Source organism: Microbacterium sp. JZ31 (genome assembly GCF_016805985.1).
Lineage (GTDB): Bacteria > Actinomycetota > Actinomycetes > Actinomycetales > Microbacteriaceae > Microbacterium.
Genome location: NZ_CP017661.1, coordinates 2,084,666 through 2,199,026, shown reverse-complemented (window position 1 = coordinate 2,199,026; position 114,361 = coordinate 2,084,666). Strand labels below are relative to the sequence as shown.

At 71.2% G+C, this 114,361-nt stretch carries 107 protein-coding genes, 1 tRNA gene, 3 rRNA genes and 3 pseudogenes (2 of these 114 cut by a window edge); 82 read left to right on the top strand and 32 right to left on the bottom strand.

The window, feature by feature from the left end; translation table 11 throughout:
• The 9 genes from BJP60_RS10570 to mobA all read left to right on the top strand — a co-directional run.
• On the top strand, positions 1–241 hold the 3' portion of the coding sequence (locus BJP60_RS10570; RefSeq protein WP_203135715.1) for a helix-turn-helix domain-containing protein. It extends 68 nt beyond the left edge of the window; the window shows 241 of its 309 coding nt (coding positions 69–309); its start codon lies off the left edge, out of view; its stop codon occupies positions 239–241.
• A complete protein-coding gene (locus tag BJP60_RS10565; protein WP_203135714.1) occupies positions 238–456 on the top strand; it encodes a DUF3046 domain-containing protein in 219 nt (72 codons plus the stop codon). Before BJP60_RS10570 ends, BJP60_RS10565 begins: the two co-directional genes overlap by 4 nt.
• A gap of 252 nt (positions 457–708) precedes the next feature.
• Positions 709–1,767 carry a recombinase RecA gene (gene recA, locus BJP60_RS10560; RefSeq protein WP_203135713.1) on the top strand — a complete coding sequence of 353 codons (1,059 nt, stop codon included), beginning with the start codon at positions 709–711 and terminating at the stop codon, positions 1,765–1,767.
• Positions 1,768–1,797: 30 nt separating this feature from the next.
• Positions 1,798–2,538: a regulatory protein RecX gene (locus BJP60_RS10555; RefSeq protein WP_238439390.1), complete on the top strand. Its 741-nt coding sequence runs from the start codon at positions 1,798–1,800 to the stop codon at positions 2,536–2,538.
• Positions 2,539–2,587: 49 nt separating this feature from the next.
• Positions 2,588–4,135, top strand: coding sequence for a tRNA (N6-isopentenyl adenosine(37)-C2)-methylthiotransferase MiaB (miaB, locus tag BJP60_RS10550; protein ID WP_203135712.1), 1,548 nt, complete (start codon positions 2,588–2,590; stop codon positions 4,133–4,135).
• A complete protein-coding gene (gene miaA / locus BJP60_RS10545) occupies positions 4,132–5,097 on the top strand; it encodes a tRNA (adenosine(37)-N6)-dimethylallyltransferase MiaA (RefSeq protein WP_203135711.1) in 966 nt (321 codons plus the stop codon). The genes miaB and miaA overlap by 4 nt, the downstream gene beginning before the upstream one ends.
• Positions 5,094–5,519, top strand: coding sequence for a GNAT family acetyltransferase (locus BJP60_RS10540; RefSeq protein ID WP_203135710.1), 426 nt, complete (start codon positions 5,094–5,096; stop codon positions 5,517–5,519). The genes miaA and BJP60_RS10540 overlap by 4 nt, the downstream gene beginning before the upstream one ends.
• A gap of 120 nt (positions 5,520–5,639) precedes the next feature.
• Positions 5,640–6,518 carry a diaminopimelate epimerase gene (gene dapF / locus BJP60_RS10535; protein ID WP_203135709.1) on the top strand — a complete coding sequence of 293 codons (879 nt, stop codon included), beginning with the start codon at positions 5,640–5,642 and terminating at the stop codon, positions 6,516–6,518.
• Position 6,519: 1 nt separating this feature from the next.
• Complete coding sequence (gene mobA / locus BJP60_RS10530) at positions 6,520–7,095, top strand: molybdenum cofactor guanylyltransferase (protein ID WP_203135708.1); 576 nt, start codon at positions 6,520–6,522, stop codon at positions 7,093–7,095.
• Positions 7,096–7,098: 3 nt separating this feature from the next.
• Here the strand turns inward: mobA and BJP60_RS10525 are convergent, their stop codons facing one another.
• Complete coding sequence (locus BJP60_RS10525; protein WP_203135707.1) at positions 7,099–7,743, bottom strand: class I SAM-dependent methyltransferase; 645 nt, start codon at positions 7,741–7,743, stop codon at positions 7,099–7,101.
• Positions 7,744–7,902: 159 nt separating this feature from the next.
• Here BJP60_RS10525 and hflX point away from each other — a divergent pair, with 159 nt between their 5' ends.
• Both hflX and BJP60_RS10515 read left to right on the top strand, forming a co-directional pair.
• Entirely contained in the window at positions 7,903–9,456 is a 1,554-nt protein-coding gene (gene hflX / locus BJP60_RS10520; protein WP_203135706.1) for a GTPase HflX, read from the top strand.
• 1 nt (position 9,457) lies between these two features.
• Positions 9,458–10,057: a GNAT family N-acetyltransferase gene (locus BJP60_RS10515; protein ID WP_203135705.1), complete on the top strand. Its 600-nt coding sequence runs from the start codon at positions 9,458–9,460 to the stop codon at positions 10,055–10,057.
• Between the two features lie 34 nt (positions 10,058–10,091).
• Here the strand turns inward: BJP60_RS10515 and BJP60_RS10510 are convergent, their stop codons facing one another.
• Together BJP60_RS10510 and lexA are read right to left on the bottom strand one after the other, a co-directional pair.
• Positions 10,092–12,053: a prolyl oligopeptidase family serine peptidase gene (locus tag BJP60_RS10510; protein ID WP_203135704.1), complete on the bottom strand. Its 1,962-nt coding sequence runs from the start codon at positions 12,051–12,053 to the stop codon at positions 10,092–10,094.
• 51 nt (positions 12,054–12,104) lie between these two features.
• Positions 12,105–12,809: a transcriptional repressor LexA gene (gene lexA, locus BJP60_RS10505; RefSeq protein ID WP_203139258.1), complete on the bottom strand. Its 705-nt coding sequence runs from the start codon at positions 12,807–12,809 to the stop codon at positions 12,105–12,107.
• 269 nt (positions 12,810–13,078) lie between these two features.
• On the opposite strand from lexA, the gene BJP60_RS10500 reads away from it, so the two are divergent.
• From BJP60_RS10500 to BJP60_RS10475, 6 genes are all read left to right on the top strand, one after another.
• Complete coding sequence (locus BJP60_RS10500; protein WP_203135703.1) at positions 13,079–13,444, top strand: LysM peptidoglycan-binding domain-containing protein; 366 nt, start codon at positions 13,079–13,081, stop codon at positions 13,442–13,444.
• A gap of 65 nt (positions 13,445–13,509) precedes the next feature.
• A complete protein-coding gene (locus BJP60_RS10495; protein ID WP_203135702.1) occupies positions 13,510–14,592 on the top strand; it encodes a histidinol-phosphate transaminase in 1,083 nt (360 codons plus the stop codon).
• A 52-nt stretch (positions 14,593–14,644) separates the two neighbouring features.
• Entirely contained in the window at positions 14,645–15,250 is a 606-nt protein-coding gene (gene hisB / locus BJP60_RS10490) for an imidazoleglycerol-phosphate dehydratase HisB (protein ID WP_203135701.1), read from the top strand.
• Positions 15,247–15,909, top strand: a complete 663-nt coding sequence (gene hisH, locus BJP60_RS10485; protein ID WP_203135700.1) for an imidazole glycerol phosphate synthase subunit HisH — start codon at positions 15,247–15,249, stop codon at positions 15,907–15,909. The genes hisB and hisH overlap by 4 nt, the downstream gene beginning before the upstream one ends.
• A gap of 73 nt (positions 15,910–15,982) precedes the next feature.
• A complete protein-coding gene (priA, locus tag BJP60_RS10480; protein WP_203135699.1) occupies positions 15,983–16,729 on the top strand; it encodes a bifunctional 1-(5-phosphoribosyl)-5-((5-phosphoribosylamino)methylideneamino)imidazole-4-carboxamide isomerase/phosphoribosylanthranilate isomerase PriA in 747 nt (248 codons plus the stop codon).
• Entirely contained in the window at positions 16,713–17,480 is a 768-nt protein-coding gene (locus BJP60_RS10475; RefSeq protein ID WP_203135698.1) for an SseB family protein, read from the top strand. The genes priA and BJP60_RS10475 overlap by 17 nt, the downstream gene beginning before the upstream one ends.
• Before the next feature lie 36 nt (positions 17,481–17,516).
• Here the strand turns inward: BJP60_RS10475 and BJP60_RS10470 are convergent, their stop codons facing one another.
• Entirely contained in the window at positions 17,517–17,927 is a 411-nt protein-coding gene (locus BJP60_RS10470; protein WP_203135697.1) for a DUF1844 domain-containing protein, read from the bottom strand.
• Between the two features lie 253 nt (positions 17,928–18,180).
• Here BJP60_RS10470 and infC point away from each other — a divergent pair, with 253 nt between their 5' ends.
• The 10 genes and pseudogenes from infC to pheT all read left to right on the top strand — a co-directional run bounded on the left by infC (position 18,181) and on the right by pheT (position 27,617).
• Positions 18,181–18,831: a translation initiation factor IF-3 gene (infC, locus tag BJP60_RS10465; protein WP_442923383.1), complete on the top strand. Its 651-nt coding sequence runs from the start codon at positions 18,181–18,183 to the stop codon at positions 18,829–18,831.
• A gap of 73 nt (positions 18,832–18,904) precedes the next feature.
• Positions 18,905–19,099 (top strand): 50S ribosomal protein L35, encoded by a 195-nt coding sequence (rpmI, locus tag BJP60_RS10460; RefSeq protein ID WP_135114713.1) that lies wholly within the window; start codon positions 18,905–18,907, stop codon positions 19,097–19,099.
• A 27-nt stretch (positions 19,100–19,126) separates the two neighbouring features.
• Positions 19,127–19,513 (top strand): 50S ribosomal protein L20, encoded by a 387-nt coding sequence (rplT, locus tag BJP60_RS10455; RefSeq protein ID WP_203135696.1) that lies wholly within the window; start codon positions 19,127–19,129, stop codon positions 19,511–19,513.
• A gap of 170 nt (positions 19,514–19,683) precedes the next feature.
• Positions 19,684–20,483 (top strand): annotated as a pseudogene (locus tag BJP60_RS10450) (TrmH family RNA methyltransferase).
• Positions 20,484–20,623: 140 nt separating this feature from the next.
• Positions 20,624–21,364, top strand: coding sequence for an amino acid ABC transporter ATP-binding protein (locus tag BJP60_RS10445; protein WP_203135695.1), 741 nt, complete (start codon positions 20,624–20,626; stop codon positions 21,362–21,364).
• 61 nt (positions 21,365–21,425) lie between these two features.
• Entirely contained in the window at positions 21,426–22,340 is a 915-nt protein-coding gene (locus BJP60_RS10440) for a glutamate ABC transporter substrate-binding protein (protein ID WP_203135694.1), read from the top strand.
• 101 nt (positions 22,341–22,441) lie between these two features.
• Positions 22,442–23,098 carry an amino acid ABC transporter permease gene (locus tag BJP60_RS10435; RefSeq protein WP_203135693.1) on the top strand — a complete coding sequence of 219 codons (657 nt, stop codon included), beginning with the start codon at positions 22,442–22,444 and terminating at the stop codon, positions 23,096–23,098.
• On the top strand, positions 23,095–24,039 hold the full coding sequence (locus tag BJP60_RS10430) for an amino acid ABC transporter permease (protein ID WP_238439389.1): 945 nt from the start codon (positions 23,095–23,097) through the stop codon (positions 24,037–24,039). Before BJP60_RS10435 ends, BJP60_RS10430 begins: the two co-directional genes overlap by 4 nt.
• Before the next feature lie 45 nt (positions 24,040–24,084).
• Positions 24,085–25,125, top strand: a complete 1,041-nt coding sequence (pheS, locus tag BJP60_RS10425; RefSeq protein ID WP_203135691.1) for a phenylalanine--tRNA ligase subunit alpha — start codon at positions 24,085–24,087, stop codon at positions 25,123–25,125.
• Positions 25,125–27,617 carry a phenylalanine--tRNA ligase subunit beta gene (pheT, locus tag BJP60_RS10420; protein WP_203135690.1) on the top strand — a complete coding sequence of 831 codons (2,493 nt, stop codon included), beginning with the start codon at positions 25,125–25,127 and terminating at the stop codon, positions 27,615–27,617. Before pheS ends, pheT begins: the two co-directional genes overlap by 1 nt.
• Positions 27,618–27,736: 119 nt before the next feature.
• Here pheT and BJP60_RS10415 read toward each other — a convergent pair whose 3' ends face one another.
• A complete protein-coding gene (locus BJP60_RS10415; RefSeq protein ID WP_238439388.1) occupies positions 27,737–28,396 on the bottom strand; it encodes a protein-L-isoaspartate(D-aspartate) O-methyltransferase in 660 nt (219 codons plus the stop codon).
• A 222-nt stretch (positions 28,397–28,618) separates the two neighbouring features.
• On the opposite strand from BJP60_RS10415, the gene argC reads away from it, so the two are divergent.
• The 15 genes from argC to BJP60_RS10340 all read left to right on the top strand — a co-directional run bounded on the left by argC (position 28,619) and on the right by BJP60_RS10340 (position 47,365).
• Positions 28,619–29,662, top strand: a complete 1,044-nt coding sequence (argC, locus tag BJP60_RS10410; RefSeq protein ID WP_203135689.1) for an N-acetyl-gamma-glutamyl-phosphate reductase — start codon at positions 28,619–28,621, stop codon at positions 29,660–29,662.
• Positions 29,659–30,816, top strand: a complete 1,158-nt coding sequence (argJ, locus tag BJP60_RS10405; protein WP_203135688.1) for a bifunctional glutamate N-acetyltransferase/amino-acid acetyltransferase ArgJ — start codon at positions 29,659–29,661, stop codon at positions 30,814–30,816. Before argC ends, argJ begins: the two co-directional genes overlap by 4 nt.
• Complete coding sequence (gene argB / locus BJP60_RS10400; RefSeq protein WP_203135687.1) at positions 30,813–31,766, top strand: acetylglutamate kinase; 954 nt, start codon at positions 30,813–30,815, stop codon at positions 31,764–31,766. Before argJ ends, argB begins: the two co-directional genes overlap by 4 nt.
• A 20-nt stretch (positions 31,767–31,786) precedes the next feature.
• A complete protein-coding gene (locus tag BJP60_RS10395) occupies positions 31,787–32,992 on the top strand; it encodes an acetylornithine transaminase (protein WP_203139250.1) in 1,206 nt (401 codons plus the stop codon).
• On the top strand, positions 32,989–33,912 hold the full coding sequence (argF, locus tag BJP60_RS10390) for an ornithine carbamoyltransferase (RefSeq protein ID WP_203135686.1): 924 nt from the start codon (positions 32,989–32,991) through the stop codon (positions 33,910–33,912). The genes BJP60_RS10395 and argF overlap by 4 nt, the downstream gene beginning before the upstream one ends.
• Positions 33,891–35,021 (top strand): heparan-alpha-glucosaminide N-acetyltransferase domain-containing protein, encoded by a 1,131-nt coding sequence (locus BJP60_RS10385; RefSeq protein ID WP_238439387.1) that lies wholly within the window; start codon positions 33,891–33,893, stop codon positions 35,019–35,021. The genes argF and BJP60_RS10385 overlap by 22 nt, the downstream gene beginning before the upstream one ends.
• An 87-nt stretch (positions 35,022–35,108) precedes the next feature.
• Positions 35,109–36,539: an argininosuccinate lyase gene (gene argH, locus BJP60_RS10380; RefSeq protein WP_203135685.1), complete on the top strand. Its 1,431-nt coding sequence runs from the start codon at positions 35,109–35,111 to the stop codon at positions 36,537–36,539.
• 48 nt (positions 36,540–36,587) lie between these two features.
• Complete coding sequence (locus BJP60_RS10375) at positions 36,588–37,358, top strand: hypothetical protein (protein ID WP_203135684.1); 771 nt, start codon at positions 36,588–36,590, stop codon at positions 37,356–37,358.
• 34 nt (positions 37,359–37,392) lie between these two features.
• Positions 37,393–38,688, top strand: a complete 1,296-nt coding sequence (gene tyrS, locus BJP60_RS10370; protein WP_203135683.1) for a tyrosine--tRNA ligase — start codon at positions 37,393–37,395, stop codon at positions 38,686–38,688.
• A 525-nt stretch (positions 38,689–39,213) separates the two neighbouring features.
• Positions 39,214–40,736 (top strand): 16S ribosomal RNA (locus BJP60_RS10365).
• Between the two features lie 345 nt (positions 40,737–41,081).
• Positions 41,082–44,180 (top strand): 23S ribosomal RNA (locus BJP60_RS10360).
• Between the two features lie 107 nt (positions 44,181–44,287).
• Positions 44,288–44,403 (top strand): 5S ribosomal RNA (rrf, locus tag BJP60_RS10355).
• Together the 16S, 23S and 5S rRNA genes form the textbook arrangement of a ribosomal RNA operon.
• A 154-nt stretch (positions 44,404–44,557) precedes the next feature.
• On the top strand, positions 44,558–45,334 hold the full coding sequence (locus tag BJP60_RS10350; RefSeq protein ID WP_203135682.1) for a hypothetical protein: 777 nt from the start codon (positions 44,558–44,560) through the stop codon (positions 45,332–45,334).
• Positions 45,250–46,338, top strand: coding sequence for a hypothetical protein (locus tag BJP60_RS10345; RefSeq protein WP_238439386.1), 1,089 nt, complete (start codon positions 45,250–45,252; stop codon positions 46,336–46,338). The genes BJP60_RS10350 and BJP60_RS10345 overlap by 85 nt, the downstream gene beginning before the upstream one ends.
• Entirely contained in the window at positions 46,322–47,365 is a 1,044-nt protein-coding gene (locus BJP60_RS10340; RefSeq protein WP_203135681.1) for an HAD-IIA family hydrolase, read from the top strand. The genes BJP60_RS10345 and BJP60_RS10340 overlap by 17 nt, the downstream gene beginning before the upstream one ends.
• Before the next feature lie 67 nt (positions 47,366–47,432).
• On the opposite strand, the gene BJP60_RS10335 is transcribed toward BJP60_RS10340, so the two are convergent.
• Entirely contained in the window at positions 47,433–49,565 is a 2,133-nt protein-coding gene (locus BJP60_RS10335) for an alpha/beta hydrolase-fold protein (protein WP_203135680.1), read from the bottom strand.
• A gap of 7 nt (positions 49,566–49,572) precedes the next feature.
• Complete coding sequence (locus BJP60_RS10330; RefSeq protein WP_203135679.1) at positions 49,573–50,907, bottom strand: alpha/beta hydrolase; 1,335 nt, start codon at positions 50,905–50,907, stop codon at positions 49,573–49,575.
• Positions 50,908–51,090: 183 nt separating this feature from the next.
• Between BJP60_RS10330 and BJP60_RS10325 the strand changes: the two genes are divergently transcribed.
• From BJP60_RS10325 to BJP60_RS10255, 15 genes and pseudogenes are all read left to right on the top strand, one after another.
• On the top strand, positions 51,091–51,255 hold the full coding sequence (locus tag BJP60_RS10325) for a hypothetical protein (RefSeq protein ID WP_203135678.1): 165 nt from the start codon (positions 51,091–51,093) through the stop codon (positions 51,253–51,255).
• Entirely contained in the window at positions 51,252–52,049 is a 798-nt protein-coding gene (locus BJP60_RS10320; RefSeq protein ID WP_203135677.1) for a TlyA family RNA methyltransferase, read from the top strand. Before BJP60_RS10325 ends, BJP60_RS10320 begins: the two co-directional genes overlap by 4 nt.
• A 61-nt stretch (positions 52,050–52,110) precedes the next feature.
• A complete protein-coding gene (locus tag BJP60_RS10315) occupies positions 52,111–53,130 on the top strand; it encodes an NAD kinase (RefSeq protein WP_203135676.1) in 1,020 nt (339 codons plus the stop codon).
• Between the two features lie 33 nt (positions 53,131–53,163).
• A pseudogene (recN, locus tag BJP60_RS10310) lies at positions 53,164–54,854 on the top strand (DNA repair protein RecN).
• Between the two features lie 126 nt (positions 54,855–54,980).
• Positions 54,981–56,669 carry a CTP synthase gene (locus BJP60_RS10305; RefSeq protein WP_203139244.1) on the top strand — a complete coding sequence of 563 codons (1,689 nt, stop codon included), beginning with the start codon at positions 54,981–54,983 and terminating at the stop codon, positions 56,667–56,669.
• Between the two features lies 1 nt (position 56,670).
• Complete coding sequence (locus tag BJP60_RS10300) at positions 56,671–57,264, top strand: NUDIX domain-containing protein (protein ID WP_203135675.1); 594 nt, start codon at positions 56,671–56,673, stop codon at positions 57,262–57,264.
• 24 nt (positions 57,265–57,288) lie between these two features.
• On the top strand, positions 57,289–58,191 hold the full coding sequence (gene xerD, locus BJP60_RS10295; RefSeq protein ID WP_203135674.1) for a site-specific tyrosine recombinase XerD: 903 nt from the start codon (positions 57,289–57,291) through the stop codon (positions 58,189–58,191).
• Positions 58,192–58,307: 116 nt separating this feature from the next.
• On the top strand, positions 58,308–59,207 hold the full coding sequence (locus BJP60_RS10290) for a ParA family protein (RefSeq protein ID WP_203135673.1): 900 nt from the start codon (positions 58,308–58,310) through the stop codon (positions 59,205–59,207).
• Positions 59,191–60,036 (top strand): segregation and condensation protein A, encoded by an 846-nt coding sequence (locus tag BJP60_RS10285; protein ID WP_203135672.1) that lies wholly within the window; start codon positions 59,191–59,193, stop codon positions 60,034–60,036. The genes BJP60_RS10290 and BJP60_RS10285 overlap by 17 nt, the downstream gene beginning before the upstream one ends.
• Positions 60,026–60,685: an SMC-Scp complex subunit ScpB gene (scpB, locus tag BJP60_RS10280; protein ID WP_203135671.1), complete on the top strand. Its 660-nt coding sequence runs from the start codon at positions 60,026–60,028 to the stop codon at positions 60,683–60,685. Before BJP60_RS10285 ends, scpB begins: the two co-directional genes overlap by 11 nt.
• A 61-nt stretch (positions 60,686–60,746) precedes the next feature.
• Positions 60,747–61,568, top strand: coding sequence for a pseudouridine synthase (locus BJP60_RS10275; protein WP_203135670.1), 822 nt, complete (start codon positions 60,747–60,749; stop codon positions 61,566–61,568).
• A gap of 26 nt (positions 61,569–61,594) precedes the next feature.
• Positions 61,595–62,716, top strand: coding sequence for a prephenate dehydrogenase (locus BJP60_RS10270; protein WP_203139241.1), 1,122 nt, complete (start codon positions 61,595–61,597; stop codon positions 62,714–62,716).
• Positions 62,709–63,395 (top strand): (d)CMP kinase, encoded by a 687-nt coding sequence (cmk, locus tag BJP60_RS10265; protein WP_203135669.1) that lies wholly within the window; start codon positions 62,709–62,711, stop codon positions 63,393–63,395. Before BJP60_RS10270 ends, cmk begins: the two co-directional genes overlap by 8 nt.
• Positions 63,385–64,908: a ribosome biogenesis GTPase Der gene (gene der, locus BJP60_RS10260; protein ID WP_203135668.1), complete on the top strand. Its 1,524-nt coding sequence runs from the start codon at positions 63,385–63,387 to the stop codon at positions 64,906–64,908. The genes cmk and der overlap by 11 nt, the downstream gene beginning before the upstream one ends.
• Before the next feature lie 368 nt (positions 64,909–65,276).
• Entirely contained in the window at positions 65,277–66,179 is a 903-nt protein-coding gene (locus BJP60_RS10255; protein ID WP_203135667.1) for an NUDIX domain-containing protein, read from the top strand.
• A 150-nt stretch (positions 66,180–66,329) separates the two neighbouring features.
• On the opposite strand, the gene BJP60_RS10250 is transcribed toward BJP60_RS10255, so the two are convergent.
• Together BJP60_RS10250 and BJP60_RS10245 are read right to left on the bottom strand one after the other, a co-directional pair.
• Positions 66,330–66,701 (bottom strand): RNA-binding S4 domain-containing protein, encoded by a 372-nt coding sequence (locus BJP60_RS10250; protein WP_203135666.1) that lies wholly within the window; start codon positions 66,699–66,701, stop codon positions 66,330–66,332.
• Positions 66,702–66,721: 20 nt separating this feature from the next.
• A complete protein-coding gene (locus BJP60_RS10245; protein WP_203135665.1) occupies positions 66,722–67,300 on the bottom strand; it encodes a GNAT family N-acetyltransferase in 579 nt (192 codons plus the stop codon).
• Between the two features lie 105 nt (positions 67,301–67,405).
• Between BJP60_RS10245 and BJP60_RS10240 the strand changes: the two genes are divergently transcribed.
• The 3 genes from BJP60_RS10240 (at position 67,406) to BJP60_RS10230 (ending at position 68,180) form a co-directional block, all read left to right on the top strand.
• A tRNA-Pro gene (locus tag BJP60_RS10240) sits at positions 67,406–67,482 on the top strand.
• Positions 67,483–67,683: 201 nt separating this feature from the next.
• Complete coding sequence (locus BJP60_RS10235) at positions 67,684–67,893, top strand: hypothetical protein (protein ID WP_203135664.1); 210 nt, start codon at positions 67,684–67,686, stop codon at positions 67,891–67,893.
• Positions 67,890–68,180 carry a hypothetical protein gene (locus BJP60_RS10230; RefSeq protein WP_203135663.1) on the top strand — a complete coding sequence of 97 codons (291 nt, stop codon included), beginning with the start codon at positions 67,890–67,892 and terminating at the stop codon, positions 68,178–68,180. The genes BJP60_RS10235 and BJP60_RS10230 overlap by 4 nt, the downstream gene beginning before the upstream one ends.
• A 144-nt stretch (positions 68,181–68,324) precedes the next feature.
• Here BJP60_RS10230 and BJP60_RS10225 read toward each other — a convergent pair whose 3' ends face one another.
• Positions 68,325–69,263, bottom strand: coding sequence for an NADP-dependent oxidoreductase (locus BJP60_RS10225; protein WP_203135662.1), 939 nt, complete (start codon positions 69,261–69,263; stop codon positions 68,325–68,327).
• Positions 69,264–69,374: 111 nt separating this feature from the next.
• Between BJP60_RS10225 and BJP60_RS10220 the strand changes: the two genes are divergently transcribed.
• The 6 genes from BJP60_RS10220 to BJP60_RS10195 all read left to right on the top strand — a co-directional run bounded on the left by BJP60_RS10220 (position 69,375) and on the right by BJP60_RS10195 (position 75,899).
• Positions 69,375–69,884, top strand: coding sequence for a MarR family winged helix-turn-helix transcriptional regulator (locus tag BJP60_RS10220; RefSeq protein WP_203135661.1), 510 nt, complete (start codon positions 69,375–69,377; stop codon positions 69,882–69,884).
• A gap of 52 nt (positions 69,885–69,936) precedes the next feature.
• Positions 69,937–71,415, top strand: a complete 1,479-nt coding sequence (locus tag BJP60_RS10215) for a threonine/serine ThrE exporter family protein (RefSeq protein ID WP_203135660.1) — start codon at positions 69,937–69,939, stop codon at positions 71,413–71,415.
• Between the two features lie 70 nt (positions 71,416–71,485).
• Positions 71,486–72,121, top strand: coding sequence for a UdgX family uracil-DNA binding protein (locus tag BJP60_RS10210; RefSeq protein ID WP_203135659.1), 636 nt, complete (start codon positions 71,486–71,488; stop codon positions 72,119–72,121).
• Positions 72,122–72,280: 159 nt separating this feature from the next.
• Positions 72,281–73,801, top strand: coding sequence for an MmgE/PrpD family protein (locus tag BJP60_RS10205; protein ID WP_203135658.1), 1,521 nt, complete (start codon positions 72,281–72,283; stop codon positions 73,799–73,801).
• On the top strand, positions 73,801–74,700 hold the full coding sequence (gene prpB, locus BJP60_RS10200) for a methylisocitrate lyase (protein ID WP_203135657.1): 900 nt from the start codon (positions 73,801–73,803) through the stop codon (positions 74,698–74,700). Before BJP60_RS10205 ends, prpB begins: the two co-directional genes overlap by 1 nt.
• 11 nt (positions 74,701–74,711) lie before the next feature.
• Positions 74,712–75,899, top strand: a complete 1,188-nt coding sequence (locus tag BJP60_RS10195; RefSeq protein WP_442923382.1) for a bifunctional 2-methylcitrate synthase/citrate synthase — start codon at positions 74,712–74,714, stop codon at positions 75,897–75,899.
• A 103-nt stretch (positions 75,900–76,002) separates the two neighbouring features.
• Here BJP60_RS10195 and BJP60_RS10190 read toward each other — a convergent pair whose 3' ends face one another.
• Together BJP60_RS10190 and BJP60_RS10185 are read right to left on the bottom strand one after the other, a co-directional pair.
• Positions 76,003–76,425: an organic hydroperoxide resistance protein gene (locus tag BJP60_RS10190; protein WP_203135655.1), complete on the bottom strand. Its 423-nt coding sequence runs from the start codon at positions 76,423–76,425 to the stop codon at positions 76,003–76,005.
• 108 nt (positions 76,426–76,533) lie between these two features.
• Positions 76,534–77,136, bottom strand: coding sequence for a MarR family winged helix-turn-helix transcriptional regulator (locus tag BJP60_RS10185; RefSeq protein WP_203135654.1), 603 nt, complete (start codon positions 77,134–77,136; stop codon positions 76,534–76,536).
• A gap of 80 nt (positions 77,137–77,216) precedes the next feature.
• Here BJP60_RS10185 and idi point away from each other — a divergent pair, with 80 nt between their 5' ends.
• Genes idi through BJP60_RS10140 form a run of 9 tightly spaced genes read left to right on the top strand, consistent with a single transcriptional unit; the run spans position 77,217 to position 85,600 of the window.
• Positions 77,217–77,783, top strand: coding sequence for an isopentenyl-diphosphate Delta-isomerase (gene idi / locus BJP60_RS10180; protein ID WP_203135653.1), 567 nt, complete (start codon positions 77,217–77,219; stop codon positions 77,781–77,783).
• Positions 77,780–78,889 (top strand): polyprenyl synthetase family protein, encoded by a 1,110-nt coding sequence (locus BJP60_RS10175; RefSeq protein ID WP_203135652.1) that lies wholly within the window; start codon positions 77,780–77,782, stop codon positions 78,887–78,889. The genes idi and BJP60_RS10175 overlap by 4 nt, the downstream gene beginning before the upstream one ends.
• The gene (locus BJP60_RS10170) at positions 78,886–79,758 is read left to right on the top strand and encodes a phytoene/squalene synthase family protein (RefSeq protein ID WP_203135651.1); all 873 of its coding nucleotides are present in this window, start codon (positions 78,886–78,888) and stop codon (positions 79,756–79,758) included. The genes BJP60_RS10175 and BJP60_RS10170 overlap by 4 nt, the downstream gene beginning before the upstream one ends.
• Entirely contained in the window at positions 79,755–81,299 is a 1,545-nt protein-coding gene (gene crtI, locus BJP60_RS10165; RefSeq protein WP_203135650.1) for a phytoene desaturase family protein, read from the top strand. Before BJP60_RS10170 ends, crtI begins: the two co-directional genes overlap by 4 nt.
• Positions 81,296–81,625, top strand: coding sequence for a lycopene cyclase domain-containing protein (locus BJP60_RS10160; protein ID WP_203135649.1), 330 nt, complete (start codon positions 81,296–81,298; stop codon positions 81,623–81,625). Before crtI ends, BJP60_RS10160 begins: the two co-directional genes overlap by 4 nt.
• Entirely contained in the window at positions 81,622–81,972 is a 351-nt protein-coding gene (locus BJP60_RS10155; protein WP_203135648.1) for a lycopene cyclase domain-containing protein, read from the top strand. Before BJP60_RS10160 ends, BJP60_RS10155 begins: the two co-directional genes overlap by 4 nt.
• A complete protein-coding gene (locus BJP60_RS10150) occupies positions 81,962–82,822 on the top strand; it encodes a prenyltransferase (protein ID WP_203135647.1) in 861 nt (286 codons plus the stop codon). Before BJP60_RS10155 ends, BJP60_RS10150 begins: the two co-directional genes overlap by 11 nt.
• 28 nt (positions 82,823–82,850) lie before the next feature.
• Positions 82,851–84,029, top strand: a complete 1,179-nt coding sequence (locus tag BJP60_RS10145) for a ferrochelatase (protein ID WP_203135646.1) — start codon at positions 82,851–82,853, stop codon at positions 84,027–84,029.
• On the top strand, positions 84,026–85,600 hold the full coding sequence (locus tag BJP60_RS10140) for an SDR family oxidoreductase (RefSeq protein ID WP_203135645.1): 1,575 nt from the start codon (positions 84,026–84,028) through the stop codon (positions 85,598–85,600). Before BJP60_RS10145 ends, BJP60_RS10140 begins: the two co-directional genes overlap by 4 nt.
• A 42-nt stretch (positions 85,601–85,642) precedes the next feature.
• Here the strand turns inward: BJP60_RS10140 and BJP60_RS10135 are convergent, their stop codons facing one another.
• The 3 genes from BJP60_RS10135 to BJP60_RS10125 form a co-directional block, all read right to left on the bottom strand.
• Complete coding sequence (locus BJP60_RS10135) at positions 85,643–86,524, bottom strand: NAD(P)H-hydrate dehydratase (protein WP_238439385.1); 882 nt, start codon at positions 86,522–86,524, stop codon at positions 85,643–85,645.
• Complete coding sequence (locus BJP60_RS10130) at positions 86,508–87,308, bottom strand: histidine phosphatase family protein (RefSeq protein ID WP_203135643.1); 801 nt, start codon at positions 87,306–87,308, stop codon at positions 86,508–86,510. The genes BJP60_RS10135 and BJP60_RS10130 overlap by 17 nt, the downstream gene beginning before the upstream one ends.
• Before the next feature lie 78 nt (positions 87,309–87,386).
• Positions 87,387–88,373, bottom strand: coding sequence for an intradiol ring-cleavage dioxygenase (locus BJP60_RS10125; protein WP_203135642.1), 987 nt, complete (start codon positions 88,371–88,373; stop codon positions 87,387–87,389).
• A gap of 209 nt (positions 88,374–88,582) precedes the next feature.
• Between BJP60_RS10125 and BJP60_RS10120 the strand changes: the two genes are divergently transcribed.
• The 3 genes from BJP60_RS10120 (at position 88,583) to nhaA (ending at position 94,081) form a co-directional block, all read left to right on the top strand.
• Positions 88,583–90,940, top strand: a complete 2,358-nt coding sequence (locus tag BJP60_RS10120) for a HelD family protein (RefSeq protein WP_203135641.1) — start codon at positions 88,583–88,585, stop codon at positions 90,938–90,940.
• A 93-nt stretch (positions 90,941–91,033) separates the two neighbouring features.
• Positions 91,034–92,095, top strand: a complete 1,062-nt coding sequence (locus tag BJP60_RS10115; RefSeq protein ID WP_238439384.1) for a hypothetical protein — start codon at positions 91,034–91,036, stop codon at positions 92,093–92,095.
• A gap of 120 nt (positions 92,096–92,215) precedes the next feature.
• Positions 92,216–94,081 (top strand): Na+/H+ antiporter NhaA, encoded by a 1,866-nt coding sequence (nhaA, locus tag BJP60_RS10110; protein WP_203135640.1) that lies wholly within the window; start codon positions 92,216–92,218, stop codon positions 94,079–94,081.
• A 6-nt stretch (positions 94,082–94,087) separates the two neighbouring features.
• On the opposite strand, the gene BJP60_RS10105 is transcribed toward nhaA, so the two are convergent.
• The 16 genes from BJP60_RS10105 to BJP60_RS10030 form a co-directional block, all read right to left on the bottom strand.
• Positions 94,088–95,401 carry an NAD(P)/FAD-dependent oxidoreductase gene (locus BJP60_RS10105; protein WP_203135639.1) on the bottom strand — a complete coding sequence of 438 codons (1,314 nt, stop codon included), beginning with the start codon at positions 95,399–95,401 and terminating at the stop codon, positions 94,088–94,090.
• Positions 95,398–95,685 carry a UBP-type zinc finger domain-containing protein gene (locus BJP60_RS10100; RefSeq protein ID WP_442923381.1) on the bottom strand — a complete coding sequence of 96 codons (288 nt, stop codon included), beginning with the start codon at positions 95,683–95,685 and terminating at the stop codon, positions 95,398–95,400. Before BJP60_RS10100 ends, BJP60_RS10105 begins: the two co-directional genes overlap by 4 nt.
• A gap of 245 nt (positions 95,686–95,930) precedes the next feature.
• Positions 95,931–97,358, bottom strand: coding sequence for an AAA family ATPase (locus BJP60_RS10095; RefSeq protein ID WP_203135638.1), 1,428 nt, complete (start codon positions 97,356–97,358; stop codon positions 95,931–95,933).
• Between the two features lie 96 nt (positions 97,359–97,454).
• Positions 97,455–99,119, bottom strand: a complete 1,665-nt coding sequence (locus BJP60_RS10090) for a catalase (protein ID WP_203135637.1) — start codon at positions 99,117–99,119, stop codon at positions 97,455–97,457.
• 151 nt (positions 99,120–99,270) lie between these two features.
• A complete protein-coding gene (gene csrA, locus BJP60_RS10085) occupies positions 99,271–99,516 on the bottom strand; it encodes a carbon storage regulator CsrA (RefSeq protein WP_203135636.1) in 246 nt (81 codons plus the stop codon).
• 201 nt (positions 99,517–99,717) lie between these two features.
• Positions 99,718–101,775 carry a flagellar biosynthesis protein FlhA gene (locus BJP60_RS10080; protein ID WP_203135635.1) on the bottom strand — a complete coding sequence of 686 codons (2,058 nt, stop codon included), beginning with the start codon at positions 101,773–101,775 and terminating at the stop codon, positions 99,718–99,720.
• A complete protein-coding gene (locus BJP60_RS10075; RefSeq protein ID WP_203135634.1) occupies positions 101,772–102,878 on the bottom strand; it encodes an EscU/YscU/HrcU family type III secretion system export apparatus switch protein in 1,107 nt (368 codons plus the stop codon). Before BJP60_RS10075 ends, BJP60_RS10080 begins: the two co-directional genes overlap by 4 nt.
• A 1-nt stretch (position 102,879) precedes the next feature.
• Entirely contained in the window at positions 102,880–103,638 is a 759-nt protein-coding gene (locus BJP60_RS10070; RefSeq protein ID WP_203135633.1) for a flagellar biosynthetic protein FliR, read from the bottom strand.
• A gap of 1 nt (position 103,639) precedes the next feature.
• Positions 103,640–103,915, bottom strand: coding sequence for a flagellar biosynthesis protein FliQ (gene fliQ / locus BJP60_RS10065; protein ID WP_203135632.1), 276 nt, complete (start codon positions 103,913–103,915; stop codon positions 103,640–103,642).
• Positions 103,912–104,805 carry a flagellar type III secretion system pore protein FliP gene (fliP, locus tag BJP60_RS10060; RefSeq protein WP_238439383.1) on the bottom strand — a complete coding sequence of 298 codons (894 nt, stop codon included), beginning with the start codon at positions 104,803–104,805 and terminating at the stop codon, positions 103,912–103,914. The genes fliQ and fliP overlap by 4 nt, the downstream gene beginning before the upstream one ends.
• Before the next feature lie 13 nt (positions 104,806–104,818).
• Positions 104,819–105,280 (bottom strand): flagellar biosynthetic protein FliO, encoded by a 462-nt coding sequence (locus BJP60_RS10055; protein ID WP_203135631.1) that lies wholly within the window; start codon positions 105,278–105,280, stop codon positions 104,819–104,821.
• 49 nt (positions 105,281–105,329) lie between these two features.
• Positions 105,330–105,989: a flagellar motor switch protein FliN gene (fliN, locus tag BJP60_RS10050; RefSeq protein WP_238439382.1), complete on the bottom strand. Its 660-nt coding sequence runs from the start codon at positions 105,987–105,989 to the stop codon at positions 105,330–105,332.
• Positions 105,986–106,948, bottom strand: coding sequence for a flagellar motor switch protein FliM (locus BJP60_RS10045; RefSeq protein ID WP_203135630.1), 963 nt, complete (start codon positions 106,946–106,948; stop codon positions 105,986–105,988). The genes fliN and BJP60_RS10045 overlap by 4 nt, the downstream gene beginning before the upstream one ends.
• 56 nt (positions 106,949–107,004) lie before the next feature.
• Positions 107,005–107,835 carry an OmpA/MotB family protein gene (locus BJP60_RS10040; RefSeq protein ID WP_203135629.1) on the bottom strand — a complete coding sequence of 277 codons (831 nt, stop codon included), beginning with the start codon at positions 107,833–107,835 and terminating at the stop codon, positions 107,005–107,007.
• A complete protein-coding gene (locus tag BJP60_RS10035; protein ID WP_203135628.1) occupies positions 107,832–108,635 on the bottom strand; it encodes a motility protein A in 804 nt (267 codons plus the stop codon). The genes BJP60_RS10040 and BJP60_RS10035 overlap by 4 nt, the downstream gene beginning before the upstream one ends.
• Positions 108,635–108,865 (bottom strand): flagellar FlbD family protein, encoded by a 231-nt coding sequence (locus BJP60_RS10030; protein ID WP_203135627.1) that lies wholly within the window; start codon positions 108,863–108,865, stop codon positions 108,635–108,637. The genes BJP60_RS10035 and BJP60_RS10030 overlap by 1 nt, the downstream gene beginning before the upstream one ends.
• A gap of 214 nt (positions 108,866–109,079) precedes the next feature.
• On the opposite strand from BJP60_RS10030, the gene BJP60_RS10025 reads away from it, so the two are divergent.
• The 4 genes and pseudogenes from BJP60_RS10025 (at position 109,080) to BJP60_RS15290 (ending at position 113,139) form a co-directional block, all read left to right on the top strand.
• Complete coding sequence (locus BJP60_RS10025) at positions 109,080–109,835, top strand: alpha/beta fold hydrolase (RefSeq protein ID WP_203135626.1); 756 nt, start codon at positions 109,080–109,082, stop codon at positions 109,833–109,835.
• Between the two features lie 58 nt (positions 109,836–109,893).
• Positions 109,894–110,403: a hypothetical protein gene (locus BJP60_RS10020; protein WP_203135625.1), complete on the top strand. Its 510-nt coding sequence runs from the start codon at positions 109,894–109,896 to the stop codon at positions 110,401–110,403.
• A gap of 112 nt (positions 110,404–110,515) precedes the next feature.
• Positions 110,516–111,406 (top strand): annotated as a pseudogene (locus BJP60_RS15560) (DUF4062 domain-containing protein); the annotation flags it as partial.
• A 497-nt stretch (positions 111,407–111,903) separates the two neighbouring features.
• Entirely contained in the window at positions 111,904–113,139 is a 1,236-nt protein-coding gene (locus BJP60_RS15290) for a hypothetical protein (RefSeq protein ID WP_238439380.1), read from the top strand.
• Between the two features lie 102 nt (positions 113,140–113,241).
• On the opposite strand, the gene BJP60_RS10010 is transcribed toward BJP60_RS15290, so the two are convergent.
• A protein-coding gene (locus BJP60_RS10010; RefSeq protein ID WP_203135624.1) for a flagellar hook protein FlgE crosses the window boundary here: on the bottom strand, positions 113,242–114,361 show its 3' portion. The gene runs 41 nt beyond the window's last position; only the last 1,120 of its 1,161 coding nucleotides appear in the window; its start codon lies beyond the right edge, outside the window; the stop codon is at positions 113,242–113,244.

The following is a 114,361-nucleotide window of genomic DNA, read 5'->3' as shown; positions in this document are numbered from 1 at the left end:
CCGTCAGGTCGCCAGCAGGGCGAGCGTCGCGCTCGGCTACCTCAGCGAGGTGGAGCGCGGGCAGAAGGAGGCGTCGAGCGAGATCCTGGCGTCGGTGGCCGAGGCCCTCGACGTGCCGATCTCGTCGATCATGCGCGAGGTGGGCGACCGCATCGCCGTGCTCGAGGGTGTGCAGCCCTTCCCCGACGTGGTGCCCTACGACCTCGTCGCAGAGGTCGGCCCCGAGCTGTCGCTGCGTTGAGGCGCAGCGAGTTCCTGCGCGCGGTCGACGACGAGTTCGGCGCTCGCGCGACGACGCTCCTGAGCGATCTCGTGCTGCCCGGCATCGGGCGGTCCGCGCTCGACGCCTTGGAGGCGGGCGTGCCGCCGCGCGAGATCTGGCTCTCGCTGTGCGAGGAGACCGACGTTCCGGTCGAGCGCCGCTATGGCGTCGGCCGCCTCGAACCGCGCCGCTGAGTCGGTTCGAATCCCGCTCCGCGATTCGCGGCGTGTCATCGAAGATGCGTTCGAAGTCGGCGTAGTGTCGTCCACAGGTGGCGAATGCCGCCCATCTGCTCCTCTCGGGGCGCACGCCGCATCCGATGTCGGTGGCCCTCCCTAGCGTGGCAGGTGGCACATCAGCCACGCGCCTTGTCGCAGACCCCGGCCAGACGGCACGGGGCGCGACAGCCTACAGGCGACGGACACACGAGTGAGTAGGAGCAGGTCATGGCATCAGCAGCCGATCGCGAGAAGGCCCTCGACGCGGCCCTCGCCCAGATCGACAAGCAGTTCGGCAAGGGATCCGTCATGCGGCTGGGCAGCGACGAGCGCGCCCCGGTCGAGGTGATCCCCACGGGATCGATCGCGCTCGACGTCGCCCTCGGCGTCGGTGGCCTGCCCCGAGGCCGCATCATCGAGATCTACGGCCCGGAGTCGTCGGGTAAGACCACGCTCACGCTGCACGCGATCGCGAACGTCCAGCGGGCCGGCGGTATCGCGGCGTTCGTCGACGCGGAGCACGCGCTCGATCCCGAGTACGCCAAGAAGCTCGGCGTCGACATCGACCAGCTGCTCGTGTCGCAGCCCGACACGGGTGAGCAGGCCCTCGAGATCGCCGACATGCTGATCCGCTCGGGCGCGATCGACCTGGTCGTGATCGACTCCGTCGCGGCGCTCGTCCCCCGTGCCGAGATCGAGGGCGAGATGGGCGACTCGCACGTGGGTCTCCAGGCCCGCCTGATGTCGCAGGCACTCCGCAAGCTCACGGGTGGTCTGAACCAGACGAAGACGACGGCCATCTTCATCAACCAGCTGCGCGAGAAGATCGGCGTGTTCTTCGGATCGCCCGAGACCACCGCCGGTGGTAAGGCGCTGAAGTTCTACGCGTCGGTGCGTCTCGACATCCGCCGCATCGAGACCCTGAAGGACGGTGCCGACGCGGTCGGCAACCGCACGCGCGTGAAGGTCGTCAAGAACAAGATGGCCCCGCCCTTCAAGCAGGCCGAGTTCGACATCCTCTACGGCACGGGCATCTCGCGCGAGGGCAGCCTGATCGACTTCGGTGTCGAGCACGGCATCGTGAAGAAGTCGGGCTCCTGGTACACGTACGACGGCGACCAGCTCGGGCAGGGCAAGGAGAACGCCCGCAACTTCCTCCTGCAGAACGTCGACGTCGCGCTCGAGATCGAGAACAAGATCAAGGAGAAGCTCGGCATCGGACAGCGTGGCGCGGCGGCCCCGTCCGAGGCTCCGGCCGACCAGGTGGCGGCCCGCCGCACGGCGTGATGGATGTGGACCGCGCACCAGGGGTGAACCGTGGCTGACGAGCGGGATGACGGCATCGCGCCGGTCATCCCGCTCTTCGGCGGACCTGCGCCCTCGCCGGAGGAGGCTCCGCGCGGCGGAGCGCCCGAGGGCGAGAGCTGGCACACGACGTGGCGAGACCTCGGGTCGCGCCCGGGCGATCGGCGGCCCAAGCCCGTCAAGCCACTCGAGGTCACTCCGAGCAAAGCCGGCGTCCGCTTCGTCGAGCTGCCGGAGGACGACACGGCCGAGCCCGACCAGGACGAGCGGCGCGCGCAGGCGGAGACACGGCTCGTCAAGGCCCTCCGGCGGAGATCGCTGTCGGTCTCCGAAGCGCGCGCCAAGCTCCGCGAGGACGAGCTCGACATGGACGACATCGATGAGATCGTCGAGCGGCTGGTCCGCCTCGGAGCGCTCGATGACGCCGCTCTCGCCGACCAGCTCGTGTACGCGGGCGTCGAGCGCAAGAACCAGGGGCGCCGGGCGATCGCGCAGGCGCTCTCGGCACGCGGCATCGACCGCGCCGTGATCGATCAGGCGCTCGCGGAGCTGCCCGACGACGACTTCGAGCGGGCACTGGAGTACGCGCGTGGAAAGGCGTCGTCCCTGCTGCGCTTCGATGACGACACGGCGCTGCGGCGACTGAGCGGCCAGCTGGCGCGTCGCGGGTACGGCGGGGGACTCGCTCTGTCGGCGGCCCGGGCCGCCCTCGAGGAGGCACGGCGCCCGCGCTCCTCGGTCCGCTTCGACTGATCCCGCTCGCAGGGCCGTCGCGGTCGGCGAAACGTACAATGGCCTGGCCATGACCACACCATCCAGCGCCCCCACACTCATCGAGCCGTCGCCCGCCGCCCTCACCGTCGACGGCCGCCCGCGTTCGTACGAGGTGCGCACCTTCGGCTGTCAGATGAACGTGCACGACTCCGAGCGCCTGGCCGGCTCCCTCGAGAGCGCCGGCTACGTGCGCGCGGAGGCCGGCGTCGACGCCGACGTGGTCATCATCAACACGTGCGCCGTGCGCGACAACGCGGCCGGAAAGCTCTACGGCACGCTCGGTCACCTCAAGTCCCGCAAGGACAAGCACGACGGCATGCAGATCGCCGTCGGCGGCTGCCTCGCGCAGATGGACAAGGAGGCGGTGCAGACCAAGGCGCCGTGGGTCGACGTCGTCTTCGGCACGCACAACATGGGCTCGCTGCCGAGCCTGCTCGAGCGCGCGCGGCACAACGGCGAGGCCGAGCTGGAGATCCTCGAGTCGCTCGAGACGTTCCCCTCGACGCTGCCCACCAAGCGCGACTCCGTCTACAGCGGCTGGGTGTCGATCTCGGTCGGCTGCAACAACACCTGCACGTTCTGCATCGTGCCGAGCCTGCGCGGCAAGGAGAAGGACCGCCGGCCCGGCGACATCCTGAACGAGATCCGCCTGCTCGTCGAGGACGGCGCGATCGAGGTGACGCTGCTCGGCCAGAACGTGAACTCGTACGGCGTCGAGTTCGGCGACCGCCAGGCGTTCGGCAAGCTGCTGCGCGCCGCCGGGGAGATCGAGGGGCTCGAGCGCATCCGCTTCACGAGCCCGCACCCTGCGGCCTTCACCGACGACGTGATCGACGCGATGGCGGAGACGCCCGCCGTGATGCCGCAGCTGCACATGCCGCTGCAGTCGGGGAGCGACCGGATCCTGCGCGAGATGCGCCGCTCCTACCGCAGCGCGAAGTTCCTCGGAATCCTCCAACGGGTGCGCGAGCGGATCCCGCACGCCGCCATCACGACCGACATCATCGTCGGGTTCCCCGGCGAGACCGACGAGGACTTCGAGGACACCATGCGCGTCGTCGAGCAGTCCCGCTTCGCGAGCGCCTTCACGTTCCAGTACTCGATCCGCGAGGGCACACCGGCGGCGACCATGCCGAACCAGGTGCCCAAGGAGATCGTGCAGGAGCGCTACGACCGCCTGATCGCGCTGCAGCAGCGCATCACGCTCGAGGAGAACCAGAAGCAGCTCGGCCGCTCGCTCGAGGTGCTCGTCTCGACGGGCGAGGGGAAGAAGGACGCCGCGACGCATCGGCTCACGGGTCGCGCGGAGGACAACCGCCTCGTGCACTTCGAGGTGCCCGCCGGCTCCGAGCTGCCGCGGCCCGGCGACGTCGTCACGGTCGAGGTCACGCACGCCGCGCCCTCGCACCTGCTCGCCGACTCGCGCGACGGCGCGCCGCTGCGCATCCGCCGCACGCGTGCCGGCGATGCCTGGGACCGCTCGCAGGCGGAGTCGTGCGCCGTGCCGGCGCCCGGCTCCACGACGGCGGGCGGCGCGGTCAAGCTGGGCCTTCCCACGCTGCGCATCGGCGTGTGAACCCGCCGCCGCGCACACCCCGGGAGGGCACCCACGACCCCGGTCTCTTCGCCGTCGTCGGCGCCACCGGCACGGGCAAGAGCGACCTGTCGCTCGATCTCGCCGACGCTCTCGCGGCGCGCGGCGAGCCCGCCGAGATCGTGAACGCCGACGCCATGCAGCTCTATCGGGGCATGGACATCGGCACCGCGAAGCTCCCGGTCGAGGATCGGCGCGGCATTCCGCATCACCTGTTCGACGTCCTGGACGTCACGGAGGACGCGGCGGTCGCGCGCTACCAGCGGGACGCGCGCACCGCCATCCGGGCGATCCAGGATCGCGGACGCCACGCGATCCTCGTCGGCGGATCGGGGCTGTACGTCTCGAGCGTGCTGTTCGACTTCCGCTTCCCGCCCCGTGACGAGGCCCTGCGCGCCCGGCTCGAGGCGGAGCTGGCGGAGCACGGCGCGGGCGCGCTGTACGCCCGGCTGCAGCGCGAGGATGCGGCCACCGCCGCCCGGGTGGATCCGCAGAACGGGCGGCGCATCGTCCGCGCATTGGAGATCCTCGCGCTGGGGGAGGGCACGCACGGCGCCGCGCTGCCGGAGGAGCCTGTGGCTTGGCGGCCGGTGACCATCGTCGGGCTGCGGATGGAGCGACCCGCCCTGATCGACCGCCTCGATCGCCGCGTCGAGCGGATGTGGGCCGACGGGATGCTGGAGGAGACCGCCCGGCTGCGCGAGCAGGGGCTCGAGCGCGGCAAGACGGCCGCCCGTGCGATCGGCTACGCCCAGGCGCTGGCGCAGCTGAAGGGCGAGACGACCGAGGCGGAGGCGATCGCCGAGACGCAGGCCCTGACCCGCCGCTACGCGCGCCGGCAGGTGTCGTGGTTCAAGCGCTACTCGCCCTCACCGGGCGTGGACGTCAGCTGGTTCGACGCCGGCGCGGCGGATCCGCAGTCCCTGGCAGACTCGATCGCGTGACCGTCGACATCCGCTCCTTCGCCGCCGCGGATGAGGGTGCGGTCGTCGCCCTGTGGCGCGAGGCCGGGCTGACCCGGCCCTGGAACGACCCCCACGCCGATATCGCGCGGGCGCGCGCGGTCTGGCCCAACCTGCTGCTGGTCGCGGCGGACGGCGGCGAGGTCGTCGGATCCGTCATGGCCGGGTACGACGGGCATCGCGGCTGGCTCTACTACCTGGCGACCGCGTCGCAGCGCCGCGGCGAGGGCATCGGCCGCCGCCTGATCGCCGAGGCGGAGGCGCGGCTGGAGGCGCTCGGCTGTCCCAAGGTCATGCTGATGGTGCGCGCCGACAACGAACCGGTGCTGGAGTACTACGACGCGATCGGCTACCGGCGCGAGATGACACGGGTGACCGGCCGCCGCCTGATCCCCGACGACTGAGCCGAGCGCGACGCAGCGCGGGCTGGGGCACCGATGGGGAGGGCGACGACGCGCATGCCGTGTACGTGCTCCGCTGAGCCGGCCGGATCTTCCGCTCCCGAGCGCAAATAGACTGGACGAATGACCGAGATCGCCTTCACCAAGGGCCACGGCACGGGGAACGACTTCGTGATCGTCGCCGACCCCGACGGCGAGCTCGACTTGAGCGACGCGCAGATCGCCGCCCTGTGCGATCGCCGGTTCGGCATCGGCGCCGACGGCCTGCTGCGGGTGGTGCGCTCGGCGCGCATCCCGGAGGGCGCCGCGTCGCTCGCCGAGGAGCCCGACGCCGAGTGGTTCATGGACTACCGCAACGCCGACGGCTCGAAGGCCGAGATGTGCGGCAACGGCGTGCGCGTCTTCGCCCACTACCTGCTGCAGGCAGGGCTTGCCGAGCTGCCCGCCGGATCGACGCTGCCCATCGGCACGCGCGCCGGCGTCCGCGACGTGATGCGCAGCGACAGCGGCTACCAGGTGGACCTCGGCCGCTGGCGCGCCGAGCCGGGCGATCCGCTCGTCGCGGCGAAGGGCCTCAGCGTGGCGCGTCCGGGGCTCGGCATCGACGTCGGCAACCCGCACGTGGTCGTCGCGCTCGCATCGGACGAGGAGCTCGACGGCCTCGAGCTCGCCTCCCGGCCGATCATCGATCCCGAGCCGCCGCACGGCGCGAACGTGGAGTTCGTCGTGCCGCGCGAGCCGCTCGTGAAGGACGGCGTCGGACACGTCCGGATGCGTGTCTTCGAGCGCGGCGTCGGGGAGACGCTCAGCTGCGGCACGGGCGTCGCCGCGACGGCGCTCGCCGTGCGCGACTGGGCCGGGCGCAGCGCGCCCGACCATTGGCGCGTCGAGGTGCCGGGCGGGACGCTCGGCGTCCGGATGTTCCCCGCCCAGGACGGCGAGCACGTCGCGCTGTCCGGGCCCGCCGTGCTCGTCTACTCCGGTACCGTCACCCTGGCCTGACATGACGCCCCTGCGCGGCATCGTGCTGGCGGGCGGGCGGTCGTCGCGCCTGGGCGGCAGGCACAAGCCCGCCATCTCGATCGGCGGCGTCCCGATCGTGGCGCGCGCGATCTCCGCGCTGCGCGCCGCGGGGGCCGATCCGCTGGTGGTCGGCGACCCGGCGGGTGTGCCGGACGGCGTCGCGGTCGTCCGCGAGGATCCGCCCTTCGCAGGACCGCTCGCGGCCGTCGCCGCGGGCGTCGCGGCGCTCGATCCGGCCAGCGGCGGCGTGATCCTGCTGCTCGGCGGCGACATGCCGTACGTCACGCCCGCCACGCTGCATGCCCTCGCCCAGGCTGCGCCCGCGGTCGCCGTCGACGGGGACGGGCGGATGCAGCCCCTGTGCGCCGCGTGGCCCGAGGCGCTGCTGCGCGAGCGGCTCGCGCGGCTGGGCGATCCGGCCGACCGCCCCCTGCGGATCCTGTACGACGACGTCGAGCCGGCGCGCGTGACGATCGGCGCGCGCGAGGCGATGGACGTCGACACCCCCGACCTCCTGCGCGCGGCGCTGGCCGAGGCCGACGCGGCGGGGGAGTGAGGGTCAGACCTCGGGAAGCTGCACCGGCTCGGTGGGAGGGGAGCCGTGTCGGCGCACCTTGAGCACGCGGTAGCCCTTCCCCGTCGCCGTGCGATGGACGCTGAAGCCGTCCGCGAACGTCGCGGCGAGCCAGCGCTGCAGCGAATCCGAGCCGAGGTCGCGCTTGACTACGAGGTGCGCGTCGCTGCGCTCGGCCAGGCGCGGGATCCAGGTCTCCAGCAGGTCGTGCAGCACCGACTTGCCGACCCGGATCGGCGGATTCGAGCGGATCGCGCGGAAGGTCACGTGCTCGGGAACATCCTCGGGCAGCACGGCGTTGACATTGTCGAGGCCGAGCGACGCCGCATTGCGTCGCACCAGGTCGAGGGCACGCTCGTTGACGTCCACGGCCCACACGCGTGCGCGGGGGGACATCATCGCCATGGAGAGTGCGATCGGGCCCCAGCCGGAGCCGAGGTCGAGGAAGTCGCCGCCGGAGGGCGGCTCGGGCGTGTTCGCGAGCAGCACCGAGGTCCCCACGTCGAGACGCTCGGGGCTGAACACTCCGGCGGCCGTCGTGAGCTCCACGGGGCGCCCGGCCAGGGAAAGCCGGATGCGTCGGAGGTTCTCGGGACTGGTGGGACTCGCGGAGAAGTAATGGTCCACCATAGGGGGCCAGCGTAGCGGAGGAGCCGCCGCCCGGGCGAGGGCAGGCGTCGCCGGATCGGCCCGGACAACCCGTCCCATAGCCGCGCGACACGCGGAAGAATAAGCTGAAGAACTCGATGCGCGCGGATCAGCCGCGAAGCGTCGGAACGAAAGGTTTGGATGACTGACACCACCACCCCCGATCCCACTTCTCTGGGCGGCGTCGATGACGATCGCGGCCGCGAGGCGGGAACGACCGACCTGGTGGATCGCGTGCTCTCGCGCGCCGAGAACCGCACCGGAGCACGGGTCTTCGGGGCTGCGCAGGCGCTGCAGGATGGCGCGACCACGGGTGAGGGCACGACCGACGGCGAGCAGTGGGACCGCGAGGAGCGCGCCGCGCTGCGCCGCGTCGTCGGCCTGTCGACGGAGCTCGAGGACGTCACCGAGGTCGAGTACCGGCAGCTGCGACTCGAGAACGTCGTGCTGGTCGGCGTCTACTCGCAGGGCTCGCAGCTCGACGCCGAGAACTCGCTGCGCGAACTCGCGGCGCTCGCGGAGACGGCCGGTGCGGTCGTGCTCGACGGCGTGCTGCAGCGACGCCCGCATCCGGATCCCGCGACCTACGTCGGTCGGGGCAAGGCCGGCGAGCTCAAGGACATCGTCGCGGCCGTGGGCGCCGACACCGTGATCGCCGACACCGAGCTGGCGCCCAGCCAGCGGCGTGCGCTCGAGGACGTCGTCAAGGTCAAGGTCATCGACCGCACGACCGTCATCCTCGACATCTTCAGCCAGCACGCGAAGAGCCGCGAGGGCAAGGCGCAGGTCGAGCTCGCGCAGCTCGAGTACCTGCTGCCGCGTCTGCGCGGCTGGGGTGAGTCGATGAGCCGCCAGGCCGGTGGCCAGGTCGGCGCCGGCGGCGCGGGCATGGGCTCGCGCGGTCCCGGTGAGACGAAGATCGAGCTGGACCGTCGCCGCATCCGCACGCGCATGGCGCAGCTGCGGCGGCAGATCCGCGACTTCGCGCCCGCCCGCGAGGCGAAGCGCGGCGAGCGCAAGCGCAACACGATCCCGTCCGTCGCGATCGCGGGCTACACCAACGCCGGCAAGTCGAGCCTGCTGAACCGGCTCACGAGCGCGGGCGTGCTCGTCGAGAACGCCCTGTTCGCGACGCTGGATGCCACCGTGCGCCGGTCCGAGACGTCCGACGGGCGCGTGTACACGCTCGCCGACACGGTCGGCTTCGTGCGCAACCTGCCGCATCAGCTCGTGGAGGCGTTCCGCTCGACGCTCGAGGAGGTCGCCGACGCCGACGTCATCCTGCACGTGGTGGATGCGCATCATCCCGATCCCGCCGGTCAGATCCAAACCGTGCGCGACGTGATGGGCGATGTCGGCGCGCGCGACATCCACGAGATCATCGTGTTCAACAAGGCCGACCTCGTGGACGAGGACACGAAGCTCGTGCTGCGGGGTCTCGAGCCGAAGGCCGTGTTCGTGTCCTCCCGGACGGGGGCGGGCATCGAGGAGCTGCGTCGCGTCATCGAGGAGGCGCTGCCGCTGCCGGACGTCGAGCTGCGCGCGCTTGTGCCGTACGACCGCGGCGACCTCATTTCGGCGATCCACGAGCAGGGCCACCTGCTCGAGCGCTCGCACGAGGAGGGCGGCACGCTCGTGCACGCGCACGTGTCGGAGCGGCTCGCTGCCGCGCTCGACCCGTATCGGGTCGCATAGCGTGCGCATCCGGCCCTATCGGCCCGGCGATCGCGACGCGGTGGCCGAGGTCTGCCTGCGCACGGCGGATCACGGATCGGATGCGACGGGCGTCTTCGAGGACGACGACCTCTGGGCGCTGGTGTTCGCGCTGCCGTACGTGACGCGGCATCCGGATCTCGCGTTCGTCGTCGAGGCGCTGGACGGCCGGGTCGTCGGCTACGTCATCGGCACGGACGACACCGATTCGTTCGAGGACTGGTTCCGCGACGAGTGGTGGCCGCGATTCGCCGAGCGCTTCCCGCAGCCGGAGTCCGAGCGCACGCGACAGGACGGCACCGTCACCTACGCGTACGGACGCCGCGCGGGCGCCGAGCCGTACGCGGGGCTCGGGTATCCGGCGCACCTGCATATCGACCTGCTGCCGGAAGCGCAGGGACAGGGTCTCGGCCGCGCGCTGATCGACACGCTCGTCGCGGCGCTGAGGAGCCGCCGCGTGCCGGGCCTTCACCTCGCCGCGTCGGACAGGAACACCGGGGCGCTCGCCTTCTACGACCGCCTGGGCTTCACGCGGCTCGAGTCCCACCCGGGTGTGCAGGCCTTCGCGATGCCGCTGGCCTGACCGCTTCGGGACCGCCCGGCCGGCGGTGACGCGCTCAGTCGAGATCGAGCGGCGGGACGCCCGGGGTGTCGAATCCCAGGACCCCGCCGAGGAAGGCCAGCTCCGTCTCGAACGCGCGCACGAGGGTCTCCGCCTGCCGGAAGCCGTGCGACTCGCCCTCGAACAGCACGTACTTGTGCGGCACGCCGTTCGCCGCGAGCGCGTCGCGCAGCGCCTCCGACTGCGACGGCGGGACGACCGGGTCCTCCGAGCCCTGCAGGATCAGCAGCGGCGTCCGCAGGCTCTCGGGACGAGACAGGGGGGAGCGGCTGAGGTACACGTCCTCCGCCTCCGGCAGTGGGCCCACGAGGCCGTCGAGGTACCGGGCCTCGAAGTCGTGCGTGTCCTCGGCCAGGCGGCGCAGGTCGGCGACGCCGTACCGGCTGATGCCCGCCGCGAAGGCATCGGTGTCGGCGACCGCGCACAGCACGGTCCATCCGCCCGCCGAGCCGCCCTTGATCGCGATGCGTGCCGGATCGGCGAGTCCGGCGGACGCGAGACCGCGCGCGGCCGCCGCGGTGTCCGCTACGTCGGCCACGCCCCATCGGCCCTGCAGCCGCTCGCGGTACGCGCGCCCATACCCGGTCGATCCGCCGTAGTTGACGTCGAGCACGCCGATGCCGCGGCTGGTGAAGAAGGCGATTGCGAGCGAGAGCACGCCCGAGGAGTGGGCCGTGGGGCCGCCGTGCACAAGCACGAGGTACGGCGGCAGCTCGCCCTTCGGTGCGTCGGCGTCGGGATTCGTCGGTGGATACGCGAAGGCGTGGACGTCGCCGTCCGGGCCGTCGAACGTCACCGCGCGGGAGGGCGGCAGCCACGCCGGGTCCAGCGTGGACGCACCGCCGCGCACGGCCGCGATCGTTCGGCCATCGACGTCCAGCAGCCACAGCCCGCCGGGCACGTGGCCCCCGGCGCCCGTGAGCAGCACGCGCGCGCCGCGCACGTCTCGGACCAGGATGCCGCCCGACAGCGGGGTCTCCCACAGGTCGGCCGCGCCGCCGGCCGGGTCGAGCACCACCAGGGCGTCGGTGCCGTGTGTGCGCACCGCAAGGATCCGGCCGTCGGCGAGCGGCGCGAACCAGCGCGCGCCGAGGTTCCACAGCGGGCCTCCCGTGTCGGCGTCGACCGGGTGGAGCCCCTCGGCGCGGGTGGGGGTGAGGCCGTCCAGGTGAACCACGTGGAGGTTCCACCGCCCGTTTCCGGGTTCATCGCCCGCCGGATCGGCGCTGAACAGCAGCTCGTCGTCGCCCGTCCACTCCGGCTGCAGGGCCGCGACCGGGCCGTCGGCGGTTCGTCCACCGGCGACAAGCGCGTGCTCGGCCACGGTCCCGTCGGGTCCGATCCGGCCGACCCGCAGCTCTGCCGCATCCCACGGCATGTCGGGGTGGTTCCACGCGATCCATGCCAGGCGGTCGCCGCGCGGGGCGGGATAGGCGAGGAAGTCCGATCCGGCCACGACGCTGACGAGCGCGGACGGGTCCTCGGCGGCGGAGCCGTCGAGCGGGATGACCACGATGTCGCGCGTCGGCACGCGCGCCTCGCCGTGCGTCTCGCGCACCGCCCACAAGCGGCCCTCCGCCCATGTCAGGTCGCCGAACGCCATCCCCAGCCCGCCGGGCGTGAGCGGCTCGGGTGCGCCGCCCGGCGACACCCGGTGCACGCGCTGATCCGCGCCCTCGACGAACAGCAGCAGGCCGTCGTCGGTCGCGGTCCACGCACCGCCGCCGTACTCGTGCACGCGCGACCGCGCGCTCCACGGCGCGGGCAGCAGCGTCTCCACTCCGTCGCCGCCCTGCCGCAGGATCGCGGTGCGCCCCTTCTCGGCGGGGACGCTCTCGCTCCACCAGATCTGCGCATCCGGCCCGACGAAGCGCGCCCCGTCGAGTCGGGGCGATCCGCCCGCGATGTCGGACGCCGAGATCGGCGACGGCCAGGATCCGTACGGGAGCGTCGGCATGACACCCACGCTATCGCCGAGCTCGCTGAGGGGCGGGCGAGCCGTCGAGGATCAGACCGCGCGCATCACCGCGACGACCTTGCCGAGCACGACCGACTCGTCGCCGAGGATCGGCTCGAACGCGGAGTTCCGCGGCAGCAGCCACGTGTGACCGTCGCGCTGGCGGAAAACCTTCACGGTCGCCTCGCCGTCGAGCATCGCCGCGACGATGTCGCCGTTCTCGGCGGTGTTCTGCACCCGCACGACGACCCAGTCGCCGTCGCAGATCGCGGCGTCGATCATCGATTCGCCGCTGACCTTGAGCATGAACAGCTCGCCCTTGCCCACGAGCTGGCGGGGGAGCGGGAAGATCTCCTCCACCTGCTGGTCGGCGGTGATCGGCATGCCCGCCGCGATCCGCCCGACGAGCGGCACCATGGCGGCGTCGCCCACCGAGGGCACGCCCGCGTCGAGGTTCTCGCCCGACTGACCGGGGAGGTCGATCAGCACCTCCATGGCCCGGGTCTTGCCCGGGTCACGGCGCAGGTAGCCGCTCAGCTCGAGCTGGCCGAGCTGGTGCGTGACGCTCGACAGCGACTTCAGCCCCACGGCGTCGCCGATCTCCCGCATGGTGGGCGGGTATCCCTTCGACTGGATCGAGCGCTGGATCACCTCGAGGATCGCGAGCTGCTTGTCGCTGAGGCTCTTGCGCCGACGCGTGCGGCGCTTCTCCTCGCCGTCCGCTGCGAGCTCCAAGGCGGGCGTGGCGGGCGTCATGGCGGCGCTCATCTGACCGGCTCCTTCTCCTCCGACGGTGAATGTCGGTGGCCCGTGGTGGGGTGTCTTACGTCATCGAAACCGTATCCGAACGGCGTCGCGATTCGGAAGATCCGTTCGAGCGTGTCGCGGATCCATTCGGATCGGTTTTCGAAGAAGCCGTTGACACATTCGAAGATTCGAAGATAGATTCGGTACAGAGCTTCGCATCCAGCCTCCCGGCCGAGGTGCCGGATGCGAAGCCTCTCCGATCGAAGAAGGAGCACCCGATGAGCACGATCCGCAGCACCGCCGCCCAGGCCCCCGCACGCGCCATCGCGCCGGCCACGCGCCTGCGGCTGACGCGCCGTGGTCGCCGCGTGCTCGCATCTCTCGCCGCCGCCCCGGTCGCCGCGGGCCTCGCGCTCGCGATCGTGAACGGCGGCGGCGCGCTCGCCTCGCGCGACGCGGGCGCGCCCGCGGGCACCTTCGACACCGTGACCGTGATGCCCGGCGAGTCGCTCTGGTCGATCGCCGAGGACGTCGCGCCCACGGCGGACCCGCGCGACGTGGTCGACGCGATCGTCGCGCTCAACCAGCTGCCGTCCTCCTCGGTCGCGGCCGGCGAGCGCCTGTCGATCCCCGTCTTCGACTGAGCCTCGACGCCGCAGTCCAGACGCCCGACGTCCGGGCCCGGGATGGGGCCTCTAGCATTGACCGGGTGACGGTCACTCTCGACGACTTGCCGATCCGCGCCGATCTGCGCGGCCAGAAGCCTTACGGGGCGCCGCAGGCGCCGCTTCCCGTGGCGCTCAACGTCAACGAGAACACGCATCCGGTCCCGGCCGAGGTCGCCGACGACATCGCGGACGCGATCGCCCAGGCCCTGCGTGACGTCAACCGCTATCCCGACCGCGAGTTCTCCGAGCTGCGCGAGGGCTTCGCCCAGTACCTCGGTCACGGCATCGACGCGTCGCAGATCTGGGCGGGCAACGGCTCCAACGAGGTGCTGCAGCACGTCCTGCAGGCGTTCGCGGGACCGGGGCGCACGGCTTTCGGCTTCGAGCCGACCTACTCGATGTACCGCCTGCTGACGCGCGGCGTCGGCTCGGAGTGGCTCGCCGGCACGCGCGGCCACGACTACAAGGTCACGCCGGAGGACGCCGCCCGCCAGGTCGCGGACGCGCGCCCCGACGTCGTGTTCCTGTGCGCGCCGAACAACCCGACCGGCACGCCCATGACGCTCGACGTCGTGGAGGCCGTCTACGAAGCCGCGGACGGCATCGTCGTCGTGGACGAGGCGTATCAGGAGTTCGCCCCCCACGACTCTCCGTCGGCGCTCAGCCTGCTGGGCGGGCGACCGCGGCTCGCGGTCTCGCGCACGATGAGCAAGGCGTTCGCGTTCGCCGGCGCGCGGGTCGGATACCTCGCGGCCGATCCGGTGCTGATCGACGCACTCCGTCTCGTCCGGCTGCCGTATCACCTCAGCGCGCTCACCCAGGCCGCCGCGAGCGCGGCGCTGCGGCACTCCGACACGATGCTGCGCATGGTCGACGAGATCGTCGCCCAGCGCGACCGGATGGGAGCGACGCTCGAGGCGCTCGGCTATCAGGCGCACGAGTCCTGGACGAACTTCATCCTGTTCGGCGGCGTGCAGAACCCCGCGGAGACATGGCAGGCGCTGTACGAGCGCGGGGTACTGATCCGCGACATCGGCATCCCCGGCCACCTGCGCGTGACGGCCGGCACCGAGGAGGAGACGACCGCGTTCCTCGAGGCGCTGTCGGACCTCGGAAGCCACTGAGTCCCGGCTCCCGGCGGACCGGCGCTTCCCGCGCCCCGACTAGGATCGAGGCATGACGACTGCCCGAATCGCGCGCCGCACCCGCTCCACGAGCGAGTCGAGCGTGGAGCTGGAGCTGAACCTCGACGGCACCGGCAAAAGCTCGATCTCCACGAGCGTGCCGTTCTTCGACCACATGCTCACGGCGTTCGCGAAGCACTCGCTCACCGACCTGACCGTCACCGCGACGGGCGACACCCACATCGACGCCCACCACACGGTCGAGGACGTCGCGATCGTCCTCGGACAGACCATCCGCGAGGCGCTCGGCGACAAGACCGGCATCTCCCGGTACGGCGACGCGCTCGTGCCGCTCGACGAGGCCCTCGCACAGGCCGTCGTCGACATCTCGGGCCGTCCGTACCTCGTGCACGAGGGCGAGCCCGCGGGCTTCGAGCAGCACCTGATCGGCGGCCACTTCACCGGCTCGCTCGTGCGTCACACGTTCGAGGCGCTCGCGTTCAACGCCGGGCTCACCGTGCACGTCCGCGTGCTCTCCGGCCGCGATCCGCACCACATCGCCGAGGCCGAGTACAAGGCCTTCGCGCGCGCCTTCCGCCAGGCCAAGGCGCTCGACCCGCTGGTGGAGGGCGTCCCGTCCACCAAGGGAGCACTGTGACCGACACCCAGGAGCGTCGCCCGGTCGTCGCCGTCCTCGACTACGGCTCCGGCAACATCCACTCGGCCGTCAAGGCGCTGCAGGCCGCGGGCGGCGACGTGCATCTCACACGCGACCGTGGTCTCATCCGCGACGCCGACGGGCTGCTCGTGCCCGGAGTGGGCGCGTTCAAGGCCGTCATGGAGCAGCTGCAGTCCGTGCGCGGGCCCGAGATGATCGAGCGGCGCCTCGCGGGCGGCCGCCCGGTGCTCGGCATCTGCGTCGGCATGCAGGTGCTGTTCGAGCAGGGCGTCGAGCGCGGCGTCGAGACCGAGGGCCTCGGCGAGTGGCCCGGCGTGGTCGAGGAGCTCAAGGCGCCGATCGTGCCCCACATGGGCTGGAACACCGTCGAGGCGGGGGAGGGCTCGCGCCTGTTCGCCGGTCTCGAGGACGAGCGGTTCTACTTCGTGCACTCGTTCGCTGCGCAGAACTGGACGCTCGAGGCGCACGGTCCGTTCGCCCAGCCCGTCGTCACCTGGGCGCAGCACGGAAGCCGCTTCCTCGCGGCCGTCGAGAACGGCCCGCTGTCGGCGACGCAGTTCCACCCGGAGAAGTCCGGCGAGGCGGGTATCAGGCTCCTGCGGAATTGGATCAACAGCCTGCGCGGGGCTACTCTCTGAGATCGTGCCCGCGACCGGACATCCCCGGTTCGCACCGTCCGACTGCGGACAGACCCGAACAACACCTGGAGCCATGAACGATTTCGCGTCCACGCCCGGACTGATCCTGCTGCCCGCCGTCGACGTCCAGGGCGGCAAGGCCGTGCGCCTGACGCAGGGCGCCGCCGGCACCGAGACCGACTACGGCGACCCGATCGAGGCCGCCGAGAACTGGGCCAAGCAGGGCGCCCGGTGGATCCACCTCGTCGACCTCGACGCGGCGTTCGGACGCGGCAGCAACGCGGGCATCTTGCGCAAGGTGATCAAGCACATGCGCGGCATCAACGTCGAGCTCTCCGGCGGGATCCGCGACGACGCGTCGCTCGAGGCCGCGCTCGAGAGCGGCGCGCAGCGCATCAACCTCGGCACGGCGGCGCTCGAGAACCCCGAGTGGACCGCGTCGGTCATCGGCCGCTACGGCGAGTCGATCGCGGTGGGCCTCGACGTGCGCGGCACGACGCTCGCGGCGCGCGGCTGGACGCAGGAGGGCGGCGACCTCTGGGCCGTGCTCGAGCGGCTCGAGGAGGCCGGCTGCAGCCGTTACGTCGTGACGGACGTCACCAAGGACGGCACGCTGCGCGGCCCGAATCTCGATCTGCTGCGCGAGATCACCGCGCGCACGACGAAGCCCGTCGTGGCATCCGGCGGCGTCTCGAGCCTCGACGACATCGCGGCGCTGCGCCGCCTCGTCCCGAACGGCGTCGAGGGCGCGATCGTCGGCAAGGCCCTCTACGCGGGCGCGTTCACGCTCGCCGAGGCGCTGGATGTCGCATCCGACTGACGACGGTGCCGACTCGGCGGGCGTCCCCTGGGAGGGACGCCACTTCGAGGCGAACCCGCACGCGGCGGATGACGGCTCCGCCGATCCCGCGCTGCTTGCGGCGCTGACCGCGTTCCGCGCGGGCGACGGCGACCAGGTGCAGGTCATCGACGCGCTGCGTCACGCCCGCGTGCTGATCCCGCTCGTCGCCGAGAAGGGCGACGAGGGCGTCGGCGCGCACGGACTGAAGGTCGACAAGACGCAGGAGCTGTCGATCGTCACGGTCGCCGCCCCCGACGGCCGCAAGGTGCTGCCGGTGTTCAGCTCGGTCGATGCGCTGGGGCGCTGGGACGCCGCCGCGCGCCCCATCCCTGTCGACGCCGTGCGCGCCGCTCTCGCGGCGTCCGCCGAGCAGACCGATCTGATCGTGCTCGATCCGGCGTCGGAGACCGAGTTCATCGTGCGCCGGCCCGCCGTCTGGGCGATCGCGCAGGGCGAGGAGTGGACGCCGAGCTTCGCGAACCCCGACGTGTTCCTCGGACTGCAGGAGAGCGTGGGCGGAGAGCTCGCGGTGCTCGATCTCGCCGTGGAGTCGGGCGATCCGACCGCACGGCTGCGCGGGCCCGAGCTGATCGTGCGCCTGACGCTCATGTCCGGGCTCGACCGCTCCGAGCTCGACGCCGTGCTGGCCCGGCTCGCGCGCCGCTGGTCGGCCGACGATCGCGTCGCGACGCTCGTCGACTCCCTCTCGGTCAAGCTCGAGCGCGCCTGATCCAGCGGCCTCCCCGGTGGAATTTCCCGGGAGGCGTCAGATGACGGGACCGGTGTACTTCTCTCCCGGTCCCTTGCCGGGGGCATCCGGGATCGAGGAGATCTCGCGGAAGCGCAGCTGCAGGGAGCGCAGGCCGTCGCGGATCGGACGCGCGTGCATGTCGCTGATCTCGGGCGCGGCGGCCGTCACGAGGCCGGCCAGGGCGTTGATCAGCTTTCGCGCCTCGTCGAGGTCGACGTCCGCCTCGGCCTCCGGGGCGTCGGCGAGGCCGAGCTTGACCGCGGCGGCGCTCATCAGGTGCACGCACGCGGTGCCGATCACCTCGACGGCGGCGACGTCGGCGATGTCCCGCACGGCCGACGTGTCCGATCCGGCGCGCTCCTGTTCCTCCCAGCGGGCCTCACGGTCGCGGTCGAAGGAGTGGCTGTGGCCGGGATTGGTGCTCATGTGACGCTCTCTGGTAGACTTTCCCGGGCTCCGGCGGTTCTCGATGAGAATCCCGGACGAAAGAGGATTCACATCCCACCCGCGCTTGCCGTTACAAGGCTACCGGGTCATGCACTCCCTCGCGTTCCACGCGGGTGCTCCGGATCGTGCGCTGCACGCGACGGGGATGGGTGAGGCCGACGTGTGACGTCTGCCGGGTGGATGCTGACTCTTCTCCCGCCCGCGGCAGACCGTCTTCGACGAACATGTCGCGGTGGCTCTCCGTCACCCACCTATCAAGGAGTTCCGCATCAGCGATCCCCGTACCAACGAGCGCATCCGCGTGCCCGAGGTCCGACTCGTCGGACCGAACGGCGAGCAGATCGGCGTCGTCCGCATCGAGGCCGCCCTGCGCCTGGCGCAGGAGGCCGATCTCGACCTTGTCGAGGTCGCCCCCAACTCGAAGCCTCCCGTCGTCAAGATCATGGACTACGGCAAGTTCAAGTACGAGGCCGCGCAGAAGGCCAAGGAGGCGCGTCGCAACCAGGCGAACACGATCCTCAAGGAGGTTCGTTTCCGCCTGAAGATCGACGATCACGACTACGAGACCAAGCGCAAGCGCGCCGAGGGCTTCCTGAAGTCGGGTGACAAGGTGAAGGCGATGATCCTGTTCCGTGGTCGCGAGCAGTCGCGTCCCGAGCAGGGCGTGCGTCTGCTCCGGAAGTTCGCGGAGGACGTCGCCGAGTTCGGCACCGTCGAGTCCAGCCCCAAGGTGGACGGCCGCAACATGGTGATGGTCATCGCGCCGCACAAGAACAAGTCCGAGGTCAAGACCGAGCAGAACGCCCAGCGCGCCGCCAACAAGCAGGCCGCCCGCGAGGCGAAGGGTCAGACCCCGGACGCAGAGACCACGGTCGCGGAGTAACTCCGCGACTGCAGACTCCCGCCCCGGCGGGTGGAACACGTCGCCCCCTGGGCGCTTTACGAAGGAAGAGAAGATGCCGAAGCAGAAGACCCACTCGGGCAGCAAGAAGCGCTTCAAGATCACCGGCAGCGGCAAGATCAAGAAGCAGCAGGCTGGTATGCGCCACAACCTCGAGTCGAAGTCGAGCCACCGCAAGCGTCGCCTGAACGGCGACCAGGTCATCTCGGGCAACGACCTCAAGCAGGTCAAGAAGCTCCTCGGTCGCTGACGCGAAATCTCGTTAGGAAGATAAGAAATGGCTAGAGTCAAGCGGGCTGTCAACGCCCAGAAGAAGCGTCGCGTCATCCTCGAGCGCGCCTCGGGTTACCGTGGCCAGCGTTCGCGCCTGTACCGCAAGGCGAAGGAGCAGGTCACCCACTCGCTCGTCTACGCGTACCGCGACCGTCGCAAGCGCAAGGGCGACTTCCGCCGTCTGTGGATCCAGCGCATCAACGCCGCCGCGCGTCAGAACGGCATCACCTACAACCGCTTCATCCAGGGCCTCGGCCTCGCGGGCGTGCAGGTGGACCGTCGCATCCTGGCCGAGCTCGCCGTGAACGAGCCCGCCACGTTCGCCTCGCTCGTCGCGACCGCGAAGGCCGCGCTGCCGGCCGACGTGAACGCGCCGAAGTCGGCCGCGTAAGCATCACGCTTCCCGAAGAGGGCGTCCCCGCGAAGGGGGCGCCCTCTTCGTCCGTCTCGGGGAGCCGTGCGGGGAGCGGATGCGCCTTTTCCGCGCGTGTTCCCGCCCGGTGCGCGTGCGCTTCACCGGGGCGTCATGTCCATATGCCTTCCCGCCCATAGAATCGAGATGTGCTGGAGAACCCCCGATCACCGCGTGTGCGTGCGGTCGCCAAGCTGGCGAAGCGCAACGCCCGGAAGGAGACGGGGCTGTTCCTGCTCGAGGGCCCGCAGGCGGTCCGCGAGGCGCTGACCTTCCGCCCCGAGACGATCGTCGAGCTGTTCGCGACGCCGACGGCGCTGGAGCGGCATCAGGATGTCCGGACGCTCCTGACGGACGAGGGTCTCGAGGCGGAGTTCGTCTCCGAGTCGGTGCTCGAGGCGATGTCGGACACCGTCACCCCGCAGGGGTTCGTCGCCGTCGCCCGTCAGAATCCGACCGCGCTGAAGGACATCTTCGCGGCGGGGCCGCGCCTGATCGCGATCTGCGAGGAGGTGCGCGATCCCGGCAATCTCGGCACGATCATCCGCGCCGCCGACGCCGCGGGCGCGGACGCCGTTGTCCTGACCGGACGCACGGTCGATCCGTACAACCCGAAGGTCGTCCGATCGACGACAGGATCGCTCTTCCACCTGCCCATCGCGGTCGGGGAGAGCTCGAGGACGTCGTCGAGCGCGCGCACGCCGCGGGCATGACGGTGCTCGCCGCCGACGTGAAGGGCGACGACCTCCTGGCGGCGCGTGCGGAGGGTCTGCTCGGCAACCCGACGGGGTGGCTGTTCGGCAACGAGGCCCACGGCCTGCAGGACGACGCGCTCGCGCTCGCCGACCGCGTGCTCAAGCTCCCGATCTTCGGACGAGCCGAGTCGCTCAACCTCGCCACGGCCGCCAGCGTCTGCCTGTACGAGAGCGCATTCGCGCATCGCGCCTGACGCCGTGGTCGCACCGGCGCGACACGCCCGGACTCCCGGCCACCGGGACCGCACGGAGCGCATGCCCGTCCTGTTACAAGTCGGTAAAGCGGCCCGAGCCCTGCTGGTTCGCCCCCTGGGCACACCATAGGGTGAAACCCATGGCAGAGCCCCTCGTCGTCGTCAAGGACGTTCAGAAGCACTACGGCGACTTCCAAGCGCTGAAGGACATCGACCTCACCGTCGACAAGGGCGAGGTCGTCGTCGTGATCGGACCGTCCGGGTCCGGCAAGTCGACGCTGTGCCGCACGATCAACCGCCTCGAGACCATCACGAGCGGATCGATCACGATCGACGGCAAGGAGCTGCCGAAGGAGGGCAAGGCCCTCGCGAACCTGCGTGCCGAGGTCGGCATGGTCTTCCAGTCCTTCAACCTGTTCGCCCACCTGACGATCCTGGAGAACGTCACGCTCGGTCCGATCCAGGTCCGCGGCATGAAGAAGGCGGACGCCGAGAAGGAGGCGCGCGCGCTGCTCGACCGCGTCGGTGTCGGCCACCAGGCCGACAAGCTGCCCGCGCAGCTGTCGGGCGGCCAGCAGCAGCGTGTCGCGATCGCGCGCGCCCTGGCCATGCACCCCAAGGTCATGCTGTTCGACGAGCCGACCAGCGCGCTCGACCCCGAGATGATCAACGAGGTCCTCGACGTCATGGTCTCGCTCGCCAGGGACGGCATGACGATGATCGTCGTGACCCACGAGATGGGCTTCGCGCGCAAGGCCGCGAACCGCGTCGTGTTCATGGCCGACGGGCAGATCGTCGAGCAGGCGACGCCCGAGGAGTTCTTCACGAACGCGCGGAGCGACCGCGCGAAGGACTTCCTCTCGAAGCTCATCACGCACTGACCCAACCCGGTCTCCGCGCCCCGACGCGGACGGATGGACCACCCCACCAAGGAGGAATCACATGTTCAGCATCAAGCGGACGTCGCGCGTCGTCGCGGGCGCGGGCCTCGGCCTGGCCGCGCTGCTCGCGCTCACGGCGTGCAACAGCGGCTCGCCGACCACCCCCGGCGCCACCGAGGGCGGCGAGGCCGAAGGCGGCGAGGCGCTCTGGGAGGTCGCCGAGGGTGTCGAGCTCGACAGCCCGACCTTCGAGCGGGCCACCGAGGCCGGCAAGATCGTCATCGGCGTCAAGGCGGACCAGCCTGGCCTCGGCTATGAGGACGCCGTCACCGGCGAGCGCACCGGCTTCGACGTCGACATCGCCCGCTGGATCGCGGCGTCGCTCGGCTTCTCCGAGGACGACGACACGATCGAGTGGAAGACGGTTCCGTCGGCGAACCGCGAGCAGGAGATCATCAACGGCGGCGTCGACTTCTACGTCGGCACCTACTCGATGACCGACGCGCGCGACGAGCAGATCGACTTCGCCGGCCCGTACTTCATCACGGGCCAGGGCCTGCTGGTGCGCGCGGACGACGACACCATCAACGGCCCCGACGACCTCGCCGACAAGGTGACGTGCTCCGTCACGGGCTCGACGCCGCTGCAGCGCATCCGCGACGAGTACAACGGCGAGGTCACCGAGCGCCAGACGTACTCCGAGTGCGTCGAGCAGCTGCTCGCCGGCCAGGTCGACGCGATCACGACCGACGAGGCGATCCTCGCCGGCTACGTCGCGCAGGACCCCGACAACCTGAAGCTCACGGGTGAGATCTTCAGCGAGGAGCGCTACGGCGTCGGCATCACCGACGGCGACAGCGCGCTGCAGGAGCACATCAACACGCTCTTCACCGATGGTGGCGACGTCTGGACCGCGCTGTTCGAGCAGCACCTCGCGCCCGCGGGCGTCGAGGCCGAGCAGCCCGCCGTCGACTGACACCCTTCGTCCGGGGCGGCCGATCCGGCCGCCCCGGACACCCCCCTCCCGCGGCGGGCCTCTGAGCCCGCCATCCCGTCCCGAGTGCAGGAAAGGCCCGCATGGGAGTCATCACCGACAACCTCGACTTCTGGGGTGAAGCGCTGGTCGGCACCCTCGTGCTCTTCTTCGGAGGCGGGGCGATCGCGCTCATCCTCGGCACGATCGTGGGCGCCATGAGGGTGTCGCCGATCCCGATCGCGCGCGGCGTGGGCACGTTCTACGTCAACACCATCCGGAACACGCCGCTCACGCTCGTGTTCTTCGGCTTCGCCTTCGCCCTGCCGCCCCTGCTCGAGGTGCGCGCGAGCGGCGGCGTACAGGTGTGGTTCGCGGTCGCGGCGCTGGGCGTCTACACCGCCACCTACGTGGCCGAGACGATCCGGTCCGGCATCAACACCGTGCCGGTCGGCCAGGCCGAGGCGGCCAGGGCGCTCGGCCTGGGGTTCGGCCAGGTGATGCGGCTCGTCGTGCTGCCGCAGGCCTTCCGGTCGGTCATCCCTCCCATGATGAGCGTGTTCATCGCGCTCCTGAAGAACACGACCGTCGCGGCGGGCTTCTCGGTCATGAACCTCGGATCCGCGCGCGACTGGCTCAGCGAGCGCGGTGAGAACCAGCTCGTCGTGATCATCTGCGTGATGTTCATCTTCGTCGCGCTCGTCCTGCTCCTGTCCTGGGCGCAGCGAGTGCTCGAGAACCGATGGAGGGTCGCGCGATGAGCGGCAGCGTCCTGTACGACGTCCCGGGTCCCCGGGCGATCGTCCGCAACCGGATCCTCGGGGTCCTCACGATCCTCGTCGTCGCCGCGGTGCTGGCGTTCTTCCTGTGGCGCCTTGCCGCCACCGGGCAGTTCGCTCCGGAGAAGTGGAACGCCTTCACCTACACGCGGATCTGGGAGCAGATCCTGCTGGCGACAGGACGCACGGTCGGCGCGTTCGCTCTCGCCGCGGTCGGCGCGCTCGCGCTGGGCTTCGTGCTGGCCATCGGCCGGCTCTCCGACCACGCGTGGGTGCGCTGGCCTTTCACCGTCGTGATCGAGTTCATGCGCGCCGTGCCCGTGCTGATCATGATGTTCCTGCTGTACTACGGCCTGCCCGTGATCGGGGTGAGCCTCGACAAGTTCCTGGTCGTCGTGCTCGCGCTCATCGCGTACAACGGCTCGGTGCTCGCCGAGGTCATCCGCGCCGGCGTCGAGGCGCTGCCGCGCGGTCAGCGCGAGGCCGGTTACGCGATCGGCCTGCGCAAGGCGGGCGTGATGCGCCTGATCCTGCTGCCGCAGGCGATCCGCGCGATGATGCCCGTCATCCTCGCCCAGCTCGTCGTCACGCTGAAGGACACCGCGCTCGGCTTCATCATCACGTACGAGGAGCTGCTGTTCTACGCGAAGTTCCTCGGATCGCAGAGCCAGCTCGACCGCCCGATCGTGCAGTCCGCGATCGTGGTCGGCGCAATCTACATCGCCCTCTGCCTCGCCCTGTCGGGCGTCGCGCGCATCGTGGAGAAGCGCATGCAGAAGTCGCCGCGCGTGCGCGCCGCGCAGGAGGCGCTCGCGCCGCGCCTGCACGAGGGCACGAACACCGAGATCATCGGCGTCCAGGATGCCGCGGAGCTCGCCCGGACGGACGACCGCGGCGGGCCGGGCGGCGGGCGCGCCTTCTGACCCCGCGTCGGGCGGCCCACGGCCGCCCGACTAGACTCGGGTCTCGTGTCTGACGTTCCCGAGATCACTCCCGAGGCGGTGGAGGCGGCGGTCGCAGGCGCGCTCGCGGCGATCGCCCAAGCCCCCGACACCGCGGCCCTGAAGGCCGCCCGATCCGCGCACGCGGGGGAGGGGTCGCCGCTCGCCGCGCTGAACGCGCAGATGCGCCACGTGCCGAACGAGCGCAAGGCCGAGTTCGGCAAGCTCGTGGGATCGGCTCGCGGTCGCGTGAACCAGGCCCTCGCTGCCCGAGAGGCCGAGCTGGCGGAGGCCGAGACCGCCGCGCGTCTCGAGGCCGAGCGCATCGACATCACGGCCGTTCCGTCGCGCACGCGCGTGGGCGCCCGCCACCCGATGAGCGTGCTGCAGGAGCAGATCAGCGACGTCTTCGTCGGCATGGGCTGGGAGATCGCGGAGGGCCCGGAGCTCGAGCACGAGTGGTTCAACTTCGACGCGCTGAACTTCGACGAGGACCACCCGGCGCGTCAGATGCAGGACACGTTCTTCGTGGATCCGGTCGCCCGCCACCTCGTCATGCGCACGCACACGAGCCCGGTGCAGGTGCGCTCGATGCTCGAGCGCGACCTGCCCATCTACGTGCTGTGCCCCGGACGCGTGTACCGCACGGACGAGTTCGACGCGACGCACCTTCCGGTCTTCACGCAGGCCGAGGGCCTCGTGGTCGACAAGGGCATCACGATGGCGCACCTCAAGGGCACGCTCGACCACATCGCCCAGGCGCTGTTCGGCGAGGGCGCCAAGACGCGCCTGCGCACCAACTACTTCCCGTTCACCGAGCCGTCGGCCGAGTTCGACCTGTGGCACCCGACCTTCAAGGGCGGCGCGCGCTGGATCGAGTGGGGCGGCTGCGGCATGGTCAACCCGAACGTGCTGCGCGCGGCGGGGATCGACCCCGAGGTGTACTCGGGCTTCGCGTTCGGGATCGGGATCGAGCGGGCCCTGATGTTCCGCAGCGACGTGCAGGACATGCGCGACATGGCCGAGGGCGATGTCCGCTTCAGCGAGCAGTTCGGGATGGTGGTGTGATGCGCGTCCCGCTTTCGTGGCTGCGTGAGTACGTGGATGTGCCGGCCGAGGCGAGCCCCGAGGACGTCCTCGCGGCCCTCGTGTCGGTCGGCTTCGAGGAGGAGGACGTCGTCCGCTTCGAGCTGAGCGGGCCCGTGGTCGTCGGCACGGTGCTGTCGTTCGAGGCTGAGCCGCAGTCGAACGGCAAGACCATCCGCTGGTGCCAGGTCGACGTGGGCGAGGCCGAGCCGCGCGGGATCGTGTGCGGCGCATCCAACTTCCACGAGGGCGACAAGGTCGTCGTGTCGCTTCCCGGCGCGGTGCTGCCGGGGCCGTTCCCGATCTCGGCGCGCAAGACGTACGGGCACGTGTCGGACGGCATGATCGCGTCCGCGCGCGAGCTGGGCCTCGGCGACGAGCACAACGGCATCCTGCGCCTCGTCGAGCTGGGACTCGACCCCGCGCCCGGCACCGACGCGATCGCGCTCCTCGGGCTGGACGACGTCGCGGTCGACGTGAACGTGACGCCCGACCGCGGCTACGCCATGTCGATCCGCGGCATCGCGCGCGAGTACGGCCACGCCACGGGCGCGGCGTTCCGCGACCCGGCGCTGCTGCCGGAGATCGGATCCGGATCCGGCTTCCCGGTCGCGGTGCAGGACGTCGCGCCGATCCGCGGCAGGGTCGGCGTGACGGAGTTCGTCACGCGCGTCGTGCGCGGCGTGGACGCGTCGCGCCCCACGCCGCCGTGGATGGTCTCGCGCCTGACGCTGGCCGGCATCCGCTCCATCTCGCTGCTCGTGGACATCACGAACTACGTCATGCTCGAGCTCGGCGGCCCGATCCACGGCTACGACCTCGCGAAGCTGACCGGCGGGATCACGGTGCGACGCGCGACGGAGGGCGAGACGCTCGAGACGCTCGACGGCCAGGTGCGCAGGCTCTCCCCGGAGGACCTGCTGATTACGGACGAGTCGGGCCCGATCGGCCTGGCCGGCGTGATGGGCGGCGCCGCGACGGAGATCGGCGAGACGACGACCGACGTGCTGATCGAGGCGGCCGTGTTCGACACGGTCTCGATCGCCCGCACGGCGCGCCGGCACAAGCTGCCGAGCGAGGCCTCGCGGCGCTTCGAGCGCGGCGTCGACCCGCTGCTGCCGCCGGCATCCGCGCAGCGGGTCGTCGACCTGCTCGTCGAGCTCGCGGGCGGCACGGCGGACGCGCTGGGCGGCGCGCTCGGCGTCGACGCCGCGCGCGCGGCGATCGCGCTGCCGGCCGGCTTCGTGCAGGGTCTCGTGGGGGTGGACTACACCGCGGCGCGCATCGCCGAGACGCTCACGATGATCGGCTGCCGCGTGGACGAGACCCCCGACGGCTGGTCGGTCACGCCGCCGTCGTGGCGGCCCGACCTCACCGACAAGTGGACGCTGGCCGAGGAGGTCGCGCGCATCGACGGCGTCGACAAGATCCCGTCGCACCTGCCGACGCCGCCGTCCGGCCGTGGTCTGACCCCCGCCCAGCAGGGGCGTCGCCGCGTTGCGAACGCGCTCGCGGCCGCGGGCTTCGTCGAGACTCCGGCGTTCCCCTTCACGACCCAGGAGCAGAACGACCTCCACGGCTCGGCGACGGGCGAGCACCTGCCGAGCGTGAAGCTCGCGAACGCGCTCGACGGCCAGGCGCCGTTCCTGCGCCGCTCGCTGGTGCCGGGGCTGCTGCAGATCGCGCACCGCAACGTGTCGCGCGGGCACACCGACCTGGCCCTGTTCGAGATCGGCACCGTGTTCCTGCCGCAGCCGGGCGTCGAGTACGGCACCTCGACGATCCCGCCGCTCGCGGTGCGCCCGGATGCCGAGACGCTCGCGCGCCTGGACGCCTCGATCCCGCCCCAGCCGCGCCACGTCGCGCTGCTGCTGGCGGGCGCCGTCGCGCCGAAGCAGCCGGGGCGCGACGCCGAGGCCGCGGGGCTCGCGGTCGCGCTCGACGCCGTGCGCGTGATCGCCGCCGCCGCGGGCGTGGACATCGCGGTCGCGCAGGGACGGCGCGCGGCGCTGCATCCGGGACGCACGGGCGTGCTCACGGTGAACGGCGCCGAGGTCGGCTACGTCGGCGAGTTGCTGCCGTCCGTCGCGGCCGACGCCGACCTGCCCGGCCGCGTGACGGTCGTCGAGATCGACCTCGACGCCATCCTGCGGGACACGGGGGAGCGCGTGACGGTCGCGTCGCTGTCGACCTACCCCGCCGCCACGCAGGACGTGTCGCTCGTGGTCGACGCCGCCCTGCCGGCCTCCGAGCTGCGCGCCGCGCTCGTGGAGGGTGCGGGAGAGCTGCTCGAGAGCCTCCGCCTCGTCGACGACTACCGCGGTCAGGGCATCCCGGACGGTGCGAAGAGCCTCACCTTCGCGCTGCGCTTCCGCGCGCCCGACCGCACGCTCACGGCGGCCGAGGCGACGGAGGCCAAGCTCGCCGGCGTCGCGCTCGCGGCCGAGCGCCACGGCGCGACGCTGCGCGAATAGCCACGCGTCCGGTCCCGCCCGATCCGCGAGACCTCATCAGCGCGACGAGTCATCGCCGCACGGTGAGGTCTCGCGGCGCGCATGAGGTCTCGCGGCCGAGGCCCGCGCGCCGGCGCGGCTCAGCGCAGGCCGTGCTCGCCGCGGAGCGGCACGAAGCGCACGGCGCCGAGGTCGTCCAGCTCGGTGTCGTCGCCGCGGCGAGTGACGCGCACGAGCTGCTGCCATCCGGGATTGCGCTCGAGGGGCATGACGATGCGGCCGCCTTCCGCGAGCTGGTCGATCCACGGGGCCGGGATGTCGGGCCCGGCCGCGGCGGCGAGGATCGCGTCGAACGGCGCGTGATCGCGGAGCCCCAGCGTGCCGTCGCCCGTGACCACGTGCACGTTCCGCACGCCGGCCGCGGCCAGTGCCGCGCGCGCCTGCTCGGCGAGCTCCGGCACGAACTCGACCGACCACACCTCGGCACCGATCGCGGCGTACACGGCGGCGGCGTAGCCCGATCCGGTGCCGACGTCGAGCACGCGGTCGCCGGGCTTCAGCAGCCCGGCCTCGGCGGTGAGCGCCACGATGTACGGCTGCGAGATGGTCTGCCCGTGCCCGATCGGCAGCGGCGAGTCGGCGTACGCGTCGGCCGCCACGGACGGCGGCAGGAAGCGCTCGCGCGGCACGGCGGCCATCGCGTCGAGCACGCGGGGATCCGCGATCCCGCGCGCCCGGATGTGCCACTCGAGCATCGCCTGACGCTCGTCGGCGCGATCCTGCCCGGCCCGGTCGCCCATCGCCCCACCGTACGTCGGCCGTGCGCGTTCTGCTACGCTCGCCGCATGCGCGAGGCGATCCTGCACCCCACCCGGGTCATCGTCCTGCGCCGACGTCCGCGTGGCCGCCGAATCCCGGCGACGCCGCGAAGCTCTCGCGCCTGAGCGCGATCGAGCAGGGCCACCAGGCCGAGCGGTGTCGCCGTCTCCGGCCCTCTGCTCACGGACATCTAAGGTGGAATCATGACCTATTCGGTCGCCGTCTCCGGCGCTTCTGGCTATGCGGGAGGCGAGCTGCTGCGGCTGCTCGCCGACCACCCCGACGTCGAGATCCGCACGGTCACCGCGCACTCCAACGCCGGCCAGCCCCTCATCGCGCACCAGCCTCACCTGCGCTCCCTCGCGCACCTGACGCTGCAGGACACGACCCCCGAGATCCTGTCGGGGCACGACATCGTGTTCCTCGCACTGCCGCACGGCCAGTCGGGTCAGTACACCGACGCCCTCACCGACGTGAAGCTCGTGATCGACTGCGGCGCGGATCACCGGCTCACCGGCAAGGACGACTGGGACGCGTTCTACGGCGGCGACTTCCACGAGCCGTGGACGTACGGCGTGCCCGAGCTGATCGTCGGCGACGGCCGCCAGCGCGACCGCCTCGCCGGCGCGACGCGCATCGCGGCGCCCGGCTGCAACGCGTCGACCGTGAGTCTCAGCCTCGTCCCCGGCGTCGCGGCGGGGGTGATCGACCCGTCCGACATCGTCAGCGTGCTCGCGGTCGGGCCGTCGGGCGCCGGCAAGAGCCTCAAGCCCAATCTGCTCGCCAGCGAGATCCTCGGCTCCGCGAACCCGTACGCCGTCGGAGGATCGCACCGTCACATCCCGGAGATCCAGCAGGCGCTGCGCGAGGCGGGCGCGGTCGATCCGCGGATCTCCTTCACGCCCGTGCTCGTCCCGATGGCGCGCGGCATCCTCGCGACGAGCAGCGCCCGGATCGCCCACGGCGCGACGGATGACGAGATCCGCCGGGCATGGCAGGACGCGTACGGCGACGAGACCTTCGTGCAGCTGCTGCCCGAGGGGCAGATGCCGCGCACGGCCGACGTGGTCGGCGCGAACACCGCGCTGATGGGCCTCGCGATCGATCGCGCGGCGGGGCGCGTGGTCGTCGTGACGGCCGTGGACAACCTGACGAAGGGCACGGCGGGAGCCGCGATCCAGTCGATGAACATCGCGCTCGGCCTGCCGGAGGGTCGCGCGCTCAGCGTGAACGGAGTGGCCCCGTGAGTGTGACCGCAGCAGAGGGGTTCGAGGCGGCCGGTGTCGCCGTCGGCCTCAAATCGACCGGTGCGAAGGACGTCGCCGTGGTCGTGAACCGCGGGCCGCTCAAGGCGGGCGCCGCGGTGTTCACGAGCAACCGTGCGAAGGCCAACCCCATCCTGTGGTCGCAGCAGGCGATCGCGGACGGCGTCGTCGAGGCGGTCGTGCTCAACTCGGGCGGCGCCAACTGCTTCACGGGCGACTTCGGCTTCCAGACCACGCACCAGACGGCCGAGAAGGCCGCCGCGCTGCTCGACGTCGGCGCGGGCGACGTGCTCGTGTGCTCGACGGGGCTGATCGGCTTCGGCGACGAGGTGTTCCGCACGAAGGTGCTCGACGGCACGGAGCAGGCGATCGCGTCCCTCGGCCCCGACGGCGGGGAGGACGCGGCCGCCGCGATCATGACCACCGACACCGTCGCGAAGACGGCCGTCCGCCGCCGCGACGGATGGACGATCGGCGGCATGGCGAAGGGCGCGGGCATGCTCGCACCGGGCCTCGCCACCATGCTCGTGGTCATCACGACCGACGCGGTGCTGGAGGCGTCGCAGCTCGACGCGCACCTGCGCGCCGCGACGCGCGTGAGCTTCGACCGGCTCGACTCGGACGGCTGCATGTCGACGAACGACCAGGTCACGCTGCTCGCGAGCGGTGCGAGCGGTGTCGAACCCGATGAGGCGGCCTTCGCGGCGGCCCTCGTCGAGGTCTGCGACGAGCTCGCGGCGAAGCTGCAGGACGACGCGGAGGGCGCGAGTCACGCCATCACGATCGAGGTCGTGGGCGCGGCGAGCGAGGACGACGCCGTCGAGGTGGGCCGATCCGTCGCCCGCAACAACCTCTTCAAGGCGGCGATCTTCGGCAACGACCCGAACTGGGGCCGTGTGCTCGCCGCGATCGGTACGACCCAGGCGGAGTTCGATCCGTACGACGTCGACGTGTCGATGAACGGCGTGCGCGTCTGCACGAAGGGCGGACCGGACCGGCCGCGCGAGGACGTGGATCTCACGCCGCGTGCGACGCACGTGCTGATCGATCTGCGCGCCGGCGACGCGGCCGCGACCATCCGCACCAACGACCTGACCCACGACTACGTGCACGAGAACAGCGCCTACTCCTCATGACCAGTGACAGCAGCAAGCAAGCCGTAGACCTGCAGGACACCAGCCCCGAGGAGGCGGCCGCGAAGGCCGCGACGCTCATCGAGTCGCTGCCGTGGGTGAAGAAGTACCGCGACCAGATCGTCGTGGTGAAGTACGGCGGCAACGCGATGATCAGCGAGGAGCTGCAGGACGCCTTCGCGCAGGACATCGCGTACCTGCGGTACGTGGGCGTGCGTCCCGTCGTGGTGCACGGCGGCGGCCCGCAGATCTCGAGCATGCTGGATCGCCTGGCGATCCCCAGCGAGTTCAAGGGCGGCTACCGCGTCACGAGCACCGAGGCGATCAGCGTCGTCCGCATGGTGCTGACCGGCCATATCAACCCCCAGCTCGTGGCGAAGATCAACTCGCACGGTCCGCTCGCGACCGGCCTGAGCGGCGAGGATGCGGGGCTGTTCGGCGGCCGCAAGCGCGGCGTCATGATCGACGGCGTCGAGGAGAGCCTCGGGCGCGTGGGCGATGTCGTGAAGGTGGATCCGACCGCGGTCCTCGATCACCTCGACGCGGGGCGCATCCCGGTCGTCTCGAGCATCGCACCCGACCTGGACCACCCCGGCCACTCGCTGAACGTGAACGCCGACGCGGCCGCGGCCGCCCTCGCGATCGCGCTCAAGGCCCGCAAGCTTGTCGTGCTCACGGATGTCGCGGGACTGTACGCCGACTGGCCGAACCGCGACTCGCTCGTGTCGCACCTCACGGCCGAGGAGCTGCGCGAGATGATGCCGCGGCTCGAGTCGGGCATGATCCCGAAGATGCAGGCGTGCCTCGACGCGGTCGAGGGCGGCGTCGGCGCCGCGGCGATCATCGACGGCCGCGTGCAGCACTCGGTGCTGGTGGAGCTCTTCACGAGCAAGGGAATCGGAACGCAGGTGATGTCGGCCTCGCCGACCAGGTCGAGCGAGGGAGCGAAGTGACCGAGACGGAACCGCACAGCATGGCGACGACCACACGGTGGCAGGATCTCGCGGCTCGTGACCTGATGAGCCTCGGCGGGCGCCTCGCGCTGCTCGAGCGGGGCGAGGGGTCCTACGTCTGGGACGTCGACGGCACGCGCTATCTCGACTTCCTCGGCGGCATCGCGGTCAACGCGCTGGGTCACGGGCATCCGGTGTTCGCCGAGACCGTCGCGCGCCAGGCCGCGACGCTCTCGCATGTGTCGAACTACTTCGCCACGCCGCAGCAGCTCGAGCTGGCCGCGCGGCTGAAGCAGCTCGCCGGCACGGGGGAGCAGGGCCGCGTCTTCCTCGCGAACTCCGGCACGGAGGCGAACGAGACCGCGATCAAGCTGGCCCGCCTGCATGATCGCGACGGCCTGATCGTCAGTCTCGAGGGCGCCTTCCACGGCCGCTCGACCGGCGCGCTGGCGCTCACGCCGAAGGCCGCGTACCAGGATCCGTTCCGCCCGCTGATCCCGGGTGTGAAGCACATCGCCCCGACGCGGGAGGCGCTCGAGGCGCTGTTCGCGGGCGACGAGCGCATCTCCGCCCTCGTCGTCGAGCCGATCCAGGGGGAGGCGGGGGTGCTTCCCCTCCCGGACGGCTACCTGCGTCGCGCGCGGGAGCTCACCACGGCGCGCGGGGCGCTGCTCATCCTCGACGAGGTGCAGACCGGCATGGGACGCACGGGGCACTGGTTCGCGTACCAGGCCGAGGGCATCACGCCCGACGCCATCACGCTCGCGAAGGGCATCGCCGCGGGCTTCCCGCTCGGCGCGCTCGTGACCTTCGGCGCGGCGAGCGACCTGTTCTACCCCGGGACGCACAACTCGACGTTCGGCGGCAACCCGCTCGCGAGCGCGGTGGCGAACGCCGTGATCCAGGAGATCCAGGATCGAGATCTGCTCGGGAACGTCACGCGGCGGGGCGCCGAGTTGCGTGCGGGCGTGGAAGGCCTTCCCCTCGTGGCCGGCACGCGCGGCGCGGGCCTGCTGATCGGCATCCGCCTGAGCGCGCCGGTCGCAGCGGACGTGCGGGCCGCGGCGCACGCGCGCGGGCTGATCGTCAACGCTCCCACGGACGACGCGATCCGCATCGCGCCGGCCTACACGATCGGCGACGACGAGGTCGCGCAGTTCCTCGAGATCTTCGGCGACGCGCTCGCCGAGGTCGCCGCCACTCACAACCCGGAGAGCCCCGCATGACCCGCCACTTCCTGCGCGACGACGACATCACGCCCGCCGAGCAGTCGGAGATCCTGGATCTCGCGGCGCAGCTCAAGAAGGACCGCTGGGCGGACAAGAGCCTCGCCGGACCGCAGACCGTCGCGGTGATCTTCGACAAGTCCTCGACCCGCACGCGCGTGTCGTTCGCGGTGGGCATCGCGGACCTGGGCGGATCGCCGCTCATCATCTCGACAGCGAACAGCCAGCTCGGCGGCAAGGAGACGCCCGCCGACACGGCACGCGTGCTCGAGCGCCAGGTCGCGGCGATCGTGTGGCGCACGTACGCGCAGGCGGGCCTCGAGGAGATGGCGAAAGACACCGTCGTCCCCGTGGTCAACGCGCTGAGCGACGACTTCCACCCGTGCCAGCTGCTCGCCGACCTGCTCACGATCCGCGAGCACAAGGGCGCCCTCGCCGGCCTCACCCTGTCGTTCTTCGGCGACGGGCGCAGCAACATGGCGCACTCCTACGTGCTGGCGGGCGTCACCGCCGGCATGCACGTGCGGGTGGCGTCGCCCGAGGCGTACGCGCCGCGCGAGGACGTGATCGCCGACGCCGACCGGATCGCCGCCGAGACGGGCGGATCCGTCACCCTGCTGACCGATCCGCTCGAGGCAGCAGCGGGTGCCGACGTCGTGGTCACCGACACGTGGGTGTCGATGGGCAAGGAGGAGGAGAAGCTCGCGCGGCTGCGGGACCTCGGCGCGTACAAGGTGACGCAGGAGACGATGTCGGTCGCCGATCCGGAGGCCATCTTCATCCACTGTCTTCCCGCCGACCGCGGCTACGAGGTCGACGCCGAGGTGATCGACGGCCCGCAGAGCGTGATCTGGGACGAGGCCGAGAACCGCCTGCACGCGCAGAAGGCGCTGCTGGTGTGGCTGCTGCGTCAGCCCTGACGCCACGCCGCAGCGGCGGGCCGACCGGCCGGCTCGCGGCGAACCTGGCGCGACTGGACGGACCGGGCCGCGAGGCCGGGATCGACCTCGCGCGCGGGCTCGCCGTGATCGGGATGTTCGCCGCGCACCTGCTCGAGACGACCGCGTTCGACTGGCGCGATCCCGGCACGTGGACCGATGTGGTCAACGGGCGCTCGTCCATCCTGTTCGCGACGCTCGCCGGCGTCTCGCTCGCGCTCGTGACGGGTGGCACGCATCCGTTCGAGGGCACGCGGATGATGTCCGCGCGCATCCGGATCGCCCTGCGCGCCGGGTGCATCTGGTTCCTCGGGATCGTGCTCGTGGTGCTCGAGACGCCGGTGCTCGTCATCCTGCCGGCGTACGCGATCCTGTTCCTCCTCGCGCTGCCGCTGCTGCGCGCGGGTGTCACCTGGCTGTTCGGCACGGCCGCGGCCATCGCCGTCGCGATGCCCTTCGCGGTGTTCGCGATCGACTCCTGGGGCGGCTGGGATCGCCCCCTCGGGCAGACGGTCGCGCACGCGCTCGGGTGGCACTACCCGTTCCTGCTGTGGGCCGCGTTCGTGATCGCGGGGATCGGGATCGGGCGGCTCGCGTTCTCCCGTCCGCTGACCGCGGTGCTGCTCGCGGGAGCCGGCGCCGTGCTCGCGGCGTTCGGGTACGGCGTGATCGGACGCTGGTCGCTGCTCGCGCCCGCCGATTCGCTGTGGGGCGTGACGCTGTCGAGCACCGCGCACTCGAGCGGCATGGGGGAGGCGATCGGGTCGGGCGGCTTCGCGATCGCGGTGATCGGGCTGTGCGCCCTGCTGTGCGCGACGCCGCTGCGGTGGCTCGTGCTGCCGCTGCGCGCGGTGGGCGCCATGCCGCTGACCGCCTACACCGCGCAGCTCGTCGCGTGGGCCGTGCTGCAGCCGCCGCCCGGCGCATACGGATCCGAGCTCGCCTCCTTCCGCGCGCTCGAGCCGTTCTTGCCGCTCACGATCGCCACGATCCTCGTCTGTACGCTCTGGACGCTGCTGGTCGGTCGCGGCCCGCTCGAGTGGCTGATCGCACGGATCGCGAGCACGGGACCGAGGGAAACCGCTCGATAGGCTTGCAGAGGCTGCTTCCACCCGCTGGTCGAGCGAGCGGAGCGAGTCGAGACCCCCAAGCAATGCCAGAACAGGAAGGCCGCGCCCATGAGCGACGCCGAGCAGCACGGAACCAACGAGGGCGCACTGTGGGGCGCGCGCTTCGCGACGGGGCCGTCGCCCGAGCTGCAGGAGCTGAGCCGCTCGACGCACTTCGACTGGCGCCTCGCGCTGTACGACATCGCGGGGTCGCACGCGCACGCCAAGGCGCTCGCCGCGGCCGGCTACCTCGAGGCCGACGAGGAGCGGCGCATGCACGAGGGCCTGGATGCACTGGCACGCGGCATCCAGGACGGCACGCTGCAGGCGCGTCCCGGTGACGAGGACGTGCACGGCGCGCTCGAGGCCGCGCTGATCGACGTCGTCGGCCCAGAGCTGGGCGGACGCCTGCGCGCGGGCCGCAGCCGCAACGACCAGATCGCGACGCTCGTGCGGATGTACCTGCTGGATCACGCCCGCGTGATCGCGAAGGACGTGCTCGCGCTGATCGACGCGCTCGTGGCGCAGGCCGACGCGCACCCCGACGTCATCCTCCCCGGTCGCACGCACCTGCAGCACGCGCAGCCCGTGCTGCTCGCGCACCACCTGCAGGCCCACGCGTGGCCGCTCGTGCGCGACCTCGAGCGCCTGGGCGACTGGCGTGTCCGCGCCGCGGTGTCCCCGTACGGCGGCGGCGCGCTCGCCGGGTCGACCCTCGGGCTCGACCCGCAGCTCGTCGCGAGCGAGCTCGGCCTCGACCGCCCCGCCGAGAACTCGCTCGACGGCACCGCCGCGCGCGACGTGGTCGCGGAGTTCGCGTTCATCGCGGCGCAGATCGGCATCGACCTGTCGCGCTTCGCGGAGGAGATCATCCTCTGGAACACGCGCGAGTTCGGCTTCGTGACGCTCGACGACGGGTACTCGACCGGCTCGAGCATCATGCCGCAGAAGAAGAACCCCGACATCGCCGAGCTCGCGCGCGGCAAGGCGGGACGCCTCGTCGGCAACCTGACCGGGCTGCTCACGACCCTCAAGGGCCTGCCGCTCGCGTACAACCGCGACCTGCAGGAGGACAAGGAGCCCGTGTTCGACTCGGTCGACACGCTCGAAGTCGTGCTTCCCGCCTTCACCGGCATGGTCGCGACGCTGCGCTTCGACGCCGACCGGATGGCGCAGCTCGCGCCGCAGGGCTTCTCGCTCGCGACGGACGTCGCCGAGTGGCTCGTGAAGCGCCGGGTGCCGTTCCGCGACGCGCATGAGATCTCGGGCGCGCTCGTGCGCGCGTGCGAGCAGGAGGGCATCGGCCTCGAGGACGCGTCGGACGAGCTGCTCGCACGGGTCTCCGAGCACCTGACGCCCGAGGTCCGGCAGGTGCTGTCGATCGCCGGATCCGTCGCGAGCCGCACGGGTACCGGCGGCACCGCCCCGGAGCGCGTCGCGGAGCAGCGCGCCGAGCTCGTCACCCGGTCCCAGGCGGCGGTGCACGCGCTCGGTCTCTAGCCCGCGCGCCGAGCGGCGGATGTCCGAGCCCCTCGGCAGGATGGACGCATGATCGTCGCCGGACTCATGCTGCTCGCCGTGGGGTCCGCCGCGCTCGTGCGCACGGTGTTCCAGCGGCGGACGAGGCGCACGCGCGCGATCGTCCTGGTTGCCGTGGCCGCGGCGATCCTCCTGCTGGCGCTGCTGGCGGACGCATTCGTCGCGGGGCTCGCCGCGGTCGCCGTCGCGGCACTGTGGCACTGGGCGATGCCCGATCGCGGCAACTCGCCGGCCTCCATCTGGCCCGCGGCGGGGCTGGGCGTGCTGAGCGCCGTGGCGCTGCTCGCCGTGCCCGTCGACTACGGCACCGGCATGGGGCGACACGTCGAGGTCGACTCGCCGCTCGGCGTGCTCACGCTGCCCGGCGTCATCCTGATGCTCGGCGCGCTCGCCTATCTGCTCGAGGCCGCCAACGTCGTGGTGCGGGCAGCGCTCGAGCGCGAGAACATCGCGCCGGATCCCGTCCCGGGCGAGACGCAGACCGTGGTGGGGGCCGACGGCCGGCCCACCGTGATGCCCAAGCTCGGTCCCGGACAGGTGATGAAGGGCGGGCGCCTGATCGGTCCGCTCGAGCGCGCGATCGTGTTCGGCCTGACGCTCGCGGCGGCGTACCCGCTGCTGGCCGCGTTCATCGCCGCGAAGGGCATCGTCCGATTCCCGGAGATCTCGCGCGACGGCGATGGGGGAGACCGGGCCGAATACTTCCTGGTCGGCAGCATGGTCAGCTGGGTGCAGGCGCTGGCGTGCGCCTTCCTCGTCTGGTGGGGCCTGCGCTCCTGACGGCGCGCCCGCGGCGACGCCATAGGCTAGACGGGTGACCGCTGAGAACGTCGCCGCACCGGCGATCGACCCCTCTTTCGACACCATCCTGGATGAGCTGATCTGGCGCGGGTTGATCCACGTGTCGACCGACCAGGACGCGCTGCGCGAGCTGCTCGCCGGACCCCCGATCGTCTACTACTGCGGCTTCGACCCGACGGCGCCGAGCCTGCACCTCGGAAACCTCGTGCAGCTGCTCACGATGCGTCGCCTGCAGCTCGCCGGTCATCGCCCGCTGGGGCTCGTCGGCGGCTCCACCGGTCTGATCGGCGACCCGCGGCCGACAGCGGAGCGCACGCTGAATACGCCCGAGACCGTGGCTGAATGGGTCACGAAGCTGCGCGCGCAGGTCGAGCGCTTCCTCGACTTCGAGGGAGACAACGCCGCGCAGATCGTGAACAACCTCGACTGGACCGCTCCGCTCAGCGCGATCGACTTCCTGCGGGAGATCGGCAAGCACTTCCGTGTCGGCACGATGCTGAAGAAGGACGCCGTCAGCGCGCGCCTGAACTCCGATGCCGGCATCAGCTACACCGAGTTCAGCTACCAGATCCTGCAGGGCCTGGATTACCTCGAGCTGCATCGCCAGTACGGCTGCGTGCTGCAGACGGGCGGCAGCGACCAGTGGGGCAACCTGACGAGTGGTGTGGACCTCATCCACCGCGTCGAAGGCGTCTCGGTGCACGCCATCGGCACGCCGCTCATCACGAACAGCGACGGCACCAAGTTCGGCAAGAGCGAGGGCAACGCGATCTGGCTCGACGCCGAGATGTGCAGCCCCTACGCGATGTACCAGTTCTGGCTCAACACGGACGACGCGGATGTGATCGCGCGCCTGAAGGTGTTCACGTTCCTGACGCGCGCCGAGATCGCGGAGTACGAGCGGCTCGTCGCCGAGGAGCCGTTCCGGCGGGCGGCGCAGAAGCGCCTGGCGCGGGAGGTCGTGACGACGGTGCACGGCGAGGAGGCGACGGCCGCGGCCATCGCCGCGTCCGAGGCGCTGTTCGGCGCGGGCGATCTCGCCGCGCTGGACGCCGGCACGCTCGCTGCGGCGCTGCGCGAGCTGCCGCACGCGGAGGTGCCGGCCGGCACTCCCGTCGTGCAGGCGCTCGTGTCGACCGGGCTCGTGTCGTCCGTCTCCGAGGCGCGGCGGGCGATCTCGCAGGGCGGCGTCTCGCTCGACGGCGAGAAGATCTCGACCGAGGAGGCGACGGTCACCGGCGGCCTCCCCGGGGGAGTGTCGGTGCTGCGCCGCGGGAAGAAGGCGCTGGCCGGGCTTTTCGTCGGGTGACGAGCCGGACCCCGGCCGCGCGACACGCCCGGGGGTTGGCGCGGGTTGCCGGGTCCCCGGGATCCACGTAATGTATTTCCTTGTCGCCGCCAAGCGGTGAGGTAGAGCCGGAAGGTTCCCACCCCAGGTCGACGACGAACTCCACTCCGAAGATCACGCTCTTGAGCGTGCCGACCCCCGGGTCTAGGGTGGAGGATCCAGCTCCTCGAGGCATACTCGACGATGCCGGCGTCCCGCTCGCGCGGTCAGCGCCCCGGCGTGTCGAATTGACAAGCCGAGAGGGGCGGATAAGATAGAGAAGTTGCCCCGGAGGGCTGCGGTGGGAGCCGCAGGGCTGGGAGCATCCGATCCTTGAGAACTCAACAGCGTGCACTTGTCAAATGCCAAATAACCTCGGCAACTGACCTTTTGGTTGGTTGCGAGATTCCTTTGGATCAATTTTGGAAGTCAGTTTTGACATCCGTTTTTGGTCAGCATCAAACTCGCTGCTTCGGTCGTTTTCCCGGCTGATCGCAGCATTGTTTCTTTACGGAGAGTTTGATCCTGGCTCAGGATGAACGCTGGCGGCGTGCTTAACACATGCAAGTCGAACGGTGAAGCTCCAGCTTGCTGGAGTGGATCAGTGGCGAACGGGTGAGTAACACGTGAGCAACCTGCCCCGGACTCTGGGATAAGCGCTGGAAACGGCGTCTAATACCGGATACGCACCAGAATCGCATGGTTACTGGTGGGAAAGATTTTTTGGTTCGGGATGGGCTCGCGGCCTATCAGCTTGTTGGTGAGGTAACGGCTCACCAAGGCGTCGACGGGTAGCCGGCCTGAGAGGGTGACCGGCCACACTGGGACTGAGACACGGCCCAGACTCCTACGGGAGGCAGCAGTGGGGAATATTGCACAATGGGCGGAAGCCTGATGCAGCAACGCCGCGTGAGGGATGACGGCCTTCGGGTTGTAAACCTCTTTTAGCAGGGAAGAAGCGAAAGTGACGGTACCTGCAGAAAAAGCGCCGGCTAACTACGTGCCAGCAGCCGCGGTAATACGTAGGGCGCAAGCGTTATCCGGAATTATTGGGCGTAAAGAGCTCGTAGGCGGTCTGTCGCGTCTGCTGTGAAAACCCGAGGCTCAACCTCGGGCCTGCAGTGGGTACGGGCAGACTAGAGTGCGGTAGGGGAGATTGGAATTCCTGGTGTAGCGGTGGAATGCGCAGATATCAGGAGGAACACCGATGGCGAAGGCAGATCTCTGGGCCGTAACTGACGCTGAGGAGCGAAAGGGTGGGGAGCAAACAGGCTTAGATACCCTGGTAGTCCACCCCGTAAACGTTGGGAACTAGTTGTGGGGGCCTTTCCACGGTCTCCGTGACGCAGCTAACGCATTAAGTTCCCCGCCTGGGGAGTACGGCCGCAAGGCTAAAACTCAAAGGAATTGACGGGGACCCGCACAAGCGGCGGAGCATGCGGATTAATTCGATGCAACGCGAAGAACCTTACCAAGGCTTGACATATAGAGGAAAGGGCTGGAAACAGTCCCCCCGCAAGGTCTCTATACAGGTGGTGCATGGTTGTCGTCAGCTCGTGTCGTGAGATGTTGGGTTAAGTCCCGCAACGAGCGCAACCCTCGTTCTATGTTGCCAGCACGTAATGGTGGGAACTCATGGGATACTGCCGGGGTCAACTCGGAGGAAGGTGGGGATGACGTCAAATCATCATGCCCCTTATGTCTTGGGCTTCACGCATGCTACAATGGCCGGTACAAAGGGCTGCAATACCGTGAGGTGGAGCGAATCCCAAAAAGCCGGTCCCAGTTCGGATTGAGGTCTGCAACTCGACCTCATGAAGTCGGAGTCGCTAGTAATCGCAGATCAGCAACGCTGCGGTGAATACGTTCCCGGGTCTTGTACACACCGCCCGTCAAGTCATGAAAGTCGGTAACACCTGAAGCCGGTGGCCTAACCCTTGTGGAGGGAGCCGTCGAAGGTGGGATCGGTAATTAGGACTAAGTCGTAACAAGGTAGCCGTACCGGAAGGTGCGGCTGGATCACCTCCTTTCTAAGGAGCATCTGGCACCTACGGGTGTCCAGGCGCCGGATCATCACCGAATGTGTGATGCCGGTTAGCTCATGGGTGGAACATTTGACATGCCGTCAGCGCAGCTGACTCCAGTTAGTACGACCTGCTTGCAGGTCTGGAACGGTGGGGTCGGGGAGCGGGGCGGCTGCACGCTGTTGGGTCCTGAAGGACCGGAACCTCTGGTTCCCTCCTTCTGGGCCTCTTCTGGTCTCCGCGGTTGTGGGGGGAGGAAGGGGTACCCGCCCGTACTTTGAGAACTACACAGTGGACGCGAGCATCTTTAAAGATAGCGAACATAGATCTTTTGATTTATGGCTCATGTGATTTCAAGTCTTTAAGAGCAGTCGGTGGATGCCTTGGCATCTGGAGCCGAAGAAGGACGTAGCAATCTGCGATAAGCCTCGGGGAGCTGATAAGCGAGCTTTGATCCGAGGATGTCCGAATGGGGAAACCCCGCCAGGATCAAGCCCTGGTGACTCCCGCCTGAATATATAGGGCGGGTAGAGGGAACGTGGGGAAGTGAAACATCTCAGTACCCACAGGAAGAGAAAACAACAGTGATTCCGTGAGTAGTGGCGAGCGAAACCGGATGAGGCTAAACCGGGCGTGTGTGATAGCCGGCAGGCGTTGCACGTTCGGGGTTGTGGGACTTTCCTGACTCTTCTGCCGAAGGGTCGACGTGACAGCAGCGTATAGACGAACGGTCTTGAATGGCCGGCCAGAGTGGGTGGCAGCCCCGTAGTCGAAATGCGTGTGCTGGCGTGGAGAGTATCCCAAGTAGCACGGGGCCCGAGAAATCCCGTGTGAATCTGTCAGGACCACCTGATAAGCCTAAATACTCCCAGATGACCGATAGCGGACAAGTACCGTGAGGGAAAGGTGAAAAGTACCCCGGGAGGGGAGTGAAATAGTACCTGAAACCGTCTGCTTACAAACCGTTGGAGCACCCCTGGTAGGTGTGACAGCGTGCCTTTTGAAGAATGAGCCTGCGAGTTAGCGATACGTGGCGAGGTTAACCCGTGTGGGGTAGCCGTAGCGAAAGCGAGTCTGAATAGGGCGATTTCAGTCGCGTGTCCTAGACCCGAAGCGAAGTGATCTATCCATGGCCAGGCTGAAGCGACGGTAAGACGTCGTGGAGGGCCGAACCCACTTAGGTTGAAAACTGAGGGGATGAGCTGTGGATAGGGGTGAAAGGCCAATCAAACTTCGTGATAGCTGGTTCTCTCCGAAATGCATTTAGGTGCAGCGTTGCGTGTTTCTTGCCGGAGGTAGAGCTACTGGATGGCCGATGGGCCCTACCAGGTTACTGACGTCAGCCAAACTCCGAATGCCGGTAAGTGAGAGCGCAGCAGTGAGACTGTGGGGGATAAGCTTCATAGTCGAGAGGGAAACAACCCAGACCACCAACTAAGGTCCCAAAGCGCGTGCTAAGTGGGAAAGGATGTGGAGTTGCTCAGACAACCAGGAGGTTGGCTTAGAAGCAGCCACCCTTGAAAGAGTGCGTAATAGCTCACTGGTCAAGTGATTCCGCGCCGACAATGTAACGGGGCTCAAGCACGCCACCGAAGTTGTGGCATTGAAACTATTGGCAGGCCTTCGTGGTCCAGCCGTTTTGATGGGTAGGAGAGCGTCGTGTGGCGAGTGAAGCGGCGGTGGAAACCAGCCGTGGACGCCACACGAGTGAGAATGCAGGCATGAGTAGCGAATGACGTGTGAGAAACACGTCCTCCGAAAGACCAAGGGTTCCAGGGTCAAGCTAATCTTCCCTGGGTAAGTCGGGACCTAAGGCGAGGCCGACAGGCGTAGTCGATGGACAACGGGTTGATATTCCCGTACCGGCGAAGAACCGCCCCAATCAATCCAGTGGTGCTAAGCGCCCGAAACCATCCATCGTCACCTTCGGGTGACACCGGGTGGTGGAGCGCGCGACCCCATGCTGGTGCGGTTAGCGTATTAACAGGTGTGACGCAGGAAGGTAGCCCAAGCCAGGCGATGGTTGTCCTGGTGCAAGTGCGTAGGCCGACTCCTAGGCAAATCCGGGAGTCATGAGGCTGAGACACGATGCGGATGAAAAGTGGGTGATCCTATGCTGCCAAGAAAAGCATCGACGCGAGGTTCCAGCCGCCCGTACCCCAAACCGACTCAGGTGGTCAGGTAGAGAATACCAAGGAGATCGAGAGAATCGTGGTTAAGGAACTCGGCAAAATGCCCCCGTAACTTCGGGAGAAGGGGGGCCCAGCGCGTATTAGGACTTGCTCCGAAAGCGTGTGTGGGCCGCAGAGACCAGTGGGTAGCGACTGTTTATTAAAAACACAGGTCCGTGCCAAGTCGCAAGACGATGTATACGGACTGACGCCTGCCCGGTGCCGGAAGGTTAAGAGGACCGGTTAGCCGCAAGGCGAAGCTGAGAATTTAAGCCCCGGTAAACGGCGGTGGTAACTATAACCATCCTAAGGTAGCGAAATTCCTTGTCGGGTAAGTTCCGACCTGCACGAATGGCGTAACGACTTCCCAACTGTCTCAACCGCGAACTCGGCGAAATTGCATTACGAGTAAAGATGCTCGTTACGCGCAGCAGGACGGAAAGACCCCGTGACCTTTACTACAGCTTGGTATTGGTGTTCGGTGTGGCTTGTGTAGGATAGGTGGGAGACTTTGAAGCAGTGACGCCAGTTACTGTGGAGTCGTTGTTGAAATACCACTCTGGTCACTCTGGATGTCTAACTTCGAACCGTGATCCGGTTCAGGGACAGTGCCTGGTGGGTAGTTTAACTGGGGCGGTTGCCTCCCAAAAAGTAACGGAGGCGCCCAAAGGTTCCCTCAACCTGGTTGGCAATCAGGTGGCGAGTGTAAGTGCACAAGGGAGCTTGACTGTGAGACTGACAGGTCGAGCAGGGACGAAAGTCGGGACTAGTGATCCGGCAGTGGCTTGTGGAAGCGCTGTCGCTCAACGGATAAAAGGTACCTCGGGGATAACAGGCTGATCTTGCCCAAGAGTCCATATCGACGGCATGGTTTGGCACCTCGATGTCGGCTCGTCGCATCCTGGGGCTGGAGTAGGTCCCAAGGGTTGGGCTGTTCGCCCATTAAAGCGGTACGCGAGCTGGGTTTAGAACGTCGTGAGACAGTTCGGTCCCTATCCGCTGCGCGCGTAGGAAGTTTGAGAGGATCTGACCCTAGTACGAGAGGACCGGGTTGGACGAACCTCTGGTGTGTCAGTTGTTCCGCCAGGAGCACCGCTGATTAGCTACGTTCGGGATGGATAACCGCTGAAAGCATCTAAGCGGGAAGCCGGCCTCAAGATGAGACTTCCATACCTTCGGGTGAGAGGCTCCCAGCCAGACTACTGGGTTGATAGGCCAGATGTGGAAGCACAGCAATGTGTGCAGCTGACTGGTACTAATAAGCCGATGACTTGATAACACCTCGCTTTCTGCGAAGCGTTCGCGTCCACTGAGTGGTTCTCGATGTACGGTCGAGAACAACGCACAATTACACAGCGTGCTAAACGTTCGAAACATCGACAGTGTTTCGGCGGTCATAGCGAGAGGGAAACGCCCGGTCACATTCCGAACCCGGAAGCTAAGCCTCTCAGCGCCGATGGTACTGCAGGGGGACCCTGTGGGAGAGTAGGACACCGCCGGACTTCTTTTAAGACAGAAGGGCCACCCAACGACGGGTGGCCCTTCTGCATTTCCCGGGCTTTCATAGAGGAGTGGACGACATGGCTGCAGACGACGGCGACCGACCCCAGCGCGGACGGGACGATCGCGACGGCAGGCGCGACGCTTCTCGGGACCGTGACCAGCGCCCTCGGCGGGATGGCCAGCGCGCCGCCGGCGGCTACGGCCGCCGCGACGGCGATCGTCCTCAGCGTGACGGCGAGCAGCGTCGTTCGTACGGGGACCGTCCTCAGCGTGACGGTGATCGTCCGGGTTCCTCGCGCGACGGCGGCCGCTCTCGCTCGTATGGCGACCGCCCGCAGCGGGACGGCGACCGTCCCCAGCGTGATGGAGATCGCCCGCGCTACTCGCGTGATGGTGACAGGCCGCGCTCGTATGGGGATCGTTCGCAGCGTGACGGTGATCGTCCGCGTTACTCGCGTGATGGCGACCGTCCGCAGCGCGACGGTGATCGTCCGCGATACTCGCGAGACGGTGACAAGCCGCGCTCGTACGGCGACCGTCCGCAGCGTGACGGTGACCGTCCGCGTTACTCGCGTGATGGTGACAAGCCGCGCTCGTATGGCGATCGTCCGCAGCGCGACGGTGATCGTCCGCGTTACTCGCGTGATGGTGACAAGCCGCGCACGTATGGCGACCGTCCGCAGCGCGACGGCGACCGTGGGCGATCGTTCCGCGACGGAGGCGATCGTCGTCCGCAGCGGGATGGCGGCCGTCCCGGCGGTGACCGTCGTTTCGGCGACCGTCGATCCGACGACCGGCGCTCGGACGATCGTCGGGAGCGCACCAACTCGCGCCCGCCGGAGTCGGTGCGGATCAAGGATCCGGAGCTTCCCGAGGACATCACGCCGCGCGACCTTCCCGGCGGCGCGCGCAATGAGCTCAAGACCCTGAGCAAGGAGAACGCCGAGCGTGTCGCCCGCCACCTCGCGATGGCGGCACGCACGCTCGACGAGGACCCGGAGCTCGCGCACGAGCACGCGCAGGCGGCCGTCCGCCACGCGGGCCGCGTCGCGATCGCGCGCGAGACGCTCGCGATCACCGCCTACACCGTGGGCGACTTCGCGCTCGCGCTGCGCGAGCTGCGCACGCATCGCCGCATCACGGGGCGCGACGACCTCATCGCGCTGATCGTCGACAGCGAGCGCGGACTCGGCCGCCCCGAGCGTGCTCTCGAGGAGGGCCGAGCCGTCGACCGCGCCACCCTTCCGACGCCGGTCCGCGTCGAACTGGCGATCGCCATGTCGGGCGCACGCCTGGACCTGGGGGAGACGCAGCTCGCGCTCGTCGAGCTCGACATCCCCGAGCTCGATCCCGACCGCGCCTTCGAGTGGAGCCCGGGCCTGTTCGCGGCGCGCGCGACGGTGCTCGAGGACCTCGGCCTGGCCGACGAGGCGGCCGACTGGCGCCGTCGCGCCGAGATCGCCGCCGACGCGCTCGGTCACTCGGTGGACGAAGACGAGTTCGACGTGATCGAGATCGACGACGCCCATTCCGAGGAGCTCGAGGGCGAGGCGGCGGATGACGCCGCCGCCGTGATCGGGGCCGCCTCGGACGCGCAGCCCGCTGCGGCTGCTGCCGAGGATCCGGCCGCTCCGTCGGCCGAGTACAACGAGCCGGTCGCCGAGCCGGAGGAGCCGGTCGCCGCGGCGGACGAGACGTTCACGGTCGAGGACGAGGTCGCCGAGATCCTCGCGGAGATCGATGCCGAGCCCGTGGACGCCGAGCCGGACGACGCCGACGCCGAGCCGGACGAGCACGAGGACGCGGACGCCGCGATCGAGACCGAGCCCGACGCCGACGCGGCGCCGGAGACCGCTCAGCAGACCTCCTCGGACGGCGCGCCGTCCCCGCGCAAGGACGACGGCGAGGGCCGCCCCGATGGCGCTCTTTTCTAAGCGTCCGGCGGCGCGCACGCCGCTGGACGGCGTGGACGTGGTGCTCGCCGACCTCGACGGCGTGGTCTACGCCGGTCCCGGCGCGCTGCCGCATGCCGTCGAGAGCCTGAAGCGCGCCGCGTCCGAGGGGCGCCGCCTGGGCTACATCACCAACAACGCCTCGCGCACGGATGCCACCGTGGCCGCCCACCTCGTCGAGCTGGGTCTGCACACGCGTCCCGACGAGGTCGTGACCAGCCCGCAGGCCGCCATGCGCCTGCTCGTTCAGCGCGTCGCGGCGGGGTCCACGGTGCTGGTCGTCGGCGGCGAGGGGCTCGTGGTCGAGGTCGAGAAGGCGGGTTTCGTCGTCACGCGCAGTGCGGAAGACGAGCCTGCTGCGGTCGTGCAGGGTTTCGCGCCCGAGGTCTCGTGGACCGAGCTCGCCGAGGCGGCCTTCGCGCTGCAGCTTCCCGAAGACGAGGGCGGCATCCCCTGGATCGCCACCAACACCGACTGGACGATCCCGCAGGCGCGCGGGATCGCGCCGGGCAACGGCACGCTCGTGTCCGCCGTCCACACGGCGGTCGGCCGGCTGGCGACCGTGGCGGGCAAGCCCGAGGCGCCCATCTTCCACGAGGCGGTCGCGCGCTTCGGCGCCACGTCGCCGCTGTTCATCGGCGACCGGCTCGACACCGACATCCTGGGCGCGAATCGCGCGGGCGTGCCGTCGGCGCTCGTCCTCACGGGCATCGACCGGCCCAAGCACGTGCTCGCGGCGCCGCCCGACAGTCGCCCGACGTACATCGTCGCCGACCTGCGCGAGCTCTTCGAGCCGTACCCCGAGGCGCGTCTGAAGGGCGACACCGTGTGGGTGCGCGATGCGGCCGTCCGGATCGAGGGCCCGGACGTGCGGATCGTCGCCGAAGGCGCGCAGATCGATCTGCTCCGCGCCGCGGCGAGGGCGATCTGGGACACCGGCCGCCAGATCTTCGGGTTCCGCGTCCCCGAGCAGCTGTACGCGGACCCCTTCAGCGCGGCGCGTCGCTGAAGCCTGTCTGCCGTTCCGCGGCGCGGAGCGAGCGAAGTGCCCGCACCGCGGAACGACTGCACTCACGTCACTCGCGATGCACGGTCAGCACGTGCTCGCCGGCCGTGATTCTCTTCACACGTTCCGTGTCGCCCTGGCGGAAGCGCACCTCCGACGCGCCGTCGGTCGAGACCCGAACCGTGACGTCGCCCGTGAGTCCTGCATCGTCCAGGCTCACGGTGGCGGTGGCGACGTTGGTGAGCGCCAGATCGAGCTCGTCGACCGGTTCCCGCGCGCCGACGGGCTGAAGGACGAGCTGACGCACCTCGGTCTCGTAGTCGCCGTACGTCCTGGTGTCCGTGCTGACCACAGGCTCGCTGAGCACCGTGTCGAGGGCGCCGGAACGCGCTTCGATGCGGCTCCACCTGCCGTCCGCGTCGCGGGCCGTCAGGCCGTTCACCCAGTGGGCCTCGTCGATCGTCAGCCCGAGCGAATCCCGCTGCTCAGCAGGATCCCACCGGAAGGCGATGTGCGACGGCTGCGGGTCGATCACCGCCCCGTCGAGGTACTCGGCGAACTCGCGCCAGCCCAGCCACTGGAATTGACCATGCGTCGCGCCGCCGTAGTAGTGAACGCGGTACGGCACCTCCGCCGCCTCGAACGCCGCGCCCCACGACCGCGTGTTGCCCTGGGCGACGTCGTCCGTGCCCGCGTCCATGAACACTGCCGTGTTGGCGAGATTCTCGACCCGCAGCAGGTCCTGGGCGTCGTCTCGCGCGCCCCCGGCGTTACGGTAGCCCGCTCCTGAGACGATCCCGACGCCCGCGAAGACGGCGGGATAGTTGGTGGCGAGGCGGGTCGCCCCGACGCCGCCCATCGAATGGCCGGCGACCACGGTGCGAGTCCCGTCGATGGCGTAGGTCTGCGCAGTCCTGTTCCATACCTCCCAGACATCGAGCTCGGCTTCGTTGACGTACCACGTGCCGTCGCCTCGCCCGAGCGGTGAGACGCAGACGGAGCCGCGCTCCTCGCAGACCGGGCCGAACACGTCGTCCTCCTTCGCACCGCGGAAGCCGTTGTGGTTTCCGCCGCCGCCGTGAAGCAGGATCGACAGGGGAGCGGGATGCGACGGATCGTAGGTCGTCGGCACGTAGACGAGGTAGGGCTGCACCCGCCCGTACACGCGCGGGTCGGCGGTCGGGGGCTGGCCGGGGGGCTGCCGGACGTCGGGATGCACGCCGGGCCCGAGATCCACCGACGACACGTACCACCGCGTGGAGAAGCCCGTCGGGAGCGGCTCGTCCTCGACCTCGCCCCGGGCGATCCGGCGCCAGTCCAGCTCGAGAGCGAACGGCGCAAGGTCTCCCTCCGCGAGCGCCCGGCTCTGAGCGCCGTTGTTCCAGCTCGTCGCCATGCCGGGCCCAGGGAGCCGCGCGCCCTCCTGCACGTCTGTGCGGAACGCGGCGTTGTACACGCGCATATCCGATCGCTGCGGTGCCGGGACGAACCCGAGGCCGCTCTCGTCGGCGATTCCGGTGGCAAGGCGCACGTTCCAGACGCCGTTGATGCGGAGGAGGGACCGGGGGATCTCGGCGACGAAGGACTTCGCCTCCTCGTCGACGGTCAGGGCGGCGCCCAGCTCGGTGAGTTCGCGCCGCTGGCCCGTGGCCGTCTCCAGCCGCACGCCCCGGGAGGACACGATCAGGAAGGCGTCCGAGCCGGGTGAGGTGACGCCCGCGTTCCCCGGCCATGTCGCCGTGCCCGTCGTCGGGTCTGCATCGGTATCCAGCGCCCATACCGCGATCGGGAGATCGGGATCGGCGAGGGTCGTGAAGTCCACGCGCCAGAAGGACGACCGTCCCTTCGCGGCGACGCCGGCGCGGAACACATCCGAGCCGTTGGCGTGGGCTGCCTCGTCGGTGTAGGTGAAGGACCCGTCGCCGGTGTCGTCGAACAGCCAGTCGGTCCACAGCAACGCCCCGTCGTCGTACCGGGCCGTGCCGGACGTGCGCGAGAACGCCTCGGAGAACGCCCAGCCATCGGCGCCGGGCAGCGCGGGCTCGTCGAAGAGGGCCGCAGGCGGCGCCGGCGCCGGGATCTCGAGAGGAAGGTCGGCCGCTGCCGCGGCGGGAGCGGTGGCGAGAGCGGTCGCTGCTGCGGTGCAGGCGGCGGCGGAGATCGCGAGGATCCGCTGCCTGGCCGTGATCGTGCGGCTGTTCACCGTCGCCTCAGCCTCGGTTGAAGCGGTCGGGCGTGAAGCGGATGAAGCGCGCCTCGCCGAGGTCGAGCGCTGCCGCGGCGCGGTTCAGCTGATGGACGGTCGCACCGCCGCCCCAGCGACCCGTCTCGAGCCGCTCCAGCAGGAGCTCAGCAGCGGCGACAGTCTCGGCGGCGGTGAAGTTGCAGTGTCCCGCGGAGGCGACGTACGTCTGGCGCAGCAGCGAGGCATTGCCCGCCTTCTTCACGCGCTCCTCGTACGCGCTCTGCTGCGCGACCGTGGAGATCTGGTCTCCGACGTTGTTGAGCGTCACGGTCGGCACGGAGATCTCACCCGTGAACTCGTACGTCGCCGCGAAGCGCTCGACGGCGTCGGCGTCGGCCTCGTAGCGGTCGGCGGCATTGACGGTCGCCAGGTCGTGGTCGAGGCTGAGCCCGGCGCGTGCGTACAGCTCCGCGACGACGCGGCGCGCTTCGGGCGACGCCTTGCGCAGTTGCGCGGCGTAGTCGATTCCGGTGTTCCACGAGGGCAGGCCGCCGAAGAGCAGGGTGCTCGTTCGGCGGCTGCTCATCGCCTGTCCGATGTAGGGCAGCGGATCGCCCGCAAGGGCGCCGAACCAAGCCTGTTGGTAGCTCTCGGCATCGAGCGGGGACGGATCCGCGATCGCCTGCGACCACGCGGGCAGCTGACCGATCGCGGCGGCGAGCGCGATGCGGGCCCGTCCCTCGGGCGTTGCCTGAGCGGCGGTGAGGTGATCGATCCACGCCTGCTGAGCGCCGGGAACATCCGCGGGGATGTCGACGACGGGGAGGCTCGCCTCAGGATCCAGCAGCTCCGACAGCACGAACACCGTGTCGAGCTTCTGATTCCACTGCGAGACGGTGCCCGACAGGCCGCCGCACCCGGCGAGCACCCCGTCGATGCGGTCGGGGTGCAGTTCACCCGTCGCGGCGGCGACGAAGCCCCCCATCGAGTTCCCCATCGTGATCGCCCGGTCGGGCTCGCCCATCTCGGCGGTGAACACATCGAGCGCCTCGAGCTGATTCGCGATCGCGCCGCCGATGTTCCATCCCGTCACGTTCCGCGTGGTGCCCCCGTATGCCGCGCCTGCGTCGACGAGGGCCTGCTCGGCGTCGCCGACCGGCCCGGCTGCGAAGTCCATGTCGACGAACACGGTGCCGTTCCAGTCGTCGGGGACGACGAAGCGGTATGGCGTGCTGTCCGTCAGTCTCCCCTCGAGGATTCGCTCGCCCTCGTCTGCCACGGCGGGCGACGCCGAGAAGGCCAGTCCGGTGGCGACCGCGGATGCGATCGCGGCGTTCCTGATCCGATGTGCGGTGGACATGATCTCTCCCTGATCCAACGACGTTGTTGTGGGACCCGGTCGTCCGCGACCGGCCGATCCGACTCTGGCACCCGGCCTCGCGAATATCAATCACCTTGATAAAAACGGGTCCCGATGAGTGGGCAGCACCGGACCATCCGCGCGGCACACCGCCCGCCCTGAGGTGGCACGTACCCTGGATGAGTGACCGAGACGACTGATAGGGGCGGGTCCGAGGGCCTCGTGAGCCGCGTGCGTGTCATCGAGGGCCAGCCGCTCGCGAGCCGCGCCGCGGCGTACGCGAGCCTGCACGACGAGCTCGCCCGGCGCCTCGACCAGGCTCCGCCGGAGCCGGCCCCCGGCGGATGACGCAGCGCCTCGACGCCGCACTCGCCGCACGCGGACTGGCGCGCTCGCGCACGCACGCCGCGGCGCTGATCGACGAGGGACGCGTGCAGGTCGCCGGACGCGTCGCGGCCAAGGCCTCCATCAAGGTCGACGACGCGGCGGAGATCACCGTCACGGCGCAGGATCACTACGTCAGCCGCGGCGCGCACAAGCTCATCGCGGCTCTGGACGGCTTCGGCATCGAGGTGGCCGGACGCACCGCTCTCGACATGGGCGCGTCGACGGGAGGCTTCACGCAGGTGCTGCGCGAGCGCGGCGCGGATCCGGTCATCGCCGTCGACGTCGGGCACGGCCAGCTCGCGCCCCAGATCGCGATCGACGCGGGCGTCCGCTCGGTGGAGGGCTTCAACGTCCGATACATGACGGCCGAGAGCCTCGCGTCCGCAAGCGGGGTGAGCGCACCGCCGTCCGTCGTGACGGGCGATCTGTCCTTCATCTCCCTCACGCAGATCCTGCCGGCGGTCGCGCAGGTCGTCGCCCCCGACGCCGACATCGTGCTGCTCGTGAAGCCGCAGTTCGAGGTGGGCAGGTCCAAGATCGGCGGGGGAGTCGTGACCGACGCGGGCCTGCGCGCCGACGCGGTGACCGAGGTGCTGTTCACGGCCGGGGATCTCGGGCTCGGCACGCTCGGCGTGCTGCCGTCGCCCCTCCACGGCACGCATGGGAATGTGGAGACGCTCATCCACATCGCTCCGGGCCGTGGGACGGATCCGTCAGAATGGAAGACCACGATCGAGCGGTGCTGCGCCGGATGACGCTCAGCCCGATGGACACCGACGGAGCCCGATGAGGCGCAACAGCAGTGAGAGGGGATCGATGTCGCACGGTGCCAGCTCACTTCCCGGCGGACTCGCCACCCAGCGGGAGCGGAAGATCCTGGTGGTCGCGCATGCGCACCGCGAGGAGACCGTCGATGCCGCCGTGCGCGTGACGGCGCTGCTGCGCGGGTCCGGTGCCCAGCCGGTGCTCGCGCACGACGACCGAGCCGAGCTGTCGGCCCTCGCGCCCGTGCTGGCGGAGGTGCCCGTGCTCGGCGCCGACGTGCCGCTCGATGAGATCGATCTCGCGATCGTGCTGGGCGGCGACGGCACCATCCTGCGCGCCGCCGAGCTGGTGCGCGACGGCACGGCGCCCGTGCTCGGCATCAACATGGGCCACGTCGGCTTCCTCGCCGAGATCGAGCGCGACGCGATGGACTCGGCCGTGCAGCGGGCCGTGGAAGGCGACTACGCGGTCGAGGAGCGGCTCGCGCTCGACGTCCGCGTGAAGGACCGCTCGGGCACCGTCGTCTACGAGACGTGGGCGCTGAACGAGGCGACGGTCGAGAAGGACAGTCGCGAGCGCATGATCGAGGTCGTCATGGAGATCGACAGGCGGCCGCTGTCGACGTTCGGTGCCGACGGGATCGTGATCGCGACGCCGACCGGATCCACCGCCTACAACTTCTCGGCCGGAGGCCCCGTGATCTGGCCGACCGTGCAGGCGATCGCGGTCGTGCCGCTGTCGGCCCACGCGCTGTTCGCGCGCCCGCTCGTCGTGGGCCCCGAGCACGCGATCGCGGTCGAGGTGCTCGAGGGCGGCGCCGGGGCGTCCGCCGTGCTGTGGTGCGACGGCCGTCGCTCGCATCCGCTGCCTCCGGGTGCGCGGGTGTCGGTTCGGCGCTCGCCGCAGCCGGTGCGGCTCGCGCGCCTGCACCCGGCGGCGTTCACGGACCGCCTGGTGCGCAAGTTCAAGCTGCCCGTGACCGGATGGCGCGGCCCGAGCGATCCCGACGCCACGGGAGCGATCGACACGATCGCGCCGGAGCTCGCCACCGTCCCCGAGGCGAAGGAGTGAGCGCATGATCGGAGCTCTCGCGGAGGCGACGACATGATCGAGGAGATGCGGCTGCGCGATCTCGGCGTGATCAGCGAGGCCAACCTGCCCATGGGGCCGGGCTTCACCGCGATCACGGGTGAGACCGGTGCGGGCAAGACGATGGTGGTCACCGGTCTGGGGCTGCTGCTCGGACAGCGCGCGGATTCCGGCGCCGTGCGTGCCGGCGCGCCGCAGGCGTCCGTCGAGGGCGTGTGGATCGTGCCCGAGGAGGGCCCGGTCGCCGAGCGGGTGCGCGAAGCGGGCGGCGATCTCGAGCCGATCGGCGGCGGCAGCGCCGAGCTGTACCTGTCGCGGACGCTGGCGGCGGAGGGGCGCAGCCGCGCGAGCGTGGGCGGCCGTGCCGCCCCGGCGGGTGTGCTCGCCGACCTGGCCGACGCGCTCGTCGTCGTGCACGGTCAGTCGGACCAGCTGCGGCTGAAGTCGTCCGCCGCCCAGCGCGACGCGCTCGACCGATTCGCCGGCGAGCCGGTGCGCGCCGCGCTGGCGGACTACCGCGCGGCATACGAGACTTGGCGCGCGCTCGACCGCGAGCTGTCGACCCTCGTGACCGACCGCGACGCGCGTGCGGCCGAGGCTGCGACGCTGCGGGAGACGCTCGCGGAGATCGAGCAGGCGGCGCCCGAGCCGGGGAGGACGTGGCGCTCACGGAGCGCGCCGAGCGGCTCGCGAACGCCGAGGAGCTGCGTGCCGCGGCGGCCGTCGCGCGCGAGGCCCTCTCGAGCGAGGAGGACGGCGTGGACGTCTCCACGCTGCTCGCGGACGCCCGGCGGGCGCTCGAGCGCGTCGCCGATCCGGCCCTCACGGGTCTGGGTGAGCAGCTCGCCGACCTCGGCTACCGGGCCGCCGACATCGCGGTCGAGCTGTCCGGATTCCTCGCGGATCTCGACGAATCGGGTCCCGCCGAGCTCGCGGCCGTAGAGGAGCGACGCGCCGTCCTGAACTCCCTCGTGCGCGCGCACGGCTCGCTGGACGAGGCGATCGCGCTGCTCGAGAGCGGATCCGCCCGCTTGGCGGAGCTCGACGACGACGGCGATCGCGTCGAGCGGCTCGGCGCGCAGCTGGCGGAAGCGCGTGAGGCGCTCGACGTCCGCGCCGACGCCCTCACGGCCGCGCGCACGGCGGCGGCCGGCCGGCTGGCCGAGGCGGTCACCGAGGAGCTGCACGCCCTGGCGATGCCGGACGCGCGCCTGCTCGTCGATGTGTCGCCCGGTGCGGAGTCGACGCACGGGCGGGACGAAGTGGGGCTGCTGCTCACGCCGCACCCCGGTGCCGAGCCGCGGCCCGTGTCGAAGGGTGCGTCGGGCGGTGAGCTCAGCCGCGTGATGCTCGCGATCGAGGTCGTGATCTCGCAGACCGACCCCGTTCCCACGTTCGTGTTCGACGAGGTCGACGCCGGGATCGGCGGCGCCGCCGCGATCGAGGTCGGACGGCGCCTGGCGCGACTCGCCGAGACGTCGCAGGTGATCGCCGTGACCCACCTCGCGCAGGTGGCGGCCTTCGCGGGCAACCACCTCAGCGTCGTGAAGGCCAACGACGGGTCCGTCACGCGGTCGAGTGTGACGCGCCTCGAGGGCGCCGAGCGCGAGGCCGAGATGGCGCGCCTGCTGTCGGGGCTCAGCGACTCCGAGGCCGCACTCACGCACGCGCGCGAGCTGCTCGACCTCGGCTCGGTGCGCGCGTGACCCGCCACGGGTACGTGGGCGTGGCACGATAGCCCGAACCGCGCCGCACGGCGGTGCGTGCGACATCCCCTGCGGGCGCGCCGCTCGGCTTGCTCGAAGCATCGACTGATAGGATCGAAGCCCGTGATGCAGACACCTGGCGCGGGATCCGAGACCACCACCAAGCAGATCTTCGTGACGGGTGGTGTCGTCTCCTCTCTCGGCAAGGGACTCACCGCGGCGAGCCTCGGCAATCTGCTGACGGCCCGCGGCTTGCACGTCGTGATGCAGAAGCTCGATCCGTATCTGAACGTGGATCCGGGCACCATGAATCCGTTCCAGCACGGCGAGGTGTTCGTCACCGACGACGGTGCCGAGACCGACCTCGACATCGGCCACTACGAGCGCTTCCTCGGTGTGAACCTCAGCCAGGCCGCCAACGTCACGACCGGCCAGATCTACTCGCAGGTGATCGCCAAGGAGCGTCGCGGCGAGTACCTCGGTGACACCGTGCAGGTCATCCCGCACATCACGGACGAGATCAAGCGCCGCATGCGGCTGCAGGCGCAGGCGGACCCGAAGCCCGACGTGATCATCACCGAGGTCGGCGGCACGGTCGGCGACATCGAGTCGCAGCCGTTCCTGGAGGCCGCTCGTCAGCTGCGTCACGAGCTCGGGCGCGACAGCGTCTTCTTCGTGCACGTCTCGCTCGTGCCGTTCATGGGCGCCTCCGGCGAGCAGAAGACCAAGCCGACGCAGCACTCGGTCGCGGCCCTGCGCCAGGTCGGCATTCAGCCCGATGCGCTCGTGCTGCGCAGCGACCGCCCGGTGAGCGAGTCGAACCGCAACAAGATCGCGCTGATGTGCGACGTCGACGTCGAGGGCGTCATCAACACGGTCGATCTGCCGAGCATCTACGACATCCCCTCGACCCTGAACGACCAGGGCCTCGACTCGTACATCGTGCGCCGCCTGGGGCTCGGCGAGAAGGCCGGCGAGGTCGACTGGACGCGCTGGAACACCGTGCTGCAGTCGGTGCACAACCCGAAGCTCGAGGTCACGGTCGGTCTCGTCGGCAAGTACATCGACCTGCCCGACGCGTACCTCTCGGTCACCGAGGCGCTGAAGGCCGGCGGCTTCGCGCATGAGGTCAAGGTCATCATCCGCTGGATCCCGTCCGACACGTGCGAGACGCCCGAGGGTGCCGCGCGGCAGCTGGCCGATCTCGACGCGATCTGCGTGCCCGGAGGCTTCGGCATCCGCGGCATCGAGGGCAAGCTCGGCGCGCTGCGCTTCGCGCGCGAGCAGGGCATCCCGGCGCTCGGCCTGTGCCTGGGCCTGCAGTGCATGGTCATCGAGTACGCGCGGAACGTCGCGGGCATCGAGGGCGCGTCGTCGAGCGAGTTCGATCCCGAGACCCCGGCGGCCGTGATCGCGACCATGGCGGAGCAGGTCGACATCCTGGCGGGCGGCGACCTCGGCGGCACCATGCGTCTGGGCCTGTACCCGGCGAAGCTCGACGAGGGCTCGATCGTCGCCGAGGTGTACGGGTCCACGCAGGTGGAGGAGCGCCACCGCCACCGCTACGAGGTCAACAACGCCTACCGCGCGCAGATCGCCGAGGCGGGCCTGGTGTTCTCCGGCATCAACCCCGACCTGAACCTCGTCGAGTTCATCGAGCTGCCGCGCGACGTGCACCCGTACTACGTCGCGACGCAGGCGCACCCCGAGCTGCGCTCTCGGCCGACCGAGCCGCACCCGCTGTTCCGCGGCCTCGTCGGCGCGGCGGTCGACCGCCACCGCGCGAGCGAGCTGTTCGAGGTGGAGACCGCCTGATATGGACGTCCGCTCCACGCAACTGCGCGACGAGCCGTTCGAGGTCGACATCGCGGACAGCCGCCGCGTGTTCGACGGCCAGGTCTGGGACGTGCGCGAGGACCGCTTCCGCTACAACGACCACGAGCTCGTGCGGCACTACGTCGACCACACGGGCGCCGTGGCGATCGTCGCGCTCGACGACCAGGGTCGCGTGCTGCTGATCCAGCAGTACCGTCACCCGATCCGCACGCGCGACTGGGAGATCCCGGCGGGCCTGCTGGACGTCGAGGGGGAGGACCCTCTCGACGCCGCGAAGCGCGAGCTCGCGGAGGAGGCGGACCTCGTCGCCGAGCACTGGGAGAAGCTCGTGTCGCAGGCGCCGTCGCCCGGCGGCAGCGACGAGATCATCCACATCTATCTCGCGACCGGGCTGTCGGATGCCCCCGAGGTGTTCGACCGGCACAGCGAGGAGGCGGATCTGCGTCTGGAGTGGGTGCCGCTCGAGGACGCGGTCGCGGGGGTGCTCGAGGGGCGCCTGCTCAACGGCGCCATGATGCTCGGCGTGCTGCTGACGGCCGAGAGGCTGCGTCGCGGGACGGTCCCCGGCGCCTGAGGCGCCTGGCGAAGCCGGCCTGCCGTGAAGCTCGAGAGGGCGGTGGACGCCTACCTGCGCCACGTCACGATCGAGCGCGGGCTGTCCGAGCACACCGTCGCGGCGTACCGCAGGGATCTCACCGGCTATCTCGACTGGCTCGGCGAGCGCGGGATCTCCGAGACGACGGATGTCACGCCCGCGATCGTCGCGGAGTTCGCCGCCGAGCGCGCCTCGACGGATCCGGCCCCCGCCGCGTCCTCGCTCGCGAGGCTGCAGTCCTCCGTGCGCGGGCTGCACCGCTTCCTGGCGCGGGAGGGCATCGCCGACGCGGACCCGTCGCAGCGGCTGCGCCCGCCGAAACAGGCGCGCCGCCTGCCCAAGGCCCTGACGATCGAGCAGGTGGAGCGGCTGCTCGCGGCGCCGTCCGCGGAGGATCCGATCGGGATCCGGGACCGGGCGCTGCTCGAGCTGCTGTACGCCACCGGCGCGCGGGTGTCGGAGGCCGTGCAGCTGGATGTCGACGATCTCGCGAGCGGTGAGATCCTGCGCCTGCGGGGCAAGGCATCGAAGGAGCGGATCGTGCCGGTCGGCTCGTACGCCCGTGCGGCGCTCGATGCGTACCTCACCCGGGTGCGGCCGGATCTCGCGACGCGCGGCACCGCGACGCCGAAGCTCTTCCTCGGGGCGCGCGGCGCGGCGCTGTCGCGGCAGAGCGCGTGGCTCGTGATCCGCGCCGCGGCCGAGAAGGCGCAGCTGACCGCGCACGTGTCGCCGCACACGCTGCGGCACTCGTTCGCGACGCACCTGCTGCAGGGCGGTGCCGACGTGCGCGTCGTGCAGGAGTTGCTCGGCCACTCGTCGGTCGCGACCACGCAGATCTACACGCACGTGACGGTCGACACCCTCCGCGACGTGTACGCCACGAGCCACCCGCGGGCGCGCTAGGCGGGGGCCGCTCGTCGCCGACGCGCAGGGAACGAACCCCGTCGACCGCGCGGATCGCCGGATCGCCGGGCCCGCTCCGCGGCCGTTCGGACGCGCGTCGCTACAATCGAGCGAGCATGTCTAAGGCAGGAGTATCGGTGGCGGACAACAAGGCCCGGACGAAGAAGCAGGATGAGGTCATCCTGGGCGAGACCGGGCGTCCCTATCACGGCTTCCCGACGCCGGAGAAGCTCGACGGGCACGGGCCGGCGCGCATCATCGCGCTGTGCAACCAGAAGGGCGGCGTCGGCAAGACGACGACGACCATCAGCCTCGCGGCCGCTCTGGCGTCGTACGGGCGCAAGGTGCTCGCCGTCGACTTCGACCCGCAGGGCGCGCTGACCGTGGGCCTCGGCGTGCAGAACCACGACGTCACGACGATCTACGACCTGCTGCTGGACACCAAGCGCGACCCGCACGAGGCGATCGTCGAGACCGCGACGCCGGGCCTCGACGTGATCCCGGCCAACATCGACCTCTCGGCCGCCGAGGTGCACCTCGTCAACGAGGTCGCGCGCGAGCAGATCCTGTCGCTCGTGCTGCGCAAGGTCGCGCCCGAGTACGACGTGATCCTCGTCGACTGCCAGCCGTCGCTCGGCCTGCTGACGATCAACGCGCTCACGGCGGCGCACGGCGTCCTGATCCCGATGGAGTGCGAGTTCTTCGCGCTGCGCGGCGTCGCGCTGCTGATCGAGACGATCGGCAAGGTGCGCGACCGCCTGAACCCCTCGATCAAGCTCGACGGGCTGCTGGCGACCATGTACGACCCGCGCACGCTGCACTCGCGCGAGGTGCTCGAGCGCATCGTCGACGCGTTCGGCGACGACGTGCTCGAGACCGTCATCGGCCGCACGGTCAAGTTCCCCGACGCGTCCGTGTCGGGCGTGCCGATCACCGAGTTCGCGCCCCAGCACCCGGCCGCCCAGGCCTACCTGCGGCTGGCGCGGGAGCTTGTCGCCCGTGGCGCCGTCGCCTGACGCCGGGGCTGCTCCGGATCACGACGCCGCGCCCGCGGACGCCCCGGAGACGGGCTTCCGCGTCTCGCTGTCGAACTTCGACGGCCCGTTCGACCTGCTGCTGAACCTCATCTCCCAGCGCGAGCTCGACATCACCGAGGTCGCGCTGTCGAAGGTGACCGACGAGTTCATCGGCTACCTGCGCGATCTCGGGCCGGACGAGGAGCTGGATCAGGCGTCCGAGTTCCTCGTCGTCGCCGCGACCCTGCTCGATATGAAGGTCGCAGGGCTCCTGCCGCAGGGTGAGCTCGTCGACGCCGAGTCCGTCGCGCTGCTCGAGGCGCGCGACCTGCTGTTCGCGCGGCTGCTGCAGTACCGCGCGTTCAAGGAGGTGTCGGCGTGGTTCGCCGCGGGCCTGCAGGGCGAGGATCGCCGCCACACACGCAGCGTGCCGCTGGATCCGAAGTACCGGGCCAAGACCCCCGAGCTGGTCTGGACGCTCACGAAGGAGGACTTCGCCGCGATCGCGATGCTCGCGTTCGCGCCGCGCGAGATCCCCCGTGTGGGGCTCGATCACCTGCACGCGCCGCTCGTGAGCATCCGCGAGCAGGCCGCGGTCGTCGTGACGCTGCTGCGCAGCGCGGACCGGATGACGTTCCGCGAGCTCGTGTCCGGAGTGGCCGAGGCCGGCATCATCGTGGCGCGCTTCATCTCCGTGCTGGAGCTCTACCGGCACGCCGTGATCAGCTTCGAGCAGCTGGAGCCGCTCGGCGAGCTGACGCTGACCTGGACGGCGGATCACTGGTCCGACGAGACGCTGGCGACCCTGGGGGCCGACTATGACCGATGAGCCGACGACCGCCGCGGAGGCGCCCGAGGAGGCGCCCGAGGAGGCGCCCGTGCTCGAGCCCGTCGAGCAGCCCGCGGAGGAGCCCGCCGAGTTCCCCGGCGGCGTCGCGCAGCGGCTGGAGGCGATCCTGATGATCGCGGACGAGCCCCTGTCCGTCGTCTCGCTCGCCACGGCGGTGGGCGCTCCCGTGCCGGCCGTGCGCAAGGCGCTCGCCGCGCTCGTCGCCGACTACGACGGCCGGGCCGGCACGCCCGAGCGCGGATTCGAGCTGCGCGAGGTGGGCGGCGGCTGGCGGTTCTACGTGCGTGCGGAGTACGACGACATGGTCGCCGGCTTCGTCGGTGGGCAGGCGCCCGCGCGCCTGTCGCAGGCTGCGCTCGAGACGCTGGCCGTGATCGCGTACAAGCAGCCCGTGACGCGCTCGCAGGTCGCGTCCATCCGCGCCGTGAACGTCGACTCCGTCGTGCGCACGCTCCTCGCGCGGGGCCTCATCACAGAGGTCTCCACGCACCCCGAGACCGGCGCGATCCTGTACGGCACGACCGACCTGCTGCTACAGCAGCTGGGCATCAACTCGCTCGACGAGCTGCCGCCCATCTCGCCGCTGCTGGATGACGGATCCGACGGGTTCGAGGACGTGATCGCGTGAGGCGTCCCCTGCCGACAAGAACGGGCGCCGAGGGCGTCGGACGAAGTGAGATGAGAGCGAAGTGAGCGATTCGAGTTCCGAGGGAACCGAGGGCATCCGGCTGCAGAAGGTGCTCGCGAACGCGGGCGTCGCATCGCGCCGCGTGTCGGAGCAGCTGATCGTCGAGGGGCGCGTGCGCGTCAACGGCGCGGTCGTGACCGAGCTGGGCTCGCGGATCGATCCCGAGAACGACCTGGTGGACGTCGACGGCGTCGCGGTGCAGCTCGACGCGGGCAAGCGCTACGTCATGCTGAACAAGCCCACGGGCGTGATCAGCTCGATGAAGGACGACCGCGGCCGGAAGGACCTGCGCGCGTTCACCCAAGACTGGGACGAGCGCCTGTTCAACGTCGGGCGCCTCGACTACGACACGTCGGGCCTGCTCGTGCTGACGAACGACGGCGAGCTCGCGCAGGTGCTCGCGCACCCGTCGTTCGGCGTGACCAAGGTGTACATCGCGAAGGTCGAGGGCACCGTCACTGCGCAGACGATCGCGACCCTCACCCGGGGGATCGAGCTCGAGGACGGTCCGATCCACGCCGACAAGGCGCGGCTGCTCGACACGTCCGCCGGCCACAGCCTGGTGGAGCTCACGCTGCACTCCGGACGCAACCGCATCGTGCGACGCATGATGGCCGCGGTCGGACATCCCGTCGTCGAGCTCGTGCGGCGTCAGTTCGGTCCCCTGCACCTGGGAACCCTCCCTGTGGGCCGCGCGCGCGAGTTGACTAAGGTGGAACGCGGCGCGCTGCTGACTCTTTCGCGCCAGGGATCCGGCGCCGACGCGTCCGTCGATCCGACGGGGGAGGAGCCCCCTTCGATACAGAGGCCGGAGGACTCGTGAGCGACATCGCTGTGCCCGCGGGCGGCATGACGGCGCGCGATCCGCTCGTCCCCGGACGGACCGCCCGCATCTCCGGCACCGTGCGCATCGTCGGCGCCGGCCTGCTCGGCGCGTCGATCGGCCACGCCCTGCGTGCGAACGACGTCGACGTCGTCCTGACAGACACCTCGCCCACGCAGCTGCGCCTCGCGATCGACTACGGCGCGGGTCGCGCCGAGACCCCGGACGACGCCCCGCGCCTGATCGTGGTGGCCGTGCCGCCGGATGTGACCGCCGACGTCGTGCAGGCCGAGCTCGAGCGGTACCCGGACGCGGTCGTGACCGACGTGGCGTCGGTCAAGCTCGGCCCGCTCGCCGAGCTGCGCGCGCGCGGGGTCGACCTCACGCACTACATCGGCTCGCACCCCATGGCCGGGCGCGAGCGCGGCGGCGCCATCTCGGCGCGCGCCGACATCTTCATCGGGCGCCCCTGGGTCGTCTGCCGCGACGGCGAGACACCCGCGGCCGACCTCGCGCTCGTGGAGGACCTCGCGCTGGATCTCGGCGCCACGCCGATCGAGATGACGCCCGATCAGCACGACCGCTCGGTCGCGCTCGTGTCGCACGTGCCGCAGGTGGTGGCGAGTCTGCTCGCGAGCCGCTTCGTCGACGCGCCGGACGAGTCGCTGCGCCTTGCGGGGCAGGGCGTGCGCGACACCACGCGCATCGCGCACTCCGCGCCGGAACTGTGGGTGCAGATCCTGGGGGCCAACGCCGCGCCCGTCGTCGACGTGCTCGACGCGCTCGCCGCCGATCTGACGTCGTTCGCCGAGGCGCTGCGCGCCCCGGACGCCTCGGGTGCGCGTCGGACGCTGGCCGACAGCATCCGGCGCGGCAATGAGGGCGTTGAGCGGCTGCCCGGCAAGCACGGCCAGAACCGGCGCTTCGAGACGCTCGTGGTGCTGGTGGGCGACACCCCGGGCCAGCTCGGCCGCCTGTTCGGCGACCTGGGCGAGCTCGGCATCAACATCGAGGAGGTGCGCCTCGAGCACTCGCCGAGCGCGCAGTTCGGCCTCGCAGAGCTCAGCGTGATCCCGGGTGCGCTGCGCGCGGCGACCGAGGGCCTCGAACAGCGCGGATGGCGGATTGCGAGCACGACGAATGACTGACGACCTGACCCCGATCATCGCGATCGACGGGCCCGCCGGATCCGGCAAGTCGAGCGTCTCGAAGGAGATCGCCCGCCGCCGCGGCTACGGCTACCTGGACACGGGCGCCGGTTACCGCGCCCTGTCGTGGCACCTGCGCGAGACGGGCGTGGACACCACGGACGCCGATGCGGTGATCACGGCGCTCGCCGGCTTCGAGCTGCGCCTCGGGCTCGAGCCCGACGACCGCACGGTCACGGTCGGCGACACCGACGTCACGACCGAGATCCGCACGCCCGAGGTGACCGCCGCGATCGCCGGCTTCGTGCGCGTCCCGGAGGTGCGCGCGTACCTCAACGCGATCTACCGGCGTCTCGCGGGCGCATCCGGGCTGGCAGGCGTCGTGATGGAGGGGCGGGACATCACGTCGGTCGTCGCCCCCGACGCGCCCGTGCGCATCCTGATGACGGCGTCACCCGAAGTGCGGGCGGCGCGGCGCGGGCTCGAGCTCGGCGCCGACACGGCGACCGTCGCGGCCGCGATCAATGCGCGCGACGAGTCGGACAGCCACGTGCTGGATCTCGCGGTGGCGGACCCGGGGGTCGACGTCGTCGACTCGACGGACTTGGATTTCGAGCAGGCGATCGACGCCGTGCTCGCAGTGATCGACAGCAAGCTAGGAGGCCGCGATGGCCGTTGAGGACGAGTACGAGGGCAAGCCGGACCGGCTCGCCGAGCGCATGGCGGAGCTGGACGAGGAGCTCGTCGAGCGCCGCGCCGCCACGCTGCGCCAGGGACTGGAGGACTACGACCTCGACGCGGACGACGCCGAGCTGCTCGCGGGCGTCCAGCGCGGCGATGACGGCATCGAGTACCTGCCGGCGCTTCCCGTGGTGGCGATCGTCGGCCGCCCGAACGTCGGCAAGTCGGCGCTCGTGAACCGGATCCTCGGACGCCGCGAGGCGGTCGTGGAGGACACCCCGGGCGTCACGCGCGACCGCGTGACGTACAAGGCCGAGTGGCTCGACCGCCGGTTCTCGCTCGTCGACACGGGCGGCTGGGAGCCCGACGCGAAGGGCATCGACCGCTCCGTCGCGGCGCAGAGCGAGGTCGCGATCGACCTGGCCGACGTGATCCTGTTCGTCGTGGACGCCATGGTCGGCGCGACGTCGACAGACGAGCACGTCGTGCGGCTGCTGAGGAAGACCGACAAGCCCGTGTTCCTCGTCGCCAACAAGATCGACGACGCGCGGCACGAGCCCGAGGCCTACGCGCTGTGGAACCTCGGACTCGGCGAGCCGCACCCCGTCTCGGCCATCCACGGCCGCGGCGTCGCGGACCTGCTGGACGCCATCATGAAGGTTCTGCCCGAGGTCTCGGCCGTCGCGAAGCACGAGATCGGCGGTCCGCGCCGCGTGGCGATCCTGGGCCGTCCGAACGTCGGCAAGTCGTCGCTGCTGAACAAGGCTGCGGGCGAGGAGCGCGTGGTCGTCAACGAGCTCGCCGGCACGACCCGCGACCCGGTCGACGAGATCGTCGAGCTCGGCGGCAAGCTGTGGACGCTCGTGGACACCGCCGGCATCCGCCGTCGCGTCCACCTGCAGCAGGGCGCCGACTTCTACGCGTCGCTGCGCACCTCGGCCGCGCTCGAGAAGGCGGAGGTCGCGATCGTCGTGCTGGACGTGAGCCAGCCGATCAGCGAGCAGGACGTCCGGATCATCGACCTGGTGCTCGAGTCGGGCCGCGCGCTCGTGCTCGCGTTCAACAAGTGGGACGAGCTGCTCGAGGACGACCGCCGCGGCGGCGACCGCCGGCGCATGCTCGAGCGCGAGATCGAGACCGACCTCGCGCACGTCGCGTGGGCGCCGCGCATCAACATCTCGGCGAAGACCGGCCGGCACCTCGAGAAGCTCGTGCCCGCGCTCGAGACCGCGCTCGAGTCGTGGGATCAGCGCATCCCGACCGGCAAGTTCAACGCGTTCCTCTCCGAGCTGGTCGCGGAGCACCCGCACCCGCTGCGCGGCGGCAAGCAGCCGCGCATCCTGTTCGGCACGCAGGCGGGCACCCGTCCGCCGACGTTCGTGCTGTTCACGACCGGCTTCCTCGACCCGGGCTACCGCCGCTTCGTGCAGCGCCGCCTGCGCGAGCTGTACGGCTTCGAGGGCACGCCGATCGTGATCAACATGCGCGTGCGCGAGCGCCGGCAGCGGTAAGCCGGTCGTCCTGCGGGCTGGGCGGGCGCGCTGGAGCGCCTCGCCCGGGCCGCGTACAGGCCGGATGTGACCGGTGCCGGATCCTGGGAGGCGTGAGCCTGCAGACGGCTCGGTGCGCCTGTATGCGGGCGCGGCCCGCGGCGATCTGAGCCGGCGAGGTGCGTGTCGCAGGATGGCCGCGCCGCGGGCGCCCGCATCCAGGCGGGGTGTGACCGGTGTCGGGGCCTGGGAAGCCTGAGCCTGCGTACGGGCGAGTGAGCCCGCATGCGGGCGCAGCGGTCGGCGATTCGAGCCGATCCGCCGTCCCGTATGCGGAACCATTACGCCGCGACGGGGCGTGCCCTCCCGCGCTGTGTCAGGCTTGACGGGTGACCATCGAGCCAGCCCGCGCAGGGGAGCCGCCCCGGTTCTCGGGGCCGCGCGATCCCGGTGACGCGTGGGTCGTCACGGAGTCGGGCGACCGGTACTGGGGGCGCTTCGGCGCGGCCGGCCTCATGGCGTTCGACGATGAGCGCGGCGTGCTGCTGCAGCACCGCGTCGGGTGGAGCCACTTCGGCGGCACCTGGGCGCTGCCCGGCGGCGCGCTGCACGAGGGCGAGTCGCCCATCACGGGTGCGCTGCGCGAGGCCGCGGAAGAGGCCGGCGTGCCGATCGCCTCGGTGCGCCCGCGCTTCACGAACGTGCTGGATCTCAAGGTGTGGTCGTACACGACCGTGATCGCGGATGTCGTGGAGCACTTCGCGGGGGCCGTCACGGATCCCGAGAGCTTCGCCGTCGAGTGGGCGCGCGTCGACGATGTGGATCGGCGTCCGCTGCATCCGGGCTTCGCCGTCGCGTGGGAGCACCTGCGCGACCTGCTGCACGTGCGTCCCGTGATCGTCGTCGACGCGGCCAACGTGGTCGGATCGGTGCCGGACGGCTGGTGGAAGGATCGCGCGGGCGCGGCGGAGCGCCTGCTCACGCGCGTGGCGGCGCTCGCCGCCGAGGGCATCCCGGCGATGGAGCTCGGGCTCGGCGCGACGCACTGGTTCCCCGACTTCGTCGTCGTGGTCGAGGGACAGGCGCGGGACGTGATGGACGTCGACGGCGTGCGCACCGTGCGCGCGGCGGGGGAGGGCGATGACACGATCGCGTCCGAGGCGATGGCGCTCGTCGAGGAGGGGCACACGGTCACGGTCGTCACGAGCGACCGCGAGCTGCGCTCCCGAGCCGAGGAAGCCGGCGCGACCGTGCGCGGTGCCGGCTGGCTGACGGCGCTCCTCTCGGCCTGAGCTGGAAAACGCTTGGCCGTTTCGACTCCTCGCTGCGCTCGTCGCTCAACGAACAGGTGGCTACCTGTCGCGCTCGATGATCAGGTGGCTCGCTGTTGGTTGAGCGAGCGGAGCGAGTCGAAACCGCCCGGACCTTTCGTCGACTGAGCCTCAGTCGCGGCCGCGCAGCCGGTCGATGTCTCGGCGCTCGCGCTTGGTCGGGCGGCCCGCGCCGCGGTCGCGGACGGCGACGACACCCGCGAACTCGCGCGGCGGCGGGGGAGGCGTGCGGTCCTCGAACGCGGTCGCGGCCACTGCGGCTCCGACGCGCTTGGCGATCGGCTGACGCACGACGAGGACCCGGTCGAACCCGTTGATCCGCACCCGCAGCTCATCGCCGGGGCGGATCGCCTGGGCCGCCTTGGCGTGGGATCCATTCACCCGAACGTGACCGGCCCGGCACGCCGTCGTGGCGGCCGAGCGCGTCTTGTAGACGCGGATGGCCCACAGCCACGCGTCGACGCGGACGGATCCCTCGCTCATCCGTCCATCGTACGAACCCGCTACAGCTCGAGGGCGACGACGACCCTCTTCTCCGTCGGACGCGCGACCTCGCGGAAGCCCGCCCTCAGGTAGGTCGAGAGCGCACCCACGAACAGGGAGTTGATGGCGGGCGTCGTCGTGTCGGTCGCGATCGGGTAGCCCTCGATCACCCGCGCCCCGCTCGTGCGCGCGTAGGCGACCGCGGCGTCGAGCAGAGCGGCGTTGATTCCCTGCCGGCGGTGCTCCTTGCGCACTGAGAAGCACGTGACCGCCCAGACGGATGCGTCGTCGAGCGGCTCGGCCGATCCGCTCTTCACGACGCGGCTGCGCACGATCCGCTGCTGCGCGGGGCGCGGGCCGATCCGGATCCACCCCGCCGCTTCGCCGTCGACGTAGGCGACGAGGCCCGGCGGCGGGCCGCCCTGGATCTCGTCGTGCAGCAGGTCGCGCCGTTGCTCGACCGCCGCGGCACCGAACTCCCGGTTCCCGAGGAGCGGCCACACGCACTGGCACGAGCGCCCGTCGCCGCCGCCCGTGAGCGCCGCCTGCACGTCGTCCCACTCCGCGAGGGTGGCGGGCCTGGTCGTGATCTCCACCATGCGGTCACTCTAGGACCGCCCTCGGACACGCGCGACAGGCTCGGTTCGCGGCACGATCCGCGACCGGGTAGACTAGGGGAGTTGTCCGCGCGCGAGTGCGGACATCGGGCTGTGGCGCAGCTTGGTAGCGCACTTGACTGGGGGTCAAGGGGTCGCAGGTTCAAATCCTGTCAGCCCGACCAATGTCCTCGCCGGAGGAAGAAAACCCTCGAACCCGCACGGGTTCGAGGGTTTTCTGCTGTCCTGGCCCGTGACTTCTCGTGGCGTCGGGCGCAGGATGTGAGCGTGCGGGACACCGGACACAAACGGAGGGCCAGCGAGACGGTGCGTCGACGGGAGACCGAGCGATGACGCGGGACGGCTCAGCGACGTGGCTGCGCGGGGTGGTCGCCGCGCTCTTCCCGGTCGCGATCGTCGCGCTCGTCGTCGTCGCGATCCTCTTTCCGGGCACGCCCGCTGCAAGGGTGGCTATCGCTGCAGCCGGGCTCGTCGCCGTGGCGCAGGGGACGTTCTCGATCACGGCGATAGCGCACCGCCGGCAACAGGAGCGACGATCGCACGCGGTCGACCACGATCGAAACGCGACGCCATGACGGAGTTCCGGTGGGTGATGATGGCGCTGGTGTGGTCGCTCCTCATCCTTTTCGGCGCGAGCGTGATCCTGTTGGTCGTGCAGGTGGCGACGGGAACCGCCGACCTCGACAACTGGTTCTCACGGATCATGGTGAGCGGTCTGGGTGCCGTCCTGACTGCGGCCGTGCTGTGGCGTCTCGTCGAACGGCGTCGCCTTTCGATGCTCGTGAAGGGCCTCGCGTCGCTGATCGGCGCAGGCGTGGCCGGGGCGCTCCTGTTCCTTGCGGCGTCCGCGATCTGGCCCTGACCTCGTATTGCCGGCGCTGGCGTCTCGTCGGACGGCGTCGTCCCGAACGAGGAAGCCCTCGAACCCGCTCGGGTTCGAGGGCTCTTCGCGTGCGGGGACGGGGCGAGCGTCATCCGGTGGTCCGAGGTCTCCGGCATCCCGGCGTCATGCCGCGGGAGGGATGATCACGACCTTGCCGTGCACCGTGCCCGCCTCGGCCTGCTCATGCAGGGCGGGGAGCTCGCTGAGCGGCACGCGCTGCGCGATCTCCACGTGCAGCTCGCCCGCGTCGATGAGGTCGACGAGACCCGACAGGACGTCCGCGTCCGGGTGGACGAAGATCGTCTCGGCGCGCACGCCGCGTGCCTCGTCGCCGGGCGTCGGAACGCGCGGCGTGGTCGACACGACCGCGCCGCCGTCGCGCACGAGCGGGACCAGGGCGGCGAAGCCGTCGGCCGTGATCGGCGCCAGGTTCAGCAGGACGTCGACCGGCTCCGTGACCGCCTCCCGCAGCGAGGTCGCGGTGTGGTCGATGATCTCGTCCGCCCCGGCGGCCTCGACGAGCTGACGGCTGCGCGGGCTGGCGGTCGCGATGACGTACGCTCCGGCATGCTTGGCCAGCTGGACGGCGTACCCGCCCACCGGGCCGCCCGCGCCGTTGATCAGCACGCGCTGTCCCGCCGTGAGCCGGCCGGCCTCGAACAGGGACTGCGAGGCGGTGAGGCCGACCGACGGCAGGCCCGCCGCATCGGCCAGAGGGATCCGCGTCGGAGCCTTCACCAGCGCCTCGGCCGGCGCGGTCACGTACTGCGCCGCCGAGCCGTCGGCCGTCATCGGGAGGAAGCCGATGACAGCCTCGCCGACCTCCCAGCCGTCGACGCCCTCGCCGAGCGCGTCGACCGTGCCCGAGACGTCGTAGCCCGGGATGTGGGGAAGCGTGATCGGGATCGGAAGGAAGCCGCCGCGCATGCCGCCGTCCGCCGGGTTGAATGCCGATCCGGCGACGCGGATGCGGACCTCGCCGGGGCCGGGGGTGGGCTGGTCGACGTCCTCGTACCGCAGGACCTCGGGAGCGCCCGTCTCGTGGAATCGCACTGCCTTCATGGTGTCTTCCTCTCATCGTGTGCTTCGGATTCGAAGCAACTGAGGAGACCGTAGCACTGCTTCGAACTGGAAGCAACTGTTTCGAATGAGAAGCATTGATACGCTGTCCGCATGTCGTCCACGCCCTCCCTCGACCCCGTCCAGCTCGGCGCGTACTTCGCCCTGATCGAGGCGAGCAGCCTGCTCAAGCACGCGGTGGAGCAGCAGCTGCAGGACGCGGGAGGGCTCAGCTACGTGCAGTTCCAGCTCCTGGCCACGCTCGGCGACGCGCCGTCCGGGAGTCGCCGGATGACCGACCTGGCCGACGGGGTCGTGTACAGCCGCAGCGGCCTCACCTACCAGGCGCAGTCCCTCGAGAAGCGCGGGCTCGTCACGCGCACGCCGTCCGCCGAGGACGAGCGCAGCATCGTCGTCGCGCTCACCGACGAGGGGCGCTCCCTGCTCGAGCGCGTCCTGGCGGGCCACGTCGCGCTGCTGGACGAGCTGCTGTTCGCCGCGCTGTCGCGCTCCGACGTCGAGGCGCTCGCCGACATCCTGGGTCGCGCGCGCGATCACATGCGTCAGACGCCGCCGCGGTCGGCGGCGCCGCGGCGGCGCAGGAAGACAGCGCAGGACGGCTAGCCACGCCGCCGCGCGGAGGCGAGCGCCGACGAGATCGGGGAGGATGGAACCCATGGTTCGCGAGCGCAGTTGGCGGATGATCGACACGGTGCGACGGGCGATCCACGCGGATCCCTCGGATCGGGCATTGACCGAGGCCCTGCCTGTCATCGACGACCAGATGGCGCTGCGCGCCATGGATCTCGCGATGCGGGTGGCCGAGCTGATGCTCTCGGCGGGTGCGTCCGCCAAGGAGGTCGTGATCGCCGCGCTGGGCATCGCGCGCGCCTACGGGCTGCGCAGTGTGCACGTCGACGTGACCTTCAACTCGGTCTCGGTGTCCGATCACCGGCACGGCGAGGACTGGCCGATCACGCTCATGCGCGTCGTCCGCTCCGCGGTGCCCGATCACTCGAAGCTGCAGGCTCTGCAGGCGCTCGTTCGCGACATCGACGAGGGACTGGAGCTGGGTGCCGCTCGCAGCCGCTTCCAGGAGATCCGGCGCACGCCGTTCCGCTATCGCCAGCCCATCGTGATCCTGTCGCAGGCGCTGCTCGCGGTCGGTGTCGGCATGATGTTCGGCGCCTCCGCGCAGATCCTCGCCGTCACCTTCGTCGCGGCCCTCGCTGTGGCCCTCACCCAGGCGGGGCTCGCGCGCCTGCAGGTGCCGCTGTTCTTCAGCCAGATCGCGGGTGCGTTCGTGCTCACGGCGGTCACGGTGCTCGTCGCGATGTTCGCGCGCATGGGCGTCGAGCCCTTCTCCGACGTGAAGGCCACGATCGTCGTGTCCTCGGGTATCGTCCTGATGCTCGCCGGTCTGGCGGTGGTCGGCGCGGCGCAGGACGCGATCGACGGCTTCTCGCTCACGGCGGGCGGGCGCATCCTGGAGCTCACGGTGCAGACGCTCGGCGTGGTGCTGGGCATCCTCGTCGGGCTCGAGCTCGCCGGCACGCTGTCGATCGGCATGCAGCCGCCCAGCGAGCCGCTGCCGCTCGGACCGCTCCCGGCGCAGTTCGCGGGCGCCGTGCTCGTCGCGGTCGCCGTCGCGGTGTTCAACGGCGCGGGCGCCCGGATCGTGATCGTGAGCGCCCTGCTCGGCATGATCGCGTGGGCCGGGTTCGCGCTCGTGAGCGCGGCCGGAATGGACCAGGCCTCGGCGAGCTTCGCGGGTGCGCTCGTCGCGAGCGTCGTCGGCGCGATGATCGCGCATCGCCTCCACGTTCCGTCCGTGGCCGTCACGACGGCGGCCATCCTGCCCCTCGTCCCCGGTGCCGCGGTGTTCCGCGGCCTGCTCGGGCTCGTCGAAGCGGGCGGCCAGGCCGAGCACGTGCTGTTCGCGACGTCGTCGCTCATCACCGCCGGCATGGTCGGCATCGCGCTCGCCGCGGGTGCCACGCTCGGGCTGTTCCTCGGCTCGCCGATCGGCCGCACGATCGGCGGCGTCGAGGCCCGTCGCCGCGCCGTGTCGCGGCCGACGGCCGGCGGGGCGAACATCGTGATGCAGAAGCCGGAGCCCGGCGCGGCCATCCACCGCGGTCGGGTCCGGCGCTGATTCCGGCGGGGGCGGGCGCCCGGAAGTCAAGCGCCTCGGCGAGCCGCCGCGCCTGCGCGACCATGACCGGATGGCGGAGAGCGAGGAGCGGCCCGGCGCCGAGCACTGGGTGCCGCGGGATGCGGATCTGGAAGACCTGCGTGACGCGGCCGAGGAGTGCCGCGGCTGCGAGCTGTGGAGGGACGCGACGCAGGTCGTCTTCTCGCGCGGCGCGGCGACGGCGCCGCTGATGCTCGTCGGCGAGCAGCCCGGCGACCGCGAGGACCTCGAGGGCGAGCCGTTCGTCGGGCCCGCGGGACGCGAGCTGCACGAGGCCCTCGAGGCCGCGGGCATCGCGGACCACGGCGTCTACCGCACGAACGCCGTCAAGCACTTCCGCTTCGAGCAGCGCGGGAAGCGGCGGATCCACGTCAAGCCCGCGGTCGGCCACGTGGTCGCCTGCCACCCGTGGCTCGAGGCCGAGATCGCCGTCGTCCGGCCCGCCGTAATCGTGGCCCTGGGGGCGACGGCGGCGCGCGCCGTGCTCGGCAGGACCGTGCGGATCGGCGAGGTGCGCGGGATGATCCTGGAGTCGTCCGACGGCACGCCCGCGCTCGTCACGAGCCATCCGTCGAGCATCCTGCGCCTGCGCGACGAGGCGGACCGCCGGGCCGCGCGCGACGGGCTCGCCGCCGACCTCGGCAAGGCCGCCGAGCTGATTCGCTGAGCTCCCGTCATCTCCTGAGATCCGTCGGCGGTGATCCGAGGTGATCGGAGACCGGCATGCGGGACATCCTAGGCTGGGAGGGTGTGGAGGCCGGGCGGCCCGTACGACGGCGTCCGAGCACCGCGCAGAGCGCCACAAGCCGAGCCCGGAGGATCACCGATGACCGTCACCCACCATGTCCGCGTGCACCGCAGCGACGAGAATCTGGCCCGGGAGGGGCAGCTCGCCTGGAAGATCGCGGAGGTCGCGGTCGATCCGGTGGGCGTCGACGCGGATGTGACGGACATGATCATCAACCGGGTGATCGACAACGCGGCCGTCGCGGCGGCGTCGCTGACCCGGCACCCCGTCGTGGCCGCGCGCCAGCAGGCCGACGATCACCCCGTGTCGGTCGGGGGAGCGGGGTCCACGGTCTTCGGCTGCGCGCTCGAGAAGCGCACGAGCCCCGAGTGGGCCGCCTGGGCGAACGGCGTGGCGGTGCGCGAGCTGGACTATCACGACACCTTCCTGGCGGCGGAGTACTCGCACCCGGGCGACAACATCCCGCCGATCCTCGCGGTCGCCCAGCACACCGGCAAGGACGGCGCGGCGCTGCTGCGCGGCCTCGCGACGGGCTACGAGATCCAGATCGACCTGGTGCGGGCCATCAGCCTGCACAAGCACAAGATCGACCACGTCGCGCACCTCGGCCCGTCGGCCGCCGCCGGCATCGGCACCCTGCTGGGGCTCGACGCCGAGACGATCTATCAGGCCGTGGGCCAGGCACTTCACACCACGACCGCGACGCGCCAGTCGCGCAAGGGCGAGATCTCCACGTGGAAGGCGCACGCGCCGGCCTTCGCGGGCAAGATGGCGGTCGAGGCCGTCGACCGCGCCATGCGCGGCGAGACCTCGCCCAGCCCGATCTACGAGGGCGAGGACGGCGTGATCGCCTGGCTGCTCGACGGCAAGGACGCCTCGTACGACGTACCGCTGCCCGGTGCGGGCGAGGCCAAGCGCGGCATCCTCGACTCGTACACGAAGGAGCACTCCGCCGAGTACCAGGCGCAGGCGTGGATCGACCTGGCGCGCAAGCTCGGCACCGAGCGCCCCGAGCTGCGCGACCCCGCGCACATCCGCTCGATCGTGCTGCACACCTCGCATCACACGCACTACGTGATCGGGTCCGGCGCGAACGACCCGCAGAAGTACGACCCGACCGCGTCGCGCGAGACGCTGGACCACTCGATCCCGTACATCTTCACGGTCGCGCTGCAGGACGGCGCCTGGCACCACGTCGACTCGTACACTCCCGAGCGCGCCGGCCGCGCCGACACGGTGGAGCTGTGGAACAAGGTCACCACGCGCGAGGACGCCGAGTGGACCCGTCGCTACCACTCGGAGGACCCGAACGAGAAGGCCTTCGGCGGGCGTGTCGAGATCGCGCTCGCGGACGGGACAACCGTCGTCGACGAGATCGCCGTCGCCGACGCGCATCCGCTCGGCGCCCGTCCGTTCGCGCGGGAGGACTACGTGCGCAAGTTCCGCCTGCTGGCCGAGCCGGTGCTGGAGCCGGCGGAGATCGAGCGGTTCCTCGACCTCGCGCAGCGCCTGCCGGAGCTGACCGCGGACGAGGTGCGCCGGCTCACCATCGTCGCCAAGCAGGGTGTCATCGTGGCCGGCCCGAAGGGACTGTTCTGATGCTGTACTCGCAGGTGCCCGCGCACGAGAAGCGCCGCCTGTTTCGCGAGCGCCTCGCCTCCGGCGAGCTGCTCCGCCTCCCCGGCGCGTTCAACCCGCTGTCGGCACGGTTGATCGAGCGCAAGGGCTTCGAGGGTGTCTACGTCTCGGGTGCGGTGCTGTCGGCCGATCTGGGCCTTCCCGACATCGGGCTGACGACGCTGACCGAGGTCGCCGCGCGCGGCGGGCAGATCGCCCGGATGACCGATCTGCCGGCGCTGATCGACGCCGACACGGGATTCGGCGAGCCCATGAACGTCGCACGGACGATCCAGACGCTCGAGGACGCGGGACTCGCGGGCGCCCACATCGAGGACCAGATCAACCCGAAGCGGTGCGGGCACCTCGACGGCAAGGCGGTCGTCGACGAGTCCACGGCGACCAAGCGCATCCGGGCCGCGGTCGACGCCCGGCGCGATGCGAACTTCCTGATCATGGCGCGCACCGACATCCGCGCGGTCGACGGTCTGGATGCCGCCGCTGACCGCGCCAAGGCACTCGTGGACGCCGGAGCGGACGCGCTCTTCCCGGAGGCGATGCGGTCGCTGGAGGAGTTCGCCGCGATCCGCGCCGCGGTGGACGTCCCGATCCTCGCGAACATGACGGAGTTCGGGAAGTCCGAGCTGTTCTCGGTCGACCAGCTGCGCGACGTCGGCGTGAACATCGTGATCTGGCCGGTATCGCTGCTGCGGATGGCGATGGGCGCCGCCGAGCGGGCGCTCGACACTTTGCTGGAGGAGGGCCACCTCACCTCGCAGCTGGAGCAGATGCAGCACCGCGCCGACCTGTACGACCTGATCGACTACGAGGGCTACAACCACTTCGACACGTCGGTGTTCAACTTCGACGTGCGCCGGTGAACGTGAGGAGCATGATGAGCGACATCAAGAAGGGGCTCGCGGGCGTGATCGCCGACGAGACCGCCATCTCCAAGGTCAACCCCGAGACGAACTCGCTGCTGTATCGCGGCTATCCGGTGCAGGAGCTCGCCGCGACGCAGTCGTTCGAGGCCGTCGCCTACCTGCTGTGGCACGGCGAGCTTCCCGACGAGCACCAGCTCGCCGAGCTGCGCGCGACCGAGCGTCGCCACCGCGCCCTGGCCCCCGAGGTGAAGGCGGTCATCGACCTGCAGCCCGCGTCGGCGCACCCGATGGACGAGCTGCGCACGGCCGTGAGCGTTCTCGGCGCGATCGACACCGCCGGCACCGACAACGTGCTGGAGGCCGTGGGCACGGCCGAGGAGAACCTCGAGCGGTCGATCCGCCTGTTCGCCGCACTGCCGGCGCTCGTTGCCTACGGCCAGCGCCGTCGCCGCGGACTCGACCCCGTCGCGCCGCGCGACGACCTCGACTACGCCGCGAACTTCCTCTGGATGACGTTCGGCGAGGATCCGGACGAGGTCGTCGTCGACGCCTTCAACCGGTCGATGATCCTGTACGCCGAGCACTCCTTCAACGCCTCGACGTTCACCGCGCGCGTCATCACGTCGACGCTCAGCGACCTGTACTCGGCCGTGGTCGGAGCGATGGGTGCGCTCAAGGGGCCGCTGCACGGCGGCGCCAACGAGGCCGTGCTGCACATCCTCGACGAGATCGGCACCGCGGCCGCCGTGGGACCCTGGCTCGACGCCGCGCTCGCCGAGAAGCGCAAGATCATGGGCTTCGGCCACCGCGTCTACAAGCGCGGCGACTCGCGCGTGCCCACCATGAAGGCCGCGCTCGACACGCTCGTGGCGCACTACGACCGCCCCGACGTCGCCGAGCTCTACGAGACGCTCGAGCGCGAGTTCGTCGAGCGGAAGGGGATTTACCCGAACCTCGACTACCCGTCCGGTCCGGCGTACAACCTGATCGGCTTCGACACCGTCACGTTCACGCCGCTGTTCGTCGCCGCCCGCATCACGGGCTGGACCGCGCACATCATCGAGCAGCAGGGCTCCAACGCCCTGATCCGGCCCCTGTCCGCCTACAGCGGACCGGACGAGCGCCACGTCGACGGCTATGTGCCCGACGAGGCCGCGGCCGAGGCGGCCGAGCGGCCCGAGGAGTCGGCGGGCTGACACGCCGCCATCCGACGCGATTCCGCGCGGGCCCGATTCGGGCCGGCGCGGAATCGGTGCGTCCGGGCCGCGGCGCCGGCGCTTCCGGAGCCGGTGCCGGTGCTCAGTCGTCGGAGACCGAGACGGTCACCTCGATGTTGCCGCGCGTGGCGTTCGAGTACGGGCACATCTGATGCGCGGCGTCGGCGAGCTCCTGCGCCGTCTCGTGATCGAGGTCGGGGATGACGACCTCGAGCTGCACCGCGAGCTGGAATCCGCGGTCGCCGTTCGGGCCGATCGAGACCCGGGAGCCCACGGAGGAGCCGTCGACGGCGATCTTGCGGCCGCGCGCGGCCGCCTGCAGCGCCGAGTGGAAGCACGCCGCGTAACCGGCGGCGAACAGCTGCTCGGGGTTGGCGCCCGCTCCGGAGCCGCCCATCTCCTTGGGCACCGCGAGGTCGAATGCGAGATCCGATCCGGCGACGGCGACGCGGCCGTCACGGCCGGCGCCGGTGGCGAGAGCTTCGGTCGAGTAGAGAGCGTCCATGTCTGCGACCCTAGGCGCGTGACCGCGGCACCGGGGCCGCGGAAGGCTCATTCGGTCGGTCTCGCGCCGCGGCGGACCGCGCCCGAGAGGCGGCGGACGCCGTGTCCGTCAGCCCTCGGCGTCGGGGGCGGCGCCGAGGCCGAGAGTCTCATCGATGCCGGGTGTGTCGTGGATGCCGGCCGTCGCGATCAGGGAGTCGAAGAACCGCGCGACGGCTTCGCGCTCCCCGGACGTCAGGGCGGCGATCGCGTCGAAGCGCCGCGCGTGCGTGCGTCCCACGCTCGCCCGTGCCGCCAGGCGGGTCTCGTCCGTGACCTCGATCGCCAGGCTGCGGCGGTCGCTCGGATGGGGCATCCTGCGGATATGACCTCCCTCGGCCAGGCGATCCAGCAGCTTGGTCATCGACGCGGTCGAGACCCCCAGGTGGGCGGCGATCCGACTCGGCGTGGCGACGACCCCCTGGCGCTGCGCCGCGATCAGGAACCGCAGCGCCCGCATGTCGGTCTCGCCCAGCTTCATGTACCGCTGGGACGCCTCGTTCGCGGCGCGCTCCGTCTCACGCCAGCGCCGCATGGCGTCGAGAACGCGCATCACCTCGGCCAGCTCGGCATCCGACAGATGCGCGCGTCGGACGAGCTCCTCGTCCGGATCGGACAGGCGCGGGTCGTGCAGGACCACGTGGCGCCTCGGCGGCGGGCTCTCCTCACCCATGCGATGAGGCTAGTCGACGGACGGCGGAATGTATGGCTAACATGTAACTAGCCAAGCTAGTAATAAACCGGGAGAATTACGTGAGCGATCCGACCGAACGCGTCGTCCTGCTGGACGAGCGCGGAGATCCGTGCGGTGTCGCCCCGAAGGCCACGGTGCACGATACGCAGACCGCGCTGCACCTGGCGTTCTCCTGCCACGTGCGCGACGCGAACGGCAGGATCCTGCTGACGCGGCGCGCGCTGACCAAGCGCACCTGGCCCGGCACCTGGACCAACGCGTTCTGTGGACACCCGCAGCCCTTCGAGCCCATCCCCGACGCCGTGGAGCGGCGGGGCCGCCAGGAGCTCGGGCTCGAGCTTCGCGACCTGCGGCTCGTGCTGCCCGATTTCCGCTATCGCGCCGTCGACGCCTCCGGCGTGGTCGAGAACGAGATCTGCCCCGTCTACACCGCGGAGGCGGTGGCGGACCCCGTGCTCGACCCCGACGAGGCGATGGACGCCGCCTGGATCGAGCCCGCTCAGCTCGCCGCGGCGCTCGCGGCCGCACCGTGGGCGTTCAGCCCCTGGCTGGTGCTGCAGGCGCGGGAGCTGTCCGGCGCCGGCGGCGCCATCTCCGCCGCGGCCTGGACGGAGTCGCGCGCGTGAGCACCCACGAGGCACCCGTCAGGACGCGGGAGGCACCGGTCGCCGACCGGACTGCCGCGCACGGTGACGCGCCGCCGGTCGAGCACCTCGTGGACGCGGTGATCGAGGACTACTTCGCCGACCGCATCGCGCGGGCCGAGGCACTGGGGGAGCAGGCGAGTCTGCTCTGGCGGCGCGCTGCGGCCTCCGCGCGCGGCGGGAAGCGGCTGCGGCCGCGCCTCGTCGTGCTCGCCCACGACGCGCTCGGCGGCCACGATCGCGCATCGGCCGCCGTGGTCGCCGCCGCGTTCGAGGTGCTGCACAGCGCGCTGCTGCTGCACGACGACGTGCTGGACGGCGACCTCATGCGGCGCGGCCGTGCCAACCTGGCGGGCGAGTTCGCGGGATCCGCCACGGAGGCCGGCGCCGACCCGGTCACCGCCACCGCGTGGGGCGCCGCATCCGGACTGCTGGCGGGCGACCTGCTGCTCAGCGGCGTGCACGCGCTGATCGCCCGCATCGACAGCCCCGCGCGCGCGCAGCTCAACGAGATCGTCGACGACGCGGTCTTCCTCACGGCCGCGGGCGAGCATTCCGACGTGGGCTACGCGCTCGGCGTCCTGCCTGCGGAGAGCGCCGACATCCGGCGCATGATGGAGCAGAAGACCGCGACCTATTCGTTCGCGGCGCCCCTGCGCGCGGGCGCTGTGCTTGCCGGGGCCGACGCCGCGACCGCCGAAGCGCTCTGGCGCATCGGCACGAGTCTCGGCGTGCTCTACCAGCTGCGGGACGACATGCTGGGCGTGTTCGGCGCCGAGGAGCGCACGGGCAAGAGCACCACGGGCGACCTGCGCGAGGGCAAGCGCACGCTGCTGATCGCGTTCGCCGAGCGCGAGGACGTCTGGCGCGACGTGGCGCACCTGTTCGGCGTTCGCTCGCTCGCGGCGGAGGACGCCGAGCGGCTGCGCGCCGCGCTCGTCACGAGCGGCGCGGTCGCGGCGGTGGAGGCACTCATCGCCGAGCAGCGTTCGCAGGTGGAACGCGACATCGACGGCGCCGGTCTGCCGGAGGATCTCCGCCGCGAGCTGCGGGGGATCGCGGGGATGTGCGTGGAGCGCGACGCATGACGCGCCCATCCGGACTCGACCTGTACACCCGCACGGCGCACACCTCGTCGGCGCGCGTGATCGGCGCCTACTCGACGTCGTTCGGCCTCGCGAGCCGCCTGCTCCCGCGCGAGGAGCGCGGCCGCATCGCCGACGTCTACGCCCTCGTGCGCGTGGCCGACGAGATCGTCGACGGACCGGCATCGGAGGCGGGCCTCGCGGCGCCCGACTGCCTCGCGCTGCTGGACGAGCTCGAGCAGGAGACCCTTCGCGCCCTGGCGCGCGGGTTCAGCGCGAACCTCGTCGTGCACGCGTTCGCCGTCACGGCGCGCGAGACGGGGATCGGGGAGGAGCTGCTGCGTCCGTTCTTCGCGTCCATGCGCACGGATGCGCAGGGCGCGTCGGTGTTCGATCCGGAGGCGTACCGCACCTACATCCACGGCTCGGCCGAGGTCGTCGGCTCGATGTGCCTGCGGGTCTTCGCGCGGGAGGGCGCGGGCGTGCGCATCGACGAGGAGCTCGAGGAGGGCGCGCGGCGTCTGGGCGCGGCGTTCCAGAAGGTGAACTTCCTGCGGGACCTGCGCGACGACGTCGAGCGCCTCGGGCGCGTGTACCTGCCGGGCGTCGACCCGGTGCACTTCACGGAGAAGGACAAGGATCGGTTCGTGCGGGAGATCGATGACGACCTGGCGGTCGCGCGGCGCGCGATCGTGCGGCTGCCACCGGGATCGCGCCGCGCGACGGCCGCGGCCGCGGCCCTGTTCGGCGAGCTGAACGACCGGGTGCGGCGGACCCCGGCCGAGGAGCTGCGCCGACGCCGGATCTCGGTGCCGGCCCGCACGAAGGTGAGCCTGCTGACCCGCGCCGCTCTCGGGCGGGTGCCGGCGTGACCGCGCGGCAGCGCGTGGTCGTGATCGGCGGGGGCATCTCGGGGCTCGCCACCGCGGCGCTCGTCGCACGCGAGGGCGCCGAGGTGACCCTGGTCGAGGCGCGCGACGAGCTCGGCGGACGCGCCGGGCGGTGGTCGGCGGACGGGTTCTCGTTCGACACCGGACCGTCCTGGTACCTCATGCCCGAGGTCTTCGACCACTTCTTCCGTCTGCTCGGCACCTCCTCGGCCGAGCAGCTCGACCTGGTTCCGCTGGATCCCGCGTACCGCGTGTACTTCGAGGGCGAGCAGGACGCGTTCGATCTGCCCGCGACCGGCGCGCGCGACGCGCTCGTGTCGCTGGATCCCGCGGCGGCGGACCGGATCGACGCGTACCTGGCGTCCGCGGCCGAGACGTACGAGCTCGCGACATCCCGCTTCCTCTACAGCACCTTCGCGTCGCTGCGGCCCTTCCTCGGGCGGGACACCCTCGCGCGCCTGCCGCTGCTGTCGCGTCTGCTCGCGGAGCCGCTGGACAGGTTCATCCGCCGCCACTCGGAGGACCGGCGCGTGCAGCAGGTGCTCGGTTATCCGGCGGTGTTCCTCGGCACGTCGCCCGCTGCGGCGCCCAGCATGTACCACCTCATGAGCCACCTCGACATCGGGCAGGGCGTGCTCTACCCGCGGGGCGGCTTCGGGGCCGTGATCGACGCGATCGCGCGGCTCGCCGAGAAGGAGGGCGCACACCTGCGCACGGGCACGCGCGCACGCGGCATCACGGTCGAGGGCCGCACCGTGACGGGCGTCGAGGTCGAGACCGGCGACGGCGGCATCGAGCACGTCCCCGCGGACGTCGTGGTCTCGAGCGCCGATCTGCACGAGACCGAGCGGCGGCTACTGGAGCCGGCGTACCGCACGCGCTCCGACGCGTGGTGGGCCTCGCGCAACCCGGGGCCCGGCGCCGTGCTCGCGCTCCTCGGCGTGCGCGGAGCCCTGCCCGAGCTCGCGCACCACACGCTGTTCTTCACGCGTGAGTGGGAGGAGGGCTTCGACGCGATCTACGGCGCGAACCCGCGGATCCCGGATCCGGCCTCGATCTACGTCTGCCGCCCGAGCGCCACGGACGACGTGGCACCGGAGGGACACGAGAACCTGTTCGTGCTCATCCCGGTCCCCGCCGATCCCGCCATCGGCGACGGCGGACGCGACGGCACCGGCAGCCCCGCCGTGGAGCGGGCGGTGGACGCCGCGATCGAGCAGATCGCGGGCTGGGCGGGCATCCCCGACCTCGCGGAGCGGATCGTCGTCCGGCGCAGCATCGGGCCCGCCGACTTCGAGCGCGACTTCGGCGCGTGGCGCGGGGGAGCGCTCGGACCCGCGCACACCCTGCGGCAGAGCGCCGTGATGCGCGGCACCAACGCGTCGCCGCGCGTGCGCGGGCTGCTGTACGCGGGCGCGACGACGATCCCCGGGATCGGTCTGCCCATGTGCCTGATCAGCGCGGAGCTCGTGGTGAAGCGCCTGCGCGGGGATCGCTCGGCCGGCCCCCTGGAGGAGCCGTGAGCGTCGTGTACCTCGCGTGCCTGCTCGTGTCGCTGGCCGGCGTCGTCACGCTCGACCTGCGGCACCGGCTGTTCCTCGGCCGCGCGCCGGGACCGGCGCTGCTGGTGCTCGGCATCGGCCTGGCCTTCTTCCTGACGTGGGATCTGCTCGGCATCGGCCTCGGCATCTTCTTCCGCGCCGAGACCGACTTCATGACGGGGATCCTGCTCGCCCCCGAGCTGCCGCTCGAGGAGCCGGTGTTCCTGCTGTTCCTGTGCGAACTGACGATGGTGCTCGCGTGCGGTGCGGAGCGCGTGCTCGCGCGCGGAAGGACGGGCCGCGCATGACCTACCTCGGACTGTGCGCCGCCTTCCTCGCGGTCGCGGTCGTCGCTGCGGTGCTGCTGCGCCGCGGCGGCCGCGCCTCCGCGGGGGCCGCGGGCGCGCCGGAGAGGATCTCCCTCGCGGCGCTGGCGCTCGCCGCGGCGGCGCTCATCGCGCTGACGGCCGTGTTCGACAACGTCATGATCGCGGCGGGCCTGTTCGCCTACGACGACGCGCACATCTCCGGCATCCGGATCGGCGCCGCGCCCGCCGAGGACTTCGCCTACCCGCTTGCGGCGGTCATCCTGCTGCCGGCGGTCTGGGCGCGGCTCATCGCCGCGCGCGAGCGGAGGAGCCGCCGTGATCCGTGACCTCTTCGCGGCGTCGCGCCCGCTCAGCTGGATCAACACCGCGTATCCGTTCGCGGCCGCGTACCTGCTCGCGGCGAGGGAGGTCGACGCGGCCCTGATCGTCGGCACGATCTTCTTCCTCATCCCGTACAACCTCGCGATGTACGGCGTGAACGACGTGTTCGACTACGCCTCCGACCTCGCCAACCCGCGCAAGGGCGGCGTGGAGGGAGCCCTGCTGCCGCCCGAGCGCCATCGCGGCGTCCTGATCGCCTCGGCGGTCGCGTGCCTTCCCTTCGTCGTGCTGCTCGTCGTGTGGGGGTCGCCGCTGTCGTGGCTCGTGCTCGCGATCAGCCTCTTCGCCGTGCTCGCCTACTCGGCGCCGCCGTTCCGCTTCAAGGAGGTGCCCGTGCTGGACTCGGTCACCTCCAGCGTGCACTTCGTGAGTCCCGCGGCATACGGCGTGGTACTCGCCGGCGGAGCGTTCGACGCGGCGCTGGTCGCCCTGCTCGCGGCGTTCTTCCTGTGGGGCATCGCGAGCCACGCCTTCGGCGCCGTCCAGGACGTCGTGCCCGACCGCGAGGCCGGCATCGCCTCGATCGCGACGGCCCTCGGCGCCGCACGCACCGTCCGGCTCGCGCTCGCCGCGTGGACGGCGGCCGGTCTGCTGATGCTGATCACCGGCCCGCCGGGCGCGTGGGCCGCGCTGCTCGCCATCCCGTACCTGCTCGCCGCCGCCCCCTTCGCGCGGATCTCCGATGAGGACTCGGAGCGCGCCAACCGCGGCTGGCGACACTTCCTCTGGATCAACTACGCATGCGGCTTCGTCGTGACGATGCTGCTGATCGTCCACGCGATCCACACAGCCTGATATCCGCCCCTCGACCATGGAGTCTCAAATGGAAACGACCGACACCGGAATCGTCCCCTTCGCCTCGCCCGCCTCGGCAGCGGGAGCGCCTTTCGTCACCGAGCCGCAGCGCTACGACGGCATCCTGCTGGCAGGCTTCGGCGGCCCCGAGGGGCAGGAGGACGTGATCCCGTTCCTGCGCAACGTGACGCGGGGGCGCGGGATCCCGGATGAGCGGCTCGAGGAGGTCGCCCACCACTACCGGCACTTCGGAGGCGTCAGCCCCATCAACGCGCAGAACCGCGCGCTCAAGCAGGCGCTGGAGGCGGAGCTCGCGCGCCGCGGCATCGACCTGCCCGTGTACTGGGGCAACCGCAACTGGGGCCCGTACCTCGAGGACGCCGTGAGCCAGGCGGCCGAGGAGGGCAACACCCGCCTCCTCGCGTTCGCCACGAGCGCCTACAGCTCGTTCTCGAGCTGCCGGCAGTACCGCGAGGACTTCGCGCGCGTGCTGACCTCCACCGGCCTGGCCGGCACCGTCACGATCGACAAGATCCGGCAGTTCTTCGACCACCCGGGCTTCGTGGACGCGTTCGTCCCCGGCGTCGTGGATGCGGTCTCCGAGCTGTGGCGCGAGGGCGAGCCCGCGCCGCGCGTGCTGTTCACGACCCACAGCATCCCGACCGAGGATGCCCGCCGCTCCGGCCCGCGCGACCTCGACCTGGGAGAGGGAGGCGCATACGAGGCGCAGCACCGTGCGGTCGCGGAGGCCGTGATGCGGCGCGCGGCGGAGCGCGACGCGCGCATGGCGGACGTCGCGTGGGAGCTCGTGTACCAGTCGCGGTCGGGCCCCGCCTCGCAGCCTTGGCTGGAGCCGGACATCGTCGATCGCATCACCGAGCTGCCGGCCGAGGGGGTCACGTCCCTCGCGATCGTCCCGGTCGGCTTCGTGAGCGACCACATGGAGGTCATGTGGGACCTGGACAACGAGGCGCTGGAGGCGGCCGAGGAAGCCGGGCTCCGCGCGATCCGGACGCCCACGCCGGGCGTGGATCCGGTCTACGTCTCGGGGATCATCGACCTCGTCGAGGAGCGGATGGCCGCCGTGCCGCGCGAGGACCGCCCGCACGTGACCGACCTCGGCCCGTGGTTCGACGTCTGCCGTCCCGCGTGCTGCGAGAACGTGCGCGCCGGGTTCAAGCCGGCCGCGGCGGGAATCGCGCCGTGAGCCAGGGGCTCTCCTTCGCCGCCGGCGAACTCAGCACTCCGACCGGTGCGGAGGAGAGCCTGCGCGCGGTGCCGCGCCCGGACGGACAGGCGCCGCGTGTGCTGGTGCTCGGGGCGACCGGGTACCTCGGCGGGCGGCTCGTGCCGCGGCTGCTGCACGGCGGGTACCGGGTGCGCGTCCTGGCACGCTCGGACCGCCGGGTGGCGGCCCTGCCGTGGGCGGAAGACGTGGAGGTCGTCACGGGCGACGCGGCGGATTCCGAGGCGATGGATCGCGCGACGGCCGACGTCGACGTGGTCTACCACCTCGTGCACTCCATGACGAGCGGCTCCGGCTTCGCCGCCGCCGACCGCGCCATCGCGAAGAACGTCGCGAAGCACGCGGCCGCGCACGACGTCGGGCGCATCGTCTATCTGGGCGGGCTGCATCCCGAGGGCGTGCGCCTGTCCGCGCACCTCGCATCGCGCAAGGAGGTCGGTGAGATCCTGCTGGCCTCCGGCGTGCCGACCCTCGTGCTGCGCGCCGGGGTCGTGATCGGATCCGGATCCGCGTCGTTCGAGATGGTGCGTCACCTCACCGACGTGCTGCCGTACATGCCCGCGCCGAAGTGGGTGCGCAATCAGATCCAGCCGATCGCCGTGCGCGACGTGCTGCACTACCTGCTGGCCGCCGCGCGCGTGGATCCGTCGGTCAGCCGAGCGGTCGACATCGGCGGCCCCGACGTGCTGCGCTACGGGCAGATGATGAACGGCTACGCGCTCGAGGCGGGGCTGCCGCAGCGCGGCATCGCGGCGCTGCCCGTGCTGACGCCGCGGCTCGCCTCGCTGTGGGTGGGGCTCGTCACGCCGGTCCCGCGGCAGATCGCCCGCCCGCTCGTCGAGTCCCTGCAGCATCCGTGCGTGATGCGGGACCACGAGATCGACACGATCATCCCGCCGCCGCCCGCGGGTCTGACGGGGTACCGGGAGTCGGTGCGGCTCGCGCTCGCGCGCATCGAGATCGACCAGGTGGAGACGAGCTGGGTGGATGCGACGGTGGCGCGCGCCCCGAGCGACCCGCTGCCGAGCGACCCCGCGTGGGCCGGCCGCACGGTGTTCACGGATCGCCGTTCGCGGAGGACGCGCGCCGGCCGCGACGCCGTCTGGGCCGTCATCACGCAGATCGGCGGGACGAACGGCTGGTACTCGGCGCCCGCGCTGTGGGCCGTGCGCGGCTGGCTCGACCGCGTCAGCGGCGGCGTCGGGCTGCAGCGCGGCCGCCGCACCCGCGCGCGGCTGTCGGTGGGGGACGCGATCGACCTCTGGCGCGTCGAGGCGCTCGAACCGGGACGCCTGCTGCGACTGCGTGCCGAGATGTGGACGCCCGGCAGCGCGTGGCTCGAGCTCGCGGTCGACGACGCGCCCGACGGTGCCGAGTACCGGCAGCGCGCGGTGTTCTTCCCGCGCGGGCTCACGGGCCGGCTCTACTGGCTGGCGATGCTGCCCTTCCACGGGTTCATCTTCAGCGGCATGGTGAGCCGCATCGTCGCCACCGCGGAGAACGGGGCAGGGCCCGCACACGCCGGACGGTGACGGCGCGCTGAAGGCGCGGCAGCGGGCGAGCCGTCGCCGAGGTCAGGACAGATCCGCGATCAGCGCGGGGAACAGGTCGGCGAGCTCCCTGGCGAGGTAGCCGACGCCCCGGCGGCCGCGCGCGAGCTCGTCGCCCGCTGCCGCGTGCAGGTACGTGGCCCACACCGCCGCGACGGAGGGGGACACGCCCCGGGCGGCGAGGCCCGCGATCGCGCCGGCGAGCACGTCGCCGCTGCCCGACGTGCCGAGACCCGGACCGCCCGCGCGGATCCGCCACGCGGATCCGTCCTCGTCCGTCACGAGCGCCTGCGTCGCGACCGCGGCGCCGTACGTGCGCGACACCTCGCGCGCCGCGCGGCGCACGTCGGAGGGTCGGTCGGCCGCCACCTCTCCGCCACCGAGCAGCACCGCGAGCTCGGTCGGGCTCGGGGTCAGGATGAGCCGCCCGCGCAGCGGCGCGACCAGCGAGCGCCGCTCGGCGATCGCGGCGAGCGCGAAGGCGTCGAGCACGAACGCCGTCTCCTCGGGCGCCTCCTCGCCGAGCGTCTCGACGAGCTGCGCTGCCGACTCCACGTCGTCCAGGCCCGGCCCGATGAGCACGGCCTGAGCAAAGCCCAGCGACGACAGCACCTGCGTGTACGCGTCCGGCCGCACCGAGCCGTCATCCGTCTCCGGCAGGGCGATCACGCCCGCCTCCGGCACGCCGACGCCCAGCGCCGGTGCCACCGAGCGGGCGACGCCCAGGGTGATGCGCCCCGCGCCCACGCGCAGGGCGGCCACGCCGGCGAGGGCGACCGCGCCGGGGCTCCGGGCGGCGCCGCCGACGACGAGCACCGTGCCGCGGTCGTACTTCGATTCGCCGGGATCCGGCAGGGCCCACCGGCGCAGGCTCCGACGGCCGATCGCCTTAGTCTGCAACGGCACGCGACTCCTCCTCGGCGTCCTCGGGCCGCCCCGGATCGATCTCATCCAGACGAGGATCGACGTCCCTTCTGCCCGTGTGCATCGTGGTCGCCACGCCGTGCTGCGCGAGGTGGGAGACGTCGCCGACCACCACGGCGCGCCAGGGCGCTCCCGGGCGGGGGTCCGCCTCGAGGACGGTCACCGACGCGTTCGGCGCCGGCTCCTCGAGCGCGGCGCTCAGCACGCGGTGCTCGTCCCAGTCCTCGAGCACGTAGCGGATGAGGTGGACGACCGCCTCATGCGCGAAGACGACGCCGGTCGTGGCCGGTGCGGTCTTCGCATCCGCGAGGAAGGACCGCAGCCGCAGCGCGACATCCGCCCACGACTCGCCTCCGGGCGGGCGGTAGTAGAACTTGCCGAGGTGCGCGCGGCGCTCCGCCTCTGCCTCGTAGCGCGCGCTGACGCCGTGGGACGTCAGATGATCGAGCACGCCCAGCTCGCGATCGCGCAACCGCTCGTCGAGTCGGGGCGCGCCCGCCATGCCCGCGGCTTCGAGGGAGAGCCGGCCGGTGTGCGCGGCCCGGCGGTACGTCGACGTCCACACGGCGGCCTCATCGCCGACACCGTGCGACGGCAGGGCCGCGCCCAGCGCGCGTGCCTGCGCCTCGCCGGTGGCGGAGAGGGGCGTGTCGGCGTCGCGGAACGGCAGGTCGATGACCTCGTCGCCGGCCGACTCCGCGGCGCTCGCCGCCTCGTTGCCGACGCTCTCTCCGTGACGGACGATCACGAGTCGCTCGAGTCCCATCGTCCGAGCGTAGCCACGGCCGTCGGCGGCCCGGGCGAGGGTTGACAGCAGCTCGCGCGGCCCGATCCGCGGCGCCGCTCAGCCCCGCGGGCCTCCGCCTCCGGGCGCAGCGCCCGCGGTCGGCTCCGTCGACGTGTCGACGCGCACGGTGAGGGCTGCCGCATAACCCGCTGTCGCGTCTCCCGTGACGGCGGCGACCTGCAGGGCGCCGCCGTCGTCGCCGAAGACGTTGTCGGACGCGAGGGTGATCTGCGACAGGTTGCGCGCCGAACCGTCGTACGCCGAGAGCTCGTACACGGGGATGAGCGCGCTCTCGGGGAGCGCGAGCTGCGAGGTGGCGATGGCGTTCGCCGAGTCGGTGATCGCGTCGACGCTCGGATAGACCTCGAAGTGGATGTGGGGCCAACGTCCGGTGTAGCAGCCGGGCATGACCGAGGTGAAGGTGACCTGACCGTCGGCGTCCGCGACCTGCACGCCGCGCAGCCAGGTCTCGCCCTCGACGCCCGATGAGTACATCGAGTACCGGCCCTGCGCGTCGCAGTGCCACGCGTACACGGCGACGCCCGCGAACGGCGCGTCGCCGTCCTGCATGTCCGTGATGCGCAGCGTGAAGGTGAGGGGCACGCCGTCCACGGGCGCGGCGGCGCCGATGCTGGAGCGGATGTCGCTGCGGACGATGCCGGACTGCGCGAGCGCGTCCGGGCCGTTGGAGCCGTCGCCGGGGTACGGACCGGCGGTCTCGTCCGGGATCTCGGCGGCGGGCAGGGCGGTCGGGGTCGTCGACGGCGAGGCTGACGGCGACGCCGTCGCGCTCGGCGTCTCCGCCGGCGTCGTCCCGGGCGCGGTGGTGCCGGCGCTGCCCGATGCCGGAGCGCATGCCGCGAGCACCGTCGCCCCGGCCCCGAGGCCCAGCACGCTGAAGATCGCCCTGCGACTGAGCAGAGTGCCGAGGTCGAACCCCGCGCCCTGGTCGACGACCTCCTCGTCCGGGCGCGCGAGCAGCCGCCCCTTGTAGGCGGGTCCCTGCGGCGTCTGCTCGGGATCGGGGATGCGGATGTCGGGCATGCGTGTCTCCTCGCTCGATGGCGCCCGGGGGCGGCGTCATCCGGGAGTCTGGACGGCAGCGTGAGGAGCGAGCGCTGGCCGCGCTATGAGATTGCGATGAGCGCTGCGCGGGGTGCCTCGATCGAGGGAGCACGAGAGGCGGATCCGCCCGCACCTCCAGGATACGGCAGGGGTGGGGCCTTGCCGCAAGGGCCCGGTCAGGGGGCAGAATGGCCGTTCCCCTCAGCACCGGAGCCGCCGTCTTGCACGCCCACAGCACCCATCCGTTCCTCCTCGACGCGCACCCGGCGAAGGCCGATCCCGCGCTCATCGCCGCCGACATCGACCGGTTCGCGCGGATCGAGGCGAGCCTCGCGCGTCAGATCGCCGCCATCGAGGCGCGCCTGGACGAGACGCGTCGCGCACCCGCCGGCCACGGCCAGGCGGCTCTCGACCGCGACCTCGAGATCCATCGCCTGACCGCCCGCCTGCGGATGCTCCGTCGCTTCGGCCTCGATCTGTGTCTCGGCCGCGTCGTGGGCGAGCGCGGCCCGCTCTACATCGGCCGGCTCGCCCTGACCGACGAGACGGGCGAGCCGCTGCTCGTCGACTGGCGCGCTCCCGCCGCCGAGCCGTTCTTCGGCGCCACGCACGCCCACCCGATGGGGCTGACGAGCCGGCGCCGCTATCGCTGGAGCGACGGACGCATCACCGACTACTGGGACGAGGCGTTCACGGCCGAGGGCCTCGCCGAGGTCGCCGCGGGCGGAGGCGCGGCGCTCGACGATCAGTCGGCGTTCATCGCGAGCCTCGGGGCCAGCCGCTCGCCCCGCATGCGGGACGTGCTCGGCACGATCCAGGCGGATCAGGATGCGATCATCCGCGCCGGATCACGCGGGACGCTCGTCGTCGACGGCGGCCCGGGCACCGGCAAGACCGTCGTCGCCCTGCACCGCGCCGCGTACCTGCTCTATGCCGACCCGCGTCTGCAGGAGGGCAGCGGCGGCGTGCTGTTCGTCGGACCGTCGCACGCCTATGCCGACTACGTCGCCGACATCCTCCCCGGGCTCGGTGAGGAGGGTGTGCGGATCACGACGCTGCGCGACCTCGTTCCCGAGGGGGCGGCGGCCGCGGAGGAGCCGGACGCCGGCGTGGCGCACCTCAAGGCGGATGCGCGCATGACCGGCGCGGTCGACGCGGCGGTGCGGCTGCGTGAGCGTCCGCCGACGCGCGATGTGATCGTCGACACGGCGTGGGGCGACGTGCGCATCGGCGCGGCGGACTGGGAAGAGGCGTTCGGGGCGATCGAACCCGCCGCCACCCACAACGAGGCCCGCGAGCAGGCGTGGGACGCGCTGATGCGGATCATGGTGGATCGGGTGAGCGCGGCGCCGCACGCCGGGGACGCCGGGTGGGAGGACGACGGCGGGGACGCCGGATCGGACGGCCGCTGGGCGGACGAGGGGTGGGGCGACGCCGGCACGACCGCGTGGGACGACGAGCGACGCGCCGAGAGCCGGTCGGATCCGCACGAGGACGAGTTCGATGCCTACGGCCTCGCCGGTGACGACGGCGAAGAGGTCATCCGGCGCGCCCTGGCCGAGAGCGAGCGGCTGCGGGCCGCGTTCGATGCGGCGTGGCCGCTGCTGGACCCGGTCGCCCTCGTCCGCGCGCTCTGGACCGACGCTGCGCTCCTGCGGCGCTGCGCGCCGTGGCTCACCGACGCGGAGGTCGCCCGTCTGCAGCGCCCGGCCGATGCGCCGTGGACGCACCCGGATCTGCCGCTGCTCGACGCCGCGCGGATGCGGGCGGGCGACCCCGACGCCTCGCTCCGGCGGCGTCGCGCCGAGGCCGAGGCCGCCGCCGAGCGCGCCCGGATGGACGACGTGGTCGCCGACCTGATCGCCACCGACGACTCGGACATGCGCGTCATGTCGATGCTGCGCGGGCAGGATCTGCGCGGAACCCTCGGCGCGCCGACCACGCCGACCGCGCGCGACGACGGGCTGGCCGGACCGTTCGCGCACATCGTCGTGGACGAGGCGCAGGAGCTCACGGCAGCGGAATGGCTGATGCTGCTGCGGCGCAATCCCGCACACAGCTTCACGGTCGTCGGCGACCGCGCGCAGGCCCGGCACGGCTTCGCCGAGTCGTGGCGAGACCGGCTCGCCGGCGTCGGTCTGCGGGACGCGACGCTCGCCGCGCTGACGGTCAACTACCGCACGCCCGAGGAGATCATGGCCGAGGCGGCACCCGTCATCCGGGCCGCGATTCCCGACGCCAACGTGCCCAAGTCCATCCGCCGGAGCGGCATCCCCGTCCACCGCGCCGGCGTCGCCGGGCGCGACGAGATCCTCGCGGCATGGGCCGCAGCGCACGACGAGGGTGTGGCGTGCGTGATCGGCGATCCGTCGTTCCCCGGCACCGAGCGGATCCGCTCGCTGTCGCCCGAGGAGGCGAAGGGCCTCGAGTTCGACCTCGTCGTGATCGTCGGTCCGGACGCGTGGGGCGGGGGGATCGAGGGAGCCGTCGACCGATACGTGGCGATGACGCGCTCGACGCGAGAGCTCGTCATCCTCGGCGTCTAGCGCGGCGGCGGCGTCTGCGCAATGCCCTGTGAGGGAACACGCAGACACGGGTTCACTGAGGGCACGCAGGGGAATCCTGAAAGGAGCACAGCCATGAGTACTCCCATCGATCGAGACGACGCAGGGCGAAACCGGGGGGACCGCGAGCACGACACGGGCGTGACGACGGGCCACTCCTCGCCGGACCTCGACGCCGGGCGCGGCAGCGACGAGCCGACGGTCGTGCACGAGGCCACACCCGTCGACGACCGCACGACGAGCGGTGCGCTCCGGGCCGATCAGCGCGGGGACGGCGGCGACCCGCAGGTCGTGCAGCGCGACTTCGCGGATCGCGACTACGTGGCAGGCGGACCGACGGGCCGCGGTCAGATCGTCGGCGACCACGGCGACCAGGGCGTCGATCCGGATCGCGACAGGAAGGCGGCTGAGGACCGCGACGGTGACCGGGATCGGAACCGCGACCTGGACCGCGACCGCGACAGGGATCGGAACCGCGACCTGGACCGCGACCGCGACAGCGACCGCGCGATGGACCGGGATCGGGACGCCACGGTCGCGGCGCCCGTGGCGGGGGCCGTGTCGCCCGAGGCGGCGCGCAACGCGCGGCACGAGGTGGTCGAGCGTGAGAAGCAGGAGTTCGGCGGCATGAAGTTCGGGTCGGCCTTCTTCGGCTGGCTGAGCGCCATGGGCATGACCGTCCTGCTGACGGCGCTCGTCGCCGGGGCGGGGGCCGCTCTGGGACTCGGCGCCCAGGTCGACCCCGAGCAGGCGGCGCAGGAGAACGCCGGCACGATCGGCATCGCGGGCGCGATCGCCGTGCTCGTGATCCTGCTGATCGCGTACTACTGCGGCGGCTACGTCGCCGGCCGGATGGCGCGCTTCAGCGGTGCCAAGCAGGGCATCGCCGTGTGGCTCTGGGCGATCGTGATCGCGATCGTGGTCGCCATCATCGCGGCGATCGGCGGCGCGCAGTGGAACATCCTGGCGAACATCAACACCTTCCCGCGCCTGCCGTTCAGCGAGGGTCAGCTGACGACCGCCGGCATCATCACCGCCGTCGGCGCGCTGCTCGTGAGCCTCCTCGGCGCCGTGCTCGGCGGCCTCGCCGGCATGCGCTACCACCGCAAGGTCGACCGGGCCGGCTTCGGCCGCTGACCCGGCCGCCACCCACGGCGCCGTCGCGCCCGGTCTCCGACCGGCGCGGCGGCGTCGTCGCGTCCGCCCCACACCCCTCCAGTGCGCGGCAGAATACCTCTCAGACAGCGGGAGGTCGCGATGACGAGTATGAGCACGATCGGCACGGCTCGGCCGGGCGGAGCACGGCGCGCGAAGGAGTCGATCGCGTCGTGGATCCAGAACATGGGGCAGACCCGGATGGGCGCGCTGCTGCTGGTGATCGCGACGGTCATCGCCATCGTGTGGGCGAATGCGTTCGGCGATCTCTACCGCGAGTTCTGGGAGACGCACTTCACGATCGGGGTGGGGGATCTGCAGCTCGACTTCACGCTGCACGCCCTCGTGAACGACGCCCTCATGGCGGTCTTCTTCTTCACGGTCGGGCTCGAGGTGCGCCGCGAGTTCGCGATCGGCGAGCTCACCGACTGGTCGCGCGCCATGGTGCCCGTCATCGCGGCTGTCGTCGGCCTCGCCGTCCCCGCGCTGGTCTACGTCGCCATCACGGCCGGCACCGGGCAGGAGCACGCGTGGGGAGTCGTGATCTCCACCGACACGGCGTTCCTCGTCGGCGCGCTCGCGCTGATCGGCCCGCGCGTCCCCGGTCGGCTGCGGGTCTTCCTCCTGACGCTGGCGGTCGTGGACGACATCGGCGCGCTCAGCATCATCGCGCTCGTCTACACCGAGAGCTTCGACCCGATGCCGCTGGTCATCGCGGCGGTGGGTCTGGCCGCGATCTACTTCACGCGCTATCTGCCGAACGGACGCGGTCCCGTGTACGCGACCCTCGCGATCGTCGTGTGGCTGGCGTTCCTCGCCTCCGGCGTGCATCCGACGCTCGCGGGCGTGACGATCGCCCTGCTCGTGCCGGTCTACCGGCCCAATCGCCGCGACATCGAGCACGCGCTCGACCTCGCTCGCACGTTCCGGCAGTCGCCGAACACCGAGTACGCGCGCGCCGCGGCGAACAGCCTGCGCGAGTCGATCTCGATCAACGAGCGGCTGCAGAGCGCGTGGGGTCCGTACGTCGCGTACGCCGTGCTGCCGCTGTTCGCCCTCGCGAACGCGGGCGTGCGCCTGGACGGCGAGATCCTCTCGGCCGCCGTGCGCTCGCCCGTCGCGTGGGGCATCGTGATCGCGCTCGTGCTGGGCAAGCTCGTCGGCATCCTGGGTCCGGTCGCGCTCATGCGGGTCCTGGGCATCGGCGAGTTCGGACCCGGCCTCACCCTCGACCGCATCGCGGGCGGCGCGGCGCTGTGCGGCATCGGCTTCACGATCTCGCTGTTCATCATCGAGCTCGCGATCGACGATCCGGAGGTGCAGAACGAGGCACGCGTGGGCGTGCTGGCCGCGTCGGTCATCGCCCTGATCATCGCCACGATCGTGTTCCGGATCTCGGATGCCGCGCGTCCGGCGGAGGAGACCGGTCAGGTCTTGCAGCGTCCGGTCGATCCCCGGCGCGACCACGTCTTCGGCTCCATGGACGCGCCGCTCGAGATCGTCGAGTACGGCGACTTCCAGTGCGAGTTCTGCTCGAAGGCGTCGGGCGTCATCCAGGAGGTCCACGAGGAGCTCGGCGACCGGCTGCGCTACGTCTGGCGGCACGCGCCGCTGACGCGCAAGCACCCGAACGCACTCGCGGCAGCCGAGGCCTCCGAGGCGGCCGCCAAGCAGGGGCGGTTCTTCGAGTACGAGCGCAGCCTGTTCGCCGACCAGGAGCACCAGCGTCCGTCGGACATCATCCGCCGTGCGGAGGAGCTGGGGCTCGACGTCGAGCGCTTCGAGGACGACCTGCGCTCCGGGGACGTGGCGGCGCACGTGCGCGACGATCTGCTCGACGCCGAGGCGATGGACATCACGAGCGTCCCGACGTTCTTCATCAACGGGCGCCGTCACGTGGGCCCGTACGACGCGCGCTCGCTCATCCGGGCGCTCGAGGAGGCCGCCCCGAATCCGGTGCGCGGCTGAGCGGGGTCAGGCGACCGGACGCGCGAAGTCGTCGAACAGGGGCGGGGGAGGCGCGCCCAGGGTGCCCTCCGTGCCGAAGGTCTCGCTCAGGTAGCGGTGCACGAGCGTCACCGCCATGGCGCCCTCGCCGACGGCGGACGCGACGCGCTTGACGGATCCGGATCGCACGTCGCCCGCCGCGAACGTGCCGGGGACGCTGGTCTCGAGGTGGAAGGGGGAGCGGTCGAGGTCCCACCGTCCATCGAGCAGCTCGGGGGTGAGATCCGGCCCCGTCATGAGGAAGCCGCGCGGATCGCACACGATCGAGGTGTGCGTCGTCCAGTGCGTGTCGGGCACGCCGCCGATGCACACGAACACGCGCCCGGTCGGGCACTCCTCGCGCTCGCCGCGGCCGTTCTCGAGCACGATGGACTCGAGCTCCTCGCCGCCGTGCAGCTCGACGATGCGCGTGTCGGTGAGCACGCGCACCTTCGGCTCCTGCGCGATCCGGCTGGCGAGGTACGACGACATCGTGCTCGACAGGCTCGGCCCGCGCACCACGAGGGTCACGCGCGAGGCGTGCGTCGCGAGGTTCATCGCCGCCTGCCCCGCGGAGTTCGCGCCTCCGACGATGAAGACCTCCTCGCCCACGCACGCGAGCGCCTCGCTCGTGCCGGCACCGTAGTAGACGCCCGCACCGAGGAACCGGTCCTCGTTCTCGAGGCCGAGGCGGCGCCAGGCGACGCCGGTGGCGGCGATCACCGCGGTGGCGGCGATCTGCGTGCCGTCGGAGAAGGCGCTGCGGCTGCCGTGCTGCCGGATCTCGCCGCGGATCTTCTGCCGCATGAGCAGCAGCTCGGCACCGAAGGCCACGGCCTGCTGCCGCGCGCGCTCCATCAGCTCGGCGCCGCGGACGCCGCTGGGGAAGCCCAGGTAGTTCTCGATCAGGCTGCTCGAGCCCGCCTGCCCGCCGACCGCCTCGCGCTCGACGAGCACGACCCGCAGGCCCTCGGACGCGGCGTACACGGCGGCCGACAGCCCGGCCGGGCCGGCGCCGTAGATCGCCAGGTCGTACGTCGACACGTGCGGCTCGGAGATCCAACCGAGGCTCCGGGCGATCTGCTCGAGGCTCGGCTCGACGAGCTGGGCGCCGTCCGGCAGCACGAGCATGGGCAGACGCGCGGATGCCAGCGTGGTGCCCAGCGCGTCGAAGCACTCGGCATCGGAGTCGATCGGCGTCCACTCGTACTGGACGACCGTGCGGGTCAGGAAGTCGCGGATCTCGTACGTGTTGCGGTCATGCCGCCCGCCGTACAGCTGCGCGAGGCCGCGTGCGGTCACGACGCCTCCGCCCGGTCGCGCTCGGCGAGGAGAGCGCGCCATCCGAGCGGCACCCGGCCGCGCGGCCCGGGCGACGGCTGGTCGTCCGGGCGGCTCTGCGGGTCGGCGAGCACCGGGCCCTCGAACGTCGTCTCGTCGACGTAGTCCCAGAACCACGCCTCACCTGGCTCGAAGCTGCGCACGTACCGGTGGCCGGTCTGCCGGAAGTGCCCGGTGGCGTGCCGGCCGAGCGACGTGTCGCAGCAGCCGATGTGCCCACAGGTGGCGCAGCGCCGCAGGTGCACCCACCAGCCCTCCAGCTCCTCGCACTCCGTGCAGCCGGGACCGGAGGGTGCCCGCGGTCGAATCGATCTGTGACGCGCCGGTGCTGTCGCTCATGCGGGATCCCTTCGGGAGAGGGTGGGGGACGAGCACAGAATAGGGCCCGCGTGGCGTCCCGCGACAGGGGCGGCACGGGCCGCCTCGCCGAAGATCCTCCGATGATCGCGCGACGGGCCGCCGGCGGGCGTGCGGGCGGTCGCGCCGGCGCTCACCTCGTCCAGCCGAACGTCGCGCCCGCGGACTCCGGCTCGTCGTCGGCGGGCGGCGCCTCTCCGGCCGATCCGAGCAGCGAGCGCGTGAGCCGGGCGCCGGCCTCGAGCATCTCGTCGAGGGCGGCGTCGAGATCGGCGTCGGAGGCCTCGCGCCCGTCCAGGATCGCCCGCAGCAGCGCACGCCGGATGAGCTCCTTCGCAAACGAGGCGGTCACGCCCTCGGCCCGATCCGCGGCCGCGTCCAGTGCCTGCGCCGACAGCGGCGTGGACCCGCCGTACAGTCGGAACAGCCGGCGCCGCGCCGCCGCGTCGGGAAGCGGGACCTCCACGGCGAGGTCGGCCCGACCGGGCCGGGACGCGAGGGCGGGTTCGAGCAGATCGGCGCGATTGGTCGTCATCACGAAGGCGATGTCGGCGTCGCCGCCGACGCCGTCCAGCGCGTCGAGGATCTCGAACAGCAGCGGCTGCGGACCGCCGAACATGCCCCGCTCCGTGGCGACGAGATCGACGTCCTCGAACACCAGCAGAGAGGGCGACATCGCTCGTGCGAGGCGCGCCGCCTCCGCGACGTAGGCGAGCCCGCCGCCCTGCAGCAGGATCGCCGTGCGCCCCGCCGTGACCGAGGTGAGGTGCTGCACCGTCAGCGTCTTGCCCGTTCCGGGAGGCCCGTACAGCAGCACGCCGCGCTTGAGGTGCTGCCCGTGGCGCAGCAGCTCGTCGGCGTGCGCTCCGATGTCCACGACGTGCGCGCGGATCCGCTCGAGCATGCCGTCGGGCAGGACGACGCTCTCGGCGGGCACGGTGGGACGCTGCAGGAACGAGAGCCCGCCGAAGCGGTGGCCGAACTCGTCCGGCGTGAAGCTGACGACCTTGCCCCGGATCACGCTGTGCTCGTTCGCGCGACGGCGGATCTCCGCGAGCAGGGTCGAGCCGGCGTCCGCGTCGCGTGCGAGCACTTCGAGCGCGACCTCCTCGCGGCCGAACATCGGCGCGGGCGCGCGCAGGAGCACAGCGGCCGGCGCGTCGGCGTGGTGCAGGAGGTGCAGGCCGAACGCGACGGCCTGTCGTGACTCGTCGGGACCGGTCGCCACGGTCGCATACTCGACCGGGCCGGGAGCGAACGTCGAGTAGCGGTGGCGCAGCAGTCCCGGGAGATCCTCGTGCTGCTTCTCCTGCCCACCCGCCACTCCGACGACGTGCCCGCGAGGATCCTCGGCCACCAGCGTCTGGAGCGCGATGCCGACGTCCGCCAGCCGATGCGCCGCGAACGAATCGCGCGTCACCGGGAGCTCCTCGGGATCTCGCCCGAGGAACGCCTCGACGGCGTGGCCGAGCGGCGTCGGCTGCGCTTCCCGCGTGTCGGGCATCTCGTTGATCCGGCGCACGAGCCGGTGCAGGTCGGCGAGGAACTGCTCATCCGTCATGAGCTCATCCTGCCCGGCACGGACGACATCCCGCTCCTGTACCCGGGCATGCGAGGGGCCGCCGGCGAACCGGCGGCCCCTGCGGACAGAGCGACGTCAGCGCTCGACGACCACGTGCTCGTTGGGCACGACGTGCGTCATCTTCAAGCCCGTGACGTCGCGCGGGCCGTTGCTGCCGAGGTTCGCGAGGCGCTGCAGCTCCTCGTCGCTGAGCGTCTGGCTCTGCAGCGGCGGCAGGCCCTTGACGTCGTCCACGCCGATGCCGAGCCCCTCGCCCACGCGCAGACCGAGCTCGTCGTCGGCCATCAGGAAGTGCCACACCATGCGCTCCTGCACGGGCCGGGCCGCGTGACCGATCAGCGTGACGAAGTTGTGGACGAGGTCGTCCTTCTCCCACTGCTCCATCAGCTGGTAGCGCTGGCCGGCCTGCAGGTAGTCGTTCGTGCGCGGGATGCGCTTGCGCGTCAGGCGCCCCGTGATCTCCGGACCCTGCTCGTCATGGGTCGGGTACTGCGCCTCGCGCAGCCCGCCCGTGATCGACGGCTCGTAGTTGACGTGCGGGTTCTGCCCCTCGCCGAGGTCGACGCCGTAGGACATCTGGCCTCCACGCTGGTTGGTGGCCGCGCGGGCGTGCTTCGGGGAGTTGATCGGCAGCTGCAGGTAGTTCGGGCCGACGCGGTAGCGCTGCGTGTCCGAGTAGGAGAACGTGCGGCCGACGAGCATCTTGTCGTCCGAGAAGTCCAGGCCGTCGACCAGCACGCCGGTGCCGAACGCGATCTGCTCGTTCTCGTTGTGGTGATCCGACACGTTGCTCGTCAGCGTCATGGTGCCCACGAGCTTCGGCTCGAAGTCGTTCTCCGGCCAGACCTTGGTGTCATCCAGCGGATCCCAGTCGAGCTCGGGGTGCTCGTCGTCGCTCATCAGCTGGACGTACAGGTCCCACTGCGGGTGGTCGCCGCGCTCGATGTGCTCGTAGAGGTCCTTCGACGCGTGCCCGAGGTCGCCCGCCTGGATGTTGGCGGCGTCCGCCTCGGTCAGGCTCGCCACGCCCGCGCGCGGGATCCAGTGGTACTTCACGAGGTGCGTCTCGCCCTGCGCGTTCACCCACTTGTACGTGTTGACGCCGAAGCCCTGCATCGTGCGGTAGTTGGCGGGGATGCCGCGCGGGCTGAACAGGTTCACGAGCATGTGCATGGCCTCGGGCGTCTGCGACATGAAGTCGAAGATGCGGGCCGGCTCCTGGCGGAACGTGACGGGGTCGGGCTTGAGCGAGTGGATGACGTCGGGGAACTTGATCGCGTCGCGGATGAAGAACACCGCGAGGTTGTTGCCGACGAGGTCCCAGTTGCCGTCCTCGGTGTAGAACTTCACGGCGAAGCCGCGCGGATCGCGGGCGGCCTCCGACGAGTCGCGGCCGCCGATCACGGTGGAGAAGCGGATCGCCAGGTCGGTCTTCTTGCCGGCCTCCGAGAAGAGCTTCGCGCGCGTGTACTTCTCGATCGGCTCGTCGCCCCACGTGCCGGTCGCCTCGAAGTGCCCGAACGCGACCGCGCCGCGCGCGTGCACCACGCGCTCGGGGATGCGCTCGCGGTCGAAGTGGCTGATCTTCTCGAGGAAGTGGTAGTTCTCCAGCGTCGCGGGGCCGCGGGCCCCGACCGTGCGCTGGTTCTGGTTGTCGTAGATCGCGTGACCCTGGCGGTCGGTGAGGATCGGGCGACCCTCTTCGCTCGGCTCGGGTCCCTGGGATGCGACGTCGGTCATCGAACGCCCCTTTCGACGTGACTGTGCGTGAGATGGCTCGCCTCCGCAGGACGGGGCGATTCCACACTCGCGACGCTAGGGGCCGGGACGGGTCGTGTCGACGGGGTTGGCGGATCCGGCGCGCGACGGTACGGTCCGCGGCCGCCGATGCTCAGGTCGCGGGTTCGGTGCGGCCCGCGAGCGCGGCCCGCAGCGCCTGCTCGGCCTCGTCGCCGACGACCGCCGCCTGGGCGTTCTCGTCGCGGACGGCCTCGACGATCTCGGCGCGCTGGATGCGCGTGGTGCGCGGGGCGTCGATCCCGATGCGGATGCTGTCGCCCTTGATGTCGAGGATCGTCACCTCGACGTCGTCGCCGATCAGGATGCGCTCACCGATCCGCCTCGTCAACACCAGCATCACGCCAGACTATCGGCCGCCGAGCGCGGGCGGTGAGGCGGGGGAGCGCCGGCACGAAGCGAGGAGATCTGCACGGATGCGGACGCATCCTGCGCGGATGCTCCGTGACCGTGCAGATCTCCGTCGCTCGTGCAGGCCCGTCGCCGTGCGGGCCCCGGGCAGCAGCCGTGCAGGCGCCGTGCAGGCGTCGCGCGCGCCGTCTCAGGCGGACAGCGACGGGGTCGCGCGCGCGGCCTCGCCGTCCCGCACGACGCCGACAGTCTCGATGGCGAAACCGCCGGCGGTGGCCTCGTTGTACGACAGCACGGGGATGCCGTCGGTCTGCGCGGCGACCAGGCGCCGCACGGCGGGGCGCAGCGACGGCGCGCACACCAGGACGGGCTCGCCCAGCACCGGGTCGACGTCGTCCACCGCCTGCTTCAACGACTGGATCACGCCCTCGAGCCGCGCGGGGTCGAGCACGATGTGGGTGCCGTCCTCGCCCTGCCGCTGGCCCTCGAGCATCGCCTGCTCGAGCAGCGGGTTGATCATGATCACCCGCAGCGCGCCGTCCTGCGCGAAGCGCGCCGCGACGGCCGGGCCGAGCGCCGCGCGGGCCGCCTCGATGAGCCCCTCCGGATCGGTGGAGACCTTGGCGCGCAGCGCGAGCGCCTCGTAGATGCGGGCGAGGTCGTTGATCGGGATCCGCTCGGCGAGCAGGCCCGTCAGCACGCGCTGGATCTCGGCGAGCGAGAGCAGGGCGGGGGTGAGCTCCTCGACCGCGGCGGGGCTGACCTGCTTGAGCCCGTCGGTCAGCTGGCGCACGTCCTCCCGGCTGAGCAGGCGTGCGGCCCCGGTCTGCACGACGTTGGACAGGTGCGTGACGATCACGCTGGCGCGGTCGATCACGGTCGCGCCGGACAGCTCGGCGCTGTGGCGCATCTCCTGCGGGATCCACTTGCCCTCCAGGCCGAACACCGGATCGAGCACCGCGGGACCGGGCAGCCCGTCGAGGCCGCCTCCGAGCGCGAGCACCGCGCCGGGCGGGGCGACGCCGCGGCCGGCCTCCACACCCGCGATCCGGATCGCGTAGGTGGACGGCGGCAGCTCGATGTTGTCGCGCGTGCGGACGGGCGGCACGACGAATCCGAGCTCCAGCGCGATCTTGCGGCGCAGCGCCTTGACGCGCGCGAGCAGGTCGTCCGGTCCGCCCGTGACGAGGTCGACGAGGTTCGGCGCCAGCATGATCTCCAGCGCGTGCACGCGCATCTTCTCCATGAGCTCCTCGGGGCGATCCGACGCGGGAGCGGGCGGTGCCTGCAGCTGCTCGGCCTCGCGCCGCTGCTCGCCCACCTTGATCCGCTGCGCGATGAGCAGCAGCGCCGCGCCGATCGCGAGGAACGGCAGCATCGGCATGCCCGGGATGAGCGCCATCGCGATCGCGGCGCATCCGGAGATCGTGAGCGCGCCGCGCGACTGCGCGAGCTGCGTCGCCGCCTGCGTGCCCATCTCGTGCTCGGCGTTCGAGCGGGTCACGATCATGCCGGTCGAGACCGCCATCAGCAGCGCCGGGATCTGCGTCACGAGGCCGTCGCCCATCGTGAGGATCGCGTAGGTGTTCAGCGCCTCGTCGATCGCCATGCCGTGGTTGAGCATGCCGATGCAGATGCCGCCGATGATGTTGATGATGATGATCACCAGGCCCGCGATCGCGTCGCCCTTGACGAACTTCGACGCGCCGTCCATCGCGCCGTAGAAGTCGGCCTCCGCCGCGACCTCGGCCCGGCGCGAACGCGCCTCGGCGTCGGTGATCAGGCCCGCGTTGAGGTCGGCGTCGATCGCCATCTGCTTGCCGGGCATGGCGTCCAGCGTGAACCGCGCGCCGACCTCCGCCACGCGCTCGGCGCCCTTGGTGACCACGACGAACTGGATCACGACGAGGATCAGGAAGACGACCGCGCCGATGATGATCGAGCCGCCCACCGCGATCGTGCCGAACGCCTCGATCACCGCGCCGGCGTGCGCCTCGCCGAGGATGAGGCGCGTCGAGGCCACGTTGAGGCCCAGCCGGAACAGCGTCGCCACGAGCAGCAGCGACGGGAACGCCGAGAAGTCCAGCGGGCGCTTGGCGAACATGGTGGTCAGCAGGATCACCAGCGCGAACATGATGTTCAGGATGATCAGCAGGTCCAGCAGCGGCGGCGGCACGGGCACCACCAGCAGCAGGATGATGCCGACCACGCCGACGGGGACGGCGAGGTTCTTCAGCACTGTTCTCATGAGGTCCTCCCGGCGGGGGCGGGTCGTTCGGGCATGGAGTGCACACCGCGGGCGGAGCCGCGGCGCCGGAGCGCGTCGACGAACACGAGCACGCGGGCGACGGCGGTGTACAGGTCGGTCGGGATCTCCTGGCCCAGCTCGCACGCGGCGTGCAGGGCGCGGGCGAGGGGGATGTCGCGCACCATCGGCACGCCCTCCTCGGTCGCCTTCTCGCGGATGCGGTCGGCGATGACGCCGGCGCCCTTCGCGACGACCTTGGGCGCGGATCGGCCGGGCTCGTACGTGAGCGCGACCGCGACGTGCGTGGGGTTGACGAGCACGACGTCCGCGCCGCCGACGGCGGCGATCATCCGGTTGCGGCTCATCGCGAGCTGTCGCGCGCGGCGCTGCGAGCGGATCAGCGGATCGCCCTCGTTGCTCTTGGACTCGTCCTTGACCTCGCGCTTGGTCATGCGGGTGTGCTTGGCGTTGCGGCGCATCACGACGAACACGTCCGCGATGGCGAGGGCCACGCCCACCGCGACGGCGACCTGCAGCACGGCGGCGGTCGCGCCGGCCGCCTCGGAGAGCAGATGGCTGACCGACTGCCCGCCGCTGGCAGCGAGCGTGGGCATCAGGCTCGCGATCACAAGCCAGAGCGCACCGCCGATGGCGAGGGTCTTCAGCAGCGCCTTCACGCCCTCCCACAGCGCCTGCGTCCCGAACACGCGGCGCAGGCCCGTGACGAGATTGAACTGCTCGACGCGTCCGGTGAGCGGGCGGAGGTGGATGCCGCCCTGCGCGGCCGCGCCGAGCAGGGTCGCGATCATCACCGCGGCCAGGAGGGGGCCGAGCGTGGCGCCCATCGACTCCAGGCCGTCCGCGAGCACGGCGACGGCGCGCAGGGGGTCGGGGTCGTTCGCGATCGCGGTGATCGAGATGAGCTGCTCGGTGCCGGCGGAGGCCCCCGTGGAGATCGCGCTCGACATCATCGCTCCGGCGGCCGCGATGCCGACCCACGCGGTGAGGTCCTGGCTGCGGGTGAGGCGTCCCTTGCGACGCGCATCGCGCAGGCGCCGGTCGGTGGCCTTCTCTGTGCGCTCGCCGCTGTCGGACTCCGCCACGTCACCTCACCCCCTGCATGAGGCCGAGCGCGTCGCGCGCCAGTGCGCCGACGATCCCCGGCAGCGTGACGAACACGACGCCGGCGAGCACGAGCGTCAGCGCGATCTTCAGGGGGAAGCCGAGGGCGAAGGCGTTCAGCGCCGGCGCGACGCGCGTGACGAGACCGAGCCCCACGTCCGCAAGGAACAGCACGAGGACGAGCGGACCGGCGATCTGCACCGACGCCAGCAGCAGCTGGCCGACGACGTCGGTCATCAGCTCCGCGGGCCCCGCGATGTCGAACATGCCGTCGACCGGCACGGCGGTGAAGCTGCGCGCCAGGCCCGCGATGATCAGCTGGTAGCCGTCGGAGGCGAACAGCAGCACGACGGCCGTGAGCTGGAAGAGCCGGGTGAACTGGGCGCCGTTGACCATCGACTGCGGGTCGAAGGCCTGCGCGAGCTGGAAGCCGCCGAACACGTCGATGAGACTGCCGGCCGCTTGCACGGCCGAGAACACCGCCATGACCAGGAACCCGAGCAGGGCGCCGCACACCAGCTGCAGCACGAGCGCGCCCAGGAACGGCGCGGTGTCGAGCGGCTGATACCCCGGCGCGACGGAGGTGCCGATCGCGAGCGCCAGGCCGATCCCGAGCATCGCCTTGATGCGTGCGGGGATCGCCCCGTGCGAGAACGGGGGCGCGATCATCAGGAACACCGTGACGCGCACCGCCGCGAGCATGGTGGCCTCGAGCCAGGCGAAGTCGATCGGGATGTGCATGTCATCCGCCCGACAGCAGCACGGGGATCCGGGCGAACATGTCGTTCGTGAACGCGATGATCTCGGCGATCATCCAGTTGCCGCACACCAGCAGGGCGACGCCGACCGCGACGGCCTTCGGCACGAACGACAGCGTCACCTCCTGCACCTGCGTGATCGACTGCAGCAGCGAGATGGCGAAGCCCACGACGAGCGCCGTGATCAGCAGGGGAGCGGCCAGCTTGGCGGCGACGATCAGGCCCTGCATGCCGATGTCGAGGACCGCCTCGGGGGTCATCCGCCGCCCCCGTAGGACTCCAGCAGCGAGCGGATGATCAGGCCCCACCCGTCGACGAGGATGAACAGCAGGATCTTGAACGGCAGCGAGATCATGACGGGCGGCAGCATCATCATGCCCATCGCCATGAGCGCCGACGCGACGACGAGGTCGATGATGAGGAACGGCACGAACACGACGAAGCCGATGATGAACGCGGCCCGCAGCTCCGAGATCATGAACGCCGGGATGAGCGTGTACATCGGCACGCTTGCCGGATCGTCGGGGTTGGGCTGGTCGGACGCCCGCGTCATCAGCGCGAGGTCCTCCTCGCGCGTGTAGGCGAGCATCCACTCCCGCAGCGGCCCCTGTCCCAGATCGAACGCCTGCTGGAACGTGATCGCGCCGTCGACATACGGCTGCACCGCGACCGTGTTGATCTCGGTCAGCACGGGCCACATGATGAACAGCGACAGGAACAGCGACAGGCCGGCGAGCACCTGGTTCGGCGGGATCGACGGCAGCGAGAGCGCGTTGCGGGCCATCGCCAGCACCACGAAGATCTTCGTGAACGACGACATCATCAGCAGCAGCGCGGGGGCGACAGACAGCAGCGTGATGCCGAGCAGCGTGAGGATCGACCCCGAGGGCGACCCGTTGATGCCGTTGATCTCGACCGTCACCCCCTCGCCCTGCGTGGGCGTCGGCACGGGGGTGGGGGCGACGGGGTCGGTGGGCGGCACCGGCGCCGCGTGCGCCAGTGCCGGCGACAGCAGCATCAGCGTCACGCCCACCAGCGCCGCCACGGCGAGGACCACGGCGGCGCGCGCCGCGTGATCCTGCACGTTCCCCTCGCGAGGGCCGCGCGCGCGTGCGACGCGCGGCGGCGCGAGACGCGGGCGGCCCCTCATCGCGCGCGTCCTCTCACCGCACGCGGCGAAGCGCTCGGGCGGTCTGCCGCCAGGTGCCGGGGGAGAGGATCGACCCGTGGAGCGGATCGGCGGGCGCGGCCGCCGCACGGCGGTCGCGACGCAGCGGAGCGACGGGCTCCGGGGCGACGTCGCCGTCGCGGGGAGGGGCGTCGACGGGAGCGGCGTCGGCGGCGGCGGCCGCGAGCAGCCTCTCGAAGCCGCCCACGACGTCGCTGCGTTCGGTGCGCGGCGCGCCCGCGTCGATGCGATGCGGCGAACGGACGCGATCGACCACCGAGACGCCCTGCTCGCTGACGCCGAGCACGTAGCGGGTGCCCTCGACCTCCACCACGACCAGCTGCGCCTTGCCGCCGAGGGCCTGCCGGGACACCACGGTGATGCCCTCGTCCCGGCGGCGTCGCGCGGCGCCGCCGCGCGTCAGCCGGCGCTGCAGGTACCAGAGCGCGCCGAGCACCGCCGCGAGCGAGACCGCGACGCGCAGGGCGAGCAGCAGATCGTCCAGCTCAGACCTCGGCGTTCTCGAGGATGCGGGTGATCCGCACCGCGTAGTCCTGGTCGACGACGACGATCTCGCCGTGGGCGATGAGGCGCCCGTTGAGCTTGATGTCGGCGGGCGCTCCGGCCGATCGGTCGAGCTCGACGATCCGGCCGGGCGTGAGGTCGAGCACGTCGCGCACCGCCATGCGGGTGCGTCCGATCTCGACCGTGAGGTCCATCTCGACCCCCGCGATCCGCTGCAGACGACGGGAGGACAGGTGTCCGGTATCCGCCGCCGTGCGGGTGACGCGCACGGCGAGGCGTCCGACGGTGCGGCCGGCCTCGTCCTGCAGGTCGAAGATCTGCGCCTGCGGGTGCGAGAACAGCGCGGAGGCGTCGCCGATGCTCGCGTCCCCCAGCACGCCGGGGCCGAGCGTGGCGGCGGCCGCGTCGATCGCGTCGTGCAGGCGGTCCACGAGCGATGCATCGGGTACGCCGTCGACGAGGGCGGTGGGGTCGAGGACCAGCGCCGCGAGCTCCGCGCTCGTCTCCCCGACGTACGTGGCGATCACGGCGTCGCCCGTGTCGCCGGACGCGTGCGAGGCGCGGGCGCTGATCTCGGCGGTCGTCGGCATCCGCGACGCGAACGCGGCGGCGACGGCGGACTCGTGTGCGGTGGGGGTCACCTGAGCTCCTCGGGGATGGGATCCGCGGCGTCGGCTTCTGCGGCGCCGGACGCGCTGATGGACGTGATGACGCAGGCCAGGCGCGCGCCGCTCGTGCCGACCGCGGCCGTCGCGACCGGCACGTCGCCGCTCACGAGCTCGAGCGGGCGGTCGTGCGCGTGCGGGAACCGCAGCACGTCGCCGACCGACAGCCCGAGGACGTCGGTGGGGCGCACGGCGCGCGGCGCCAGCCGAAGGGCGAGCTCCAGCGGCGTGTCCTCCACCTGACGGCGGATGAGGGCCGGAGCGTTGTCGATCGGGGCGGCCGGGGTGGCGCTGCTGAGCCGCTCGAGCACCGGCGCGGCGGGAAGCATGACGCTCGCCGGCACGACGCGCTCCCCGAAGCGCATGGAGAACCGTGCGACGATCACGAGGTCGCCGGCCGAGGCGAGCTGCGCGAACGCCGGGCTGTACTGGATGCCCGAGACCATCAGGCCGCGGGGCAGCAGACCGCCCAGCGCGTGCGAGAGGTTCTCGAGCGCGTCCGTCATGAGGTACCGGATCAGCGCCTGCTCGATGGGCGTGAGCGCGCGCTCCTCGGTGATGTCGACGGGACGTCCGCCGACGAGTTGCACGATCCACGACAGCGCCGCCGACAGGGGGAACTGCACGATGCTGCTCGCGTCGCCGCTCGAATCGGACCCGGCGGGGGCGCACACCACGATCGCGGTGGTCGGCGGCAGCGAGTCGGCGTACTCGGCGTAGGTCAGCATCGACACCTGCTCGAGCCCGACGTGCGCGCGGACGCGGATCTTGTCGGTCAGCTGCGTCGCCCACTGCCGCGCGAACGTCTCGAAGGACAGCTCGAGCGTCCGGGCGTGCTCGCGGGCGAGCGTCGCGGCGCGACCGAAGTCGTACACCTCGACGACGGGTGCGTCCCGCGTCGCCACGGCGACGTCCGCGTGCTCCTCGATCACCACGAACCCGACTATCGGGCGGGGGAGGGCGCGCGTAAGGCGACCGGCAAAGGGGCCGGTCAGGAGTGCGTGTCGTCGGTCACGAGATCCGGGATGAGGGCGCGCACCTCCTCCTCGGCGTCGGAGAGCACGACGATGTCGACGCGGCGGTTGCGGGCGAGCGCCGCGTCGTCGTCGCCCTCGGCGATCGGGCGCATCGCACCGAAGCCGACGGCCTGCACGTGGTCGCCGCGCAGGCGGTTGACCTCGACGAGATGGCGCAGCACCTGCGTCGCGCGCCCGGACGAGAGCTCCCAGTTGGTGGGGAACGGCGCGGCCGGATCGCGGCGATCCGCGTGTCCCTCGACCGAGATCTCGTTGGGGACCTTCTCGAGCACGGGGCCCATCGCGTCGAGCACGGAGACCGCCTTGGCGCTGAGGTCGGTGCTGTTCGTGGCGAAGAAGGTCTCCGCGCCGATCAGGCCGACCGTGAGTCCGCGGTCGTCGATCGTGAACTCGGCCGTGCCGGTGAGCCCCTTGGCGTCGAGCGCGCCCTCGAGCTGCGCGCGCAGGTCCTCGAGATCGTCCAGTTCGGCCTGCGCCGCGAGCAGATCCGCGTCGACGTTCGCGGCGTGACCGACGTCCTCCGCGCGCAGCTCGGGCGGCAGCACGAGGCCGGAGAAGTCGACGTCGTCGCTGGGCTCCTGCCCGAAGCCGGTGGCGAGCGAATCGCGCAGCGCATCGAACTTCTGCTGATCGACGCTCGACATCGCGAACAGCACGATGAACAGGCACATCAGCACCGTCACCATGTCGAGATAGGACGCCATCCAGCGCTCGTCCGGGCCGTCGTGGCCCCCGGAGGAGTGGTCGGCGGCGCCGCGTCGGCGGCCTGCGCGGCGCGTGCTCATGCGTCCGCGGTCTCCGGCACCGGAGCGCTCTCGCGCTTGTCCGCACGCTTGACGGGCTTGTCGGCGACGAGGGCCTGCAGGCGCTCGCCCACGTGATGCGGCGGGCTGCCGGCCTGCACGGCGAGCATGCCCTCCATGACGAGCGTCATGCGCTCGAGCTCCAGCTCTCCGAGGCGCTGCAGCCGGTTGCCGATCGGCAGCCACATGAAGTTGGCCGAGAGCAGGCCCCAGAGTGTCGCGACGAACGCGGCCGCGATCATCGGCCCCAGCGTGTCGGGGGTGTCGAGCTTCTCGAGCACGTGGGTCAGCGACACGACGGTGCCGATGATGCCGACGGTGGGGGCGTAGCCGCCGAGCGTGGCGAAGAAGCGCGACGCCGTGCGGTTGCGCGCCGCCGTCGAGGCGATCTCGTCCTCGAGCACGATGCGCAGCTCCTCCGCGTCCGTGCCGTCGGCGATGCTCTGCAGCGCCTGCCGCACGAACGGGTCGTCGGCGTCGGGCACGAGCTGCTCGAGCGAGAGCAGGCCCTCGGCGCGCGCCTTCTCGGCGTACTCCACGACCTGATCGATCATCGCGGCGGCGGTGCGACGGTCGCCGCGGATCGCCCGCGGCAGCGCCTTGAACGACACCAGCGCGTCGCGCATGGTCGCGCTGGCGATGCCGACCGCGATCGTGCCGCCGAAGACGAGGATCATCGGCGCCGGCAGGAACAGCCCGGCGAGGCTCGCGTGCTCGAGCGTGATCATCGCGTACAGCGAGCCGAACGCGAGCACCACTCCGATGAGGAATGCGGGATCCATCAGGCGATCACCCCCGCGACGTCCCCGGAGCGACGTGCGTCGGCAGCCGACGCGAGCACGCGGGCGCGGAAGTCGGCGATCCGGTCGATGACGTCGTCCATGGTCTCGAGGACGATGAAGGTGGCCCCGTCCACCATGATCAGCGTGGTGTCGGGCGAAGCGTGAATCCGTTCGATGAGGTCCGGATTCACCGCGAACCGAGTGCGGTTCAGGCGCGTGACGACGATCATGGCTCCATCCTGGAATTGCCGGTGGCGCTTCTTGCGGCGCGCCGGGCCGGTGTGCGATCCGTGCGGATCGCTGTTGCCGCGCCCCGTCCTGGGTCGCGGATGCGACGGCCCGTCCTGGGCTGTCAGAGGTGACTGTCGGCCAGGCGGCCGGAGCGGTTAGGCGGGCGCCGCACGACGCGTTTGCTGCGACCGGCTTCTGCGAAGCTGTGAACCGATGTTCTATGCCCGCTTCGGCCCCGACCGCGACGATGCCCCGACCGTTCTCCTGCTGCACGGGGGCGGGGTAGCCGGGTGGATGTGGGAGTCGCTGCGCGACCACCTGCGCAACCAGTATCGGGTCCTCGTCGTGGATCTGCCGGGTCACGGTCGTTCGGTCGATCAGCCGTACCTGTCGCACGGCGAGACCATCCGAGCGATCGCCGCGCTGTTGCGCACCGAGGCGAAAGGGCGGCCCGCGACGGTCGTGGGGTTCTCGCTTGGCGCGCAGCTCGCCATCCTTCTCGCCTCCGAGCACCCCGCACTGGTCGGCGGCGTGGTCGTGGTCAGTGCGCAGGCGAATGCGGCACCCCTCACGCCGGCGACTCTCGCTCTGCTGCGCATCGCTGCGCCGCTGGCTCGTCAGAGGTGGTTCGCGAAGCTGCAGGCCCGGGAGCTCTTCATTCCGCCACGGCTGCTGGAGGCGTACATCGACACGAGTGCCGCCATGACGAGGGAGAGCCTGCTCGCCGCTGTGGCAGCCAACATGCGGTTCCGCATCCCCTCCGGATGGTCCGCGTTCACGGGTCGCAGCGTGGTCATGGTGGGAGAGCGGGAGCGCCCTCTGATGCGGGACTCCGCGGCCGCCATCCACGCGGCGCTTCCGACGAGCACGCTCACCGTGGTCGACGGCTGCGGTCACGGCATCCCGCTTCAGCGTCCCGAGTGGTTCAGCCGGTTTGTCACGGACTGGCTCGCTTCGGCATCGCCCTGAGCGGCGCGCGCCGTCCGGTGCGCGATGATGAGGCGAACACGACGTCGAAGAGGGCCCCGTGCCGCGCAGTCAGGCTCAGTCGACCGTCGCCGGGGTCGCCGCACTTCCCGGGGCGGCCTTGGTGCAGAGGATCCGCCGCGTCGCGATCCTGTCGGTGATCGGCGCGCTGATCTATGCGGCTCTCATGCGCGGCAGCAAGGGCTACTGCGCGGGCGGGACGGACCCCGCCGGAGGGTTCCTCGATGCGGCAGGCCGGCCGGTCGACGAGGCGCCGCCGTGCGTCCAGTTGACGCTCGGTCCGAGCCCGCTGGTCTTCCTCGGCATCGCCCTGATCGTCCTGCTCGCTCTCGGCCGAGTGCTCAGAGCCGCAGACGAAGCGGCCGCACTGCGTGTCCTCGATCGCGCGGCGATCGCGGTGTGCGCGCTCATCGTGATCGCGATCGTGGTGTCGAACGTGTGGTTCCAGCTGATCCCGCTCGAGGACCTCATGACGGGTTCGTTCTCCTTCTTCAGCCCGTTCCCGTTCGGATCGATCGACGTGGCGCACACGTCGATGCCCCGGCCCTGACCGACTCCACGCCGTCGCGACGCGCCGGGCGCCCGGCCCGCCGCATCCGTCGCGAACGCCTCGCGCGAGCAAAGTCCTGGCGCGCAGCGCCCCGCGGGGCCAAGATGTCGGCATGACCGGCGCGCACCGGCCTGTGATCCGCACTCCCGATCAGCGGATCCGGGTGTTCGTGAGCTCGACCCTGCGCGAGCTCGCCGAAGAGCGCCGCGCCGTTCGGGCCGCGATCGAGCGCATGCGGCTCGCGCCCGTGATGTTCGAGCTCGGCGCGCGGCCGCATCCGCCCCGCGCGCTCTACCGCTCGTACCTCGCGCAGAGCGACGTGTTCGTCGGCATCTACGGCGACAGCTACGGCTGGGTCGCGCCCGACGAGGAGGTCTCGGGCCTGGAGGACGAGTACGCGCTCGCACCGCGGGACATGCCGAAGCTCATCTACGTGCGCGCCTCGGAGCACCGGGAGCCGCGGCTCGCGGACCTCATCGCGCGCATCCGCTCGGACGACACCGCGGCCTACCTGCCGTTCGCGACGGCGTCGGAGCTCGAGGAGCTCGTGTCAAACGACCTCGCGACGCTGCTCGCCGAGCGCTTCGACGAGTCGCGGCTGCAGAGCGAGGGCGGGCCGGAGGAGATCCCGCCGACCCCCGAGTCGCGCATTCCCGTGCCCCCGACGAGCACGATCGGCCGCGACCACGAGATCGCCGATGTGCGGTCGCTCTTCGAGCGCGGCACGAAGCTCGTGAGCCTGGTCGGCCCGGGCGGCATCGGCAAGAGCAGGCTCGCGATCGAGGTCGCGCGGGAGACCGCGGATCTGTTCCCGGACGGACGGTACTTCCTTCCGCTCGAGGGGGTGTTCGAGCCGGGACTGCTGCTGCCGACGGTCGCATACGTGCTCGGCATCCGCGACACCGGCGAGGCGGCGCTCGAGGAGCGCATCGCGCGAGCGCTCGCGGGCCGGCGCGTGCTGCTCGTTCTCGACAACTTCGAGCAGATCGTGGAGGCGGCACCGCTGCTCGTGCGGCTGTTCGACGTCGCGCCGTCGGTGTCGCTGCTCGTCACGAGCCGCACGGTGCTGCGGATCCGAGGGGAGCGCGTCTTCGAGGTGAAGGCGCTCGGCGTGCCGGACGCCGTCGCCCACGCCAGCGTCGAGCGGGTGCGCCGCTCCTCCGCCGGCGCCCTCTTCGTCGACCGGGCGCAAGCCGTGAAGCCCGACTTCGAGCTCACGGCCGAGAACGCGCCCGCGGTCGCCGACATCTGCCGACGACTCGAGGGGCTGCCGCTCGCGATCGAGCTCGCCGCCGCGAAGGTGCGGCTGCTCACCCCGGTCGGCATCGCGCAGCGGCTCGAGGAGAGCCTGCCGCTCCTCACCGCGGCCGCCCGGGACCTGCCCGACCGCCACCGCACGATGCGCGCGACGATCGACTGGAGCGTGAGCCTGCTGCCCCCGAGCAGCGCGCGCAGCTCGAGGACCTCGGCGTCTTCGCCCGCCAGTTCACGCTCGAGGCGGTGGAGGCGCTCGGTGCCGGCCGCGCGTGGGAGGGGCAGGCGATCGACGGCATCGCCGGCCTCATCGACGCCTCGCTCGTGCGCCAGACGTCGGTCGGCGGCCGGTCGGTGCTGTCGCTGCTCGCCGTCGTGCGGGAGTACGCGCTCGGCCGGCTCAAGGAGCACGGCGAGGCGGGGCGGATGCGTGCGGCACACGCCGACTACTACAGCGACCTCGTCGCCGCGATCGCGCCGGGGCTCCGCGGCGCCGGACAGAGCGAGGCCGTCGTGCAGCTCGGCCTCGAGCTGCCGAATCTGCGCGCCGCCGTGCGCCACCTCGTGTACATCGACCGGCTCGACGACGCGGGGGACTTCGCGTGGCGCCTGCTCGTCTACTGGTGGATCGCCGGATTCTTCGGCGAGGTGCGGGTCTGGATGCTCGAGCTGCTCGGCAAGGACCAGCCGATCACGCCCCACACGCGCGCGGTCGCGTGGTTCTTCGCGCTGTGGAGCGAGATGTGGCAGCACCCGACGGAGGAGGTCGTGGCGGGACTCGGCGAGTGCGTGCGGCTGTTCACCGAGAGCGGCGACGGCGACGCGGCCGCGATGGCGACCGCGGCGCGCGCGACCGCGCGGCTGCAGCTGCCGCTGCCCGACCTCGACGCCGCCGAGCGGGAGCTCGCGGATGCGGTGCAGCAGCTGCGGAAGCTCGGCAACGCGTGGGCGGAGGCGATCACGGAGGTCTCACGCGGCCGGCTCGCGTGGCTGCGCGGCCTCACGGACGACGCGCAGTCGTGCTTCGACCGGGCGACGGAGGTCGCCGAGTCGGTCGGCGACCAGTTCACCGTCTCGGTCGCGGGCAACCACCAGGCGAGGCTGCAGCTCGTGCGGGGAGACATCGACACCGCGGAGGCGGGCTGCGTGCGCACCCTGCTCGTCTCGGTGCGACTGCACTTCGAGGAGGGGATCGCGTACGGGCTCGAGGGGCTCTGCGCGGTCGCGGCGGCACGCGGCGACGCGGAGCGGGCGGGGATGCTCTCGGCCATCGCCCACGCGATCCGGCAGCGCATCGGCGTGTTCGACGCAGAGGCGTTCACCGTGCACATGCCCCAGCTCGACGCCATCCGCTCGGCGCAGCCGGACGCGGTCGCCGCGGGCGAGCGGCGGGGCGCGGAGCTGACGGTGCCGGAGGCGATCGCCCTCGCGCTCCCGGAGCACGAGCGCGAGCAGCTGGCGCCGGAGCTCGCCCGCTGGTGAGCGCGGCGGCATCCGCACGCCCGCTCGGCAGGCGAGCGCCGACGAGAAGGCGTGCGCGTCCGCACGCATCGAATGGTCGTGCGGTCGAGAGCCCCCGTCCTATCAGCGCTTGAGGTTCGTGAGCTCCTGCAGCACCTCGTCGCTGGTGGTGATGATGCGCGCGTTCGCCTGGAAGCCGCGCTGGGCGACGATGAGGTTGGTGAACTCCTGCGAGAGGTCGACGTTCGACATCTCCAGGGCGCCGCTGATGAGCGATCCCATCCCGTCGACGCCGGCCTCGCCGATCGCCGGCTGACCCGAGTTGACCGTGGGGCGGTACTGCGACGATCCGGTCTTCTCGAGGCCCTCGGGGTTGATGAACGTCGCGAGGGCGACGCGCGCGAGCACCTGGGTCTGGCCGTTGCTGAAGGTGCCGACGAGGCTGCCGTCCTCCGACAGGGCGTACGACTGCAGGGTGCCGGCCGGGCGGCCGTTCTGACCGCTGACCGTGACGGTCGACAGCTCGGCGAAGCCCGTCAGCGCCGTCATGTCGATCGTGATCGGGCCGGCCGTGAGCGTGCCGCCGCCCGTGAGCGCGCCGTCCGCGAACGTCAGGTTGGAGGTGGCGCCGCCGTCGGTGGCGACCGTCCATCCGCCGGCCGTGCGGGTGAAGGTGAGCGAGAGGGTGTCGGGCGTGCCCTCGTCGTCGTAGACCGTGACGTCGCGCACGAGCTCGGAGCCGACCGCGGCGTTCGAGGGCAGGTTGCCCGTGACGCGCGCGGTCGTCGTGGCAGCGGCGGGCGACACCGCGCCGACCGGGAGGGTGATGTTGCCGGTGGCGGCGCCCGGAGTGATCGCGCCGTTCTGCGCGGTCCATCCCTGCACGAACGCGCCGTCCGAGGTGACCATGCGGCCCTGCGCGTCGAACTTGAACGCGCCGTTGCGCGTGTAGGCGGTCTCGGCGCCGGAGCTGACGACGAAGAACCCGTCGCCCGCGATCATCAGGTGCGTCGGCACCCCGGTCGACTGCGAGGCGCCCTGGGCGAAGTTGGTCGAGACGCTGGCGACCTGCACGCCGAGCCCTACCTGGGCGGGGTTGCTGCCGCCGGTCTCGTCCTGCGGGAGGGTCGAGTTGCGCACGAGCTGCGAGAGCGTGTCCTGGAACTCGACGGACGAGCCCTTGAACGCGGTGGTGTTGACGTTGGCGATGTTGTTGCCGGTGACGTCGAGCATCGTCTGGTGC

Excerpts from the sequence above, each read along its gene's own strand:
- BJP60_RS10300 (WP_203135675.1), top strand. The coding sequence starts at position 56,671 with ATGGACGTCCGCTCCACGCAACTGCGCGACGAGCCGTTCGAGGTCGAC.
- priA (WP_203135699.1), top strand. The coding sequence starts at position 15,983 with ATGAACGATTTCGCGTCCACGCCCGGACTGATCCTGCTGCCCGCCGTC.
- rpmI (WP_135114713.1), top strand. The coding sequence starts at position 18,905 with ATGCCGAAGCAGAAGACCCACTCGGGCAGCAAGAAGCGCTTCAAGATC.
- BJP60_RS10340 (WP_203135681.1), top strand. The coding sequence starts at position 46,322 with ATGGCGCTCTTTTCTAAGCGTCCGGCGGCGCGCACGCCGCTGGACGGC.
- BJP60_RS10230 (WP_203135663.1), top strand. The coding sequence starts at position 67,890 with ATGACGGAGTTCCGGTGGGTGATGATGGCGCTGGTGTGGTCGCTCCTC.
- BJP60_RS10040 (WP_203135629.1), bottom strand. The coding sequence starts at position 107,835 with ATGAGCACGCGCCGCGCAGGCCGCCGACGCGGCGCCGCCGACCACTCC.
- argF (WP_203135686.1), top strand. The coding sequence starts at position 32,989 with ATGACCCGCCACTTCCTGCGCGACGACGACATCACGCCCGCCGAGCAG.
- BJP60_RS10375 (WP_203135684.1), top strand. The coding sequence starts at position 36,588 with ATGATCGTCGCCGGACTCATGCTGCTCGCCGTGGGGTCCGCCGCGCTC.
- BJP60_RS10525 (WP_203135707.1), bottom strand. The coding sequence starts at position 7,743 with ATGGTGGACCATTACTTCTCCGCGAGTCCCACCAGTCCCGAGAACCTC.
- argC (WP_203135689.1), top strand. The coding sequence starts at position 28,619 with ATGACCTATTCGGTCGCCGTCTCCGGCGCTTCTGGCTATGCGGGAGGC.
- BJP60_RS10435 (WP_203135693.1), top strand. The coding sequence starts at position 22,442 with ATGGGAGTCATCACCGACAACCTCGACTTCTGGGGTGAAGCGCTGGTC.
- BJP60_RS10445 (WP_203135695.1), top strand. The coding sequence starts at position 20,624 with ATGGCAGAGCCCCTCGTCGTCGTCAAGGACGTTCAGAAGCACTACGGC.
- BJP60_RS10205 (WP_203135658.1), top strand. The coding sequence starts at position 72,281 with ATGACCGTCACCCACCATGTCCGCGTGCACCGCAGCGACGAGAATCTG.
- rplT (WP_203135696.1), top strand. The coding sequence starts at position 19,127 with ATGGCTAGAGTCAAGCGGGCTGTCAACGCCCAGAAGAAGCGTCGCGTC.
- BJP60_RS10130 (WP_203135643.1), bottom strand. The coding sequence starts at position 87,308 with ATGGGACTCGAGCGACTCGTGATCGTCCGTCACGGAGAGAGCGTCGGC.
- BJP60_RS10500 (WP_203135703.1), top strand. The coding sequence starts at position 13,079 with ATGAGCACGATCCGCAGCACCGCCGCCCAGGCCCCCGCACGCGCCATC.
- prpB (WP_203135657.1), top strand. The coding sequence starts at position 73,801 with ATGCTGTACTCGCAGGTGCCCGCGCACGAGAAGCGCCGCCTGTTTCGC.
- recA (WP_203135713.1), top strand. The coding sequence starts at position 709 with ATGGCATCAGCAGCCGATCGCGAGAAGGCCCTCGACGCGGCCCTCGCC.
- BJP60_RS10070 (WP_203135633.1), bottom strand. The coding sequence starts at position 103,638 with ATGCACATCCCGATCGACTTCGCCTGGCTCGAGGCCACCATGCTCGCG.
- BJP60_RS10330 (WP_203135679.1), bottom strand. The coding sequence starts at position 50,907 with ATGTCCACCGCACATCGGATCAGGAACGCCGCGATCGCATCCGCGGTC.
- BJP60_RS10035 (WP_203135628.1), bottom strand. The coding sequence starts at position 108,635 with ATGGATCCCGCATTCCTCATCGGAGTGGTGCTCGCGTTCGGCTCGCTG.
- BJP60_RS10225 (WP_203135662.1), bottom strand. The coding sequence starts at position 69,263 with ATGAAGGCAGTGCGATTCCACGAGACGGGCGCTCCCGAGGTCCTGCGG.
- BJP60_RS10470 (WP_203135697.1), bottom strand. The coding sequence starts at position 17,927 with ATGAGCACCAATCCCGGCCACAGCCACTCCTTCGACCGCGACCGTGAG.
- BJP60_RS10315 (WP_203135676.1), top strand. The coding sequence starts at position 52,111 with ATGTCGCACGGTGCCAGCTCACTTCCCGGCGGACTCGCCACCCAGCGG.
- BJP60_RS10170 (WP_203135651.1), top strand. The coding sequence starts at position 78,886 with ATGACGCGCCCATCCGGACTCGACCTGTACACCCGCACGGCGCACACC.
- miaB (WP_203135712.1), top strand. The coding sequence starts at position 2,588 with ATGACCACACCATCCAGCGCCCCCACACTCATCGAGCCGTCGCCCGCC.
- BJP60_RS10475 (WP_203135698.1), top strand. The coding sequence starts at position 16,713 with ATGTCGCATCCGACTGACGACGGTGCCGACTCGGCGGGCGTCCCCTGG.
- BJP60_RS10125 (WP_203135642.1), bottom strand. The coding sequence starts at position 88,373 with ATGCCCGACATCCGCATCCCCGATCCCGAGCAGACGCCGCAGGGACCC.
- BJP60_RS10510 (WP_203135704.1), bottom strand. The coding sequence starts at position 12,053 with ATGCCGACGCTCCCGTACGGATCCTGGCCGTCGCCGATCTCGGCGTCC.
- BJP60_RS10115 (WP_238439384.1), top strand. The coding sequence starts at position 91,034 with ATGAGTACTCCCATCGATCGAGACGACGCAGGGCGAAACCGGGGGGAC.
- pheT (WP_203135690.1), top strand. The coding sequence starts at position 25,125 with ATGCGCGTCCCGCTTTCGTGGCTGCGTGAGTACGTGGATGTGCCGGCC.
- BJP60_RS10290 (WP_203135673.1), top strand. The coding sequence starts at position 58,308 with ATGTCTAAGGCAGGAGTATCGGTGGCGGACAACAAGGCCCGGACGAAG.
- BJP60_RS10030 (WP_203135627.1), bottom strand. The coding sequence starts at position 108,865 with ATGATCGTCGTCACGCGCCTGAACCGCACTCGGTTCGCGGTGAATCCG.
- argB (WP_203135687.1), top strand. The coding sequence starts at position 30,813 with ATGACCAGTGACAGCAGCAAGCAAGCCGTAGACCTGCAGGACACCAGC.
- mobA (WP_203135708.1), top strand. The coding sequence starts at position 6,520 with ATGACGCCCCTGCGCGGCATCGTGCTGGCGGGCGGGCGGTCGTCGCGC.
- BJP60_RS10080 (WP_203135635.1), bottom strand. The coding sequence starts at position 101,775 with ATGAGAACAGTGCTGAAGAACCTCGCCGTCCCCGTCGGCGTGGTCGGC.
- BJP60_RS10185 (WP_203135654.1), bottom strand. The coding sequence starts at position 77,136 with ATGGGTGAGGAGAGCCCGCCGCCGAGGCGCCACGTGGTCCTGCACGAC.
- fliQ (WP_203135632.1), bottom strand. The coding sequence starts at position 103,915 with ATGACCCCCGAGGCGGTCCTCGACATCGGCATGCAGGGCCTGATCGTC.
- scpB (WP_203135671.1), top strand. The coding sequence starts at position 60,026 with ATGACCGATGAGCCGACGACCGCCGCGGAGGCGCCCGAGGAGGCGCCC.
- der (WP_203135668.1), top strand. The coding sequence starts at position 63,385 with ATGGCCGTTGAGGACGAGTACGAGGGCAAGCCGGACCGGCTCGCCGAG.
- BJP60_RS10395 (WP_203139250.1), top strand. The coding sequence starts at position 31,787 with ATGGCGACGACCACACGGTGGCAGGATCTCGCGGCTCGTGACCTGATG.
- BJP60_RS10245 (WP_203135665.1), bottom strand. The coding sequence starts at position 67,300 with ATGGTGGAGATCACGACCAGGCCCGCCACCCTCGCGGAGTGGGACGAC.
- BJP60_RS10270 (WP_203139241.1), top strand. The coding sequence starts at position 61,595 with ATGACGGCGCGCGATCCGCTCGTCCCCGGACGGACCGCCCGCATCTCC.
- hflX (WP_203135706.1), top strand. The coding sequence starts at position 7,903 with ATGACTGACACCACCACCCCCGATCCCACTTCTCTGGGCGGCGTCGAT.
- hisB (WP_203135701.1), top strand. The coding sequence starts at position 14,645 with ATGACGACTGCCCGAATCGCGCGCCGCACCCGCTCCACGAGCGAGTCG.
- fliP (WP_238439383.1), bottom strand. The coding sequence starts at position 104,805 with ATGAGGGGCCGCCCGCGTCTCGCGCCGCCGCGCGTCGCACGCGCGCGC.
- lexA (WP_203139258.1), bottom strand. The coding sequence starts at position 12,809 with ATGACGCCCGCCACGCCCGCCTTGGAGCTCGCAGCGGACGGCGAGGAG.
- BJP60_RS10305 (WP_203139244.1), top strand. The coding sequence starts at position 54,981 with ATGCAGACACCTGGCGCGGGATCCGAGACCACCACCAAGCAGATCTTC.
- BJP60_RS10090 (WP_203135637.1), bottom strand. The coding sequence starts at position 99,119 with ATGACCGACGTCGCATCCCAGGGACCCGAGCCGAGCGAAGAGGGTCGC.
- BJP60_RS10320 (WP_203135677.1), top strand. The coding sequence starts at position 51,252 with ATGACGCAGCGCCTCGACGCCGCACTCGCCGCACGCGGACTGGCGCGC.
- BJP60_RS10415 (WP_238439388.1), bottom strand. The coding sequence starts at position 28,396 with ATGGGCGACCGGGCCGGGCAGGATCGCGCCGACGAGCGTCAGGCGATG.
- BJP60_RS10215 (WP_203135660.1), top strand. The coding sequence starts at position 69,937 with ATGGTTCGCGAGCGCAGTTGGCGGATGATCGACACGGTGCGACGGGCG.
- BJP60_RS10250 (WP_203135666.1), bottom strand. The coding sequence starts at position 66,701 with ATGAGCGAGGGATCCGTCCGCGTCGACGCGTGGCTGTGGGCCATCCGC.
- BJP60_RS10210 (WP_203135659.1), top strand. The coding sequence starts at position 71,486 with ATGGCGGAGAGCGAGGAGCGGCCCGGCGCCGAGCACTGGGTGCCGCGG.
- BJP60_RS10190 (WP_203135655.1), bottom strand. The coding sequence starts at position 76,425 with ATGGACGCTCTCTACTCGACCGAAGCTCTCGCCACCGGCGCCGGCCGT.
- BJP60_RS10155 (WP_203135648.1), top strand. The coding sequence starts at position 81,622 with ATGACCTACCTCGGACTGTGCGCCGCCTTCCTCGCGGTCGCGGTCGTC.
- argH (WP_203135685.1), top strand. The coding sequence starts at position 35,109 with ATGAGCGACGCCGAGCAGCACGGAACCAACGAGGGCGCACTGTGGGGC.
- BJP60_RS10220 (WP_203135661.1), top strand. The coding sequence starts at position 69,375 with ATGTCGTCCACGCCCTCCCTCGACCCCGTCCAGCTCGGCGCGTACTTC.
- nhaA (WP_203135640.1), top strand. The coding sequence starts at position 92,216 with ATGACGAGTATGAGCACGATCGGCACGGCTCGGCCGGGCGGAGCACGG.
- BJP60_RS10145 (WP_203135646.1), top strand. The coding sequence starts at position 82,851 with ATGGAAACGACCGACACCGGAATCGTCCCCTTCGCCTCGCCCGCCTCG.
- BJP60_RS10430 (WP_238439389.1), top strand. The coding sequence starts at position 23,095 with ATGAGCGGCAGCGTCCTGTACGACGTCCCGGGTCCCCGGGCGATCGTC.
- BJP60_RS10195 (WP_442923382.1), top strand. The coding sequence starts at position 74,712 with ATGATGAGCGACATCAAGAAGGGGCTCGCGGGCGTGATCGCCGACGAG.
- cmk (WP_203135669.1), top strand. The coding sequence starts at position 62,709 with ATGACTGACGACCTGACCCCGATCATCGCGATCGACGGGCCCGCCGGA.
- dapF (WP_203135709.1), top strand. The coding sequence starts at position 5,640 with ATGACCGAGATCGCCTTCACCAAGGGCCACGGCACGGGGAACGACTTC.
- BJP60_RS10440 (WP_203135694.1), top strand. The coding sequence starts at position 21,426 with ATGTTCAGCATCAAGCGGACGTCGCGCGTCGTCGCGGGCGCGGGCCTC.
- BJP60_RS10095 (WP_203135638.1), bottom strand. The coding sequence starts at position 97,358 with ATGACGGATGAGCAGTTCCTCGCCGACCTGCACCGGCTCGTGCGCCGG.
- csrA (WP_203135636.1), bottom strand. The coding sequence starts at position 99,516 with ATGCTGGTGTTGACGAGGCGGATCGGTGAGCGCATCCTGATCGGCGAC.
- BJP60_RS10120 (WP_203135641.1), top strand. The coding sequence starts at position 88,583 with ATGGCCGTTCCCCTCAGCACCGGAGCCGCCGTCTTGCACGCCCACAGC.
- BJP60_RS10025 (WP_203135626.1), top strand. The coding sequence starts at position 109,080 with ATGTTCTATGCCCGCTTCGGCCCCGACCGCGACGATGCCCCGACCGTT.